We start from the raw sequence: 112,936 nt of genomic DNA, 5'->3' as shown, positions 1-112,936 counted from the left end.
AGGTCTTCGTGATCTTCGGCCTGCACTGGGGCCTCGTGCCGCTCTTCACGCTCGAGTACCAGACGTCGGGCATGATCTTCCTCATCGCGCCGGTCTTCGCCGCCGTGCTCGCGCAGGCCGCGGCCGTCGCCGGCGTGTGGGTGCGCACGCGCAACAAGAACCTCCGCTCGCTCGCCGCGCCCGCGACGCTCTCGGGCTTCCTCGCCGGCATCACCGAGCCTGCGATCTACGGCATCAACCTGCCGCTCAAGCGGCCGTTCGCGTTCGGCGTCGTGGGCGGTGTCGTGGGCGGCGCCATCCTGTCGGCGGGCGGCGTCTTCTCGCTCAGCTTCGTCGTGCCCTCGGGCCTCGCGATCCCCGCACTCCTGGGCAACGGCAACATGACGCTGCTCGCGATCGGCCTCGCCGCCGCGATCGTCATCCCGTTCCTGCTTGTCGTCCTCATCGGCTTCAAGGACCCCGTGGAGGAGGAGAAGGTCGCCGCGGAGAGCACCGACCTGCGCGTCCTGAGCCCGCTCGACGGCACCGTCGTCGCGCTCTCCGAGGTGCCCGACGCCGCCTTCGCCGACGGCTCGCTGGGTGACGGCGTCGCGATCCGCCCGCGCTCGGGCGCCGTTTACGCGCCGTTCGACGCGACGGTCGTCGCGGCCTTCCCGACGGGCCACGCCGTGGGCCTCCGCCACGAGGACGGCGCCGAGATGCTCATCCACATCGGCATCGACACGGTCCGCCTCGGCGGCGAGCACTTCGAGCTCAAGGTCACGGCCGGCCAGCAGGTCAAGGCGGGCGACCTGCTCGTCGAGTTCGACGGCGACGCGATCGAGCGCGCGGGCTACGACCTGACGACGCCCGTCATCATCACCAACCCCGACCTGTACCCCGAGGTCGGCGACGCCGCCGCGGGCCCCATCGCGCACGGAGAGCCGCTGTTCTTCGCCCGCGCCGTCGAGGCCGCGATCCCCGCGAAATGACGGATGCCGGGGGCGGCGTCCGCGTCGCCCCCGGCTCAGACGCATCCATACGGAACCAGAAGAGAGACACCACACTCATGACCGACACGACAGTCACCCCCTTCCCCACGGGCTTCCTCTGGGGCGGCGCGACCGCAGCCAATCAGGTCGAGGGCGCGTTCGACGAGGGCGGCAAGGGTCTGTCGGTGCAGGACGTCATGCCGCGCGGCATCGTCGCCCCTCGCACCGCCGAGCCCACTCCCGACAACCTCAAGCACGAGGCCATCGACTTCTACCACCGCTACGCGGAGGACATCGCGCTCTTCGCCGAGATGGGCTTCTCGGTCTACCGCTTCTCGATCGCATGGAGCCGCATCTTCCCGAACGGCGACGAGACCGAGCCGAACGAAGAGGGCCTCGCGTTCTACGACCGCGTCCTCGACGAGCTCGAGAAGCACGGCATCGAGCCGCTCGTGACGATCTCGCACTACGAGACGCCGCTGCACCTCGCCGAGACGTACGACGGGTGGGTCAGCCGCGACCTCATCGGCTTCTACGAGCGCTACGCGCGCGTGCTGCTCGAGCGCTACGGCTCGCGGGTCACGTACTGGCTCACGTTCAACGAGATCAACTCGCTCCTGCACGCTCCCTTCATGAGCGGCGGCATCAACACGCCCCGCGAAGAGCTCGGCGAGCAGGCTCTCTACCAGGCGATGCACCACGAGCTCGTCGCCTCGGCGCGCGTCACGCGCCTCGCGCACGAGATCGCTCCGCAGGCCCGGATCGGCTGCATGGTGCTCTCGATGCCGATCTACCCGCTCACGGCGTCGCCCGACGACGCGCTCGCGGTCATGGCTTCCGACCACGCCAACCTCGTCTACGGCGACGTCCACACGCGCGGGCACTACCCGGGCTACTTCCTGCGGACCCTGCGCGAGAAGGGCATCGAGCTCGACATCACCGACCAGGATCGCGACGACCTGACGAACACCGTCGACTTCGTGTCGTTCAGCTACTACATGAGCATCGCCGAGACGGCGGGCGAGCGTGAGGTCGGCGAGGGCAACATCATGGGCGGCGTCGAGAACCCGACCCTCGACAAGAGCGAGTGGGGCTGGGCGATCGACCCCGTGGGCCTGCGCCTGGTCCTCAACCAGTTCTGGGACCGCTGGCAGAAGCCGCTCTTCATCGTCGAGAACGGGCTCGGCGCCCGCGACGAGCTGGTCGAGGTCGACGGCGTCAAGACCGTCGTCGACGACTACCGCATCTCGTACCTGAACGACCACCTCGTGCAGGTCGGCGAAGCGGTGCTCGACGGCGTCGAGGTGCTCGGCTACACGGCGTGGGGCTGCATCGACATCGTGAGCGCGAGCACGGCGCAGCTCAGCAAGCGGTACGGCTTCATCTACGTCGACCGCAACGACGACGGCTCCGGTTCACTCGCCCGACACCGCAAGAAGTCCTTCGACTGGTACTCAGAGGTGATCCGCACGAACGGCGCCTCGCTCGCCCGCTGACCGCCGCAGACTGAACAGAACGACAGAGGGTGCCGGATGCCGCCGATGACGGCATCCGGCACCTCATCGATTCCGAGGAGAATCCTGTGACCGCTCGCCGCCTCGTCTTCCTGGACGTCGACGGAACGATCGTCGACCACCGCCAGCGCCTCTCCCCCTCCGTCGCAGAGGCGGTGCGCCGCGCCCGCGCCAAGGGACACCTCGTGCACCTGTGCACGGGTCGCTCGCGTCGAGAGATCCCCGACTCGGTCGCCGCGATCGGCTTCGACGGCGCCGTGACCGCGGGCGGCGGCTTCGTCGAGTTCGGCGACGATCTCGTCGCGGGCTTCACGATGCCGCCCGCCGCCGTGATCGAGCTCGTCGCATTCCTCCGCGATCGCGGGATCGAGTACAACCTGCAGGGCTACGAGGAGGTGTACCCGAGCGAGAACCTCTTCGAGAGGGTGCGTCCGCTCTTCGAGGGCGACATCGCGAGGGAACGGGATGTCGCGGGCTCGCGCGACATGAAGACGCTCGAGCTGCGCATGGCGTATCGGGGACCGGCTCCCGCCGAGGGCATCGCGAAGGCGACGTTCTTCGGCTCCGACCCCGGCACCTTCGCGATCGTGCGCGACGGCCTCGGCGACCGGTTCCACGTGATCACGGGCACGATCCCCTACCTCGGCGAAGCAGGCGGCGAGGTCAGCATGCCGGGCGTGCACAAGGGTGCCGCGATCGAGCGGCTCGCCGAGCACCTCGGCATGTCGACGGACGACGCGATCGGCATCGGCGACAGCTACAACGACCTCGAGATGCTGCAGATGTGCGGCGTCGGGATCGCGATGGGCAACGCCGACGACACCGCGAAGTCCTACGCCGACGAGGTCACGACGGACGTCGACGACGACGGCGTGTGGAACGCGTTCGAGCGTCACGGGCTCCTGTAGCCCGCGTCCCTCAGTCGAGGAAGATGTCGGGGAACAGGTGCTCGTCGGGCGTGCCCGGCACCGCCGCGTAGCCCGAGAAGTCCGTGATGCCGGCATCCGTCAGCACGTCTTCGACCACGAGCGTCTGCCCCGTGTACTCGCGCGACGGCTTCGTGATGACCTCGTACGCCGCGTCTGCGTAGATCTCGGGCGTGCGGCTCGCCTTCATCATGCGGTCGCCGCCGAGCGCGAACTGCACGGCGGCCGTCGCGATCGTCGTGCGCGGCCACAGCGTGTTGGCGGCGATGCCGTCCTTCGCGAACTCCGCCGCGAGCCCGAGCGTCGCCATCGTCATGCCGTACTTCGCGAGCGTGTAGCCCGTGTGCGCGCCGAGCCAGCGCGGCGAGAGGTTGAGCGGCGGCGACAGCGACAGGATGTGCGGGTTCGCGCTCTCGCGGAGCATCGGCACTGCCGTGCGCGAGAGCAGGAACGTGCCGCGCACGTTGACGCCCTGCATGAGGTCGTACTTCTTCGCGGCGAGGTCGAGCGAGCCCGAGAGGTCGATGACGCTCGCGTTGTTGACGACGATGTCGATGCCGCCGAACTCACCCTGCGTTTCGAGCACGGCCCGCGTGATGTCGTCGTCGTTGCGCACGTCGCCCACGATCGGGAGCGCCTGGCCACCGGCATCCCGGATCTGCTGCGCCGCCGTGTGCACCGTGCCCTCGAGCTTCGGGTGGGGTGTGCCGGTCTTGGCGAGCAGCGCGATGTTGGCGCCGTCGCGCGCCGCGCGCAGCGCGATCGCGAGGCCGATGCCGCGGCTGCCGCCCGACATCAGGATGGTCTTGCCGGCCAGGGGCTTGTCGGTCACTGTCTTCCTCCGTTGATGATGTCCCGGGGTTCAGGATGCTGCGCCGGCGGCCCGGGCGGACTTCGACGAGGCCGCGGCGAAGGCCGCGACGCGGGCACGGGACTCGTCTGTCTCGAAGCGCGCGCCGATCGACGCCGCCTCGTCGGCGAGGTTGGCCTCGAACGAGCGGTCGGCGCCGACGCGGACGAGGCGCTTGGCCTGCCCGAACGCCGCCGTCGCATTGTCGAGCCAGAATCGCGCGACAGCCTCCGCGCGGGGTGCGACCTCGGCGGCGGGGACGACCTCGGCGACGAGGCCCCAGTCCAGCGCCGTCGCGGCGTCGATCGCGCGGTCCTGCAGCAGCAGCTGCAGCGCGCGGCGCTGGCCGATCGCGGCAGGCAGCAGCGTCGAGACGCCGAGGTCGGGCGTCAGGCCGATGTTGGCGTACTTGCTGACGAACTTCGCCGACTCGGAGGCCACGATGTAGTCCGCCGTCAGCATGAGGCCGAGGCCTCCCCCCGCGACGGCGCCCTGCACGGCGGCGACGATGGGCTTGTCCGAGAGGGCGAACGTGCGGATGCCGTCGTGGATCGTGTGCGCGGCGCTCGTGACGTCCGCACCCGCCGCCCCCGACTGCGCCATGGCGATGACGTCGCCGCCCGCGCAGAAGGCGGGGCCTGCGGCATCCAGGATCACGGCCCCGACCGAGTCGTCGGACGTGATCTCGTGCGCGATGTCGCGCCACAGCGCGCCCATCTCGAAGTCCATCGCGTTGAGGACGGCGGGGCGGTTGAACGTCACGCGGGCCAGGGCGCCGTCGCGCGAGACGAGGATCGAGTCGGTCATGCGTTCTCCTTGCCGGTTCGCGAGACTTCGCCTGTGTCGGCTTCGCGGGCTTCGATCAGGACAGAGGTGACGTCTCGCGGCGTTCCGAGCGTCATTTCGGGGCCATCCGGATCGCGCCGTCGAGGCGGATCGTCTCGCCGTTGAGATAGCCGTTCTCGACGATCGAGAGGACGAGCCGTGCATACTCGTCGGGGCGCCCGAGGCGCTGCGGGTAGGGCACCTGCTCGCCGAGCGAGTCCTGCGCGGCCTGTGGCAGGCCCTTCAGCATCGGGGTCTCCATGATGCCGGGGGCGATCGTCACGACCCGGATGCCGTACCGCGCAAGCTCGCGGGCGATGGGCAGCGTCATGGCGTGCACCCCGCCCTTGCTCGCGGCGTACGCAGGCTGCCCGATCTGGCCGTCGAACGCCGCGACGCTCGCCGTGTTGACGATGACGCCGCGGTCTCCGCCGGCAGTCGGCTCGGTCTTGGCGATCGCGGCGGACGCCTGCCCGATCACGTTGTAGGTGCCGACGAGGTTGATGCGGACGATCCGCTCGAAGTCCGCGACGGGCGTCGGGTTGCCCTCGCGATCGAGCACCTTCGCGGGCGGCGCGATGCCTGCGCAGTTGACCACGACGCGCAGCGGTCCCGCGGCGCTCGCCTGCGCGACCGCGGCCGCGACCTGCCCGGGGTCGGTGACGTCGGCGGGTGCGAACGAGCCGCCGAGTTCCGAGGCGACGGATGCCCCGGCAGAGCCCGGCAGGTCGACGATCGTGACGGCGGCTCCCGCTGCCGCGAGGCGTCGCGCCGTCGCGAGTCCGAGCCCGCTCGCGCCACCCGTCACGAGGGCCGATGCGCCCGAGATGTCCATGCGTTCTCCTTCGAACAGCCATCGGCCGCGCCGTGGCATCCAGTCCCAGCATAGGCGGGACTGCGTCTCATTACCTGCCGCGAGCCCGCCCCCGGCACGGGGGTCGCTTCCAGGCTAGCGGCGAGGGGTGGCGCGCGGCGAGACGGCGGAGTTGACTGAGGGAGTGGAGATCCGGCTCAAGCGCGTCTACGACGAGCCAGAACCCGGCGACGGGTTCCGCGTGCTCGTCGATCGGCTGTGGCCGCGCGGGCTCACGAAGGAGCGCGCCGCGATCGAGCTGTGGGCGAAGGAGGCCGCACCCTCGACCCAGCTGAGGCGGGCATTCCACCAGGACGGCATGGACTGGGAGACGTTCGACGCGGCCTACCGCGGCGAACTGGCGCGGGGTCCCGCCGTCGACGACCTGCGTGCGGCGATTGCCGGCAAGCCCGTCACGACGCTGCTCTACGGCGCCCAGGACGCGATCCGCAACCACGCCGAGATCCTTCGCGAGATCCTGCTCGGCGAGCCGTGACCATCCCCGTCGAGACCGTCGCGGTGCCGCCGCGCGTCCGCGCGCTCGCGCGGGGCGCCGCCCTCGAGCCCGTGTGGGCGAACGAGCTCGGCGGCCTGACCTTCCGCACGGCGGACGGCCGGCACATCAAGCACGGGCCGCGCAACGCCGAGACCTCGTTCCTCGCCGAGGCGGAGCGGCTCGCGTGGGCGGGCGCGTGGCTCACCGTGCCGCGCGTCGTCGAGGTGGGCGGCGACGAGACGCACGAGTGGCTCGTCACCGAGACGCTCCCCGGCGAATCCGCCGTGGCACCGGTGTGGATCGCGGATGCCGCGCCCGCCGTCCGCGCGATCGGCGAGGGGCTGCGCCGGCTGCACGACACGCTGCCCATCGCGGAGTGCCCCTTCGACTGGGGCGTGCGCGCGCGTGTCGCGAATGCCGCGCGCCGCGGCATCCGTCTTCCCGATCGACTCGGCAGCGCACCCGCCGTCGATCGTCTCGTCGTGTGCCACGGCGACGCGTGCAGCCCCAACACGCTCGTCGACGCGCAGGGGCGCTTTGCGGGGCACGTCGACTTCGGAGCGCTCGGCGTGGCCGACTGCTGGGCGGATCTGGCCGTGGCATTGATGAGCCTCGAGTGGAACTATGGTCCCGGATGGGAGGCCGGGTTCTTCGCCGCCTACGGCATCGCCCCTGACGCCGAGCGCATCGCCTACTACCGGGAGCTCTGGAACGCGACATGACCGCACACCGCACCGGCTCCGTCGTCATGATCGACGGCGAACCCCATCTCGTCCTGATCCGCACGTTCGGGTCGCCCGCCGAGGCCGTCTGGCAGACGTTCACGGACTCCGAGCGCCTGCGCGACTGGATCGGCTACTGGGAGGGCGATCCGACGACGGGCGCCGTCTCGTTCTTCATGACCGCCGAAGGCGATGTCGTCGAGCCCGAGCTGTACACGATCCTCGAATGCGACCGGCCCCGGCGATTCGCCGGAGAAACGGGCAGCGGCTGGCACCTGTGGTTCGAGCTGCACGAGGAGGCGGGCGTCACGACGCTGCGCTTCGGCCAGCGGATCGACGAGGGCCTCGACGTCGGGTCGATCGGCCCAGGCTGGGAGTACTACCTCGACCGCGCCCTCGAGGCGCACGAGGGACGGGATGCCGCAGCCGTCGTCTGGGACGACTACTTCCCCGCCCTGCAGGACGAGTACGCGGCGCTCACGCACTGACCGACCTCGCCCAATTCGGATCATTCCGCCGAATTCGGATGGATGTGGGCGCGACATCCGATCGGCGTCGAATGATCCGAGTTCGTGGAGGGCCGTCCCGGCCGCGGCGGGCTACGACCAGACGAATCGGAACGTGCCCGCGAGCACCGCAGCGCCGATCGCGATCGCCATGACCGCGATGCCGCCGACGACCGCGACGGCGTCGCGCCCGCTCAGGCGAGACGGCCGCGACCACGTGCGCGGGATGCCCGAGCCGAACCCCCGCGCCTCCATCGCCATCGCGAGCTTCGTGCCTCGCCGCACGGCGAAGACGAGCAGCACGAAGGCCATCGAGAAGAACCTCCGCATGGCTCCGGAGTCGCCGACGCCGCGCGCCCGGCGCGCGAGCCCCATGCTGCGCCAGTCGTCGAGGAAGAGGCCGAGCGTCCGCGTGCCCGCGAGCACGCCGAGCACGAAGCGGCTCGGCAGCTTCGCGACCTGCGCGAGCGCGTCGGCGAGCTCGGTCGGATCGGTGCGACCGAAGAGGAGGATCGTCGGCAGCGCGAGTGCGACGACGCGCAGGCTCACGGCGATCGCCAGCTCGATCGAGCCCTCACTGATCGTGGCGAATCCGAACGACCAGTAGATCGTGCCCTCGGGCTCGGCGTACAGGAGCATGCTCACCCCTGCGACGGGGGCGAACAGCGCGATGGGCGCGAGCCGCCGCAGAACCGTCAGGAGCGCGAGGCCCGTCAGCGGGACGCAGGCGAGCTGGAGCCCGATCGCGACGAGCGCGCTCGTGGCGTCGATCGAGGCGAGCAGCGGCACCGAGAGCAGCAGCGCCAGGACGACCTTCGTGACGGGGTTGACGCCGTCGAGCCACGCCGCGCGGGCGACCTGGACCTCGTCCGTCCTGGCGTTCAGGGCGGTCATCTCGGCGCTCCCGCGGGCACGGGCGCGCCGAGGTCGATGCGCAGGCCGCCGAGGTGGCGGCGGACGTCCTCGTCGTGCGTCACGGCGACGACGGTCGTGCCGGCCGCGATCTCGGACTGCAGCAGCGCGACGAGCTCGATCCAGCCGCGCCGGTCCTGCCCGAAGGTCGGCTCGTCGAGGACGATGACCGGCGGCGAATCGGCGAGCACCGTCGCGACCGAAAGCCGGCGCTTCTGGCCACCCGACAGCGTGAACGGGTTCGCCGCGGCGAGCGCGGCGAGGTGCAGGCGCTCGAGCAGCTCGTCGACGATGAGGCCGGTCGCCGCGGGGTCGACGCCGCGTGATCGCGGGCCGATCGCGAGCTCGTCGCGCACGGTCGACGCGAGGAACTGATGCTCGGGCTCCTGGAACACCGTGCCGATGCGCGTCAGCAGCTCGCGCGACCGCCAGCGCGACGGACGGCGCCCGGACGGCGCCGCGAGCGCCTCGGCGGCCCGCACCTGCCCCGCCGATTCGGGCAGGAGGCCCGCGAGCGTGAGGGCGAGCGTCGACTTGCCGGCGCCGTTGGGCCCCGTCACGACGGTCGCTGCGCCGCGCGGGATGCGCAGATCGAGCCCCGCGCGCACGATCGTGCGCGCATCGCGCGAGATCGACAGGTGGGATGCCTCGAGCGCCGCGGCTCCGTCGGCAGACGCCGAAGCGAGGACAGGCAGGTCGACGGGATGCCGCGGCACCCACACTCCCGCCGCCGCGAGCTCTGCGCCGTGCCGCGCGAAGACCTCGGCGGGCGAGCCGTCGGCGAGCAGCCCGCCGTCGGCGCCCACGACGATGACGCGGGTCATGAGATCCGCCCACACCTCGGTACGGTGCTCGATGACGACGAGCGTCGCGCCCGTCTCGGCGACGGCGCGCTCGACGCCGGCCCGCACCTCGCGGACGCCGTCGGGGTCGAGATTCGCCGTCGGCTCGTCCAGGAGCAGCACCCCCGGCCGCATCGCGAGCACCCCCGCGAGCGCGAGGCGCTGCTTCTGCCCGCCCGAGAGCGCCTTGGTCGGGCGCGTGAGCGGGACCTCGAGCCCGACGGCCTCGAGCGCCTCGGCGACGCGACGCGGGATCTCGGCGACGGGCACGCCCAGGTTCTCGCAGCCGAAAGCGACGTCGTCGCCGACCTTCGATAGCACGATGCCCGCGTCGGGATCCTGCAGCACGAGGCCGACCCGGCCGCGCTGCGCCTCGGCGCGGCGGCCGTCGATGAGCAGCGCGCCCGTCTCGTCGCCCTCGTCGGCGCCGCCGAGCAGGCCCGCCATGCCGGCGAGCAGCGTGGACTTGCCCGCCCCCGATGCGCCGAGCAGGAGCACGCGCTCCCCCGGCTCGATCGTGAACGAGACGTCGCTGACGGCGGGCGCGCGCCGGCCGGCGTAGCGCCAGCCCCAGCCCTGCGCGGTGATCCGCGCCGGGCCGGCGGCCGACATCGTCAGACCTCGCGTCGGGCTTCCCGGCCCGCCGCGAATCGGTTGAGCGCACCCGTCGCCGCGAGGCCGCGCACCGCGACCCAGCCGAGCGCGCCGGCGAGGAGGGCACCCGAGACGATGAGCGACACGAGGTAGATCAGGTTGAACTCGAGGGTCTTGAGGATGTTCGGCGAGCTGCCGTAGAACAGCTCGAACACCCACGCGCCGATCGCAGCCCCTGCCCCCGCGAGCATCGCGACGGGAAGGCCGAAGCGGCGGTAGAAGAAGAGCGCGAAGATCACTTCGGCGCCGAGGCCCTGGACGAGGCCCGAGAGCAGCGTCGAGACGCCCCACACGTTGCCGATGAGCATCGAGACGATCGCGGCGATGACCTCGACCAGCAGGGCGGCGCCGGGCTTGCGGATCACGAGGCCGCCGATGACGCCGCCGATGAGCCAGATGCCGACGGCGAGGCCGCCGAGGCCCGGGGTCAGGCCGTCCATCGCGATGAACCAGGCGTAGCCGACGGTGTTCCAGCCCCAGAAGACGAGGCCGATCGCGACGCCCAGCACGGCGGCCACGACGATGTCGACGACCCTCCAGCGGAGGCGACTCGCAGCCGGGGCCGCAGTCGTCGGGGCAGACGTGGACACGTTCATGTTTCTCCTCCCTGCGCTGGCATTATCCAGATCAGGTTCGACGGTCGAAGCGTGGGTCGCTTCCTCTCAGCCCGGCTCACCGGACTCCCGTGGTTGTGGCAGTGAGTATACCGCGGTCGCGCGAGGTACCTTTAGCGGGTGCCCCTCGCCGAAACACAGCCTCCGACGCGCCGTTCGCGGCGCGGCGAGACAGGTGAGCTGCCGGTGGACCACCCTGCCGACGCGCCCGCGTACGCGCCCGCAGGGATCCCCGTCCAGCCGACCGACCTCGTCGACGCGCCCGCCTACGGCAGCCCGGCGCCCGGCGCGATCGAGCCAGGCAAGCCCGGCAAGGCGCACAAGGAGCCCCGCCGTCCCTCGAAGGATCCCCGCATCGCGTTCGCATGGGTCGACGAAGAGGCGGTCGGGCGCACCGCCCTGGCTCCGCGCGATCTCTCGGCCGCCGCCGCCTCGTACGTCGCGGTCGGCGGCGACCTGCTCGCCCGCGCTCCACGCCGCTCGCCCTTCCGCGCCGGCGTGCTCGTGCCGATCGCGATCATCGCGGCACTCATCGGCGCCTACTCGGGCACGACGCTCCTGTGGCCCCTGCATTCCGTCGCCCCCGAGATCGAGGCCATCCAGGTCGACTCGACGCCCTCGCCCGCCGCGGCGCTCACGTGGCCCGCGCAGGGCTCGGGAGCCGTCGCCGTGTCCGGCTTCGGCGGCATGGTCGCCTCGACGCAGGATGCCGCGCCCATCGCAAGCATCACGAAGGTCGTCACGGCGCTGCTCGTGCTCGAGGAGCTGCCGCTCGCGATCGGCGAGCCCGGTCCGGACTACCGCTTCACCGCCAACGACCGCACCCGCTACTGGGGCTACCGCTCCCGCGGCGAGTCGGCGCTCGACATCCCGGTCGGCGGCGCTCTCTCGGAGTATCAGATGCTCGAGGGCATGCTCATCGGCTCGGCCAACAACTACGCCGACCGGCTCGCGAGCGGCCTCTGGCCGAGCGACGCCGTCTATGCGAGCGCGGCGCGCGCCTGGCTCGAGGCGCACGGCGTGCCGGGAGTCACGATCGTCGAGCCGACCGGCTTCGACGCGCGCAACACCGCGAGCGCGGCATCCCTCATCCCGCTCGCGCAGAAGGCGCTCGCGAACCCCGTCATCGCCGAGATCGTCGCGAAGACCGCGACCGACCTCCCGGGCGCGAGCCACGTCACCAACACGAACGGGCTGCTCGCCGACGCGGGCGTCATCGGGGTCAAGACGGGCTCGCTCGACGACTTCAACCTGCTCGCCGCGAAGGACATCATGGTCGGCGAGTCGCCGCTTCGCCTCTACGCCGCGGTGCTCGGCCAGCCCGACGACGCCGCCCGCATCGAGGCCACGCGCGCCCTCTTCGCACAGCTCGAGGCCGATCTGCAGACCGAGCCGTCCGTCGCGGCCGGCACGACGGTCGGGGTCATCGACACCCTGTGGGGCGAGCACGTCGAGGTGAAGACGGATGCCGACGCCTCGGTCGTGCTCTGGAACGGGCTTGCCGGCACCGTGTCGACGGACCTCTCACTCGGCGACGACCGCGACACGGGCGACACGGTCGGCGCGCTCACGGTCAAGGGACCGCACGGCTCGTCGACGGTCGACGTCGTGCTCGCGGGCGACATCGAGCCGCCCTCGTCGTGGTGGCGCCTCACGCACCCGCTCGAGCTCTTCGGCCTCGCCGGCTGACACGGCCCGCTGCCGCCGCGGTCGCCGGGCCTGCCCGGTCGCCGCGCCTTCACGGCCGCCGCGCCCGCCCGGTCGCCGCGCCTTCACGGCCGCCGCGCCTGCCGAGGCGTCGGACAGGCTAGACGAAGCGGACGGTGTGCTGCAGCCGCGTGCGCACGTCGAAGACCTCGTTGCCGCCGACCTCCCGCGCGCCCGTGATTCCGCGCCGCAGGACGGTCGAGAGCGCACTGCGCGACACGACGGCGACGGGGACGCCCCGGACGCGTCCGATCTCCTCGATCGGCTGCTCGAGGTCGTCGTCGGGCAGCACGATGATCGCACCGCCGAACTTCACGCGTCCCGCGCGGGCCACGGTGCGCAGCCGCGCCAGCAGGGTCGCGATGGGCGAGCCCTCGACGCCGTCGCCCCACAGCTCGCCGCGGCGCACACGCACGGGGCCGCCGAAGTCCTCCGACAGCACGCCGTAGAGCCCGCTCGGCCCGAGCACGAGGTGGTCGACCTTCTCGTCGGACTCCCGGCCCGCCGCGACGTCGTGCCACACGGTGTACCCCATGCCGAGGTCGGCGACGACGCGCGCCGTCGCCTCCTCCGCGAGCGCGTCCGCGAGCATGCGCCGCAGCTGCCGGGGCGCCGTCCGCACGAGCGCGGGATCGTAGGGGTCCTCGAGCTCCACACCTCGTCCTACCCATTCGCGCATAAGGGTGAGGTACCGCTCGCGGCGCCAGCCGCCCGGCTGCCCGTACGACCGCGCGCGCGGGCGCGTGTCGGCCTGACTCGACGGCGGACGCCAGGCCGGGGCATCCGGAGCGAACGACACGGCGGTCGCGGCACCGAACCCGTGCCCGCGGTCGTAGGAGGCACGGGCGTCGGGCGTGCCGACGAGCTCCCACGCGCGCTGCACCTGGATGAAGACGGATGCCTCGCCGCCCGTGTCGGGATGCGTCTGGCGCAGCCGCAGGCGGTACGCCTTGCGCAGCGCCTCCTCGTCGACGGTCGGCTCGACGCCGAGCACCTGGTACGCCGACGCGGAAAGCGGCGAGTCGAACATGCGGAACCCTTCAGCGCCGCTCGTTGCGACGGGCGTACGCGGCCGCGCTGCGACTGGAGAGCGCGAGAAGGATCAGCGTATCGAGCGCGGTCGTGAGAAGGCTCGTCGTGAGCGTGATCTCGAGGTCGTCGAGCCACCAGGCGGTGAACGCGGAGCAGATGGAGATGACCGCGAAGAGCATGACGACGACGCGCGGCCAGTTGAGGCCGCGCAGGATGAGGACCCCGAGCACGATGTCGAGGACGAGGATGACCGAGGCGATGCCGACGACGATCCACAGTCCCACCCCGACCGCCTCGTCGGACGTGAAGCCCTCGAGATCGATGGATGTCTCGGTCGCGACGACATTCCAGTTGAGGGCGAGCTCGCCGAGCCACAGCACCCCCACGACGACCCGCAGGAACACGAGCACGGCGCCCGCGACCGTCGTCGGCGGCCGCGTCATCTCGGGCCGGTAGCCCGGGCGCCGCAGCAGCTCGCGCGCGGGCTCGTACGCGGGGCGCTTGCCGGACGCGGCGCGCTTGGCGGCGTCGGTCACGCGACCACCCCCTCGGTGGGAAGGACGACGACGGCGCGGACGTCGACGATCGGCAGGTCGCCGTCGGTGGAGATCGAGTCGCCGCCGCCGTTGCGCGCGTGGTAGCCGGTCGCGAAGTCGCGGATGACGTCGACGGCCACCCGACTGTTGGCTGCTCGGAGGGTCTCGACGATGTGGTCGCGCTCGATGTCGGTGTCGGCGTCGATCTTGTGCGTCACCTGCAGCGTGAACAGCGACAGCCCGACGCGCCGGTCGAACGTGCCCGCGGCGAGCCATTCGACGCGGCGCCCGCCCGGCAGCAGCCAGTCGTCGGGACACTGCCAGAAGCGCACGTGATGACGCTGGGCGGGGTTGTCGTCGACGTCCTGCTGATAGGCGAAGTCCTGCTGCCGCCCGAACAGGAAGAGCGGGCTCACCGGCGCCTCGTCGTACGTGCGGCGCAGCACCGTCGAGGCGACGATCCGCCACGACGACGCGAGCGTCACGGGGTCGGCCTTCGTCCAGCCCGCCGAGACCATGGCTGCCTCGACCTGAGCCCCGGTGCCCATGAGCGCGAGGTTGACGGGGTCGCCGAGCAGTCCGTCGCTCGTGCGCGTGCGTCCGATGAAGTAGTCCGGCACGTAGATCGTCGTGAGGATGCGGTGCAGCCGCGGCAGCACGAGGTAGGCGAGCAGCACCCAGAACCCGATCGCGAACAGGAGCCCCCACCAGCCGAGGTTGAACGTCTCGGTGAGGCTCAGATACGCGAGCCACAGCGCCGCGAGCCCCGCGAAGACGAAGAAGAACCAGTCCAGCGCGACGCCGAACGACACGGAGCCGCGGCGGTTCCCGCCGTCGCCGTTCGCCCGCGCCATCCGGTCAGCCCCAGAGCGGTGTCGCCGGTGAGAATGCGAGAGCGGATGCCGCGGCATCCGGTGCCAGCTCGGCGAGCGTCGCGGGCCGCCACTTCGGAGACCGGTCCTTGTCGACCACCTGGGCGCGGATTCCCTCGGCGAGGTCGGGCTGGGTCGTCACGAACCACATGACCAGGCCGTACTCCTGCGCGAGCGCGGCGCGCAGGCTCGGCAGGGCGCGCACGCGGCGGATCGCCTCGAGCGTCACGACGAGCCCCGTCGGCGAGAGCTCTCCGAGCAGGTCGGCGGTCGCGGATGCCTCGGCCTCGGGCCGCGCCCGCAGGCGCTCGATGATCTCCACGACGCTGTCGGCCGCGAAGGCGTCGTCGATCCACTCGCGCGCCGCGACGAAGCGCGAGGGAGGCGGGGTCTCGTCGAACAGCAGCACGAGCTCGGCAGGGCTGCTCGGGTCGGCGCGCGTCTCGAGCGCGTCGCGCAGGCCGTCGAGGTTCTCGGAGGGGACGAAGTGGTCGGCGAACCCCGCGTGGAGCGCGTCCGAGCCGTTCATGACAGCGCCGGTGAGCCCGAGGAACTCGCCGAGCCGCCCCGGCGCGCGCGACAGCAGCCACGTGCCGCCGACGTCGGGCGTGAAGCCGATGCGGGTCTCGGGCATCGCGAGCTGCGAGCGCTCCGTGACGATCCGTACGGGCGCGTGACCGGCCAGCCCGATGCCGCCGCCCATCGTGATGCCGTCGGCGAGGGCGACGAACGGCTTCGGGTACTCGGCGATCCGCGCGTTGAGCGCGTACTCCTCGCGGAAGAACGTCGCGGAGTCCTCGGCGAGCCCGCCGACCGTGCGGTCGTAGAGGCCGCGCACGTCTCCGCCCGCGCAGAGCCCGCGCTCACCCGCCCCGTCGAGCAGGATCGTGTCGATGTCGGTGTCGGCCTCCCACTCGTCCAGCGCGAGGGAGATCGCCCGGATCATGTCGAGGTCGAGGGCGTTGATCGAGCGCGGCCTGTTGAGGGTCAGCCGGCCCAGCGATCCGCTCGCCCGCGCGAGCACCTTCTCCTCGGGGCCGTCCGCCGGTACGCTCACGTTGCCACGTTACCGTTCCACGAAAATGTGCGCCCCGGCCCGCGAGGACGCGGCCGGGTGGGGATTCACCTTCCCTCGTCCGAGCGCGATCTTCCGCAAAGATAGGGGGAACGGCTTCATGACGACGAGAGGGTTCGCCATGCCCGAAGGACAGGTGCTGGAATTCTCCGCGGTCACGAAGCGCTTCGGCGCCGTCACCGCCGTGGACGACTTCAGCGCGCGCGTCGAGCCCGGGCTCGTGACGGGCTTCCTCGGCCCGAACGGCGCGGGCAAGACGACGACCCTGCGCATCCTGCTCGGACTCGTGCGCGCGACCGCGGGAACCACGACGATCGGCGGCGTGCCCTACGCGAAGCTGGCGCACCCGCTGCGCTCCGTCGGCGCCGTGCTCGAGGCCTCGAGCTTCCACCCGGGCCGCTCGGCCGCCAACCATCTCAAGATCTACGCGCAGGCCGCGGGCCTGCCCGCCGCTCGCGTCGACGAGGCGCTCGGGCTCGTGGGGCTCGGCGACGTCGCGGGCCGCAAGGTCGGCGGCTACTCGCTCGGCATGCGCCAGCGCCTGGGCCTCGCCTACGCGCTCATCGGCGACCCCGGAGTGCTCGTCCTCGACGAGCCGGCCAACGGCCTCGACCCCGAGGGCATCCGGTGGATGCGCGGTCTGCTGCGCGACCTCGCGGGGCAGGGCCGGACGGTCCTGGTGTCGTCGCATCTGCTCGCCGAGGTGCAGCAGACCGTCGACTCGCTCCTGATCATCTCGGCGGGCCGCCTCGTCTTCCAGGGCGCGCTCTCGGATCTCGCGGATCCCGGCGAGTACGCGACGGTCGTCGACGCGGGCGACCGCGCGGCGCTGTCGACGGCCCTGCACGCCGCCGACGCCGACTTCGAGGTGCTGCGCTCGGGTCTCACGGTGCGGGGCCTCGACACCGCTCAGGTGGGCCGCATCGCGGCCGACGCCGGCGTCGCGCTCACGTCGCTGCAGCGCCGGGGACCCGCCCTCGAGGAGATCTTCCTCGACCTCGTCAACGGCACGCGCGTCCACGCGAGCGCGGGCGAACAGACCGAGACGGCACCGGATGCCGCTCCCCCCGCCGCGGGCGCGCCCGTCGCCGAGGAGGCGGCCGTCGCCGCGGTCGCCGGTGGCGAGGCGGCCGACGACGAGCACGCAGACGATGTCCCGGACGACGAGGGCGCCGCAGCCGGGGCCCCGGGCGGAACGCTCGCAGTCGTCGCCGCCGGCGCGGGCACAGCCCTCGTGGCGGGCGCGGTCGCGGCGGGTGTCGTCGCGGGCGGCGACGACGATGACGACGAGACCGAGCCTCTCGAGGGACCCGACATCGAGGTCGCGAGCGATGCGGAAGCGCCCGCCGGTGCGCACCCCGCGGCTGCGGCGGACGAAGACGCTGAGGCCGCCGAGGCTCTCGCGGAGGATGCCCCGCCCGCCGCGGCATTCGCGGTCGCGAGCACCGGGATCATCGACATCGTCCCCATCGCCGCGGCGGGCGACGAGGCCTCGGACGAGACCTCCGCCGAGCCGGGCGAGGCCGACGAGGACGGGAGCGACATCGAGGAGGAGTTCTTCTCGTACGACGACCCCGCGGATGCGGATGCGGATGCGCCCGCCGACGCGGAAGCTGACGGCGACGCGGACGCGCCCGCCGACGCGGAAGCCGAGGGCGATGCGGAGGGGTCCGCCGTGCCGGCCGCAGAACCGGATGCGTGGGCCGAGCCGGAGCCCGCGCCCGCGCCCGAGTCGGCGGCGGACGCCGAGGACGCCGACGACGCGGGCGATCTGCCGCCCGTCGCGGCGGAGCGGCGCGAGTGGCGAGCACCCGCGGGTTGGGCGGAGCCGGTCGAGTGGAAGGCCCCGGCCTCCTGGACCGCCGCGAACCCGATAGTCGCCGAGGACGAAGCCGCCGCCGCGAACGCGCAGGCTGCCGAGCAGTCGGACGTCGACGGCGAGCCCGAAGGCGCCGAGGCCGAGAGCGTCGAGGCGCCCGCCGAGTCGGACCGGCCGTGGGAGGACTTCGTCAAGACGGACGCCGACCGGGAAGCCGATCGCTTCTTCGCCGCGTTCGACTCCAGCGGTGCAGATGAGGCGTCGGTGCGCCCCGACGGCGAGCCCGTGACCCAGCTCGAGACGCCGTCCGCCGAGGACCTCGGCGGCGAGTCCCCCGGCTGGCATCCCCAGCCCGAGCCGCTCGCCCCCGTCGGCGAGGGCGACGAGACCGACGACCCCGGGGCGGACGAAGGCCCCGGCGGCGAGGACGCGGCCGACCGAGACGCCCAGACCGAGAGCGAAGGAGGTGAGCCGCGATGACGCTCGCAGCGACGACGCGTTCCGAGACCACCAAGCAGTTCACGACCGCCCTCTGGTGGGTGCTCGCGATCGTCCTGTTCGTCTACGTCGCGTTCACGGCCGCCGTGCTCGGGTTCGTGTTCACGGCCTCGGCGACCGGCTCGCTCCCCGGAGACGGCCCGCAGCTCCCCGCGGAGGGCCTCCCCGAGACCCTGTACAGCACGGCGACCGCGGTCGGGTACGTCTTCCCTCTGCTCATCGGCACGCTCGTCGTGACGAGCGAGTTCCGCCACAAGATCCTGACGCCGACGTTCCTCGCGACGCCGCGCCGCGCGACCGTCCTGTGGGCCAAGCTCGCCGTCGCCGTGCTGCTCGGCGTGCTTTACGGGGTCATCGGCATCCTCGGCTCGGCGGGGCCCGCCGCGGCGTTCCTCGCGGGCTCAGGGCTCGACACCGAACTCGGCTCCGCCGACACGTGGGCGCTGTTCGGACGCATGCTCCTCGCCTACGTCCTGTGGGTCTTCGTCGGTGTCGGCGTGGGCTCGCTCGTGCGCAACCAGGTCGGCGCGATCGTCGGCGTGCTCGTGTTCACGCAGTTCCTCGAGCCGGTCGCGCGGGCCGCGGCATCCTTCGTCGAAGGCCTCACGGACGTCACGAAGTACCTCCCGGGCGCTGCGAGCGACGCTCTCGTGGGTGCGAGCATCTTCGCAGCCGGCATGGGCGCCTCGGGCTCGGCGGCGGGCGACCCGCTCGAGTGGTGGGCGGGCGGCCTCGTGCTGCTCGGCTACGCCGCCGTCTTCGTCGTGCTCGGCTATCTCTTCAGCTGGCGCCGCGACGTCAGCTGACCGGCGGAGGGCGGCTCAGCCGGCGGAGGGAGCGGGCGCGGGGCTCGGAGCCTTGCGCGCACGGCTCTTCTTCGCCGGCGCCGGGACGACGGGGATGGACCCGGTCTCGGCCGCGATATCGACGACATCGGCCGCCTCGGCCGGCACGTCGAGCCGCAGCGCCTGCACGAGCGCGAGACCGTGGCGGGTCGTCACGACGACGCGCTCGAACTCGGGGTGGCCGTCGAGATCGATCACGACACCCGCGCGGTGCCGCCGGATGACGGCGAAATCCTCGCCCCCGGTCGACTTCCACGTGCCCATGGCCGTGACGCCCTTGATATACGTGCCGGGGCTGGGGATGCCGCGCAGCCACGTCCACGCATCGTCGGTGAGCTGCACCTTCGCGATGGCGCTCCGCTCGATCGCGACATTCCCCTTGCGGAATGAGAGAAGGCGCTCCGTACCCGACAGCACCACCTCGAGGTGGCTCGAGTCGAGGAGCAGGGTCACCATGCGACTAGTCTGCCAGCGACGCCCGGAAGGTGCGGCTCGGTTTGCTCACAGGACGGCAACGATCGCGTCCCGCGGCGGTCAGTGCGTGAACTCGTCCGCGGCGTCCGGCAGCGGGAACTTCGCGACGGCGTCGATGAGCGCGTCGACCGTCTGCCGGTCGGCCACGACGTCGACCGAGAGGCCCGCACGGCGGGCATCCTTGGCGGTGCGCGGTCCGATCGCGGCGATGAGCGTCGCGGGCGGGAGCTCGGGGAACTGCGAGTGCACCTGCTCGGCGACCGAGCCGCTCGTGACGAGGATCGCGTTGATGCGGCCGCTGCGGACGTCCTCGGCGATGCGGTCCGTGACCGGCACACCAACCGTGCGGTAGGCCACGACGCTGCGCACGCGGTGACCCGCTTCGCTCAGCATGCGTGTCAGGACCGGCTTCGCGATCTCACTGCGAAGGGTGAGGATGTCGCGGTGCTCCGGCTCGAGCGCCATGAGCTGCTCGGCCAGGCCGACTGCCGAGTTGTCGCGATCGGGGACGAGGTCGACCCGATAGCCGACGGCCGTGAGTGCCGCGGCCGTCGTCTCGCCCACGGCGGCGACCTTCGTGCGCGCCGGGATCGCGGCGCGGTACGAGTAGAGGACGTCGACCGTCGTCGCGCTCGTGAGCGTCAGCCAGTCGAACGCACCCGCCTCCAGATCGGAGAGCGCCTGCTCGAGCGTCGCCTGATCGTTGCTCGGGGCGAAGTTGATGAGCGGCGCGATGACGGGGATCGCACCGCGGTGACGCAGCGAGGCTGCGACGCCGTCACCCCACGGACCACCGCGCGGTACGAGCACGCGCCACCCGGCGAGGGGCTTCGCGGTGGCGTTCTGCGGTGATGCATTCATGGGGGTCGACTCTCGTGCGTGCTCGGTCAGCCGCCCCATGAAGAGCAGCCGACGGGCGTCTTGAACCCCACCAGGATCGGGGGTTTCACGCCGTCGGCAGCATCCGCACCATCGCACTGCCTCGCACCGAGCATACCCCCGCGCCGCCGTGGTGTCCGGTCCGGGTGCACGGAGCGCATGCGATCACCTCGTCAGCGCGTGTAGGAGCGGACGATCGACCACACGATCGCGCCGACCGCGGCGGCCCCCGCGAGCACTGCGGCGGAGGCCGCGACGGGGCGCTCGTGCGCGAACGCGCGGGCCTTCGTCGTGAAGCGATCGTTCGCGCGCGTGATGCGGCGCGGCACGTTGGCCTTGTCCTCGATCGCGGCGAGGGTCGCCTTGAGCTCGGCGCGCGCCCGCTCGACGGGATCGGTGAGCCCCAGCGGGACGGCGGTCCGGGGAATCGGGATCTCAGAGCTCATCGCGGACGGCCTCCACATCCTTCACGATCGATTGAACCGGGTTCTCGCTCTTGACGACCTTTCGCCAGCGCCGGTACCCGAGCAGTGCCATGATGGCCGCGCCCAGCAGGAGCGCGACGAGCACCGTCAGCGCGGCGGCCCACAGCGGCATCCACGCCGACAGCCCGATGATGATGAAGGCGCCGAGGACGGGAATCGACCAGAACAGCAGGAAAAGCGCGCCGACGATCCACCCCGAGCCGATGCCGGCGTCCTTCGAGGTGCGCCGGACCCACGCCTTGGCCGCTTCGACCTCCGCCGTGATGAGGTTGCGGATGAGTTCGGGCACCTCACCGACGAGGGTCAGCAGGCCCTCGTCGGATCGATCGCGGAAGCCGCGCGGCGTCGTCATCTCACGCCCCGCCGCGGCCTGCGTCGGGGCTCTCGTCGAACACGTCGTCCACGGCGTCCTTCACGGCCTGCGCCGTCTCGTCCGCGGCCGCCGAGACGTCGTCGGCCGAGTCCTTGCTCACTTTGATGGCGGCGTCGAGCCGCTGGCCGGGCGTGCCCTTCGAGCCCGCGGCCTTGGACAGCTTGACCGCACCGTCCCACAGCGTCGAGGGGAGGGCCATCGCGCTCGACTTCGCGAATTCCTTCGCCTTGTCGACCTGCTCCTGGACGGGGTCGAGATTCCAGACCTTGAGTGCCTGCGCCTTGATCTGCTCGTACCGTTCTCGTCCGGCACGCGAACCGAGCACGTAGCCGGCGGCGAGCCCGATGACGAGTCCAACCTTGCCTTTCATGGGCGTCTCCTCACGCTCGACGGGTGGTGCGTGCTCCCAGGTTAGCCCCGCATGCCGATTCCGGCATCTGCCCTTGACACATCGGGGTGAGCGCGGGAGCGATCACGGCTGCGGTGAACTCCACAGCGCCGTGCGGCGCAGGGCGTCGGCGACCTCGACGGCATCCGGGACGATCTGCGCCAGCCCCGAGCCCGCGAGCCACGCCCCGACGAGCGACAGTCCTCCGACGGCTTCGACGGCACCGCGGACGGCGTGGGCGGCCTCCGCATGGCCGAGCGTGGACGCCGGACGAGGCGGCTCGAACCGCACGCGAGCGGCGCCGCGCACGTCGGCAAGAGGCACGCCGAGCAGAGCGGATGCCTCATCCCGCGCGAGCTGCGCGGCCGCTGCGTCGTCGAGGGCGGCCGTGGCGGCGGGCACACCGGCCGTGCCGAACGAGACGCGCAGGACGTGGACGCCCGGCTCGACGAGCGCTGCGACCGACGGCCAGCGCACGGTCGAGTCGGTGACGGCGCTCGCCTTCGCGGTGCCCGCAATGGGGTACACCGCCGCGCCCCGCGGTGCTGCGTCGAGCGCGGGCTCATGGACGACGAGGGTCACGACCTCGATGGGATGGTGCGGCGCGAGAGGGGCGTCGAGGGCGGGGGCGACGGGCGCCAGGAGCCGGCGCGCCTCGCCTTCCGGCGTCGCGACGACGACGTGCGCGGCCGGATCGAGCGCGGCATCCCCGTCCACTGCGACCTGCCAGCGGCCGTCCTCCTGCCGCTCGAGGCCCTGCACGCGCACTCCGAGGCGGATCTCGGCTCCCAGCTCGACGAGCCGGGTCTCGGCGGCGTCGACGAGGCGCCGCATCCCTCCCCTGATGCTCTCGAGCGCGATCGTCGCACTGCGGTCGACGAGCAGGTCGGCGACGGCTCCGCTCAGCGAGCCCGTGCGCGTGAGGGCCGTGCTGAGGCCGGGTGCGACAGCCTCGACGTCGACGTCGTCGGGGTGCGTGCCGTAGACGCCGAGGCTCACGGGCGCGACGAGCCGGTCGAGCACGGCATCGCCCATGCGCGAGCGCACGAGCGTGCCGAGGCTGCGCTGCTTGCCGATCGTGAGCGGTGGGCGCATCCGGTCGAGGAAGGCGCGCCACGCGCCGTTCCAGCCGATGATGCGCCGGACGTTCTCGTCCCACGCGTTCGCGGGGATGCCCGCGACGGTCGCGTCGGGAAGCGGCGCGGCTCCCGACGGCAGACCCGTGATCCAGACCGCCGCGTCTGCCGCGGGCACGAGGTCGGCGCCGAGACCGAGCTCGACGGCAAGCGCGTGCACGGCGCCGCCGCGCGTCGAGAATCCTTCGACCGCGGCATCCAGTTCGAGCCCACCGACCTCGACGGCGCTCATCGTGCCGCCGAGACGATCGGCTGCCTCGAGGACCGTGACGCGGAGGCCGACCTTGGCGCATTCGAGGGCGGCGACGAGGCCCGCGATCCCGCCGCCGATGACGACGATGTGCTGCTCCTGCGCGGCGGCCGCGATCGCGTCGAGCTCGTTGTCGTCTGCCGGCTCGGTCATGCATCCATCCTCCCATCCGCCCTTGTCGGCATCCGCTCGCGCTCATCACGGTCGCTGGGCCCGCCGACGCGTGACGCGCGCTGAGGCGAGTGCGAGACTGGCGGCATGACGCTCCACATCACGGGGGACGCCGACGCGGACCGCCTGCTCACCGACGATCCGCTCGCACTCCTGATCGGCATGCTCCTTGACCAGCAGGTCGCGATGGAGGTCGCCTTCTCGGGGCCGCTCAAGATCGCGCAGCGGGTCGGATCGGTGGATGCCGCGACCCTCGCCGGCTACGACGCCGACGCCCTCGTCGAGGCGTTCCGGCTGACGCCCTCGGTGCACCGGTATCCCGGGTCGATGGCGGGGCGCGTCCAGAGCCTGTGCGCCGCGCTCGAGGAGGAATGGGACGGTGACGCCGCAGCGCTGTGGACGCGCGGCGAGCCGGACGGCCCCGAGGTGCTCCGGCGACTCAAGAAGCTCCCCGGCTTCGGCGAGCAGAAGGCGAAGATCTTCCTCGCGCTGCTCGGCAAGCAGTACGGCTTCACGGGCGCCGGCTGGCGCGAGGCATCCGCTCCCTACGGCGACGAGGGCACCTACCGCAGCGTCGCCGACATCGTCTCGGCCGACAGCCTCGCGAAGGTGCGCGAGCACAAGCGGGCGATGAAGGCCGCCGCCAAGACGAGCTCGGGCGGAGGCGGGGTCTGATGAAGAAGACCGGAGGAAGCGTCGCCTCGTTCATCGCGGGCGTCACGCCCGCCAAGCGCCGGCGGGATGCCGAGACGATGCTCGCCCTCATGTCGGAGCTGACGGGCCGCGACCCCGAGCTGTGGGGCACGATCGTCGGGTTCGGGTCATGCCACTACCGCTACCCGACCGGCACGGAGGGTGACATGCCCGTCGTCGCCTTCTCGCCGCGGAAGGACTCGACGACCGTGTACCTCGATCGGACCGACGCGCACACGGACGAGCTGGCACAGCTGGGCCCGCACACGACGGGCGTGAGCTGCCTGTACATCAAGGACCTCGAGGCCGTCGACCACGACGTGCTGCGCCGCGTCATCACGGCCTCGGAAGCGTTCGCCCGCTCGGGCGGCGACGACTACGCGCAGATCACGATCACCGACTGACGCGGGCGCTGGTCTCCTCCGCCGATCCCGGCGACCGGGCTGGGAGTCGGGAGCGAACACGGACGGATGCCGCGGGCGGGCCGGGCAGCCCTATCGTTGACCCGTGCGGCTGAGGTTCTTCGGCGGGCTCCACGCGGACGGCCCCGCGGGTGAGACGCTCGTCGTCCACGGTCGCGGGCAGCAGGCGCTCCTCTTCCGCCTCGCGGTCGACGCCGGCACCGCCGTCGCGTACCGCCCGCTCGCCGAGGACGTCTGGCCCGACGATCCCCCCGAGGACCCGCGTGCGTCGCTGCAGTCGCTCGCATCCCGTCTGCGCCGCTCGGTCGGGGCGGGCGCCGTCGAGTCGACGCCGGGAGGCTACCGACTCGCGATGACCCGGGCCGACGTCGACATCACGCGCTTCCAGGACCTCGTCGCCACGGCGCGCACCGAGAACGACCCCGGAGCGGCAGCCGCGCACGCCCGCGAAGCGCTCGCCCTCTGGAGCGGCGACCCGTGGACTCCAGGACCCGAGTTCGACTGGGCCGTGCGCGACCTGCTCGAAGACCGCGCGCACGCCGAGCGGATCGCGCGAGGTGCGCCCGCAGAGGTCCGCGCCGTGACGCAGATCGTCCCCGCGCCGCTGACGCCGCTCGTCGGCCGCCACCGCGAGCTCGCGACGATCGGCGCCCAGCTGAGCTCGGAGCGTCTCGTGACCCTCATCGGTCCGGGCGGCGCCGGCAAGACGACCCTCGCGCTCGAGACCGCCCGAGCGTGGGGCGACGCGACAGTCGTCGTCGAGCTCGCCCCCGCGGCGCCCGGCGAAGTCTGGACGGCCGTCGCGGCGGCGGCGGGGCGCAGCATCCGTCTCGGTGACACGTCGGCGACGCCGACAGCCGTCTCACCGCGTCAGCGCGCCCTCGAGGCGCTCGCGGGCCGGCCCGTCCTCATCGTCCTCGACAACTGCGAGCACCTCTCGGCCGAGGCGGCGGGCGTCGCGCTCGCGCTCCTGCAGGCGACTCCCGCGGCGCGCATCCTCGCGACGAGCCGTGAGCCGCTCGGCGTCGCGGGCGAGGGCTTCGTCGATCTGGGCCCCCTGCCCGCAGAGGATGCCGTCGAGCTGTTCTCGCGGCGCGTCCGCGCGGCGCGAGGCGAGGCGCCCGCGGCGGACGAGACCGACGCCGTCGCTCGCATCGTCCGGCGCCTGGACGGCCTGCCGCTCGCCCTCGAGCTCGCCGCAGCCCGCGCCCGCACGCTGACGCTCGCGGAGATCGACGCGGGGCTCGACGACCGCTTCGCGCTGCTCGGGTCGGGCCCGCGCACGTCCGAGGCGCGCCATCAGACGCTGCGAGCGCTCATCGACTGGAGCTGGGAGACCCTCACGGCGTCCGAGCGCGAAGCGCTGCTCGCGGCATCCGTCTTCCCCGACGGCATCACGGCGAGTGATGCGGCAGCCGTCGCGCGTCGATTCGAGACGGATGCCGCGGCCTTCGACCAGCTCGTCGACCGGTCGCTGCTGCGCCGCGGCGACGGCGGGTTCCGCATGCTCGAGACGGTGCGCGAGTACGGGCTCGACCTGCTTCGCTCGGGCGGACGCGAAGCGGAGTTCCGCGCCCGGCAGGCCGAGGCGATCGCGGAGCTCGCGCTCACGCAGGACGCACTGCTGCGCGGACCCGGCGTGCGAAGAGGGCTCGCGTGGTTCGACGCCAACGAGGAGAACCTCTCGGCAGCGCTCCGCGCGTGCGTCGACCAGGGCCTCACCGCGACGGGCCTGGCACTCGTCCGCGCGAGCCTGTGGGGGTGGCTCATGCGCGAGCGGTTCGAGCAGCTGCAGGCGGGTGTCGAGGCCTTCGCCGCGCCGGATGCCCCACTCGATTCCGAGGCCGCCGTCGTCGTCAACGGCGTCGCTGTCGTGTTCGGGAGCGTCCAGGCGGCGCTCGGTCGCGCGGCCGACACGGACTTCGAGGGTGTCGCCGCGCTCTCCGCCGCCGTCGAGCGCCACCACGCGCGCATGACGGATGCCGCCGCGCGGCATCCGTCCGAACTCACCGCCGCGATCCCGCCGCTGCTCGCGGGAGCCGGCGAGGCCCTCGCGCACTTCGAGGGCCAGTTCAACTGGTCGCGCGCCTTCCTCCTGCCCGATGCGGCACCCGGCTCTCCGCCGTGGACGACCGCGCTCCTGTCGATGATCCGCTCGGCGCTCGCGCAGAACGGCGGCGACGTCGAGACGCTCGGGATCGAGAGCGAGAAGGCGCTCGCACGGTTCCGCGACCTCGGCGACCCGTGGGGCATCGCATTCGCGAGCCAGATGCGCTCGGAGTGGCTCGTGCTGCAGGGCCGGCTGACCGAGGCGCTCGAGGTGTCCGACTCGTCGGCCGAGGGCCTCGAGGGCCTGACCTCCGTGACGGATCTGCTGCAGCAGAAGTCGCAGGCCATCGGGATCCTCGTGCGACTCGGGCGCATCGACGAGGCGCGCGGCCGCGTCGTCGAGACCGATGCCCTCGCGCGCGCCGACGGGTCCGACCGCGCGCTCGCACAGGCCCGCATGAACGCCGCGACGCTCGAGATCGCGATGGGCGACGGCGAGGCCGCGCTGCGGCTGCTCGACGACGTCGCGGAGGGCTTCGCGGCGAGCTTCCCCGATCAGATCACGGCGTGGTCGCACTCCAAGCGCGCACAGGCCCTGCTGCTGACGGGCCGCGTCGACGAAGCCGCCGTCGCGGTGGCCGCAGCTCTGCCCGTCGCGCGCCGCAGCGGCGATCTGCCGATCCTCGCGGACGCCGTCCTGAGCCTCGCGGGATGGCTCGCGGGCACGGGACGGGATGCTGCGTCCCGGGAGGCGCTCGACCTGGCCGACGCATTCCGCGGGGGTGTCGACGCCGCGGACCCCTTCCACCGCTGGGTCGCAGAGCGGGCCGCACCCGCTTCGGAGGCCCCGCTCGCGCCGGCGCTCGACGAACTCGACCGCCTCGCCGGGCTGCTGCCCCCCACCTAGCGCGCGCGGACGCGCACGGGTCGGCGCAGCACCGTCGAAACCGCACGAACGACCGACCCTCGTGGTGAGGACCGGTCATTCGTGCGGTTAGGGCAGGCCGGAAGGGCCGGGCGTCAGGCTTTGCGCATGTACGCCCGCACGGTCAGGGGTGCGAAGACCAGCACGACGACCGCGGCGCCGATGAGGGTCGCGATGACGTCGGCTCCGGCATCCGTCCCCATCGTCAGGGCCCGGGCCGCCGACACGAGGTGGGAGACGGGGTTGATCGACGCGAACCACGCGAGTGCCGGCGGCAGCGTGTCGATCGGGACGTAGGCGTTCGAGAGGAACGTCAGGGGGAACAGGATGAGGAACGAGATGCCCTGGACGGATGCCGCGGTGCGGGCGATCACGCCGAAGAAGGCGAAGATCCAGCTGAGGGCCCACGATGCTCCGATCACGAGGAGTCCCGCCGCGACCACGCCGCCGAGACCCGCCGCGGGCCGGTAGCCCATGATGAACCCCGTCGCGAAGGTGAGGGTCGTCGCGATCGCGTAGCGGAGGGTGTCGGCCAGGAGCGCCCCCGCCAGCGGGGCGACGCGCGCGATCGGCAGCGAACGGAACCGGTCGAAGACGCCCTTCTCCGTGTCCTCCCGCAGCTGGACGCCCGTCACGACCGAGGTCGTGATGACGGTCTGCACGAGGATGCCGGGCAGGAGGAACGGCAGGTACGTCTCGACGCTGCCGGCGATCGCGCCCCCGAAGATGTAGGCGAACATCACGGTGAAGATGATCGGCTGGATCGTCACGTCGATGAGCTGCTCGGGCGTGCGGCGGATCTTGATGAGCCCGCGGCCCGCCATCGTGAGCGAGTTGCGGACGGACTGCCCGACGCTCACGCGGTTCTTGAGCGGGAGGGACGGGGTCAGGATTGCGGTGGTCATGCGCGGCTCCCTTCGAGAGCGGCCTCGGGCTGCTCGGAGTCGACGACTCCGTGGCCCGTCAGGGTGAGGAAGACCTCGTCGAGCGTCGGCTTCTGGACGCTCAGCTCGGCGAGACGGATGCCGGACTCCCGCAGCGTGACGAGGAGGTCGGTCACGAGGTCGGGGTCCTGCATGGGGGCGGTGAGGCGCGTCGCTTCGGGAGAGACGGTCGCCGGGACGTCGAGCACGCGCTCGACGGCGATGCGCACATCGTCGAGGTCGGCCGGATCGGCGGGCCGCAGCTGCAGGCTCGACGTGCCGATCGACCCCTTGAGGTCATCCGGCGTGCCCTCGGCGACGACTCTTCCGGTGTCGATGACGGCGATGCGATCCGCGAGCTGGTCGGCCTCGTCGAGGTACTGCGTCGTCAGCAGGACCGTCGAGCCCTCGGCGACGAGACGGCGGATCGTCTCCCACATCTGCGCGCGCGTGCGGGGGTCGAGGCCCGTCGTGGGCTCGTCGAGGAAGATGAGCGGCGGGTGGGCGATGAGCGACGCCGCGAGGTCGAGGCGTCGGCGCATGCCGCCCGAGAAGTTCTTGAGCGGGCGCTTCGCGGCCTCGGTGAGGCCGAACTCCTCGAGCAGTGAGGCGGCCTTGCGGCGCGACTCGGTGCGCGAGAGTCCGAGCAGGCGTGAGAAGAGGACGAGGTTCTCGGTGGCCGAGAGCGTCTCGTCGACCGAGGCGTACTGGCCCGTCACGCCGACGAGCTGGCGCACGACCTGCGCTTCGCGCTCGACGTCGTGGCCGAAGATCTCGGCGCGGCCGCCGTCGGGGCGCAGGAGCGTCGCGAGCATGCTGATGGTCGTGGTCTTGCCCGCGCCGTTGGGGCCGAGCACGCCGTAGACGGTGCCGGCCTCGACGCGGAGGTCGACGCCGTCGACCGCGCGGTTGTCACCGAAGACCTTGACGAGCCCTTCGGCCCGGACGGCGAGTGTGGATGAGTTCATGGGGATGCCTTTCTCTGAACGGCTTCCCCCAGGGTGCTCGCGCACCGCTGTCACACCGCTGTCGCGGCATCCGTCCCGCTGTCATCCCGCTGTCACGGACGCCCGGCCGAAGAGGCGGATGCGCGAAGCCATGGTCGGCGGGTCGGCACGCGCGTACCCTGAGAGCCGTCCGCACGGCCAGACGCACCCGCGCCGGGTGGAAGGAGCGGGAGATGGCACTCAACTCGTATGCGCGCCTGACGCTGAACGGAACGGCGCTCACGGGCGACGTCAGCGCCACCGAGGTCGGTGGCCTGGACGTCTCATCCGGGTACGTCGAGGTGCGGCGACTCAGCTTCGGAGCGGCGACGGCGCGGAACGCCGACACCGGCGCGGCGGTCGGCCGTCGTCAGTACGAGCCCATCCGCATCCTCAAGCGGCTCGATGCCAGCACGCCGCTGCTCTACCGCGCTCTCGTGCAGAACGAGGTGGTCGCGGGAGAGATCCTGATCTTCGACACCGACCCGTCCGACGGAAGCACCCGGCACAGCTTCACCGTCGGGCTGGACGGCGGTGCGGTCGCGAAGATCGACAGCGTCATTCCCGACGTCTGGGATCCCGCCGTGTCGACGTGGATCCCCTACGAAGAGATCTCCTTCGTGTTCACGCACCTCACGCTCGTGCACGTGCGCAGCGGCAACACGCTCGAGGACCAACTGGGCGGAGGCGCCTAGGACGTCGGGAGCGGATGCCGTCGCTCAGGCGCCGCGGAGGCGCTCTGCGAGATACGACTCGAGACCCTCGAGCGGGACGCGCTCCTGGCCCATCGTGTCGCGGTCGCGGACCGTCACGGCCTGGTCGTCGAGCGTGTCGAAGTCGATGGTGATGCAGAACGGCGTGCCGATCTCGTCCTGACGGCGGTAGCGGCGGCCGATGGCGCCGGCGTCGTCGAAGTCGACGTTCCAGTGGCCGCGCAGGTCGTCGGCGAGCTTGCGCGCGACGGGCGAGAGGCGCTCGTTGCGCGACAGCGGCAGCACGGCGGCCTTGACGGGCGCGAGGCGCGGGTCGAGCTTGAGCACCGTGCGGGTATCGGTGCCGCCCTTCGCGTTCGGCGCCTCCTCCTCGTGGTACGCGTCGACGAGGAACGCCATCATCGAGCGCGTGAGGCCGAACGAGGGCTCGATGACGTACGGGATGTACTTCTCGCCGCTCGCCTGGTCGAAGTACGCGAGCGACTGGCCCGACGCCGCCGTGTGGCTGCCGAGGTCGTAGTCGGTGCGGTTGGCGACGCCCATGAGCTCGCCCCACTCCTTGCCCGGGAAGCCGAAGCGGTACTCGACGTCGATCGTGCCGGCCGAGTAGTGCGCGCGGTCCTCTGCCGGGACGTCGAAGCGCCGCATGTTGCCCGCGTCGATGCCGAGGTCGATGAACCAGTCCCAGCAGGCCTCGACCCAGTGCTCGAACCACTCCTGAGCCTCGGCGGGCGGCGTGAAGAACTCGATCTCCATCTGCTCGAACTCGCGCGTGCGGAAGATGAAGTTGCCGGGCGTGATCTCGTTGCGGAAAGCCTTGCCGACCTGGCCGATGCCGAACGGCGGCTTCTTGCGGCTCGCCGTGAGGACGTTGCCGAAGTTCACGAAGATGCCCTGCGCCGTCTCGGGGCGCAGGAAGTGCAGGCCGGACTCGTCGTCGACGACGCCCAGGTAGGTCTTGACGAGACCCGAGAAGGCCTTCGGCTCGGTGTACTGGCCCTTCGTGCCGCAGTTGGGGCACGGCACGTCGGCGAGGCCGTTCTCGGCCGCGCGGCCCTTGCGAGCCTCGAAGTCCTCGATGAGGTTGTCGGCGCGGAACCGCTTATGGCACTGCAGGCACTCGACGAGCGGGTCGGTGAAGGTCGCGACGTGACCGGATGCCTCCCACACGCGCTTGGGGAGGATCACGGAGGAGTCCAGGCCCACCATGTCGCCGCGCCCGCGGACGAACGTCTGCCACCACTGGCGGCGGATGTTCTCCTTCAGCTCCGTGCCGAGGGGGCCGTAGTCCCACGCCGAGCGGGATCCGCCGTAGATCTCGCCCGCCTGGAAGACGAACCCGCGGTGACGGGCGAGGGCGATGACTTTGTCGAGGCGGGACTGCTCGGCCACGGTGGCTCCAATGGTCGGGAGGAAGATCGCGGGATGCCGCGGGAATGCCGCGATCGCGGCATCCGTCAATCCTAGCCGGGCTGTGCAGGGCGAACCTGGGCGATCGGGCCGACCTCTGGCGCGCGCAGGCGGCCGGGCCTAGCATGTGCGGCATCGAGCGGGCGCACCGATGAGGAGGCTCCGCCATGGAAGAGACCACGAGCGACGAGACCGTCGAGCAGGAGGTCGAGGAGTTCGCCGGCAGGGTGTTCGGGCAGCTGCTCGGGGCGATGGAGCTGCTGTCGATCCATCTCGGCGATCGGCTCGGGCTCTATCAGGCGCTGCTGCAGGGACCTGCGACGGCGGCCGAGCTGTCAGAGCGTGCGGGCGTGCACGAGCGCTACGTGCGGGAGTGGCTCGAGCAGCAGGCGGTCGCGGGGATCCTCGAGGTCGAGGGCGAGACGGACGCCGCGTCCTTCCGTCTGCCGGCGGCGCAGGCCGAAGTGCTCACGAACCCCGCTTCGCTGGCCTACTCCGCGCCGTTCGCGCGTCTGTTCGTCTCGGCCGCCGCCCAGATGCCCTCGCTCCTCGCGGCCTACCGGTCGGGAGGAGGCGTGCCCTGGGCGCGCTTCGGCGCCGACGCGCGCGACGGGCAGGGAGACGTCAATCGACCGTGGTTCGAGCACGCGCTGCCCGACGCGCTCGCTTCGGTGCCCGCCGTCCACGACGTGCTCTCGAGGCCGGAGGCCGGCATCGCCGATGTCGCATGCGGGCACGGCTGGTCGACGATCGCGCTCGCACGGGCCTACCCCGACGCGATCGTCGAGGGCTTCGATCTGGACCGGCCGGCGATCGAGTCGGCGCGGGAGCACGCCGCCGGGATCGACAACGTCACCTTCGCCGAGCTGCGCGGCGAGCAGATCGCGGAGCAGGGCGAAGAGCGCTACGACGCGGCGTTCGTCTTCGAGGCCCTGCACGACCTGCCCGACCCCGTCGGCGTGCTCACGTCGGTGCGCCGCGCTCTGCGACCAGACGGGATCGTCGTCGTGATGGACGAGGCAGTCGCCGAGACGTTCGCGCCGCCCGGCGACGACGTCGAGCGGGCGATGTACGGGTACAGCATCCTGATGTGCCTGCCGGATTCGATGTCGACTCCGGGATCGATCGCGACCGGTACCGTCATGCGGCCCGCGACGCTCGAGCGGTACGCGCGCGAGGCCGGGTTCAGCGCCGTCTCCGTGCTCCCGATCGAGGGGTTCGCGGCGTTCCGGTTCTACCTGCTGGAGCCCTGACCCGGAGCGACCGGGCCGTCGTCGCCGGCCTCGCCGAAAGCGCGGTCCCAGTCCTGCAGCTCCTTGCGGCGGCCGATGAGTCCGTCGAGCGACACCTGGAAGAGCAGCCCCCGCCGGGCGTTGACCTGCTTGATGTTCTCGACGAGCTCGGTGGACACGGCGTCGAGCGCGTTCTGCACCTCACGCACGCGGTCGTCCGGGTCGTCCCACAGGTGGGGATGGGTCAGGATGTCGAGCAGATAGTCGCGGCCCACCGCGGCCGTCAGCTTGCGCAGCTTGTCGTCGTACTCGACGGCCGCGATGTTGACCTGGTCCTCTACGTTTCGCCGATCGAGGCGCGCGAACAGCTCGGAGACGTTGTCGGCGAGGACGGCGATCTGCGGGCTCGTCTGCGCGGCGACCTGGTTTCCGGATGCCCCGACGGCGGCATACTCGCCGACGAGGCCGCGCAGGATCGCGAGCTGGGCCTCGACGCCCTCTGGCAGGCTCGTCTGCTCGACGGAGCCGCGGCGCCGGCGGCGGAGACCCGCGACGACCGCGATGCCCGCTCCGACCAGCACCGCCGCGGCGAGCGCGAAGCCCACGATGACGCCGCCGTCGACGCCCGGCGCGTCGGGCTGGGCGGCGGGCTCGGCGGCCGCGGAGATCTGCTGGATCGTCGTGACGAGGGCGTCCTCGACCGAGTCTTCACCTTGAGCGACATTCGCGATCCGCAGGGCTTCTTCCTCGGGAAGCGCGTCGGAGTCCGCCGCGAGGTCGTCGCCGACCGCGACGATGATCGTCTCGTACTCGGTCTCGGCCATGAGAGTTTCGACGATCTCGGTCGGCTCGGCCTCGAGCTTTGCGTTCGCGGGCAGCACCGCGACGCCGATCGAGGCATCCCCGATCTGGTCGCTCAGCTGGACGGCAAGCTCCGGCGAGACACCTGCGTCAGGCGAGACGTAGACGTTCGACGTCTGGAGTGCCTCAGCCGCGGGGTCGACCCACACCTCGGTGCCCACGGTCGCCGGGGGAAGGTGCATGGCTCTCCCGCCGACTAGAAGTTGTTGATGACCGAGGCGAACACGAGGTCGATCTTGGCCGGGTCCGATGCGTCGAACCACTGCCCGCCAGTCGCCTCGGCGATGCGCTGCAGCGCCGACGTGTCGGCTCCTTCACCGTACGCGATCGGGAAGATGCGGACGGGAGCCGCGTCGCTGCCCTCGCGCGAGGCCTTTCCGATCTTCGCGATGAGCGAGTCGAGCGACATGGCCGAGTCGGTGTCCTGTCCGTCCGACAGCACGACGATCGCGTTGATGCGGCCCGGCTCGGCGCGCAGCTTCATCTCGTCGTAGGCGGCCGCGATCGCGTCGTAGAGCGGGGTCCCCTGACGGTTCGAGAACTTGAGGTCCTCGATGGAGGACTGCAGCGATTCGAGGTCGCTGGCGAGCGGGGTCACGTCGCGCAGCACGGCGATGTTCTCGCCGGCCTCCGACGAGATCCCCGTCGTGAACGCCCAGACACCGACCTCGTCGGTCTGACGGAAGTGGCCGAGCGTCTTCTGCGCCCCGTCGATCGCACCGTCGAGCTTCGAGCGGCCGTCGCCGATCGGGTCGTCCATCGAGCCCGAGATATCGATGAGCTCGAGCACCGACGAGGGCTTGCGGATCTGCGTCCACTGGTCGATCGCGGCCGAGACGACGTCGACGGCGGGCTTGGGGAGCGTGACTGTCGGCTTCGCAGGGTCTACGCCGTACTCCTCGGTGAACAGTTTCCCGAGCGGCACGGATTCGTCGAGGGGACGGAAGCCGAACTCCGGCAGGATCTTCTGCGCCTCCTGGGTCTGGACGAACGCCGCGAAGGCGAGGCCCGCCTCGCGCTGCTCGTCCGAGACCCAGTCCGCGCCGAGCACCGTGATGGGGTTGTCGGACCACATCGACCCGCCCGACGGGTAGACCGCGACGAGCTTCTCCTTCGGCGGCTTCAGGGTCTCACCCGGCTGCACCGTGTGCGAGTCGGGGTTGCCCTGGTTGTAGTTCAGGAGCGAGGTCTCCTCGACCGCGATCGCCGAGACATAGCCCGACCCGCTCGCGCCCTCCTGCGTCTGGTCGTACAGACGGGTCAGGACGTTGCCGGTCGTGTCGCCGTAGTGGATGACGCACTCCTCGAAGACGCGCGAGAAGTCGGCGGCGGCCGCGACATCGTCGGCGGTCAGATCGGAGGTCTTGCCGGATGCCTCGTACGACTGCATGAGGATCGTCGAGAGGCCCGTGGTGGAGGTGTTCGGGTTCGTCTTGGAGATCTTGAACGACCCCCACAGCGGCTTGCCGACGCTCGCCCACCCGGCGGGGTCGGCGCACAGGGCGGCGAGGTCCGAGATGCCGATCTCGGCGTCGGGCCAGCCGAGCGCCCGCGCCATCGTCTCGGGGACGCCGAAGACGACGGGCGTGTGCGTGAACGACTCCGGCTCGCCCGCGAGAGTGGGCGACGCAGCCGCCGCGACGCGGTCGGTCCACACGGTGGACGCGGGCGACCACAGGGTGGGCCACCGACGCGTGTTCTCGTCGGGCCAGTCCTCACCGGCCGTCAGGAACCGCGTCGCGTTGCCCGACGAGACGTTGATGGGGCGCGCGGTCGCGCACGTGTCGAGGGCCTCGTGCTCGGGCGACTCCTTGAACGCGTCAGCGAGCGCGTCGAGCATGTTGACCTTCTCGGACGACGTCGCGACCACGACGTTCGTGCAGCCGTCGTCGGCGAAGTCGCCGTCGGCGGTGTCGACCTGCGGGTCACCGCCGCCGAAGCATCCCGTCAGCGCGATGAGCGACGCGATCGCGAGCGCCGAGAGGCCCGCGAGACGCGCGGAACCGGGCCGTCTTCTCTGCGGCGAGGAGGGATCAGAACCGGCGGAAGCACGCCGAGGGCCGGCCATCATGTGGCAAGCATAAGCGGCCGGATGCACGGATGCATCGGCGTGTTCCTGCGACGGCGCCGCGCGTGCAGCGGGCGTGCGTCGCGCGTGCGCCGGGAGCGCGTCAGCGGACGAACGGAATCGTCGCAGGGTAGGTGAACCACTGACCGCCACCGGCCTTGACGGCCGCGACGATCGGCAGGACGAGCGCGGCGATTCCGACGACGATCAGGATCGGGATGCCGATCAGGACGATCGTCAGGATGCCGCCGACGGCATAGGCGATGAGCAGCGTCAGCTGGAAGTTGAGCGCCGTCGCGGTGTGCGCGCGGACGAACGGCCCGCGGTCTTTCAGGACGAGATAGCCGATGAGCGCGGGGATGAAGCTGAAGAAGATCCCTGAGAGGTGCACGAGCACCGCCCACAGCTTCTCGTCCGAGGGGTTCAGGGGCGCGGGGCTTCCGCCGTAGGGGGCGGGGTTCGGGTACGTCACTCGACAACAGTAGATCCGCGCCGCGGCGGGCGCGCGGGGGCTGTCCCCCGAGTTCGCTGCGGGCTGTCCCCGGTCACGGGGATCCGAATCCGCACCATCCTGCGACCCACGTCAGGATCGCTCCGCGCATCTCCTCGCTCGCGGGGAGTTCGATGGTGCCGGGCTCGCCGCCGACCTCGACGTCGAGGGTGAAGACGGTGCCGCGCTTGTCCTCCTGCACGGCATGCGGATCGCACCGCAGCGGTACGAGCGGCAGCGTCAGCTCGACCGGCGTCGCATCCCCCGCCGCGACCGCGATCTCGAGTGGGTGGATCGTCGCGTCACCGGCCCAGGTCAGCAGATTCGTCGAGTGGATGCTGTCGATCCGCGCTGCGGCGTCGCCGGTGGGCTCCAGGGTGAGCGTGAGGGCTGCGGGCTCGCCGGGCGGCGACGGGATGAACGACGAGAAGGAGAGGGCGACGGCGTCCGCGACCTGCTCGGCGCGGCATTCGCGGTCGTGCAGGGGCCCGAGGACGTCGAGCGGATCCGGCAGTGACGCGGCGGCTCCTCCCGCGACACTGTGGACGTCGAGCCACACCCGCGTGTCGCCCTGAGACGCGTCGCAGTCCGCCGGCGCGAGCTGGACGCGGATGTCGACGGTCCGGCCGGGCGCGATCGTCGACGTTCGCCCCTCGTTCACGCGCCTCGAGCCGGCCGGGAATCCGTCATCCTTCATCACGACGTCGCCGACCTGGATCGCCTCATCGGCGCCGTTGTGCACTCGGACCTGCCCCTGGCGCGAGGCGACGTCCGACCGCAGCTGGACGAACTGGACAGACACGCCGTCGGGAAGCGGCCCGGGTCCCGGGTCGTCGCCCCTGCCCGTGTCGCAGCCGGAGAGCAGCGCGAGGAGCGCGAGGAGCGCGCCCGCCCGGAGCAGCTGTCCCGTCGGCATCTTCGGACGCTACCGTCGGAGGATTTCGCGCGCGACAGTGAAGTCGTCGAGAGCGAGCGGGTCGATCTCGACCCCGAGGCCGGGCCCCGTCGGGACGCGCACATGCCCGTCCTCGAGCACGGCGGGCTCGGTCACGATGTCACGGTGGTAGAACCGGCTCGACGCCGAGACGTCGCCGGGCAGCGTGAATCCGGGGAGCGCCGCGAGCGCCGCATTGGCGGCGCGCCCGATGCCGGTCTCGAGCATGCCTCCGCACCACACGGGCACCGAGGCATCCCGGCACAGATCGTGGATGCGCACCGCTTCGAGGTACCCGCCGACGCGTCCGGCCTTGATGTTGACGACGGATGCCGCACCCAGCGCGAGCGCGTCGGTCGCGGCCTTGAGCGACACGATCGACTCATCGAGGCACACGGGCGTCGTGAGGTGTCGCGCGAGCGTCGCGTGGTCGACGATGTCGTCCTCCTGGAGCGGCTGCTCGATGAGGAGGAGGTCGAACCGGTCGAGCTCGGCGAGCGTCTCGATGTCGGCGAGCGTGTAGGCCGAGTTCGCGTCGACCTGCAGCGGGGTCGCCCCGAACTCCGCGCGTACGGCCGCCGTGTCGGCGACGTCGCGACCCGGCTTGATCTTGATCTTGATGCGGACGTAGCCCTCGTCGAGGTAGCCGCGCACGCTCTCGACGAGGGCCGCCGGATCGCGCTGGATGCCGACGCTCACGCCGCTCGGCACGCGGTCCCGCACGGCGCCGAGGTACTCGCCGAGCGGGCGGCCCTCTGCGCGCAGCGCCGCGTCGAGGACCGCGAGCTCGAGGCCCGCCTTCGCCATGCGGTGGCCGACGAAGGGCTCGAGGATGGGGGCGACGTCCTCGGGGGCCAGGGTGCCGCGTCCGAGGAGTGCGGGAACGAGGAAGCGCGTCGCGACATCCCACGCGCCCTGCGTGTACTCGCTCGAGTAGAGCGGCGACGCCTGCGTCACGATCTCGCCCCAGCCGTCGCCGTCGGTCGTGAGGGCGCGCACGATGATGACCTCGCGCACCGTCTCCGTGCCGAACGACGTCGTGAACGGAGCGACGAGCGGCACGTTGAGGACGCGCAGCTCGAAGCCTTCGAGGGCGACGGATGCCGCGGGCCGGGCGATGGGCATGCGCTCAGGCTACGCCCGGGGCGGGTGTCGGCAGGCTTGCCGGTCCCCGAGCCCGCCCAGGCGTCGCTCGGCGACGGTGGAGCCGCGGCTCTCAGTTCAGGGGGCGCGTGCCCTCGGGGATCGCCTGACCGGTGTGGACGCCGCGCACCAGGTCCTGCAGGGCCGTCAGCGCGACGCGCTGCGACCACGGGCCGAACGACACGCGTGCGACGTCGAGGGCTTCGAGCGTGATGAGCGGGAGCGAGCCGGGCACCGCGATGACCGACAGTCTGCGCGGTCCGAAGGCGTCGACGAGCGTCTTCACCTGGTGCTCGTCGAGGCGGCCGGGCACGAAGACGACGGGCGCGCCGGCGGCCAAGTACGCCTGACCGCGGGTCACGGCATCCTGCAGGTTCTCCGCCGGCGTGCGGTCGCCGCCCCGGACGAACGCGTCGGTGCGGGCGTTGAGCACGAAGGGGATGCCCTCGGCCTCGCCCGCCGCGAGGGCCGCCTCGACTCCGCGCACGGCCTCGTCGAGGGGCTTGAGCTGGTCCTCGATGTTGGCGCCCACGACACCGACCCCGATCGCGCGGCGGATCGTCTCGCCGACGTCGCCGTAGCCCGCCTCGAGATCGGCCGAGACCGGCAGGTCGGTCGTCTCGACGATGCGGCCGATCGCCTCGAGGTGCAGCTCGAGCGGGATCTGCTCACCGTCGTCGTAGCCGAAGCTCGCCGCGATCGAGTGGCTTGCCGTCGCGAGGGCCTCGGTGCCCGGCTCGGCCGCGACGACCTTCGCCGAGATCGGATCCCAGACGTTGACGACGGTGAGGAGCTTCGGGTCTTCGTGGAGGGTCAGAAGGCGGTCGGCCTTTTCCTGCAGTGTCATGCGTCGAGTCAACCGTGTCCGCCCGGCCGCGTCACCCCTCTCGTCGCACGCGGAAACGCCCCGACGCGAGGTCAGCCCCAGGGTGCGGTCGTCGACTCGCCGGGCCGGCGCAGTCGCAGCGCGGCGGGCGCGGGCCACGGCAGCTCGAACCGCTCGACGGGCGCGTCGATCGCTCCGAAGTCGTCGGTCTGCACGACGACATGCCCCGCTTCGCCGACCCGCCCGGGCGTCACCTCGACGAGCTTGACCCGCAGCGGCTCGCCGGCGTCCTGCTCCAGCATCCAGATCTCGGCGAGCCACGACAGCCCCGCCGACTCGAGCGCCTCTTCCGCGTCCAGCCAGTCGACGGGCCCGGATGCCTCGCGCCCGAGCAGGTCGACGGCCACCCAGTGCTCGCCCTCGGGGCGGATCCAGCCGAGCAGCTCTCCGTCGTCGCGGCGGTGCGCTGTCCAGTCGGCGGGAATCATCCCGCCACGCTATCGCGGCCCCGTCAGGCGATCCGCCGCGCGTCCATGTGCTGCTCGAGCCACCAGGTCGCGCCGCCGTCGGCCGACGACCACCCGTCCCACGTGAAGGAGTCCTCGGCGATGTCGCTGAAGTTCCAGCGGATCGGGATGTCGCCCTCCGGCGTGAACTCGACGCCGTCCTGGCGGATGCCGTCGTCGCCGTGTGCGCGGGCGATGAGCGCTCCATAGTTCGCGTGGAAAGTGCCGAACCAGTCGACGCGCCACGCGCCGATGCGCGGATCGTAGGCGCGGACCGTCGTGCCGGCGACGACGGGATCCCTGCCGCGGTCGCTGCCGACGATGACGTCCTGCACGGCGCGCCCACCGGCGATCCACGAGAAGATCCACGTGCGCTCGCTCGTGGTCCACTCCCCCTCGGGGGACGCGCGGTAGCGGTTCTCGACGCGCCACCGGCCGACGAGTCGTCCGAAGAGCGCGAGCTCGGCGGCGAGCGAGGGCTCGGCCGCGTCGGCGACGAGGGTGGATGCGAAGTCGCTCATGCGCTCACGGTACGCCGGCGCGTCCACATCCGTCATGGGCGGACCCGACGGCGCCGCGACGACGTCTCGGGTCAGACCGGGAGCTCGGCGAACGCGCGGACCGGGAACGTGCCGAAGCCCTCGACGGCGGGCGGAGCGGCCGTGAAGCGGGCGCCCTGCGGCGGGAGCGCGCCGAGGTTCGTGAGGTGCTCGACGACGTGCACGCCTGCGCCGAGCAGGAGCGTGTGCGCGGGCCGCTCGCCGCCCGACTCCGTGTCGTCGATGTTGAGCGCGTCGATCCCGACGAGCGCCGCGCCCGCCTCGATGAGGTGGCGCGTGCCCTCCTCCGTCAGGAAGGGCGACCCCTTGCCGTACTCGGGCTGCCCGAACCAGCGGTCCCAGCCCGTGTGCAGCAGGACCGCCGCGCCGCGCACGTCGCGGTCGGCGAGGGTCTCGGCCCGGATGCCGCGGCGCTCGGGCGTCCACGCGTCCTCGAGGTGGAACACCTCGGCGCGCAGCCCGACGAGCGACGCGAGGTCGAGGCCCGCGAGGTCGGCGCCTTCGCCGTACCGATGGAAGGGCGAGTCGAGGTAGGTGCCGGTGTTGCCGATCATCGTGATGACGTCCATCGCGAACTCCGTGCCGGGGGCGTAGCGGGACCGGGAGTCCTCGCGCGTCAGGTGCGGCGTGATGGTCGGGGCGGGCAGGCCGGGGTAGGTCACGAGCCCCGCCCGGATGGGGTGGCTCAGGTCGACGACGCGGGGAGCGGCATCCCGGGTCTCCTGTGCATTCGCGATCCCGCGACTGCCGCGATGCGGCTCTTCCACGATGCGGAGTCCCCGCAGCTCGACCTCGTCGACGAGCGCGAGCCCCAGGTGCTGCACAAGCAGCCGGCCGATCGCACCGGCGTCGAGGTCGGGCGAGGGCAGGTCGAGCCGGAAGCCGACGCCGGCGAGTCCCCCGCCGTTGGCGAACGTGAGGTCGAAGTCGAAGTGGGCGCGATAGTCGGGCATGCGCGTCAGCCTAGGACGACGGATGCCGGCGCCCGCCGGTTCGCCGGAGATCGGCAGTCCGCCGGTCCCGCGCGGCAGGAATCCTCCGACGCAGCGCCGATCTCCGACGCTGCGGCGGGGATTCTCCGGTGCCGTCCGGGCTGAGACCCGGAGCGGCACCGGAGCGTCGGGCGTCGGTCAGTTCAGCCCGATGTGCTTGCCCGGGTGCCCGTTGTTCACCTGGACGATCGTGCCCGGGACGGGCGGGAGCGTCGGGTCGAGGTTGATCGTCGTACCGGCCCAGAGCGTGCCGTCCGCGGCGGTCTCGACCGCGATGACGTTCTGCAGCGGCGTGTAGTCCGACTTCTTGCCGTTCTTCTTGACGACCGAGATCTTGCCTGCGAAGTATTCCGCGACGTAGATCTCGCCCTTCCAGCCGATCGCGAGGTTCGTCGCACCGAGGAATCCGCCGGCGATCTTCTGCAGGGCACCCGTCGACGGTGTGAACTTCCACAGCGAGCCGCGCGCCCCGAGGACGGGGCTCTCCGGTCCGCCGGGAAGCGTCGTGACGTACAGCGAGCCGTCGGCGGCCACCTCGACGTCGGTGGGCACCGGCTCGAAGGCGTAGGTCACACCCGCGACGCACTCCGGCAGCTCGAGGGCCGCGGCCATGTCGGCGGTGATGACGACCGGCTGGGGCGGGAGGACGGCGAGCGTGCTGACGTCGCCTTCCGCATCGATGCTCCAGAGGGCGTTGGCGCCGGCATCCGCCACGACCCACCCGTCGCCGTACGCGGCGACCGAGTAGGCGTGCGAGTCGATCTGACCCATGTAGTCGTACGGGAACCCCATGGACGCGAACGCATCGGCGACGCAGTCGCTCGGGTTGTCGATGCCGTAGTGGTTGACGCTGTCGGGGTTGTTCGCCGCCTCGTACGCGTGCGTGTCGGCGTAGACCTTCTGATCGCCGGGCCCCCAGAGGTTGAGGCCGCTCTCGAGGTTCTCGCCCGTCTCGAAGTCGGACACCGTCGTCGTGAACGCCAGGACGCTCCCGTCCGCCGAGAGGTCGACTCCCGACGTGCCCGGCTGATCCATCGCGACCGGCGCCAGCGAGCCGTCGCCCTGCAGCGTGCCGACGAGGCCCGTGAAGCCATCGGCGACGTATACATCCGACCCCGGCAGTGCGAGATTGAACGGAGCGACGACCTGATCCGACCGGACTTCGGGATCCGGATGGTTTCCCTTCCCTGCCGCCGACGCCATGACCGGCGTGGCGAGTACGAGTGCCGCGACAGCGACACCGGCCGCGAGCGCGCGTGATGTGCGCATCGATACCTCCCAAGTAGGTCGCCCGCCTCTTTGCGGGCGCTCGACTCCGCGCGGCGAATTTCCCCATCGCCGTACGGGGGACGTCGGGTCGACGACCCGAGTCACATCCTCCGACTCGGGCGATGCCAGGTCAATGGCCTCCCCGACAGAGCGCGGTGAGGGTTCGGCGGGCGCGGTCAGGGCCGGACGAAGAGGTACCCGCGCTCGTCGTCGAAACCTCCGACGGCGAGTCCCGCGGCGAGGTGCCCGACGAACTCCTCGCGCACGCGCAGGCGCCAGGCCGCAGCATCCGTCCCCTCGCGCCGGAGGCTCTCGATGTCGTGCGGAACGGCGACCGACGCGACTACGTCGCGGTCTGCCGGGGTCGGGAGGGGCGGAGCGGCGAGCGCCCATGACACCATGACCCGGTCGGTCTCGTCGCCGCGGTTGATGCCGTCGTCCATCTCGCCGTACTGGTTGACGAGGTACTCCGTCACGCGCGCGCCGAGGACGCGCAGATTGAAGTGCGCGTTGCGGGCGACGAGGGGGTCGAAGGTCCACGTGATGTGGCCGACGTCGCGCGCGAACGCCCATGCGCGCTGGTGCTGCTTGAGCACGCGGCCGAGCCCCTGGCTCTGGTAGTCGGGCAGCACGCCCGTGATGTGCGAGTGCATCGAGCGCGCCGCGGGGGCCGCGAAGAAGGCGACGGATGCCCCCACCACGCGGTCGCCCTCGTACAGGCCGACGGCGTAGTTACCCGAGTGCGCGAGCGCGCGCAGCAGATTGGGCGGCATGCCGCCGCGATCGCCGCCCCACACCTCTGCGAGCACTTCGGACGCTGCGTGCACCTGCTCGACGGTCTCGAGCGGACGGATCTCGATGCCGGGCGGGGGCACGGGATCGGCGGTCGGGTCGGACATGCGCCCACCCTACGCCCGGCGACCCCCGCCCTCGGGGCCGCCGATAGCCTGGAACGATGGCATCGAAGGACGAGGACGCACGCAGAAGACTCACCCGGATGCCTCGCCAGGGCGCGATCGTCACGGTCCTGGCGATCGCGGGGCTCGCGTCGTCGTTCATGTTCACGCTCGTCGTGCCGATCCAGTCGAAGCTTCCCGAGCTGCTCGATGCGAGCCGCGAGGACACGGCGTGGGTCGTGACCTCGACGCTGCTCGCCGCGGCGATCATCACGCCCATCGCGGGGCGTCTCGGCGACATGTACGGCAAGCGCCGCATCGTGCTCGTGCTGCTCGCGGTCATGGTCGCGGGGTCGATCATCGCGGCCGTCTCGCCCGGCATCGTGGGCGTCATCATCGGCCGCACGCTGCAGGGCGCGATGGTCGGGGTCGTGCCGCTGGGCATCTCGATCCTGCGCGACGTCCTGCACGAGAACCGCGTCGACACGGCGATCGCGCTCATCAGCGCGACGCTCGGCGTGGGCGGCGCGCTCGGCCTGCCGGTGAGCGCGCTCATCACAGAGCGTGCGGACTGGCACATGCTCTTCTGGGTCGCCGCGGCGCTCGGAGTCATCGTCTTCGCGCTCGTGCTGTGGATCGTGCCCGTGAGCGTCCTGCGCACGGCAGGCCGCTTCGACTACGTCGGCGCGGCGGGGCTCAGCATCGGCCTCCTCGGGATCCTGCTCGCGATCTCGCGCGGCAACGAGTGGGGCTGGACCTCGGCGCCCACCCTCGCCTTCGGCCTCGGCGGGGTCGTCGTGCTGCTGCTGTGGGGCTGGTTCGAGCTGCGGATCGCCGAGCCCCTGCTCGACCTGCGCGTCGCCGCGCGGCGCCCTGTGCTGCTCACGAACCTCGCCTCGGTCGCAATGGGCTTCGCGCTTTTCGCGTCGAACGTCGCGTATCCGCAGATGCTCGAGCTGCCCGTCGCGGTCGGCGGCTTCGGGCTGTCGCTGCTCGCCGCGAGCTTCGTCGTCATGCCCGCGGGCGTCGTCATGATGGTGCTCTCGCCGTTCTCGGGGCGCCTCGCCCGCACCGTCGGACCCAAGCTCCTCCTGGTCCTCGGCGCCCTCTCCCTCATCGCGGCGTACGGGTACACGCTCCTGTTCTCGTCCGAGGTGTGGCAGCTCGTCGTGGCGAACTTCCTCATCGGCGCGGGCATCGGCTTCGGCTACGCGGCGATGCCGATGCTGATCATGCGGTCGGTGCCGCAGTCCGAGACGGGCGCGTCGAACGGCCTCAACGCGCTGTTCCGCTCGCTCGGCACGAGTACCGCCGCCGCCGTCATCGGCGCCGTGCTGTCGAGCTTCGTGATCGTCAGCGACGGGATGCCGCTCCCCACGCCCGAGGCGTTCCGGATGTCGTTCATCCTGGGCGGGATCGCCGCGGTCGCGGCCCTCGTCCTCGCCCTGTTCATCCCGCGGCACCGCGCGGCCGCCGAGAAGCACCCCTCGCTTCCCGAGTAGGAGGCGGGGCCGACCTACCGAGCGGCCACTGTCGGCGCGGCATCCCGCCCCACTAGCCTGACCCCATGAGCGACCAGACGCGCGGGGGCAGCGGCGGATCGGACGACGTACCGGAGCAGGTTCCGGTCGGCGCACCGGAGGGAGCGACGGCGGCGGCAGCGTCGTCGGGCGCGACGGGGGCGGCCGCGGCGGCGGCGAGCGGGACGGATGCCGCCGGCACGACCGGTACGGGCTCTGACGACACGCGGTTCTTCGGCCAGCCGCGCGCGCTCGCCAACATCTTCGGCGTCGAGATGTGGGAGCGGTTCAGCTTCTACGGCATGCAGGGCATCCTGCTCATCTACATGTACTACTCCGTCGAGCAGGGCGGGCTCGGCATCGACCAGGCCACCGCGACGGGCATCGTCGGCGCCTATGGCGGAACGGTCTACCTGTGCACGATCCTCGGCGCGTGGCTCGCCGACCGGCTCTTCGGGTCGGAGCGCGTCCTCTTCTTCAGCGCGATCGTCATCATGGCGGGGCACATCGCGCTGGCGATCCTGCCGAACCTCGCGGGCCTCGGCGTCGGGCTCATCCTCGTCGCGATCGGGTCGGGCGGCCTGAAAGCCAACGCGACAGCGCTCGTCGGCACGCTCTACCGCGCGGGCGACACGCGGCGCGACGCGGGCTTCTCGATCTTCTATCTCGGCATCAACCTCGGGGCGTTCCTCGGGCCGCTCATCACGGGCTTCCTGCAGCAGAACTACGGCTTCCACTGGGGCTTCGGCGTGGCGGCCGTCGGCATGGGCATCGGCCTCATCCAGTACTCGATCGGCCGCAAGAACCTCCCGGCATCGGCGGGCGTCGTCGCGAACCCGCTTCCGAGCAGCCGCTACGGCGCCGTCATCGGCATCGGCCTCGCGGGCGTCGCCGTCATCGTCGTGCTCGTGCTGCTCGGGGTCATCAACGCCCAGAACCTCGCGGGCGTCGTCATCATCGCGACGCTCGGCGCCGCGATCGCGTACTTCTTCGTGATCGTGTCGTCGCGGCAGATCACGTCGGACGACCGCTCGCGCGTCATCGGGTTCATCCCGCTGTTCATCGTCAACGTCGGCTTCTGGTCGCTGTACCAGCAGCAGTTCACGGTCCTGACGATCTACTCCGACCAGCGCCTGAACCGCATGATCCTCGGGTGGGAGATGCCCGTGTCGTGGATCAACTCGATCAACCCGGTGTTCGTCATCATCCTCTCGGGCGTGTTCGCGGCGATCTGGACGAAGCTCGGCCCGCGTCAGCCCTCGGCGCCCGTGAAGTTCGCACTCGGCGCGATCATCATGGGCATCGCCTTCCTGCTGTTCCTGCCGTGGGCCAACGGGGCCCCCAACTCGACGCCTCTCATGGCGATCGTCCTCATCCTCTTCGTCTTCACGATCGCCGAGATGTTCATCTCGCCTCCGGGACTCTCGGTCACGACGAAGCTCGCGCCGCAGCGCTTCCACACGCAGATGGTGTCGCTGTACTTCCTCTCGGTCGCCCTCGGAACCTCGATCGCGGGCTGGCTCGCGCAGTTCTACGACCCGAAGAACGAGGTGCCGTACTTCACGATCCTCGGCTTCATCGCGATCGCGCTGGGCGCCGCGCTGCTCTTCTGCGTCAAGCCCGTCCTCGCGCTCATGAGGGGCGTGCGCTGACCGCTCTCCTCCTTTACGCGGCCTCGGGGTCGGGCGTCTCGCGCGCGCCACAATGTCGCAGATCGCCGCAATGTCACGGGGAATCGGCCTCCCGCCTGTGACATTGCGGTGATCTGCGGACTTGCGGCGGGCCGGGTGCCGCGACTCAGTCCGAGACGAGCGTGCCACCGTCGATGACGATGTTCTGGCCGCTCACGAACGCGCCCGCGGGCGACGCGAGCCACACGACGGCGCCCGCGACCTCTTCCGGCGTGCCGAAACGGCCGAGCGGCGTCTTCGCGAGGCGCACGGGCGCGGCGGCCGGGTCGTCGGTGATGGGCCGCGCGAAGTCGGTCGCGATGACGCCGGGCGAGATGGCGTTCGCCCGGATGCCGCGGGCTCCCCACTGCACCGCGAGGTTGCGGGCGAGCTGGGCGTTCGCGGCTTTCGTGACGCCGTAGCCCGCGAGCACGCGGTTGCCGCGCAGGCCCGAGAGGCTCGACATGACGATGAACGACCCGCCGCCTCCTTCCGCGATGATCGGCAGCGCGAGCTCCGCGAGCCGCGCGACCGAGCGGACGTGCAGGTCGAACATCCGGTCGAGGCGGTCGATCGCGTCGGCGCCGTCCGGGTCGTCGAGCGCAGCACCGGCGTTCGCGACGACGGTGTCGAGCCGACCCCACCGCGCGACAGTCGAGTGGACGAGATCGGCGAGCTCGCCGGCATCCGTCACATCGCAGTCGACCCCGACGGCGTCACCGCTGTGTGTCGCGATCTCTGCGGCCGCGCGCTGCGGTGCGGAGGCCCCGAGCCCCGCGACCACGACCCGCGCGCCCGCCGCGGCGAGCGCCTCGGCGCACACGCGCCCGATGCCCGTGCCGGCCCCCGTCACGATCGCGACCTGCCCCGCGCACGAGAAGAGGTTCTCGGGGGCGAGCGGGGACGGGTTCACGGATCAATCCTCCCGCCGCGGGCGCGATCCCGCGCGGGGCGATCGCTGATACGCGGCATCACGGAAGCCGCGTTCCGCCGAGGGGATGCCACGGCTAGCGTCGGGGCATGAGCAGCTATCCCGGACTCGAGGGGCGCACGATCGTCGTGACCGGCGCGGGCGGAGGGCAGGGCGCGGCAGAGGCCGTGCTGCTCGCGCGGGCCGGGGCGCGGGTCGTCGCGACGGATGTCGCGGATGCCGAACCCGGCGTCTTCGCGGGGACCGGCATCCGGTATCGACGTCTCGATGTGAGCGTCGAGGCCGACTGGGCGGCGCTCGCGCGCGACCTCGCGGCCGAGCTGGGCGACGGCGAGACGCTCAAGGGCCTCGTCAACAACGCCGGCATCACGCACCGGGCGCGGCTCGGCGCCGTGGCACGCGCCGACTGGGACCGCGTGCTCGCCGTCAATCTGACCGGACCGATGCTCGGGATCCAGGCACTGGGTCCGCTCATGGGCGCGGGGTCGTCGATCGTCAACGTGGGGTCGTCGGCGGCGCTCAACGGCCACTATCCCGTCGCCTACACGAGCTCGAAGTGGGGCCTGCGCGGGCTGACGCACGTCGCGGCGACCGAGCTCGGGCCGCGCGGCATCCGGGTCAACATCGTCCACCCCGGGTTCATCGAGACTCCCATGACGGCGGGCGCGCCGGCCGCGATGCGCGAGACGCAGCTCGCGCTGACGCCGCTCGAGCGCCTGGGGCAGTCGGCCGAGGTCGCCGAGGTCGTCGCATTCCTCGTGTCGGACGCCTCTTCGTACATCTCGGGCGCCGAGATCCCGGTCGACGGCGGGGCTGCCTCGTCGGCCGGCGCGAAGCCCATGTCGGACGGCATCGCGGGCCGCTGAGGTCGGAGCCGGGCGCCGGTTCGACCCCTCGGCGAGCGCGGGGACCGGGTTGGGGCTGAGCCGGGCGCCGGTCAGCGCGCCTCCTCGACGAGCGCGTCCGAGAGGTCCTCGACGAGCCTGCGCGCGCCGCGCGCGGCGATCGCGACGCTCATGAGCGTCGGGTTCATGGCGTTCGCGGTGGGGATCGTGCCGTTGCCGCCGACGATCAGCCCGTCGAAGCCCCACACCCGCGACCACGGGTCGGCGACCGAGGTGCCGTCGTCCGCCTCGCCGACGCGGTACGTGCCCATGTAGTGCAGGCTCGAGCCGTTGGGCATGAGGCGCGGTTCGGCGATGAACTCGCCGAGCGCTGCGCCCGCGCGGCGCAGGCGCTCGGTCGCCGCGGCGATCTCGGTGTCCTCGGCGTCGGTCAGGGCGTACTCGACAGTCATGTTCGGGAAGCCGCGGTAGTCCGGCTCGTCATCGTCGAACGTCACGGCGTCCTCGTAGCGCGGGTGCTTGCGCATGCCGTAGCCCATGTTGACGTAGCCCCATCTGTTGCCCGCGCGGGGGTGGTCGGCGGGCAGTGCGAAGGGCGGGTTCTCGGCGTACATGACCTGCAGCGAGTACGGGTGGTCGGGCTCCGAAAACGGGATGCGGTTGACCGCCGCCACCGGATCCGCCGGGTTGTACGCGCGCCGCGCGATCTCGGCCTCGAGGTCGGTCTCGGTCGCGAATCGCCCGATCTTGTCGGCGTCGAGTGCGACTGTCGAGATCACGACGGGGTGCTCCGTCAGATAGTGCCCGAGGGCGGCGGGCCGGATGCCGGAGGCCCACAGCAGCTGCGGAGTGCGGAAGGCGTCAGCCGCGACGACGACGGCGTCGGCGGCGAAGGAGTACGACTCGCGCGTGCGGAGGTCCTCGACGAGGATGCCCGTGACCCGGCCGTCCTCGTGCTCGATGCGGCGCACGAGCGACAGGTCGCGCAGCTCGAAGCGCTCACTCAAGGGCGACGTCGCATCGATGAGCGGGCCGAGCACGACATCGGCGCCGGCCCACCGCATCGAGCCGTCGGGCTGCGGGTCGCCCGCGACGGGGAGCGTGCCGGGACCGTAGCCCTCGGGCAGCTCGGCGCCGAACTCCTCTTCGAGGAGGGACCGGATGCCGCCGCCCACGGCCGAGTCGGCGAAGGCCGCCCCCTGCACGTGCAGCAGGTCGCCGGCGACGGCGATGAGGTCGTCCCACTCGGCGTCCGGAATGAACGGGATCTTCTCGCTGAACGATGGCGACGGCGTCGCGCACGTCCAGTGCGCGCCCTGCCCGCCGACGTTGGTCGCGATCGCCGCAGCCGGGAAGGTCGGGGCGTGGCCCGAGCCCGCGCCGCCGAAGTCGATGAGGTGCGTGCCCTGGCGCGCCGTGAACATGCCCTCGACGACGACACCCCCGGGGATGCCGAGCGACTCGCGGAAGGCACCCGCCTGCGGGCCCTGCGAGCGTTCGCGCGCGCGCTCCTTCTCTGCGGGGTCGGCGATGTTGCGGACGCTCTCGCCCGGCACCTCGGTGAGCTGCGGGCCCGCCTCGAACATGACGACGCGCGCGTCGGGGAGGCCCTCGACGAGCAGCCGCGCGTACGCGGACCCGATCGGCCCGGAGCCGACGACGGCGATGGTGGGGGTGTGCGACATGGAGTGCTCCTCGGGTGTCACGCGGTGACGGGTTCAGTGGATGCGGTGGGCGCCGGGTCGTGCTCGTCCGAGAGCCGGCCGGCGGGAAGCAGGACGGCCGCGACGATGCCCAGGGCGTAGACGATCGCGAGGGCCGCGAAGACGGGCGCGAAGACGTCGCCGTAGATCCCGGCGATCTGCGCCTGCACGTCCGTGGGCGCCTGGTGCACGAGCTGCGGAGTGAGGGTCGAGGCGTCGAGCGATCCCGGTAGCTGCGTCGCGACCCCGACCGCGATGACGCCGCCGATGATCGCGGTCGCGACAGTCGACCCGACCTGGCGCACGAGGTTGACGCTCGCCGTCACGGCGCCCATGTCGCGGCGGGGCGCCGCGCTCTGCACGACGGCGACGACGAGGCTCATGAAGGCGCCCGTGCCGATGCCGACGACGGCCATGACGATCATCGGCACCCACAGCGGCAGTCCCACCGGCAGCAGCGCCATCGCGAGCAGGCCCGCGGCGCCGAGCGCGGTGCCGACGATCGGGTAGACGCGATAGTGGCCGGTGCGGCTCACGAGCCACCCGCTCGCGAGGTTGCTGACCAGCATCCCGAACACGGTCGCGATGGGGACGAGCCCCGACACCGTCGCGCTCGTCTGGTACGCCATCTGGAAGTACGTCGGCAGATAGGCCGTGATCGAGAAGAGCCCGAGTCCGATGATCGCCGAGAGCGCCGTCCCCGCCGCGACCGTGCGGTTCGCGAAGAGGCGCAGGGGCACGAGCGGCTCGGGGGCGCGCAGCTCGATGAGGAAGAACGCGGCGAAGGCCATCGCGGCGACGACGAAGGCGATGACGGATGCCGCGCCCAGCGCCGGATCCCCCACCCAGGTGACGGCGAGCACGAGCGCGACCATCGCGATCGTGAAGGCGACGGAGCCGGCGATGTCGAACCGGCGGCGACCGAACCCGGGAAGCGCGGGCACCGCGACGGCCGCGAGCACGAGGGCGATGAGCCCGAACGGGATGTTGATCCAGAAGACCCACTCCCAGCCCCAGTAGTCGGTGATGAGGCCGCCGAGCACGGGACCCACGAGGATCGCGATGGGGAAGGCGGCGCCGATGATCGCCATGTAGCGCGGCCGCTCGCGCGGGGAGGTGACCTCGGCGACGATCGTCTGCGACATGAGGTGCAGGCCCGCCGAACTCATCCCCTGGACGACGCGTCCGGCGATGAGCTGCGGCATGTCCTGCGCGAAACCGCAGGCGAGCGACGCGAGCAGGAACAGCACGAGCGAGGCGAGGAAGATGCGGCGGGGGCCGGCGGCATCCCCCAGCTTGCCGATGATCGGCAGCAGCACAGTGCTCGCGAGGGTGTACCCCACGACGATCCAGCTCATGTGCTCGAGAGCGCCGAGCTCGCCCGCGACTGTCGCGAGCGACGTCGAGACGATCGTGTGGTCGAGGGCGCCCAGGATCGAGACGGTCAGGAGGGAGGTGATGAGGAGACGGAGTCTCCACGGCGACATTGTCATACGCGTTAAGGCCCGTGAGACCGGGCGATCGACGCGACGGGGTGTGCCCCTCCGCGGCTTCGTGGAGGGAACGGGCCCGCATGCGGGGCCCCGACGTCACTGTCGATTCTAGCCGATCTTTAGCGTGAATTCAACTAAAGATGCCGAGATCAGCGTCGCCGGGCGCGTGAGCGAGGGCGCGCGGGCGGCAATTCCGGCGCCGGCTCGGCGGCGCCGACGGTGCCGACGAGCTCGCCTATGCCTTCGACGGTCATGCGCACTTCGTCGCCCTCCTGCAGAGCGGGGATCGTCGAGCCCCGCCCCCACAGCTCGCCGAGGCATCCGCCGTTTCCGACCGTACCGCTGCCGAGCACATCGCCCGCGACGACCCGGGCGTTGCGGGACGCGTAGGCGATGAGCTCGGGGAACGGCCAGCCCATGTTCGAGACGAGATCCTCGCCGACGAGTTCGCCGTTGATGCGCACCTCGGCACGGATCGCGAGGAACCCGTCCTCGTCGAGGAACGGGGCGAGCTCATCGGCCGTGACGATCCACGGGCCGAGGCTCGTGCCGAAGTCCTTGCCCTTCGCGGGCCCGAGGCGGACCTTCATCTCGCGGGACTGGATGTCGCGCGCCGACCAGTCGTTCATGATCGTGTAGCCGAAGATCCGGGATGCCGCGTCCTGCGCCGTCAGATTGGTGCCGGGCACTCCCCCGAGCACGACGGCGATCTCGAGCTCGAAGTCGAGGCGCTGCGTGACGGGCGGGGCCACGGCCTCGCCGGGGCCCAGGATCGTGTGCGGGTTCGTGAAGTAGAACGTCGGCGCCTGGTACCACTCGGGCACGACCTCGCTCTTGCCGTCGACGCTCGCGCTGACACCCTCGACGTGCTCCTCGAACGCCACGAAGTCGCGCACCGCGGCGGGGACGAGCGGGGCGAGGAGCCGGACGTCGGCGAGCGGCGTGCCGGCGTCGCCGTGCACGTGCGCGAAGGCCGCGTGAGCGGCATCCGCTCCCCCTGCGAGGATCGCGGCGACCGTCTGGCCGTCGGGGAACGCGACGACGCGGTCGTCGATGACGAATCCTTCGTGCGTCGCGGCGCCGGCCTCCCAGCGGGCGATCCTCACGCGCGCACCCGCGTCTGCAGGAGCGCCTCGGCGTTGTCCGTGAGGATGCGCTGCACGAGCTCTTCCGGCAGGTCGGCGCCGCGCACGAACGAAACGGGATCGTCGAGCCCCATGTCGAACGGGAAGTCGCTGCCCAGCACGACCTGCGACGCGCCCGCGACCTCGACGAGGTGCCGCAGAGCGACGGGATCGTGCACGACGGTGTCGAACCAGAGCTTCTTGAGGTATGACGACGGCTCGTGCGCGCAGCGCTGCGCCTCGGGGCGCACGCGCCATGCGCGGTCGGAGCGGCCGATCGCGAACGGCAGGTAGCCGCCGCCGTGCGCCGCGACGATCTTGAGATCGGGATGCCGGTCCAGGACGCCCGCGAAGATGAGGTGCGACAGCGCGACCGCGTTCTCGGTCGGCTGGCCCACGGTGTTGGAGAGATAGAAGCGGTCGAGGCGCTCGTCGAGGCTGCACCCGAACGGGTGCAGGAACACGACGGCGCCGAGTTCGGCCGCACGCGCCCAGAACGGCTCGAGGCGCTCGTCCGACAGCTCGACATCGCCCGCGAACGACGAGATCTCGACGCCCGCGAGCCCGCGGCCGAGGATCGCGTCGTCGAGGTACTCCACGATCCGCGAGGGATGCTGCAGTGGCACGACCCCGAGGCCCGTGAGCCGGTCCGGAGCCTGCGCGACGTGCTCGGCGACGAGCCGGTTCGTCTCCATCGCGACCCACGCCGCGAGTCCTTCGGGTGCCCACGGGTAGAAGTGGTTCGGCGAGACGCTGACCCACTGCTTCTCGACACCCTGCGCGTCCATCGCGGCGAGACGCGCGCCCACGTCGGTGAGCTTCGGGATGCGGGCGCCGATCATGGCGCCGGACGCCTGCAGGCTCGGGACGCCGTTGCGCCGGCGCTCGAGGTCGGCCGCCTCCGCGACGAGCTGCGGGACGCGCCGCTCGACCTCTGCGTGCAGCGCGGGGAGCAGGAGGTGCGCGTGGACGTCGGTGGTCATGCGGGGACCGCCATCTGCTTCGAGACGCCGAAGATGAGTCCCGCGGCGTCGGCGTCGCGGTTGCCGTCGAGCTGCCACTGACCGAGCTGCACTGACGCCTCCACGATCGCCTTCGCGCGCGGGATGCGGCGCTCGTGGAATGCCTCCCACAGGTCGACGTCGAGCGTGTCAGCCTGCACGAGCAGCTCCGTCAGCACGAGCGCGTCCTCGAGGCCCTGCGCCGCACCCTGAGCGATCGTCGGGGGGCAGCTGTGCGCGGCATCCCCGATCACGACGACCCGGTTGCGGTTCCAGGGGCCTTCGACGAGGTGCTTCGTGAACCACGTGTAGTTGGCGTGCGCGCCGCCCTCGAGGTCGGCGCGGATCGCGTTCCACGGGCCGTCGTAGGCGCGCGACTCGTCGATCATGATGCGCGTCGCCTCTTCATCGCTGACACCGAAGCGGTCCTGCGCCTTCTCGACGAGGAACGCGTACATCGTGTCGTCGCCCGTCGGCGTGTAGCCCGCGATGTACATGGGGCCGCCGTAGTACAGCTCGGTGCGCACGACGTCGGCCGGCCGCGAGACGAACGAGCGCCATATGCCCATGCCGGTGGGCTCGGGCTTGGTGTCGATCCCGATCAGATCGCGCACCGTCGAGTTGAGTCCGTCGGCGCCGATCAGCAGGTCGTACGTGCCGGCCGTCTCTCCGTTCACGAAGACCTCGACAGCAGCGCCCGTCTGCTCGAGCCCCGTGATCTTCGCACCGAAGCGCACGTTCGCCCCGGCCTTCTGCGCGTGGGCGAGCAGGATGCGCGCGAGCTCGGCGCGCGGCATCCCCATCTGCGCCGGGTAGTCGGGACCGCCTGACTTGACGTCGGGGAGCTCGGCGACGATCGGCGCACCGGGGCCGGGCGCGCGCAGGTTCAATCCTTCGAAGGGGTACCCCGCGGCACGGATGTCGTCCCACGCGCCGAGCGCGTCGAACACGCGGATGGCGTTGCCCTGCAGGGAGATGCCCGAGCCGAGCGCGCTGAGCTCGGCCTTCGCTTCGAAGACGTCGACCTCGACGCCCGCCTTGGCGAGCTGGATGGCGGCGGCGAGTCCCGCGACGCCGCTTCCGGCGATCGCGACCTTGCTGACTGCGGTCATTTTGAGAACCTCTCTGTTCTGCTGTTCGGGGGGTGTTCAGAGGATGGCGACGGGATTGATCGGCGAGCCGACGGCGCCCGTGATGGGGAGCGGCGCGGCGGAGAGCAGGAAGTCGTAGCGCCCCGTCTCGGCGCACAGCGCGCCGAGCTCTTCGAGGTCCCACAGCTCGCCGATCGTGAGGCCGAGGTTGGGGATCACGACCTGGTGCAGCGGCTGGAAGGCGGGGACGTCGAACTCGTTCGGCCGCACCTCGAAACCCCACGTGTCGGTCGCGATGGCGGCGATCTCGGAGCCGTGCAGCCAGCCGGCGGTCGTGAGGCTCAGACCCGGCGCGGGGCCTCCCGCGTAGTCACCCCAGCCGTCGCGGCGCGTGCGCGCGAGCTGTCCCGTGCGGACGAGCACGATGTCGCCGCGGCCGACCGTCGTGCCCTGCGCCGCGATCGTCGCGTCGAGGTCGGCGGCCGTGATGGCAAAGCCGTCCTCGAGCTCGCCCGTCTCGGGGCGCAGGTGGCGGGCGACGTCGAGCAGGACTCCCCGCGAGACGATGACGGATGCCGCATGCTCGATGCCCGTGACGAGATCGCCGTCGCTCGTGACGACCTGGCCCGCGCGACGCCCGTTCCAGGCATTGCCGTGGTCGAAGATGTGGCCGAGGCCGTCCCACTGCGTCGAGCACTGCAGCGGCATCGAGATGTGGTCGTCGGCTCCCCCGATGCCGTGCGGGAATCCCTGCGCGCCCCGCTCGGCATCCGTCCCGGTGTCCATCATGAGATGGACGGGGTTCGTGCGCCGCCGCCAGCCCTTCTGCGGGCCGTTCATGTCGAACGACTGGGAGAGCGAGATCACTCGGCCGGTCCGCACGAGGGCAGCGGCCTCGACGCGCTTGGCCTCGTCGATGAAGTTGAGGGTGCCGAGGCGGTCGTCCTCGCCCCAGCGACCCCAGTTGCGGAACGCCTCGGCGCGCGCCGCGATCTCGGCCTCCGGCTTCTGCCGGTCGAGGTCGGCGGGGTCGGCGCTGGGCAGGGTCATGCCGCCGGCTCCTGGGCGATGCAGCGGACGACCTGCGTGCCGAGGCCCGAGATCGAGCCCGTCATGACGTCGCCGTCGCGCAGGAACCTCTTCCAGTGCTGACCGTTGCCCGAGGGGCTCCCGGTCAGCAGGAGGTCGCCGGGCAGCAGGGGCATCGTCTGCGACGCGCCCGAGATGAGGGCCGGGATGTCGAACAGCAGGTCGCTCGTCGAGCCGTTCTGCATCGTGTCGCCGTTGAGGTCGAGGCGCACCGTGGCATCCGCCCCGTCGATGAAGGGCGCCGGGACGAGGAACGGGCCCGTGGGCAGGAAGCCCGGCGCGTTCTTGGAGCGGTACCAGTCGGTGCCGATCTCCTTCATGTCCTTGCGGAAGACGAGGTCGCGCGTCGTGACGTCGTTGACGATCGTGTAGCCCGCGACATGGTCGAGAGCGTCCTCGCGAGAGACGCGGAACGCCTCCTTGCCGATCACGATGGCGAGCTCGAGCTCCCAGTCGTGCACCTCGCTGTAGCCGGGCAGCACGAGCGGCACGTCGTCGCCGACGACGCACGCGGGCAGTCCGATGAAGAAGTACGGCTCGCCGTTCGCGGCGCGGTCGTCCATCATCTTGGCCGCGAACTCCCGAGCCTCTTCGGGCGTGCGGTCGGAGTTGTTCGTGAGGCCCGCTGCGACGAGCTCGATGACGTGCTCGCGATAGTTCGCGCCCGCCTGCAGCACCTGGCGGGGCGCGACCGGTGCCGTCAGCACGACGTCGGCGAGCGGCATCCATTCGCCGTCCGTCGATGCGAGCGGGCGCAGGCGGTCCCAATCGGGGTGCGCGAGGAAGGCGTTGAGGTCGGCGGCGCCCAGCTCATCGGGCGAAAGCGCCCGGATGCGGTCGCCCGCGACGAGCCCGAGACGCACGGAATCGCCGTCGCGGTAGCGGGCGAGGGCGAAGGGGGCGGTGAGCCCCGCTGACGTCGTCGTCATGTGTCTCTCTCCATGTCCGGTGGTCGGAACGTGGTGCGAGGGCGGAGGCGGCATCACGCGCCTCCGCCCTCGAGCCTGTCAGCCCTGGCCGTGCTTGGCGTAGGGGTTGAGCAGGGCGTCCTTGATCTCATCAGGCACGCCCTCCTCGGTCGCCGAGGGTCCGTCAGCGGGCGGGAACGACTCCGTCATCGACATCGGCATGGCGCTGTTGCGGTAGAAGTTGTTCGAGCCCTGCGACGGCTTCCACGTGTTGGCCTCCCAGTCGGGCACGTAGTTGCGGTAGCCGCCCGTGTTGAGCTCGATGCGCAGGTTCGACGGCTCGCGGTAGTAGAGGAAGTTCTGCTCGCCGATGCCGTGGATCGAGGGGCCGTACTCGATCGGGTAGCCGTTCTCGCCGAGGACGTCGGCGGCGATGAGCAGCTCTTCGCGCGTGTCGACCCAGAAGGCGTAGTGGTTGACGCGGCCGGCCTTGGTCGAGCCGTCGAGGACGACGCCGAGGTCGTGCGACTTCTCGTTCGTCGTGAGCACCGAGAAGACCGAGATGGGCGCCTCGTCGAGCTGCGTGCGGGCCATGAAGCGGAAGCCGAGCACGTCGACGTACCACTTCACGAACGCGTCGACGTCGCTCGTCGCGATCGTGACGTGGTCGAGCTGGCGGGGTGCGCCCGCGACCTTGCTGCGGCGGGAGGGGCGGTCGGGGTAGATCGAGGCGGCGTCGCCCTCGGTGTCCTTGTGGCGCGTGACGTCCCAGTGCAGCGTCAGCGTGTGGCCCCACGGGCCCGTGAAGCGGTAGGCGCGGCCGATCTTGTGCACGTCGACCCACTCGCCCTCGATGCCTGCGGCCTCGACGCGCTTCGCGGCCTCCTCGAGCGCCTCGGGGCTCGAGGTGCGCCAGGCGGCGGTCACGAGCGAGGGCTCGTCGCCCGGCACGACCACGACGCTGTACGCGTAGTAGTCGCCCCAGCAGCGCAGGTACACGGCGCCGTCGACGCGGTCGACGACCGTGAGGCCGACCTGGTTGACGTAGAAGTCGACGGAGGCCTCGACATCCGGCGAGGTGATCTCGACGTATGAGAGGTGAGACAGCAGCTTGATCATCTTCGATCCCTTTCGGAGAGTCTTCGGGGTGATCCCGTGAACTACTTTGGGCGAAGACGGGCATATCAGGGAACGGCATATCGCCGATGCTGAGGATCAGCTCCGTTTATGGATTGGGCGGTCCCGTGCGCAGGCGTGCGCGCGCCGAGACCGCACTGGTCGCAACGGAACCTCGGATCGAGCCGCCCCGGTCAGCGTCGGATCGGTCGGCGACGCCGGGCGGCCACGACCATCGAGGCACCGACGAGGAACAGGATTCCGGCGGCGAGCAGTGCGCCGCGGGGATCCGCGCCCGTGGGCGGCAGACCCGGCGGGACTGCGGGCGGCACGACGGGCGGCACGACGGGCGGGGGAACCTCTGCAGGCGCGACCACCACCTCGATCGTGAGCGGCTCGCCGGTGCCGCCGTCCTTGTCGGTCGCGGTCAGGGATGCCGCGTACGTGCCGGGAGCCGTGTAGAGGTGCGACACGGGCGGGTCGGCGGGGCCGTTGACGCTCAGGACCGGCGTGCCGTCGCCCCAGTCGACGGTGTAGCCGAAGAGGGCCGCCATGTCGGCCGACGAGGGATCGTCCGCACCCACCTTGATCGTGAAGAGCACTCCGGCAGTCGCGGTCAGGGCGCCTGTCACGACGGTGTCGGGGGCGGTGTTGGTGACATCGAGGCTCGCGCTGCTCGTGGCCACCTGCAGTCCCGCCGTCACCCGCAGCGCGACGGTGTGCGTCGACGGACCGTCGTCGATGCCGAGCTCTTCGAGCTGCGTCCACGTCAGCGTCGGCGTCAGGCCCGTGGCGTCGGTGAAGTCACCGTCCGCGTTCAGGTCCCACGCGTAGGCAGCGCCGGGGGTCGATCCGGAGGCGTCGAGCGACAGATCGGCGCCTTCCGCGACGGAGTACGGCCCGCCGGCGACGGCGACGAGGGGCGCCTGGACGGTCTGGTCGAGCGTTGCGCTGCCGGCGGCGAAGACGGGGGTGCCGGAGTAGGTCGCGGTGATGGTGTGCGTGCCCGCGGTGAGGGAGCTCGTCGTGAACGTCGCCGTGCCATCCGCCGCGAGGGGGGTGCCCGTGGCCAGCGGCGTGCCACCTTCAGCGAAGGAGACAGTCCCGGCCGTGACCGGCGCGCCGCCCGCCGTGACCGTGGCGGTGAACGTGACGGCGTCGCCGACGTGGGACGGGTTCAGGTCGGAAGTCACTGTCGTGACGGTGGGGGTCACGTCGACGACCTGGCTGAGGCTGCCACTGCTGGTCGCGAAAACCGGGGTGCCGGAGAAGGTCGCGGTGACCGGGTGCGTGCCGGCGGTGAGCGCACTGGTCGTGAACGTCGCCCTGCCGGTCGCATCCACCGGGATGCTCCCTCCGAGCGGTGCGCCTCCGTCGGTGAACGCGACGGTCCCGGCCGTGACAGGCGCGCCACCCGCCGTGACCGTCGCGGTGAACGTGACGGCGTCGCCGACGTGGGACGGGTTCAGGTCGGAAGTCACCGTCGTGACGGTGGGGGTCACGTCGACGACCTGGCTGAGGCTGCCGCTGCTGGTCGCGAAGTCGGGGGTGCCGGAGTAGGTCGCGGTGAGGGAATGGGTGCCGGCGGTGAGCGCGCTCGTCGTCACCGTCGCCGTACCGTCCGCCGCGAGGGCGACGCTCGCCCCCAGCGGCGTGCCGCCGTCGGCGAAGGCCACAGAACCGGCCGTCACCGGCGCGCCCCCCGCCGTCACCGTGGCGGTGAAGGTGACAGACCCTCCGACCACGGAGGGGTTGACGCTCGAGGTCAACGCGGTCGTCGTGGGGCTCACCGTCGCAAGGGTCAGGCACCAGCCGCCGCTGATCGATCCCGCGTCGCCGGTGGCATCGTCGAGCACCCACAGGCTCCAGACGCCGTTGCCGCTCGCCCCGTTGAAGGTCGCCAGCGTCGTGGCGGAGCTGACGATCGGCGCAGGGGCGGGGAACGCGGCATCCGCTGAATCGGAATCATCGTCGGTCGGCCGGAACGTCCCCGACGTCAGAGGCGTCGGCACCGACCCGGGGGCGGCGTCGTCGAACACGATCGTCGCTCCGCTCACCGCCGAGGTGCCGCCGACGTCGCTCATGAGCATGAGGTTCGTCGCGGGTACAGGGCTCGCGAGCATGACGTCCAGATCGATCGGCGCCGAGTGCGAGACGCCGTTGAGCGTCACGGTGACCTTGCTGACGGGAGCCGTGAGCCCCGACACCGTGATGTTCGACGGGTAGGGAACGGCGGGCCCGGCGAGCGGAGTCGTCAGGGGCCCGGTATTGCAGTACGTGCTGCCCGTCACGACCGTCGCGTTGTCGACGCGCTGCGAGACGGAGCCGTTGCTCGTCAGGAATCCCGTGCTGCCCGAGTAGGTCGCGAGGATCGCGTGGGTGCCCTCGGCGAGGGCGTTCGTCGTGACCTGGGCGAGGCCCGCCGCGTTGACGGCCGCGGTTCCGAGCGGGGCGCCGTCCGCGGTGAACGCGACGGTCCCGGCGGTCACGGGGCTTCCCGCGGCACTGACCGTCGCCGTGAAGGTCACTGCAGCGCCTGTCGCGGACGGCGAGCCGGATGTCGCCACCGCGGTGGTCGTCGCGACCGCCGACACCTCGGTCGTGACAACGAGGCTCCAGCCGCCGGCCATCGAGCCCAGGTCTCCTTTGGCGTCGTCCACGATGAACAGCTGCCACGTGCCGTTGGGATCGATCCCCGTGAATGCGCCGGAAAGGGTCGTCTGCGCGGATGGCGCGGGAGCGGGCGCAGGGAAGGGGTCGCCGGCGCCGTTGTTGGTGGGGCGGTAGGTGCCGGTGGGGACGTTGCCGGTCGGCACCGGTCCGGCTGCCGCGTCGTCGAAGGTGAGCGTGGCATTGTTCGCGAAGGCCAGCGTCGTCGTCGGGTCGCCGATGTCCGACAGCACGACCAGACTCTGACCGGAGGGAGAGACGACCATCGCGTCGACATCGTTGAGCACGCCGTGCGTGAGGCCGTGGAACACGACCTGCACCGCGGAAACGGCGCCCGCCAAGCCCGACACGGTGATGGTCGAGGGGTACGGACTCGCGGGACCGGTCTGTTCGGCGGAACCGGCGGCGGGGATCGCGATGGATGCCGAGTTGCTGAAGGTCGTCGGCCCGTCGGCCTGTGCGATGGACGGCGCGATGAGCGCACCGCCGAGGACGGCGAGGATCACGGCGATGGATGCCGCGACGCCGCGGCGCCGGAATCGCGAGCGTGCGACCGCCGCGCGCGGGGTGTCGGATCCGGCCATCGTCTGCTACTCCCTCACCGCGATCCGCTTCGCCGGACCACCATCCGGCGGGGCATGGCGGACATGGCCCTATGAGGGCACACTATGACTGCCGCGGGCCCCCTGTACAGACCTCGGCCCCGTCGCAGACCGGCGGGACTCGTCTCGACCTCAGGAGGACTCATGGACCCTTACATCGGCGAGGTCCGCTGCTTCGGCTTCAATTTCGCCCCGCAGGGATGGGCGCTGTGCAACGGGCAGCTGCTGACGATCTCGCAGAACACCGCTCTGTTCTCGCTGCTCGGCACGATGTACGGCGGCGACGGGCGCGTGACGTTCGGTCTCCCCGACCTTCGCGGGCGCGTCCCTCTCGCGTTCGGGCAGGGGCCCGGGCTGGGCGCCTACACGCAGGGCGAGGTCGGCGGAACCGAGGCGGTCACGCTCACAGCGGCCACCATCCCGCCGCACGGTCATACCGTCGCCGCCGCGTCCACCGCGACGACCAAGAACCCCGCAGGCGCCGTGCCGGCGCTGACGGCGGGCGGATCCTCGTACGGCACCACGGCTGATCTGGCCATGAGCCCCACGATGATCGGAGGCGGAGGGTCCGGGCAGCCGCACGCCAACATGCAGCCCTATGTCGTGCTGAACTGGTGCATCGCGCTGGTGGGCATCTTCCCGCCGCGGAGCTGAGGTCCGGGCGGATCACCGGCCGATGGCCTCGGCGAGCGCCGCGTCCCGGCGCAGGTCTGCGAGGTCGGCCGTCGGGGCACCCCGCTCGAGGGCTTCGATGGCGCGACGCAGGGCGAGTCGCTGAGGAGACTCGAAGCGCGTCGGGAGCGTGCGGCGGGACGCGGCATCCGTCATCGTCACCTGGATGCCGCGATCGCCGCCCTCCAGCTCGATCAGAGTGCCGCCCAGGGCCGTAAGGCGAATGCGGCCCCACTGCGGCGCACCGGCCTGTGTGCCGAAGACGACGGAGACCGGGACGCCCCCCGCCGCCTCGAGGAGCGCGAGCCGGTGCCCGCGCGACGGCGAACCGGATCGATGCACGAGCGACCCACGGCCGAGCGTGCGCGCCCATCCCAGTGCGTCGGCAAGGGCCGAGGACAGCGTCGCGCCGGGCGAATGACACTCGACGACGAGCGCCGAAGGCGCCGGCACCTCCGTCAGGGCATTCTCGAGGTCATCGACGACGTCGGACGGCAGCAGGGCGCGCTCGAAGACGAGGGGGGTATCACCGGCCCGCGTCGCAAGGGCATCGAGCTCGGTCACGGGGGCGGGCCCCGGCTGCGCGACGACGACCGCGGCGGCGCCGGCCGCGAGCGCTTCCGCTGCGCGCTTCCACCACTCTCCTGCGCCGCTCACGGCGACGACGGCTCCGGAGGGCTCCCGCGTCGCCGCAGCGCGAAGCGGAAGCTCGGCGATCGCCACCCGGTACGCCTCGAGATCGGTGCGGACTTCCGTCGTCATGCCGTCGCCTCCACGGCCTCGGCCGCCTCGTGCGCGAGGCGCAGCCCGTACCGCGCGTCGTCGAGCAGCTCTTCGTACTCCACCGGGATGCCGCTGCCCAAGAGCTCGGCCAGCGCGCGCCATTCCGCGATGTAACCGTCGTCGGCCTCGACGGGGTAGGTCGCGTCGCGCCCGTCTGCCAGCAGTGCCCGCACTCGAGCGCTTCCCGCGTGCACGAAGGCGGGCGGGAAGCTGACGTCGAGCCGATCGCTCGACGTCGTCACCGTCAGCCGCCACAGCGCATCCGCGCCGTCCGCCAGCATGACGGTCGTGAGCTGGATCGGGACGCCGCTCGCGACGAACCCGACGGCGTAGCCGATCGGCGCCAGGGCTCGCGCGAAAAGGACGCGCTCGAACGTCGGGGCGAGATCGCGCACGAGCGGGAGGTCATGGATCGCGAGGCCCGTCAGGAGCTGACGGACGACGCCGGCGGCGACCTCGGGGCGCGACAGATCGGGCGCGGGCCGCGCTCCTCCCGGCGCCGCGAGCTCGGTCACGACGTCGTGGTAGCGCGTGTTGGGCGGCAGCGAGAGGGTCACCGAGATGGAGACGACGGGTCCGCCCGAGACCGTCAGATGGTGCTTGGCGCGCCCCCAAGCGGGGTCGAAGAAGTGATTCGTGCCGACGATGAGGGGGATGCCGGCACGGCGGCAGGCCTCGACGGCCTCCTCGGACTCCGCGACGGTGGCGCCGATCGGCTTCTCGCAGAAGACGGCCTTCTTGCCGGCGGCGACTGCGGCGCGGATCTGCGCGGCGTGCGCGGCGGGCGGACTGCAGATCGCGACGACCTCGACGGCGGGGTCTTCGAGCAGGGCCTCGATGCCGGTCGACGAACGGGCGCCCGTCCGCCCGGCGAGCGCGTCCGCGCGCCCGCTCCCCGCGTCGGCGACGTGCACGACGTGGAAGTCGTCGGCCAGGCGCGCGAGGGTCGGCAGATGCAGGGCCGCGACGCCGGGGCCCGCGCCGATGATGCCGACTCCGTAGACCATCGCCTCTCCTTCCACTTCTGCATGAAGCGTACCTAAGTTATGGATGCTTTGACTATAGGTGTGTCTTTTTGGGCCGCGTATGCACGCGGTTATGCAAGAATCGACCATGGCCAGGGAGTCCACGCTGCGCTTCGGCGCTCAGACCGACGAGATGACGAGCCTGCTGCGCATCGTCAACATGGTGCGCACCGGCGACGCCGCGACACGTCCCGAGATCGGGCGCGTGACGGGTCTCGGTCGAGGCGTCGTGACGCAGCGCGTCGATCACGCGATCGAGATGGGCTACCTCGCCGACGGCGAGTTCGGACCCTCCTCCGGCGGTCGTGCCCCCCGCACGCTGCGCTTCCGCGGCGACGCCGCCCGCATCGTCGTGTGCGCGCTCGGCGCCCTGCACATCCACGTCGGCGTGGCGATGCTCGACGGCGACGTCATCGATCAGTCCCACTCCGCCTGGGACATCGCCCGCGGCCCCGCCGAGACGCTCGACAAGGCCCTCAGCATGATCGACGAGCTGCTCGAGCGGACCCCCGACGTGCCCGTGTGGGGCATCGCGGTCGGCGTCCCGGGGCCCGTCGACTTCGAGAGCGGGCGCCCCGTTGCGCCGCCCATCATGCCGGGGTGGAACGGATTCGACGTCCGCCGCCGCTTCGAGCAGAGGTACGACGCCCCCGTGTGGGTCGACAACGACGTGAACCTGCTCACCTTCGGCGAACGCGCGCGTCGCGGCGACGACCGACTCGACCTCATCTACTGCAAGATCGGCTCGGGTATCGGCGCGGGCCTGCTCTCGCACGGACGCGTCCATCGGGGCGTCAACGGCGCCGCCGGCGACATCGGCCACGTGCGCGTGCGCGAGTCCGAGGCGCTGTGCCGCTGCGGCAAGGTCGGATGCCTCGAGGCCGTCGCGGGCGGCTGGGCGCTCATCCGCGATGCCGAAGCCGAGATCGCTGCGGGCGCGACGGGAACCCTCGCGACCGCCGTCGCCGAGGGCCACGAGCTCTCGCCCGAGCGCATCTCGCTCGCGGCCGAGAACGGCGATGCGCTCGCGATCCGGCTCATCCAGCGCTCGGCGCGCGTCGTCGGCGAGTCGATCGCGGCGCTCGTCAACATGTTCAATCCGTCGATCATCGTGATCGGCGGGGCCGTGGCAGGCGCGGGCGAGCTGCTCCTGGCCGAAGTCCGGCAGCGCGTCTACGAGCTCTCGCTTCCGCTCGCGACGCGCGACCTCACGATCGCGCAGTCCGTCAACGACGTGCGCGAGCCCCTGCGCGGCGGCATCGAGATGGTGCGCGAGCAGCTGTTCGAGGTGACCTTCCCCCGCTGGTTCGGCCTCGGCCGCCCCATGATCGAGGCGATCCGCGGGCCACTCGACGCGGACGCCTGACGCTCCTCACTCGCCGCGGCTCGATCCGGGCTGAAGCACTTCTTACGAAAACAGACTAAAGCGTGTACCTTTCTGTCTGAAGCCGGTGCGCGCCGGTGACACGAAGAAGTGAGGCGCACGTGACCCTTCCCATCCTCGGCGACGACGCCCTCGCCGCGAGCCCGTCGGGCTTCGTGCTGCTCGTGAACCTCCCCTGGATCCGGTCGCTGCCGCTCGCGAGCGTCAGCGATCTGACCGTCACGATCGACGGCGAACCCGTCGAGACGCGGGTCGTGCTGGGCGAACGCCGCCTCGACCCGGCCGCACTCGCCTCGGAGTCCGGCTGGTGGTTCATCCAAGACCGGCTCGCCCTCGAGGTCGGAAGCGTCCTGCAGTCGGGTCGCCATGACGTCTCGGTCTCGTTCAGCCTCGCGATCCCCTACCTCCAGGCCGGACCCGACGGCCCGCTCACGCTCCCCTTCGCGGCGGCGCGGCCGCTCGAGGTCCTTCCCCTCGTCGACGGCGGGACGCGGCATCCCGTCGCCTCGCAGACGTCCGCACGGCCTGCGGCCGCGCGCGACGGCTCCGCGCCCGATGCCGGACCCTGGACCGTCGCCGCGAGCGCCTTCAACTGGACGCCCGAGGTGATCCGCGCGGAGCGCTCCGCGACCGACATCGCCGTCGGCATCGTCGCGGACGGCGTGGCCTCGGTCATCGAGATCGAGCCGGGCCAGCTCTGGCGATCGTTCCCCGTCCCCGCCGACCACGAGGTCGAAGAGCTGCGCGCCGCGCTCGACGAACTCGGCGGCTCGGTCAGCATCGTCGGCGCGAGCCTCGACGACTGGTCGGGGCCGGGGCTGCATCGCTCCGACGACGAGCGATTCGCGTTCCTCGTGCCGCAGCTGCGCGCCGCCCACCGCGTGGGGGCGCACGCCGTCCGCCTTCCGATCGGCCAGGCCGGCGAGCCGCTCCTGCGCCGCCTGCTGCCGACGCTGCACGAGCTCGACCTCGCGCTCTACGAAGAGATCCAGGGTCAGCAGACGCCGAACGCGCCGGGTGCCGCGAGCGCGATCGACACGATCGCGGGCATCGACGACCCGCACGTGCGCCTGCTCGTCGACATCAGCATGCTCATGCCGTCGCTGCCGCCGAGCTACCTCGACCAACTGCGGGCGGGCGGCGTCGATGCGGCGCTGCTCGACCGGCTCGGCGCGGACTGGCGCGACCCCGCGACGGCGGATGCCGTGGTCGCGTACCTGCGCTCGGGCGCCGTGCCGCCCGCCGTGCACACGTCGTTCATGAACCTGCTCATCCGGTTCGGGCGGTCGGATGCCTCGGTCCTGCGCGGCATCCTGCCCCTCGTCGGCGCGTTCCATCTCAAGTTCTGGGACCTCGACGACACCGACGGTCGCGTCTCGCAGCCGATCCGCGACCTCGGCGCCGAGCTGGACCGCTCGGGCTTCGCCGGCACGCTCACGAGCGAGTGGGGCGGCCACGAGTGGCTCGATGACGACCCCGCCGCGATGACGAGGGCGCACCTCGCCCTCGCGCACCGGGCGCTGAGAGCCGCGGCCGCGGTCAGATAGCGCGACGCGGGGCGGGCGCCACGAGACGCCCGCCGCGCGCGCCTACTTCGTCGAGAACGCGGCGTCGAATGCGGCCGCGGGCGGCGTGATCGCGTTGAGGCTGCGCACGAACGCGAGGGCCTCGGGTGCGCCGATGAGGCGGTCCATTCCGGCGTCCTCCCACTCGACGCTCGTGGGACCGTCGTAGCCGATCGCGTTGAGCGCGCGGAAGAGCGGCTCCCACCGCACGGCGCCGTGCCCCGTCGAGACGAACGTCCACCCGCGACGCGGGTTCGCCCACGCGAGGTGCGAGCCCAGCACGCCGTTGCGGCCGTCGAGGTTGGTGATCGACTCCTTCACGTGCACGTGGAAGATGTGGTCCGCGAAGTCGAGCACGAACGCGACGTAGTCCAGCTGCTGCCACACGAAGTGCGAGGGGTCGAAGTTGAACCCGAAGCACTTCCGGTGGCCGATCGCCTCGAGCGTCGCCTTGGCCGTCCAGTAGTCGTAGGCGATCTCGGACGGGTGCACCTCCAGACCGAAGCGCACACCGACCTCTTCGAAGACGTCGAGGATCGGGTTCCAGCGATCGGCGAAGTCCTGGTACCCCGCGGCGATCCATTCGTCCGACGCGGGCGGGAACATCGCGACGGCCTTCCAGATCGACGACCCCGTGAAGCCGTTGACCGTCTTGACGCCGAGCTTCGCGGCAATGCGCGCCGTGCTCTTCATGTCCTCCGCGGCGCGCCGGCGCACGCCTTCGGGGTCTCCGTCGCCCCACACGCGATCCGACAGGATGTCGCGGTGGCGCGCGTCGATCGGGTCGTCGCACACGGCCTGCCCCGTCAGATGGTTCGAGATCGCGTAGACCTTCAGGCCGTTGCGCTCGAGGATGTCGAGCCGCGACTGCACGTACTCCGCGTCATCCCACCGCGACACGTCGAGGTGATCGCCCCAGCAGGCGATCTCGAGGCCGTCGTAGCCCCACTCGCCCGCGAGCCGGGCGACCTCTTCGAACGGCAGATCGGCCCACTGCCCCGTGAACAGGGTGATCGGACGTGCCATGGGGTGTCTCCTATCGGGTGGCGGGCGCGTCGACGCGCACCCAGATCGAGTCGTTCGCCGAGCTCTGCTCGACGGCGGCGAGGACGCGCTGCACGCTGAGCCCCTCCGCGAAGGTCGGATGGGGGTCGGTTCCCGCGGCGATGCCCTCGACGAGGTCCTTGGCCTGGTGCACGAACCCGTGCTCGTAGCCGAGCATGTGCCCGGCCGGCCACCACGCCGAGAGGTAGGGGTGCGACGCTTCGGTCACCAAGATCTTGGTGAATCCCTGACGATCGTCCGGGGCCGTGCGGTCGTAGAACTGCAGCGCGTTGAGGTCTTCGAGGTCGAAGTACAGCGCGCCCTTGTCGCCGGAGACCTCGACCGTGAGGCCGTTCTTGCGGCCCGTCGCGAACCGAGTGGCCTCGAACGACGCGAGAGCGCCGCCCTCGAGCCGTCCCGTGAAGATGGCGACGTCGTCGACGGTGACCTCGCCGAAGCCCTCGGCGGCCGTGCCGCTGAGGCCCGAGCCCGACCCCAGGAGCGGGCGCTGCGTGACGATCGTGTCCATCGTCCCCGACACCGAGGCGACGGCCTGACCCGTGACGAACTGCACCATGTCGATGATGTGGGCGCCGATGTCGCCGAGCGCGCCGGATCCCGCGTGCTCCTTCTGGAGCCGCCACGCGAGGGGCATCTGAGGATCGACGAGCCAATCCTGCCGATAGGCCGCGCGCACCTGCTGCACGTTCCCGACGACTCCCTGCGCGATGAGATCGCGCAGGAAGGTCACGGCCGGGACGCGGCGATAGGTGAACCCGACGACGGCGCGCTGCCCGCGCTCGCCCGCTCGCTGCGCCGCGGCGAGCATGCGCTCGGCCTCTTCGACGGTGTTCGCGAGCGGCTTCTCGCACAGGACGTGCTTACCCGCCTCGAGCGCCGCGATCGCGATCTCGGCGTGCGAGTCCCCCGGCGTGACGATGTCGACGATGTCGATGTCGTCCCGCGCGATCACCTCACGCCAGTCGGTCGCCGACTCGGACCAGCCCCAGTGGGCGGCGGCCTCGGCGACGGCATCCTGATTCCGTCCGACGATCACCGCCATCTCGACATCGAGCGGGAGGTCGTACACCCTGGGCGCCTGGCGCCACCCCACGGAGTGCGCAGCGCCCATGAAGCCGTAGCCGATCATGGCGACGCGTAGCGAATCGGTCAACGTCGTGTCCTTCCTCGAAAGATCATGGCGCGGGGCGCCCGCCGTGTCGACGGGCGCCCCGCAGGTCGTCGGCTACTCGAACGACAGACCGATGTACTGGTCGACGTTCTCCTTCGTGACGACGGGTGCGTCCAGCACGATCCGGTTCGGGATGCTGGGGGTGATGAGGTCGCCCATCGTCTTGGCCTGCGCGATGAGGCGCGCGAGCGCGACGCCGTCGGCCGCCTGCGTCGACGGGTAGATGACCGTCGCCTTGAGCACGGTGTCGTCGGCCTCGATGGCCTCCATCGCGCTCTTGCTGCCGGCGCCGCCGACCATGAAGAACTCGTCGCGACCGGCGGAGTCGATCGCCGCGAGGACGCCGATGCCCTGGTCATCGTCGTGGTTCCAGAGGGCGTCGATCTTCGGGTTGGCAGCGAGCAGCTGGGATGCCGCGGCCTCGCCGCCGGCGACCGTGAAGTCGGCGGCCACGCGGGCCGAGACCTCCAGACCGCAGTCGTCGAGCGCGTCCGCGAAGCCCTCGGACCGGTCCTGCGTGAGGGGCAGCGAGTCGATGCCGGCGATCTCTGCGACGACGGCGTCGGGGTTGTCGCCCAGCTGCTCGCAGATGTAGGTGCCCGCCGAGACGCCCATGCCGTAGTTGTCACCGAGGATCGTCGTGCGCGCGGCGAACGGGCTCGAGAAGACGCGGTCGACGTTGATGACGGGGATGCCGGCCTCCATCGCCTTGATCGCCGCCTCGGTGAGCGCGGCGCCGTCGGTGGGAAGCAGCACGATCGCGTCTACGCCGTTGTTGACGAACGTCTCGACCGCCGCGATCTGTGCAATCGGGTCGTTCGTGCCCTCGGCGACCTGCAGTTCGACGTCGTCGAAGCTGTCGGCGGCCGCCTGGGCGCCCGAGTTGATGGCGCCGAGCCAGCCGTGGTCGGCGGCGGGGCCCGAGAAGCCGATGACGACTTTGTCGCCGGACGCTGCGTTCTCCTCCGTCGTGGTGCCCTGGTCGACGACGTTCTCCTCGTCGGCGCCCGTGCCGGTGCAGCCGGCGAGAATTCCGATGGCAGCGACGACTGCGGTGCCGGTGAGCACGAGCCGCGTGCGCGCGTTCAGGTGTGAGCGCATTTGTTTCCTCCTTGAATGGATGCAGCTGCGACAGGTGGCTGCCGGGAGGGGTTTGGGTCCGCACTCGAGCGATGTCCACGCTGACGGGACTCACGGTAACAGAACCGACCGTCGGACCGGCACCTTTTGTGTCCTACTCGTTATAAGTGGCCCGCGAAGCCTCTCTGCCCTGTTTTCTTCGGGCAGATCGACTCGTCGAGCACGGGAAGCGGCCTGAGAATCGGCGTCGCGGGCTCTGGGCGAGCATCCGGGCGCCATGTTATGTTCGTGCCGTGATCAAAGGTGACCATGGATCGGCATTACTGACGGCCGAAGGGCTGACGAAGTCGTTCGCCGGGGTCCGGGCTCTGCGAGGCGTCGATCTCGAGATCCTCGCCGGCGAAGTGCACTGCGTCCTCGGCCAGAACGGTGCGGGCAAGTCGACCCTCATCAAGACCCTCGCGGGCGTGCACCGTCCGGACGAAGGCGCGATCTTCTGGCTCGGCGAGCGGATTGACATCCCGAATCCCGAAGCCGCGATCGAGATCGGCATCGCGACGATGTACCAGGAGCTCGACGTCGTCGACGGCCTGACCATCGCCGAGAACATCTTCCTCGGACACGAGATCGCCCGGGGCGGCTTCACGAAGCGCTCCGAGGCCGCGAAGCAGACGCGCGAGCTGCTGCGCCGGCTCGGCCACTCCAACCTCTCACCCAACACGGAAGTCGGCACGCTCAGCGCCGCCAACAAGCAGATCGTGAGCATGGCGCGCGCCCTGTCGCACGACATCAAGCTCATCATCATGGACGAGCCGTCGGCCGTGCTCGACTCCGAAGAGGTCAAGAACCTCTTCCACGTCGTGCACGAGCTGACCTCCGAGGGCATCGCGGTCGTCTACATCACGCATCGCCTGGAGGAGATCCGTCAGATCGGCGACCGCATCACGGTCCTCAAGGACGGTCGCACGACCGCGACGGGGCTCCCCGTCGCGGAGACCACCACGAGCGACCTCATCAAGCTCATGACGGGACGCGACGTCGAGAACGTCTTCCCGCCCGCCGCACCCATCGCCGACGATGCAGCCGTCGTGCTCGAGGTCGAGGACCTCGCCCTCGCCGGCGTCTTCGCGGACGTTTCCTTCTCGGTGCGCGCTGGAGAGGTCGTCGGACTCGCCGGCCTCGTCGGCTCCGGGCGCTCCGAGATCCTCGAGACCATCTACGGCGCACGGCGGTCCACGGCGGGCGCCGTCCGCATCGGCGGCAAGACGCTGCGACGCGGTTCGGTCGTCGCCGCCGTACGCGAGGGCATCGGCCTGTCGCCGGAGGAACGCAAGAGCCAGGGCCTCGTGCTCGACGAGCCGATCTTCGTCAACGTGACCCTGTCGTCGATGTCACGGTTCGCCCGCGCCGGCTTCCTCAATGACCGCGCCGCGCGGGCGACCGCGCGCGAGCAGATCCAGGCGCTCGAGCTGCGCCCCGCCGACCCCGACCGCCCGGCGGGCACCCTCTCCGGCGGCAACCAGCAGAAGATCCTCCTGGCCCGCTGGCTCGTCCACGGCACTCGGGTCCTCTTGCTCGATGAGCCCACTCGCGGCGTCGATGTCGGCGCACGCGCCGAGATCTATGCGCTCATCAGAGCGCTGGCCGCCGCCGGCAACGCGCTCGTCGTGGTCTCGAGCGAGATCGAGGAGGTCCTCGGCCTCGCCGACAACGTCCTCGTGGTCGCCGACGGACGCGTCGTCGAAACCCTCCCCGCCTCCCAGATCGACGAGCACGGCGTGCTCGACCTCGTGATGAAAGGAACCGCCGCGTGAGCGAGCAGTCCACCCCCGGGGCCGAAGCCGCCCCCGCGAACGGCGCGCCGCCGACCTCCTCGACCTCCACGACCGAGCAGGAGAGCCGGTGGCGGCGCCTCCTGTCCGGCTCCGTCGGCCGCAATCTCGGCCTCGTGGCAGCGCTTCTGGTGCTCGTGATCGCGGGTGCCGTCACGGCACCCGACACATTCCTGACCACGAGCAACATCCTCACGATCCTGCGCGCCGCATCGATCCTCGGCGTCGTGTCGATCGGCATGACGCTCGTGATCACGGCCGGCGGCATCGACCTCTCAGTCGGCTCCCTCATCGGCCTCGCATCCGTCGTCGCGACACTCGCCGCGATCCAGGATCTCGCCGACCAGCTGCACTGGATCGTGATGATCGTCCTCGCCCTCGCCGTCGGCGTCGGCGCGGGGCTCATCAACGGCATCGTGATCGCCTACGGCAAGGTCGTCGCCTTCATGGCGACCCTCGCGATGCTCGTCGCCGCCCGCGGACTCGCCGAGATCCTCGCCGAGCGCCGCACCCTCCAGGTCGGCAACCGCGACTTCATCAACTTCATGAACCTCGACATCATCGGCGTGGACATGCTGATCTGGATCTTCGGGATCGTCGCCGTCCTCGGCTGGGTGGTGCTCAACCGCACGACGTTCGGCCGTCGCACGGTCGCGATCGGCGGCAACCGCGAAGCCGCGCGGCTGGCGGGCATCAACGTCAAGCGCCACACCATGTGGCTCTACGCGATTTCGGGGCTCACCGCGGGCATCGCCGCGGTCATGTATCTCGGCCGCACCACCGCCGGCACCTCGACGCACGGCACGTTGCTCGAGCTCGATGCGATCGCCGCGGTGGTCGTGGGCGGGACGCTTCTCGCCGGAGGGCGCGGCACCGTCACGGGAACGGTGTTCGGCGTGCTGATCTTCACGACCCTGACCAACGTGTTCGTGCAGAACAACCTGAACTCCTCTGTGCAGGCGGTCGTCAAGGGCGTCATCATCGTCGTCGCCGTGCTGCTGCAGCAGCGCTTCGCCAAGCCCAGCGGGCGAGCGACATGACGGCCGGCCGCGCGGGCAGGGCGCGGCATCCCCTCTTCTCGTCGGAAGTCCGCGGAATTCGAGCCGCGCGCAGGCAGTGATTGACTGAACCGTGGTGACTCTCTCGTCGGAATCGTCCCCCGCCGGCAGCGGAGCGATCGAGCTCTTCCAGCTGCTGCGCGACGGCACTCCGCGCACGCGCGCGCAACTCGCCAAGTCCACGGGACTCGCGCGCTCCACGATCGCCGCGCGCGTCGAGGAGCTCATGCGGATGGGCCTCATCATGCCGGTGGCGGATGCCGCATCCACCGGTGGGCGCCCGCCGTCGCAGTTCGCGCTCAACCCGAGCGCCCGGGTCGTGCTCGCCGTCGACATCGGCGCATCGCACACGACGGTCGCCGTCATGGACCTCACGGGGGCGATCCTTGAGAAGCGCACCGAGGCGCTGCCCGTCGCCGACGGGCCTGTCGCGGTGCTCACGCGGATGGTCGAGACCGCCGGCGCGCTCGTGGCGGAGTCGGGACGCGACATCCGCTCCCTCGTCGCGATCGGGATCGGCGTTCCCGGCCCCGTCGAGCACTCGACCGGTCAGCCCGTGAACCCGCCGATCATGCCCGGATGGGACCGATTCGACGTGCCGGGGTGGGTGCAGCAGCACCTCGAGGTGCCGGTGCTCGTCGACAACGACGTCAACATCATGGCCCTCGGTGAGCGCGCCACCGCATGGCCCACGACGCAGCACCTCATGTTCGTCAAGGTGGCGACGGGCATCGGCGCCGGCGTCATCTCGGGCGGGGAGCTGCAGCGCGGCGCGCAGGGCGTCGCGGGCGACATCGGGCACGTGCAGGTCGCGCGCGGCTCGGACGTGCCGTGCCACTGCGGCAATCGGGGATGTCTCGAGGCCGTCGCCTCGGGTCCCGCGATCGCGCGTGCTCTGCGCGCGCAGGGCGTGCCCGCCGAGAACGGCGACGACGTCATCGCGCTCGTGAAGGGCGGCAGCATCGATGCGATCCAGGCGGTGCGGCAGGCGGGCCGCGACATCGGCGAAGTGCTCACCGCCTGCGTGAGCCTCATGAATCCGTCGGTCATCGCGCTCGGCGGCTCGATGGCGCGCGTCGGCGAGCACCTCATCGCGGGGGTTCGCGAGGTCGTCTACACGCGGTCGATGCCACTCGCGACCGAGCACCTCGCGATCGTGCAGTCCGCCGCGGCCGAGAACGCGGCCGTCGTCGGAGCCGGGATGCTGGCGGTCGAGCATGTGCTCTCGCCCGAGGCGTTCCACTCCCTCGCCGGCTGATCCTGTCTGATCGACGTCGTTCGTTCGACGCCTCTAGCCGAGCCGGTGGAGACCCGCGAGGGTCGGGGTGAATCCCGCCGCCGTGTAGAAGCCGTCGAGGTGCGGCTCGTAGTCGACGTGAAGCCATTCGCAGCCGGCCTCTCGCGCGAGCGCGGTGAGGCGTCGCAGCAGCTCGGAACCGATGCCGCGGCCCTGGAGGTCGGGCAGGACCGCGGTGTCGAGGACGAACGCGTGACTGCCCCCGTCCCAGCACGCGTGGACGAAGCCGCACAGCCGGTCGCCGTCGTAGGCGCAGACCCATCCGACGCTGTGCGCACGGAGCCGCGCGGACCACGGAGCGACATCGCCCGACAGGATCCCGCCGAAGGCGAGGTCGTGCAGCCGGCTCAGCGCGACGTCATCGACGGGCCCGCGCTCTACGTAGGTGATGCTCATCGCCCCACGGTACGGGGAACGGCGCGGGATGGCGGCTCAGCGGGGCTCGAGCCCCGCGGCGCGGTAGATGTCGTCGACGACGCGCATCGTGCCGACGCCACGCGCTGCATCGAGGATGCTGGGAGAGCCGTCGCCCAGCACGGCGACGAGGTGCTCCAGCTGACGCGCGTAGCTGTTCTCGCCCTCGACGGCCTTCTCTTCGACCAGCACGTCCTCGCCCGCGGTGACGCGCAGCGTCGCTCCCCACTGCGGGACGATCACGCTCGTGGCGTGCAGCGTCGCCGCGGAGCCGACGACGTGCAGCGACATGGCGCCCTTGTCGTCGCCGATGAACGACGCGCGCACCACTGCGAACGCACCCGACGCGAGCCGCAGCACCGCGTCGGTCTGCAGGTCGATGCGGGGATCCTCGTCGTAGAGCACCGCCGTCGCGGACTCCACGACCGGCTCGCCCCAGGCGGCGCGGATGAGGTCGACGGCATAGCAGCCGACGTCCATGACGGCGCCGCCGGCGAGGTCTCCGTCCAGCCTGATGTTGCCGGGCTTCACGACGAAGTGGGGGATGCTGAAATCGACGTCCACCCGCTCGATCTCCCCGAGCGCGCCCGACGAGATGACCTCGAGCAGACGCTGCGTGAAGCCGTGCAGCCGGTAGTGGAAGCCGACGAACGCGCGCCGGTCCGCCTCGGCGGCGGCAGCGGCGATCGCGGCGGCGGTCGTGCCGTTCGCCGACAGAGGCTTCTCGCAGAGGACGTGCTTCCCGGCCTGCAGGGCACGCACACCCCACTCGGCGTGCGTGATCGGCGGCAGCGCGAGATACACGAGGTCGATGTCGGGGTCCGACAGGATCGCGTCGTAGTCGCCGTGCTTCGGCAGGTCGAGCCGCTCGGCGAACGCCCGGGCGCGTTCCGGGTCCCGTGCGCCGATCGCGTCGACGCGCACACCCTCGACCTCGCGTGACGGCTCCACCATCGCTCGCTCCGCGATGCCGCCGGCACCCAGGATGCCGATCCTCAGCTCCGTCGTCACCGTTCAGCCCTCGTGGTTGTAGTAAGGCCAGGGCAGGAAGCGCCGATCGCCACGACGGTCCGGACCTTCCAGCGCGACCTCGCCCGTGGCTGCCCACTCGACACCGCGCGGGAACATGCGGATGAAGTCGATGCGCCGGAACGTGTCGATGTCGTGGCCGATCGTGATCGTGAACGAGCGGCCCCTGCCGTAGTCGTTGATCCACGCGATCGGCTGGTCGGTGTCGATGCCGGGCAGCGCCGTGATGCCCTCGGGCGGGATCGCCACGGGGTAGTGCGACATCGGCCAGACCGGCGCCTTCTCGTACGCCGCGAGGTCGTCGAACGTCGTGAGCAGCACCTGCGCGCCGTCCAGGATCTCGACCCCGACGAGGATGTCGTCCCCGGTCACGGTCCAGCGCGGGCTGATTCCTTCGGTGATGGGATGCCGCGGCTCGACCGTGTCGAGCTGCGCCTCGCCCCACGGGCGCGGCCGCAGCCCTCCCGCGACCGTGAGGCGCGAGCCGCGCATGACGTTGAACTCGTCGGGGTAGCCCCAGTCGTCCTCCTGCGCGGCCGAGCCGTGGAACCAGACGATGCCCTTGCCGTCATCGTGGACGAACTTCAGCAGCGCGGCATCCGTCTCGGCTCCGAACCCGACGGCCTTTTCGTGGTAGCCGTCGCGGCCCTCGAAGACGACGATGACGACGTCGTACTTGTCGATGATCGCAGGCCCGAGTCCGCGCGGGTCCTCGACGACCCGCACCTTGAAGCGCCCGGTGTCCTCCAGGAGCGTCGTGATCCACTGGTTGTGCAGCCGGAAGCTGCGGAATTCATTGTCATGCTCCCGGGTCATGTGGCCCGAAAGGATGAGGACGTTCAGCACACCGGTCATGTCAGACCCGCACTCCCTGGCGCTCGACGATCGGCCGGAGCACCTTCTGCACGTACCAGCCGCTGACCATCGCGCTCTCGGCGGGGCGGGGACTCTGATCCGACTCGACCACGATCCAGCCGGTGTAGTCGGAGTCGGCGACCGCCTGCGCGAAGGCTTCGAAGTCGATCAGGCCGCCCTCATCGGTCGGCTCGAAGAACCAGCGCTCGATGCGTCGCTCACCGCCTTCGGTGCGCACGAAGTGCTCCGCGTGCGGGGTGAGCGCCTCGTCGCCGACGACGTCGCGGGCGTTCTTGAGCTGGATGTGGGCGACCCGATCGGCGTGCCGACGGAAGAACTCCACGGGGTCGATGCCGGCGACGGCGAGCTCGGCCGTGTCGAGTGCGAGGCCGACGAATCCGGGATCGGTGGCGGCGAGAAGCCGGTCGATGCCGTCGCCGAGGCGCAGCGCCGACAGGAAATCGACGTGGAGAGCCAGACGCACATCGTGCTCCCCGATTCGACGCCCGACCTCGTTCCAGAGTCGTGCCAGCGTGCCGATCTGGTCGTCACTGAGCGCGCCCGTCTGCCACGCCGACCCCACCGGGCGCACGACGAGCGTGTTGCCGCCGAGCCGGTGCACCGCATCCGCGAACCACACCGAGGTGGCCACGATGGGCGCGAGCGCGTCCGGATCCAGCGGGTCGGGCCCGCGGCCCATCTCGACGTCGAACCCGACGAACGGGTCGTAGACGTAGCTGCTGACGGCGTCCAGCGCGCACTCCGCGAGGAACGCGCGCAGGCCGTCGAGCGAGCCGTACAGCTTCGCGATCTCATCCGGGCTGCCGAACGGCTCCCACGGGCCGAAGCTCACCGCGGTGAACTCGACACCGCTGAACCCGCTGATCGAGATCGTCTTGAAGGCACGCTCGTGGTCGCGCTTGCGGACGAACGCGTCGATGTTGGTATCCCACTGGTTCAGGGCGTACGCCCACCGGATGCCGGTCATTTCGCGCCCTCCCCGTGGATGCCGTCGAGCACGTTCTTCGCGTACCACCGCGCGATGGCCGTGCTCTCGGAGTAGTCGCCGCCCAGCTTGTCGGCCTTGTCGTGCTCGACGCTGATCCAGCCCGTGTAGCCGTGATCGCGTACCGAGCGCATCATCGACTCGAAGTCGACGAGGCCCTCGGCCGTCCCCATCTCGTAGAACCACTTCTCGGTCGTCACGGCCGAGAGCTCGGCATCCGGCCACAGTCGGTAGTCGTCGTTGACGTCCTTCGTGCGCGTGTCCTTGAAGTGGAAGCCCGTCACGCGCTCATGGTGCGCCTCGTAGACATCGACCGGGTCGACATCCGCGATGCAGTGCTGCGCGGTGTCGACGAAGAACTTCACGTACCGCGGGTCGGCGTACTCGTAGAACGTGTCGATCTGCGCGCGGGTGCGGATGCCGCCGTAGAACTCGTGATGGCAGGTGAGGTTGACCCCATAGTGCTGCGTGATCTCGCCCACTTCCGCCCAGACATCGGCCGCATGCTTGAGACCGTCGTCCGAGACGCCGACCTCGTCGAAGTACCGGGATCCCGGCATGACGATGATGTTGTCGAGCTGGATGCCGGACCAGCGGTCCATCGTGAGCTTGAAGTCGTCGAGGATCGTCGGGTGGGTCGCCGGCACCTCCGGCGCGTAGCGGTCGGGGGTGTAGTACACGCCGTGGAACGTGTTGACGATCCGCTCGAGACCCTGCTCCTGCACGAACTCCTGGTAGTTCGCCACCGAGCCGTACTGCTCGAGGATCTGCCAGAAGCGGAAGTCGAACGTGTCGATGGCATCGAATCCGACGGCCGCGACCTGGCGCAGGAAGCGCGTCATCGCGAGCCGGGACTGCCATTGGTCGATGGGACCGGCGGGACCCTGGCTGCGCCAATGGTCCATATAGCTCCACTTGATCTGGCGGGGCTCGGCGCTGGGCGTCGTCATCGCGGTGTCTGCTTCCTGTGGAGCGGGTCTGCCGTGCGCGCGGCGAACGGTCTACTTGGTGCTGAACGCCGCGTCGAAGGCGGCGGCCGGCGGGGTGATGTCGGCGAGCCTCCGCACGAACGCGAGCGCCTCGGGTGCGCCCACGAGGCGGTCCATCCCCGCGTCCTCCCACTCGACGCTCGTCGGACCCTCGTAGCCGATCGCGTTGAGGGCACGGAAGAGCGGCTCCCACCGGACAGCCCCATGGCCGGTCGAGACGAACGTCCATCCACGGCGCGGGTCGGCCCACGGCCGGTGCGACCCGAGCACGCCGTTGCGGCCGTCCAGGTTCGTGGTGGATTCCTTCACGTGGACGTGGAAGATGCGCTCGGCGAAATCCAGCACGAACGCGATGTAGTCCAGCTGCTGCCAGACGAAGTGCGACGGGTCGAAGTTGAACCCGAAGCTCTTGCGGTGTCCGATCGCGTCGAGCGTGTCTTTCGCGGTCCAGTAGTCGTAGGCGATCTCGGAGGGGTGCACCTCGAGCGCGAACCGCACGCCGACCTCTTCGAACACGTCGAGGATCGGATTGAAGCGGTCGGCGAAGTCCTGATAGCCGCGCGCGATGAACTCCTCGGAGGCCGGCGGGAACATCGCGACGGCCTTCCAGATCGACGAGCCCGAGAAGCCGTTGACGGTCTTCACCCCGAGCTTCGCGGCGATGCGGGCCGTGTTCTTGAGGTCTTCCGCCGCACGCTGGCGCACGCCTTCGGGATCGCCGTCGCCCCACACGCGATCGGACAGGATGTCGCGGTGGCGGTCATCGATCGGGTCGTCGCAGACGGCCTGGCCGGTGAGGTGGTTCGAGATCGCGTGCACAGCCAATCCGTTGCGTTCGAGGATGTCGAGCCGGCTCTGCACGTACTCGGCGTCATCCCACCGCGAGACGTCGAGGTGGTCGCCCCAGCAGGCGATCTCGAGGCCGTCGTAGCCCCACTCGCCCGCGAGTCGCGCCACCTCTTCGAACGGCAGATCGGCCCACTGGCCGGTGAACAGGGTGACAGGACGTGCCATGGCTGTTTCCTTCGGGAGATTTCTTCAGACGGATGCCGGGACGCCCGCGGCGGTGCGGATCCAGGCGGAATCGTTCTCGCTCGACCGCTCCACGGCGTCGAGCACGCGCTGCACCGAGAGGCCTTCGGCGAAGGTCGGGTGCGGATCGGTGCCCTCGGCGATCGCGGTCACCAGGTCGACGACCTGGTGGCTGAAGCCGTGCTCGTAGCCGAGCATGTGACCGGCGGGCCACCATGCGCCGACATACGGGTGCTGCGCCTCGGTGACCAGGATCTTCGTGAAGCCCTGGCGGTCGCCGGGGGTGGTGCGGTCGTAGAACTGCAGGCTGTTGAGGTCTTCGAGGTCGAACGCGAGCGCGCCCTTGTCGCCGGAGACCTCGATCGTGAGGGCGTTCTTGCGCCCCGTCGCGAAGCGGGTGGCCTCGAACGAGACGAGAGCGCCGTCCGACAGCCGGCCGGTGAAGAGCGCGACGTCGTCGACAGTGACTTCGCCGAAGCCCTCGCCCGCCGTGCCCGCGAGGCCCGAACCGGAACCGAGGAGCGGCCGCTCCTTGACGATCGTGTCGGTCGTGCCGGAGACCGCGTCGACCGTCTGCCCGGTGACGAACTGCGTCATGTCGATGATGTGCGCGCCGATGTCGCCCAGCGCCCCCGACCCGGCGTGCTCCTTCTGCAGTCGCCACGCGAGCGGCATCGCGGGATCGACGAGCCAGTCCTGCCGGTACGCGGCGCGCACCTGCTGCACGGTGCCGACGACGCCCTCTGCGATGAGGTCGCGCAGGAATGTGACCGCGGGAACCCGACGGTAGGTGAACCCGACCATCGACCGCACCCCGCGCTCGGCGGCGCGGGACGCGGCATCCGTCATCGCCTCCGCCTCTTCGACGGTGTTCGCGAGCGGCTTCTCGACGAGCACGTGCTTGCCGGCGTCGAGCGCCGCGATCGCGATCTCGGCGTGCGAGTCGCCGGGGGTCACGATGTCGACGATGTCGATGTCGTCGCGCGCGATGACCTCGCGCCAGTCGGTCGCCGACTCCGCCCAGCCCCATTTCGCACCGGCGGCGGCCACGGCATCCGCGTTGCGACCGACGATCACCGCCATCTCGACGGCAGCCGGCAGGTCGAACATGCGCGGCGCCTGGCGCCACCCGACCGAGTGGGTGGCCCCCATGAAGCCGTACCCGATCATCGCGACCCGGAGGGGCCGCGTGGATCCGGCGGTCATGCCAGCACGACCTCGCGCTCGACCGGGACGCGGTTGGTCACGTAGCGACCGGGGCCGCCGTCGACGCCGGGCATGATCTGCATGTAGAGCAGGCGCATCGTCAGCACGACCTCGATCGTGAGCTTCTCGCCGGGCTCGGGCGAGCGGCCGAGGTCGATCACGACGTCGGGCCGGTCCGCGACGAACCACAGGGTGTCGGACTGCTCGGGCAGCTCCTCGACCCGGTAGCTGCGTCCTTCCAGCTCGAAGCGGAGTCGATCTGTGGGGATCGCTTCGCCGTTGACGGTCGCGGCGACGCCGTCGACCGCCGACAGCCAGAGGCTGCGGTACCAGGGGAGCTGCACGGAGACGGCGACGCCGCTCTCGGTGCGACGGACGTCCTTCTCGGAGAAGAGGGAGTTGTGGGTGGCCATGGCGCTTCCTTACGCGAAGGTGTCGGTGAACGTGTCGTGCGCGACCGGCGGCACCGGCTCGAGCTTCTGGACCGTCGAGGGGCTGTACGGGTGGTTCTCACTCGGCGCGGGCTCGTCGGCAGGGGGCATGAAGACGGGCTTGCCGTCGTCGCCGAAGTACATGAGGTCGAGGTCGAAGGCGCCCTGGTTCTTCTCGCCGAAGCTGACCCAGTTCTCTTCGAACGGTGCGCGGGCCAGTTCGTAGCAGCGGAACTTCCAGATCTTCCACTCGCCGTCCTGGCGCAGGAAGTCGATCGCGTACTTGCACCAGACCCAGTGCGCCCAGACCTTCTTGCCCTGCACCTCGTCGGGCGAGTACATGTCGGGGAACGCCTTGGCGACCTCGGGATCGGTCAGGCCCGACTCCGTGCCGGCCATGAGCCAGACGCCCTTCGCGGTCTCGCCGTCGGCGGCGACCTCGATGACGGGAGTCGTGGTGGCGTGGAGGATGAGCTTGCCCACGGGAGCCGGCCGGCCGCGGTGATAGCGGACGACGCTCTCCCACGTCGTGTACTGCCCCGCGTTCGTGTAGCGCGCGCGGATGCCGTCCGTGCCGGGCGCGACCCAGAGCGGGATGATCTGCTCGTCCTGGAACGCGTTGTGCAGATACATGTAGCGGCTGAAGAGGTTCTCGACCTCGCCGCGATCGGATGCTCGACGGGCGAGCGCCTGCGCCGCGGCGACGTCTTCGCGCAGGCGCGAGACCTCGGCGACGAGGTCGGCGATCGAGAGATCCGCGACGGTGTCAGACACGTGTTGCCTCCCTCGCGGCGACGGTGTCCTCGATGGCACGCGTCATGAGCACGTGCTGCTTCTTCACGAGGTCGATGGGGTCGGACTCGCCGAGGTCGGAGAAGGCGTGACCCTCCCACTCGCTCGAGAGGTACCCCTGGTAACCGCCCTCGACGAACTGGCGCACGATGCGCGGGATGTCCATCGCGGGCTCTTCGCCGTCGGCGCCGATGTCGTAGAACTTCGCGTGCACGTGGAAGATCTGCGGCATGATGTCGAGCCACTCCTCGGGCGGCACGAGTCCGTGCATGTTGAACGCGAGACGCGTGAACGGGCCGAAGGTGAGCGGATCGACTCCTTCGCCCGAGAGGTAGTCCTCGAACTTCTGGTTGCGCACGTGCATCGGGGTCGGCTCGTGCCAGATCTCGTCCATGACCGAGAAGTGCTTCTCGTCCATGCCCATCTGCCCGAGGGTCCGCAGGAGCGTCGGCGAGAGCGAGTGCATCGTCGACGAGAAGTCGGCGGTGAAGCCCAGGCGGTCGGACTGCAGCTCGTCGTACATCTCGCGCATCTGCAGCACCTGCGGGTTGTTCGGCCCCGACGGCGCGTGGATCTCGTAGCCGAGCTTCTGGTCGTACTTCTCCGCGAGCGGCAGGAGACTGCGCAGCAGCTCCTTGCCGTGCGACCGGATGACGACCTTCTTGAATCCCAGCGTGTGCGCGGTCTTCAGCTGACGCGCGAGGAATTCGTGCTCCTCGTCGGGCGTCATGTCGCGATCCTTGCGGCGCCCCATGTCGAGGTTCGTGCCGACGGCGCTCGCCTCGAGCCCGTACTTGTCCAGAGAGTCGAACCAGAGCTTCACGAAGGCGGCGTCGACGTCGGGATACGTGCGCAGCAGCTGCGCGATGTTGAACTCGACGCCGGGCCCGATCCCGTGCTCGGCGACGGCGGCGATGAGCGTCTCGGGCGTGTACAGCCCCGCCGCGAACTCGCTCGTCATCGAGTACAGCGTCGTTCCGAGCTTGATGCCCGTGCCGGCGATGCCGTTGTCGGCGGTCATGAATTCACTCCTTCGGTGGTCGGGAGCCACTGCGCGAGCTGCGCGCGGGCGGATGCGGCATCCGTCGTCATACGGGAACCGGCCGCTTCCGCGGCCGAGCGCTGCACGGCCTGCTCGTCGCGGATGATCTCGAACGGCGACTGCCAGTAGTTCCAGTGCCAGCCCTCGTACTCGCTCGAGATCGCGCCGTTGTAGCCGTTCTCGACGAGCAGGGTGACGAGATCGCGGACGGGGACCGACGGCTCTTCGCGGTTCTCGTCGATGCCGAAGAACTTGCCGTGGACGTGCTTGATCCACGGGAAGATCTCGAGCCAGTCGTCGACGCGCGCGGGGCCGAACAGGCCCGTGCCGTTGATGCCGAAGTCGATGCCGAGGTCGGGGCGGCCGTTCTGCGCCGCGAGGCCGATGAACCGGCCGAAGCGCTGGCCGTGGTCGGCCTGGTCGGCGGGCGGACCCTGCTGGTAGAACTCGTCCCACAGCGCGACGACCTTGCCGAGCAGCTCCTCCGACGCGCCGCGCCGGCGGTACGCCTCGATGAGCGACGGGGCGAAGCCCGAAACGGTGGCGCCCCAGTCCATCGTGAAGCCGAGGAAGGGCGAGCCGACCTTCTCATAGCGGTCGCGGAGCGCGAGGATGCGCGGGTGCGACGCGTACTGGTCGGCGTGCACCTCGAGCGCGAGAGTCACGCCGTGCTCCTCGGCGATCGGCGCGAGCGCCTCCATCGAGTCGGGCGTGATCGAGATCTGCACGCGTGCGATCGGGAAGCCGAGCTTCGCTGCCGCCTTGATCTGCAGCGTCATGTAGTCGATGAGCTCGTCCTGGTTCAGCAGGCGATCGCGGTGGATGCCGACATCCGCGTTGACCGCGAGCGAGGTCGTGACCAGGCCCGTCTCGGCGATGAGGTCGCGGAACCAACCCGCGTAGGCGTCGTCGATCGCGGGGAAGCCGCGGAAGCTCGAGAAGCCGATGATCTCGAGCCCCGGGCCGTAGCCCTCGGCCGCGACCTTGCGGACGAGACCCTCGAGGTCGTACTCGCGGCCGTGGAAGGCGCGCGTGAAGCTGTAGAGCGTGACGCCCTGGATGGGCGAACCGAGGGCGGTCATGCCGCCACCGCCTTCCGTGCCGTCATCGTCTTGGCGTCGCGCTCCTCGATGTGGAGCACCTCGTTCGCGCCGATGACGATGTAGGGGATGTACAGGACGAGGCCGACCTCGACCCGGTGTTCGGTCGCGTCGTCGGCCAGGGCGATGTCGCCCGAGAGCACGGCGGAGTCGGTCGGGAACCACCATTCCGAGGTGTCAGGCACGAGCTCTTCGAACGTGAAGGTGCGGCCGTTCATCTCCCAGCGGAGCGACTCCGCGGGAGCGGCGACGCCGTCGACGGTGAGCGTCGCGCCGGCGATGCAGGATGCCGGGAGCGCCCGGTACCAGGGCAGCCGCACTTCGACCGCGGCGCGCGCGCCGTCGGTCGTGAGCGTTCCCTGCTCGATGATGCGATCGGGGATCACAGGAGCCTCCTTGACTACTTTGTCCTTGTTTCTACACTCTAATGTCTAAATCAGACATAAGCAACATTTTGTTGTCGCCGACGCGTTTCGACCGCGGCGCACGCCTCAGACGAGCTCGCGGGCGATGGACCGCGCGCCGCGGACGGCGAGCGCGACCGACGTCAGAGTCGGGTTGCACGCCGTCGCGGTCGGGATCACGCCGTTGCCGGCGACGAAGAGCCCCGCAGTCCCCCACACCTCGCTGTCCGGTGAGCACACGCTCCGGCCGTCATCGGTCTCGCCCATGCGCGTCGTGCCCTGGTAGTGCAGCGAGGCACCGAGCGGCATCATGAACGGCCGGTCGTCGAGCGGTTCGCCGATCGCCTTGCCGAGGCGGACGATCTCGGCCTTGGCCCGCTCGATCACCTCGTGATCGTGAGACGTGAGCCGGTAGTGCACCGTCGGCGACGGCATCCCGTATCCGTCGACCTCGTCGTCCGAGAACTCGACGCGGTCCGACGCCTGCAGGTCCTTGGCGCAGAACAGCCCGAGCCCGACGATCGAGCCGGGCGCCGCCGGGTCATCGTCAGCGAGCTTCACGGGAGACGCGTCGAGCTGCATGACCTGCCCGTGGAACGGCAGCTCGTCAGTGAACGGCACCCACGTGACGCCGCTGTACTCGCTGAGTCCCGTCGCGGCGGCGGGGTCGCTCTCGTCGGCGGGGACGAAGTCGCGGATCCGCACCGCGAACACGATCTGCGCCTGGTCGTTGAGGTATCGCCCGAGCGCATCGGGACGGATGCCGGATGCCCACAGCACCTGCGGCGTGCGCAGCGCGTCGGCCGCGACGACGACGAACCGCGCCCGCACCTCGTGGGTCTCCCCTGAGCGCCGGTCGGTCACCGCGACGCCCACGGCTCGACCGTCCTCGGTGAGGACCCGGGTCACGAGCGACTCGTCGTAGAGGGTGAAGTTCTCGTTGCCGCGGGTCTCGTCACCCAGGACGACATCCGAGCCCGACCACACGAGGCGGCCGTCGTCGCGCCGGTGGACGGCGAGCGGCATCCGCTGCACCTTCGCGTGGTCGTCGCGCCCCTCGTCCGCGGCCGCAGCCAGTCGGCCCCGCACGAGAGAGGCGTGCGGGGAGCTGTCGAAGGCGTCGGTCGTCACTCCGAGCAGCCGTTCGCCCTCCGCCAGAAGGTCGTCGAAGACGCCCGCCTCGTCGAGGAAGTCGATGCGCTCGCTGTCGTTCGGACGTGGGCAGGCGCCTGTCCAGTGCGCCGCCATCCCGCCGACGTTGCTCGACATCGCCGCGACGGGCAGACCGTCCTCGCCGTCGACCTGGTAGCCGCGCTCGAGCAGGAACGTGCCGGGCCGTGCGCGGCGCTGCGTCGTCTTGACGATGCCGCCCACCCGGTCGCCGTCGTCGTGCGCCGCCGGCCCTTCCGACCGCAGCTGTGCAACGGCCCGCTCGTCGGGATCGCCGATGTTCTTGACGTGCGCTCCCGGCGGGTTCGAGACGGTCGGCCCGACCTCGAACATCGCAATGACGGCATCCGGAGCCTGTTCGCTCAGGATGCGCGCATACGTCGCACCGGCCGGACCGCTGCCGACGATCGCGACGTCGACTTCGGCGGGATACCTGCTCACGCCGTGGCCGCCACTGCGCGGATGAGGGCGACGGATGCCTCGGACTCGACGGTCGGGTAGTACTCGAGGCCGATCGGGCCGTCGTAGCCGGCGCCGCGGAGGATTCCGAGGCGCTCGGCCCAGTCGAGCGTTCCGCTGCCCGGCTCGCCGCGACCGGGGGTGTCGGCGAGCTGCACGTAGGCGACGAGCGAGCCGGCGTTCGCGAGCTCGGCTGCCATGTCCTCGCCCTCGACGGCCGAGTGATAGATGTCGTAGAGGATGCCGAAGTGGGGCGAGTCGACGCCGCGCGCGATGTAGACGGCCTCGCTCGTGCGATCGAGGAGCGAGCCGGGGTGGTCGACGCGGACGTTGACGGGCTCGAGCGCGAGCGTGATGCCGGAGCCGTCGATCTGCGCGATCGCCTTCTGGTAGATCTCGATGAGCTTGTCGAGCTGCACCTGGCGCTTCCAGCCGCCGAACCCGGTACCGCTGCCGACCACCATGCGCGGCGTGCCGAGGAAGTGCGCGATCTCGACGCCCTCGTCGAGCTTGCGGAAGAACTCGGAGTGATCCCACGGCGGGATCATGAACTGCGTGCGGGGCTCGGCGAGCTGCGCCGTCAGCTGCGTGCCGGTCTCTTCGAGGGCGGCCTTCAGTGCGGGAAGGTCCTTCGGCGTCGAGGGGGCGTCCACGCCGGTCGGCCCCCACATCTCGACGGCGGTGAAACCGGCTGCCGCGGCGGCGCGCACGCGGTCGTGGTAGTCGCCGGCCTCGGTGAAGAGGAGTTCGATATTGGGTGCGAGCTGGTACACGGGAATCTCCTGGGTCAGAACATCGGGTGGTCGTGGGCGGCATGCACGGGAACCTGCTGAAGCACGTCCCAGTGCTCGACGATCCGGCCGCTCTCGAATCGGTAGATGTCCGCGACCGCGGCGTCCGGAGCGCCGGGGCGGGAGGCTTTCACATGCACCATCGCCAGGTCTCCGTCGACCAGCATCCGCTGAACTTCGAAGCGCGCGTCCGGAGATCCGTCGAACTTCGGGGTGAGCATCTCGATCGCGGCCGCTGGGCCGTCGGCGATGGTCGGATTGTGCTGGCGGTAGTCGTCCGAGACGGCGTAGGCGAAGGCATCCGCCACACGCTTCTGCGTGTAGAAGAGGTCGACGAACGTCTCGAACGCCGCCCGGTTGTCGGCGCTCATGTGCGGTGTCAGCCCTTCAGCCCTTGAGCCCGCCGGCGAAGCCCTGGATGAACTTCTTCTGGGCGAACATGTAGAAGAGCAGGATCGGGACCATCGAGATGATCACGACGGCGAAGATCTTGTTCCACGCCGACACGAGTCCGCCGACGTAGGTGTACATCGCGACCGGGAGCGTCTGCGTCGTCGATCCGCCGAGGAAGATCAGCGAATTGAAGAAGTCGTTCCAGACGATGAGGCCCGCGAGGATCGCGACGGTTCCGGTCGCGGGAGCCATGAGCGGCAGCACGACGCGGAAGAACGCCTGCGTGGGCGATGCCCCGTCGATGACGGCGGCCTCTTCGTACTCGGTCGTGAGACCGCGGAAGAAGCTCGCGTAGAGGAACACCGACAGCGGCAGCAGGATGCCGATCCACAGCAGGATCATGCCGACCGCGTTGCCCGTGAGACCGACCGTGCGAGCCCCGATGTACAGCGGTACGGTGCCCAGCTGCGCGGGCAGGATGATCGCGATCAGGACGAGATAGAAGGTCAGGTTCGTCCAGGCACGGGTGCGGCGGGTGATCACGTAGGCCGCGACGGATCCCAGCAGGACGAGTCCCGTGATCGCACCGGCGGTGATCAGGATGCTGTTCAGGATGCTCAGCGGGATGTTGTTTCGGCCGCCGGCGGTGAGCACTTCGATGAACGCGCCGAAGTTCAGCGATGCCGGCGGTGCGACCGCGCTCGTGGTGAGTGCCTCCTGGTCGCCCTTGAAGGCGGTCGCGATGAGGAAGTAGAACGGCAGCAGCCAGATCAGCGTGACGACCCAGATGAGGACTTCGCGAACGGCGGTGAGCTTGGTGTAGCGGAACATGTCAGACCCTTCCGACGGCGTCGCGGTCGCGGGTGGCGTATTGCTGGAGAATCGCGAACACGAGGATGATCAGCGTCAGCACGAGCGCGAGCGACGAGCCGAACCCGAACTGCCCGAGCGAGAATGCCTGCTTGTAGACCTGGGTCGCGAGGGTCTCGGTCGCACCGGCCGGGCCGCCGGCGGTGAGCGCGAAGATCTGGTCGAAGATGCGCAGGCCCTGGATGATGCCGAGCGTCGTCGCGATCGCGATCGAAGGGCGGATCGCCGGCACCGTCACGGCGCGGAACCGCTGCCAGATGTTCGCACCGTCCAGCGCCGCAGCCTCCTCGATCTCGACCGGGACCGAGGCCAGGCCCGCGAGATAGATGACCATGACGAAGCCGGTCTGCTGCCAGACGACAGTGAACAGGATCGCCCAGATCGACCATGTCGGGTCGGCGAGCCACACCTTCTGCAGGTCCGGCAGACCGATCAGCACGAAGAAGCCGTTCAGCGGACCGTTGAACTGGAAGATGAACTTCCAGATGTACGCGACCGCGAGCGGGCTCAGCACGACGGGCAGGAACAGGAGCGTCCGAAGGACATAGCGCGACTTGAGCGTGCGGTTGATCGCGAGCGCAAACCCGAGCCCGATGATGTTGGTCACGATGACCGACCCGAAGGCGAGGAACAGGGTGTTCCACACCGATCCGAGCAGCGTCGGATCCTGGAAGATCCGCACGAAGTTGTCGAGGCCGATGAACTCCCAGTCGCCCAGTCCGGTCCAGTTCGTGAAGGCGAAGAAGCCGCCCGTGAGGGTCGCGGCGTAGTGGACCGTGATGACGAGCACGATCGCGGGGAGAGCCCACCACCAGTGCCCGTAGCTGATGAGCGGCTTGCGGCCGCGGGGGCGCGGGGTGCGTCGTGCTTCAGGTGGCACCGTGAGGGTGCGAGTTGCGTCTCGCTCGATCGTCACTGTCATCTGCTCTCTGACCTCGTCGTCACGCGCCCACTTCGGCGCCTGGTGCAACGATCGCATACTTGTGTCGAAAGCACACATTAGTTCTACGGATATCGGATATAAGTGGCACGGACCCTTCGTAGAGTGCCGGGCGGGCGAGGATGAAGGCTGTGACCAAGCCGACGCCGCCGACTGCACCGCACGAGCTGTGGCGCGCCTTCATCGACCCGCCCGACGAGGCCCGGCCGCGGGCGTGGTGGCACTGGATGGACGGCAACATCGACCCCGCCGGCGTCGTGCGCGACCTCACCTGGCTGCACGACGTGGGTGTGCGCGGCGTGCAGCTCTTCGACGGCGGGATGGGCGTGCCGCTCGTCGTCCCCGAGCCGGTGCGGCCGGGGTCGGAGACATGGCGCGACGCCGTCGGCGCGGCATCCGACACCGCCGCGGAGCTCGGGCTCGAGCTCGCCGTCGCGACCTCCTCGGGATGGAGCGCGGCCGGCGGCCCGTGGGTCGAAGTCGCCGACGCGATGAAGAAGGTCGTGTGGTCCGAGACCGTCATCGAGTCGGGATCGGACGAGCACGCGCTCGCTCCGCTGCCGTCCGTCGCGGGTGCCTTCCAGGACTGCCCGCGCTGGGGCGCCCCCGCCGGCGCCGGCTGGTCCGTCGATTGGCGGGTTGTCGCTTTCCCTGCGGATCCTGCTCATGAACCTCTTCAGCCGCTGCGCGTGACATCGTCCGACTCCTCCGATGTCGACGCCGCACCGCTCACCGACGGCTCGTTCACCGGCGGCATCCCGCTCCCTCGTGATCCCGACGCCTGGTCGTCGACGTGGATCGAGCAGGAGTTCGCCGACCCCGTCACGGTCCGGTCGCTCACGATCGGACTCCCCGGCCCGCGCGGATTCGGCGCGGCACCCGCGCCCGAAGCCGTGCTGCAGGCGAGCGACGACGGCGTCGCCTACCGTGATGTCGCCGCGCTCGCGTCCACCTCGGTCCCCGCGCGGACGGCCTCCTTCCCGCCCGTCACGGCGCGCAGATTCCGGCTCGTGCTGTCGGGGGTGAGCGCGGCCGAGGCCCTCCCGCCCGTGGCAGACGGCGTGCGGGTGCCGCCCGTCCTCCGCCGGAGCGACACCTTCCTCGTCTCCCAGTTCGCGCTCCGCGCGGGCGGGCGCGTGCATCAGGCCGAGGTCAAGGCGGGCTTCGGGGTCATGCCGGACTACTACGCCGTCGATACGGATGAGCGAGTGGATGCCGCTCCCCTCGGCGCCGGCGACGTGCACGACGTCACCTCGTTCCTCGACGGCGACCGGCTCGCGTGGAACCCGCCGCCCGGACGCTGGCGCATCCTGCGGCTCGGGGCGTCGCTCACGGGACAGACCAACGGACCTGCGCTCCCCGACGCGACGGGCCTCGAGGTCGACAAGCTCGACGGGGAGCGGGTCACGGCGTACCTCCTGACGCACCTCGAGCGGTTCTCGGCGGGACGCTTCCGAGCCCTCCTGAGTGACAGCATCGAGTCGGGCTCGCAGAACTGGACCGACGCGATGCTCGAACGGTTCTGCGCGCGGCGCGGCTACGACCCGACACCGTGGCTGCCGGCGCTCGCCGGCTACGTCGTCGGCGGGGGCGCGGACTCCGATCGCTTCCTCTACGACTACCGCCGCACGATCGCCGAACTGCTCGCGGACGAGTACTACGGCACCCTCGCCGCAGAGGCGCACATCCGCGGCATGGCGTACTACGCCGAGGCGCTCGAAGACGGCCGTCCCCAGCTCGGCGACGACCTCTCGATGCGCGCGCACGCCGACGTGCCGATGGGCGCCATGTGGACGTTCGACCCCGAGGCGGGACCCGAGCCGACATACGTCGCCGACCTCAAGGGGGCGTCCTCCGTCGCGCACGTCTACGGCAAGGCGTGGACGGGCGCCGAGGCGTTCACGAGCTTCGACCGCCCATGGGCCTCTTCTCCCCGGAGCCTCAAGCACGTCGCCGACCTTCAGCTCGCGCTCGGCGTGACGCGGTTCTGCATCCACACGTCGGCGCACCAGCCTCTCGCCGCGCCGCCGCCCGGCATCGCGCTCGCGCCCTTCCTCGGGCAGGCATTCACGATCAACGAGACGTGGTGCGCGATGGCGCGACCCTGGATCGACTACCTCGCGCGGTGCAGCGCTGTGCTTTCGTCGGGCGAACCCGCCGTCGACGTCGCGGTGTTCGTCGGCGAGGAGGCGCCCGTGACGGGGCTCTTCGACGACGCGTACGACGAGACCGTGCCGCCGGGATTCGACTTCGACTACGTCGGGCCGGACGGCCTGGCGATCCTGCGCGTCGAAGACGGCGGGCTGCGGTCTGCGGGTGCGCGGTATCGCCTCCTCCTGCTCGGCGGCTCGAGCCGGCGCCTCACGATCGCGACCCTGCGCCGCATCGAGGACCTGCTCGACGCCGGCGCGACCGTCGTCGGCCTCCGGCCGGAGTGCTCGCCGTCGCTCGCGGACGACGGCGCGGAATTCGCGCGCCTCTGCGACCGGATCTGGGCGACGCCGCGCACGCACGGCCGGGTTCTCGAGACGCTCGATCTCGCCGAGGCGCTGCGCACGCTCGGGATCGCCCCCGCACTCGAGATCGAGGGAGCGCCGCTGCGGACGATCGCTCGCCTCATCGACGGGCAGCGTGTGACCTTCCTCGCGAACCCGGGCGGCGAGACGGTGCAGGTCCGCGTCACGGTCGCGGATGCCGTCGGCGGGCTCACCGCGTGGGATCCCGTCGCGCTCGGGGTGAGCCCCCTGCCCGAAGACGGAGTCTCGGACGCGCGGCGCACGTTCCGGCTCGAGCTGCCGCCGTTCGGGTCGGTCTTCCTCGTGCCCGAGGGACTCGTGCGCGACGGCCTGGCGGGCCACGGCCTCGCCGCCGCTGCGGCCGCGGGAGCGGCATCCGTCGACTCCGTCGTCCTCGATGAACCATGGCACCTCGCGCTGCCCGGGCGCGAAGTCGTCGCGCTCACCGGCCCCGGCCTCTGGACCGACATCGACGACGAAGCCCGCTGCTTCTCGGGCACGGGCGTCTACCGATCCGGCTTCCACCTCGACACCGTGGGAGAGGGGCGGATCCGCCTCGACCTCGGCGTCGTGCGAGACATCGCCCGCGTGATCGTCAACGGCGTGGACTGCGGCGTCGCGTGGACGGCGCCGTTCCTCGTCGATGCGACCGCCGCCGTGCGACAGGGACGCAACGAGATCGAGGTCGAGGTCGTGACGCCGTGGCGCAATCGGCTCATCGCCGAGGCCGGTGCTCCGTCGGGCGAGATCTTCGCGCCGATGACGCAGGTGTTCGAGCCGGATGCCGCACCCCTGCCCGCCGGCCTGGCAGGCCCGGTCCGAGTCCTCGTCGATATTCCGGGCTGACCGGCCGGAATCGCGGATCAGCGAGGTAATTGCCGCACATAAGCATTACTAATGTCAGAAACCTACATATCGTGCGAGGCTTGACGTGCGGCCCCGAGGCCGAGCCAGCATCCCGAGCTGGCGACAACGAAGTCACGAAAGGGTCGAAATGCCACAGCACACAGCCTCCCGGCCGCTCCGGTGGTCGCTTCTCGCGGCGCCGGTCGCCGGAGTCCTCATCCTTGCCGGCTGCTCCGCAGGCGGCGACGGCGGCGACAGCACCGGAGACGCCGGCTCCGAGGGGTTCTCGATCATGGTCGCGCAGGCGAATGACGCCGACGACTTCTACGCACAGACCGCGAAGAAGTACACCGACGAGACCGGCGTTCCGATCGAGGTGATCCCCTACCCCTCCGACGCGTACAACACCCAGGTCACGACGCAGCTGCAGGCGGGCAACGCCGCCGACGTCATGATCCTCAACCCCGGAACGGGACAGGCGATCTCGGTCGTCACGCTGGCGGATGCGGGCTTCCTCGCACCGCTCGGCGGCAACACGGCATCCATCATCCCGGAGGGCACCGAGGCTCTCTACGGCTCGGACGGCAAGCTGTACGGACAGCCCACAGCCCTCGCCCCCGTCGGCATGATCTGGAACAGCGGCGGCGCCGCCGACGTCGGCATCGACGAATACCCCTCGACCTACGAAGACCTGCTCGCCGATTGCACGACGGCTCGCGACGGCGGAAAGTCGTTCACGGTCCTCGCCGGATCCATGCCGCCGAACACCGGCCTGTTCACGCAGCTCATCTCGGCGACGCGCGTCTACCAGGAGACTCCCGACTGGAATGAGCAGCGAGCCGCGGGCGATGTCACCTTCGCCGACAGTGAAGGCTGGAAGGAGACGCTCCAGACCGTCCTCGATATGAGGGATGAGGGCTGCTTCCAGGACGGTGTCGAGGGCGGAACGTTCGACAACATCACCGCAGGAATCGGCGGGGGCACGTCGCTCAGCGCGGTCACGCCCGGCTCGGCCGCCGCCTCGATCGGCACCGCGACTGGTCTCGATATCACCGTGCAGGCGTTCCCGCCGGCCGATGGTCAGGAGCCCTTCACCCTCGCCTCGGCGAACTACGCCTGGTCTGTCAACGCGAAGGCGGACGACGCCAAGCAGAAGTCGATCCAGGACTTCCTCGACTGGGTGGGCTCGCCCGAGGAGTCGAAGGCATTCGCCGACCTGTCGGGCCTCGTCCCGATCACGGGAGTCAGCTCGGCTGACCTTCTGCCCAGCTACGAGCCGATCGGCGACCTGCTCGAGAATGGCGACTTCACAGCTCTCCCGCTGGAGAGTTGGCCGAACCCGGCCGTGTACGACGCGCTCGGCACCGGTGTCCAGGGTCTGCTGACCGGTCAGAAGACCGTCGACGAGGTGCTCGCCGACATGGACGCGGCCTGGGACAGCTGATCGGCTGACCTCAACGTCTGTGCCGCCCGGGGCTTCGGCTCCGGGCGGCACATCCATTCGGGGACGGGGAGTTGTCGAAACAGGGGATTCGACCGAGACATGGTCGCCCGATCCTCTGCCTCGACGCAGTCCTCTGTCTCGCCGAATCACGCGAGGCGCCGAGAGAAGAGCAGGAAATGTCAACCACCCACCGTGTGCACGCGCTCCTGGCCGCCATGACCCCCGCAGAGAAGCTCGGTCAGCTGCAGATCGTCTTCCGGCCGTCATCGACGGATGCCGCGCAGCTCATCCGCGAAGGCATCGGGTCGGTCTTCTGGCCCCGGTCGGCCGCGGCGACGAATGCGCTGCAACGTGTGGCCGTCGAGGAGACGCGGCTCGGCATCCCGGTCCTCGTGGGACTGGACGTCATCCACGGCCAGCGCACGATCGCGCCCGTTCCGCTCGCGCAGGCCGCGGCGTTCGACCCGCCGCTCGTGCGCGAGCTCGCAGCCCTCGCTGCCGCCGAGGCGCGGTCCGGCGGCGTGACCTGGACCTTCTCGCCCATGGTGGACGTGTCGCGCGATCCACGCTGGGGGCGCGTGGTCGAGGGCTTCGGCGAGGACGTGCACCTGACGGCGGTCCTCGGCAGCGCGATGGTGCGCGGCTACCAGGGCACGGATCTCTCGGCTCCCGACGCGATCGCCGCGACGGCGAAGCACTACGTCGCCTACGGCCAGCCCGAGGGCGGTCGCGACTACAACACCGTCGACGTCTCGGAGCATCGGCTGCGCAACGTCTACCTCGAGCCCTTCCGCGCGGTCGTCGCCGAGGGCGCGGCATCCGTCATGGCCGCCTTCAATACGGTGGCCGGTCGGCCCGTCCACGCGAACCGTCACCTGCTGACCGAGGTCCTGAAGGACGAGTGGGGATTCGCGGGGATCGTCGTCGGCGACGCCGATGGGGTGCGCAACCTGCTCCCGCACGGCGTCGCCGAGGATCTCGCGCATGCCGTCGCGCAGGCCTTCGGCGCGGGCCTCGACGTCGAGATGGGCGGCGCGCCCCGCGACCTCGACCCCGCCGACCTCGAGCGGATCGACCCGGCGCGCCTCGACGACGCCGTCGCGCGCGTGCTCGCGCTCAAAGAGGCGCTGGGGCTCTTCGACGACCCCTACGTCGATCCGGCACGCGAACGGATCGAGCCGACGGATGCCGCGCGCGCCCTCGTCCGCCGTGCCGCGGCCCGCTCGTGCGTGCTGCTGAAGAACGACGGGACGCTCCCGCTCAGGGCTCCGGCCCGCATCCTGCTGACCGGCCCGTACGCCGAGTCGACCGACCATCTCGGCGCGTGGACCCAGTCGTTCGGCGCTCACGCGGGATCGATCGCGGACGAGCTGCGCGGTCGTCTCCCGGATGCCGAGGTATCCGTCGTCCCCGGCCTCGGCTTCCTCGACGACGACGCCTCCGGCATCGCCGACGCCGTCGCAGCCGCCCACGAGTGCGACCTCGTCCTCGTGCTCGCGGGCGAGCCGAGTGCGCTCTCCGGCGAGGCGGCCTCGCGCAGCGACCTGCGCCTGCCAGGACGGCAGGAGCAGCTCATCCGGGCGATCGCGGGCACCGGCATCCCGTTCGGCGTCGTCCTCGAAACAGGGCGCCCGCTCGTCGTCGCGGACTGGATCGATGAGGCGCCCGCCGTGCTGGTCGCGTGGCACGGCGGAACCGAAGCCGCCACGGCGATCGTCGACGTCCTGTTCGGCGACGAGGATCCCGCGGGGCGGCTCCCGATGTCGTGGCCCCGCTCGGTCGGGCAGATCCCGATCCACTACGCGCACGAACGCACCGGCCGGCCGGCGTCCACTGGCGGAACCCTCACGACGGAGACGGCCGACGTCGGCCTCGACGGACCCGGCAACGTCCACGAGAAGTACACCTCGAAGTACCTCGACCTCGGGCTCGGCCCGCAGTTCGCCTTCGGCCACGGCTCGGGCTACGCGACGTTCGCACACGGCGAGCCGCGGCTGTCGGGGTCCGAAGTGTCGCCCGACGAGACCGTCTCACTCTCGATCGACGTCACGAACACATCGGCGCGACGCGGGGAAGAGGTCGTGCAGGTCTACGTCGAAGACGTCGTCGCGAGCATCGCACCCCCGGTCCGCCGGCTCGTCGCCTTCGAGCGCCGCACGCTGGATCCCGGCGAGACCACGGTCTTCGCGTTCGGGTTGGGTCGCGAGGCCCTGGGCTTCTGGGCCGCGGACGCCGCGTTCATCGTCGAGCCGGGGCTCTTCCGCCTCCATGTCGGCCCCACCCTGACCTCGACTCAGGCGGTCGAGCTCCGCGTCCGCTGACGACCTGCGGCCTCTCGCATCACTGCGAACCGGAGGAGCGGCGCGGACTCAGCCGAGCGGCCGGTACCGGAAGTCCCGGAACCGCACCGAGCCCTCGCCCGCCGCATACAGCGCGGGGCGCAGGCTCAGCAGATCGCCCATCGTGTTGGCGTGGAATCCGGATGTCTCGTAGCGGATCGCGTGACGCACCCACTCGCCGCCCGGCACCCGGTACCAGCCCGTCACGATGTGCTGGTCGTTGCGCAGGCGCAGCGTCATGCGGTGCGCGGCGGGCGCGGGCTCGCGCCAGTGCGTCGGCCGGCCTCCGTGGTAGCTGCGCATCCGCTCGCCGTCGATGCCCATGCCCGTGAACAGGCGGTCGTTGAAGAACAGCAGCAGACCGCCCTCCCCGCCGTCGACCTCGACGTCCACTTCCACCTCGTACGAGTGGTCCCCGACGATGACAGCGAGCGGCGACGTGTCACCGGGGCCCGTGCCCTTGCCCGACACGACCAGCCCGTCGTCGGCGGAGACCCGACCGGCTTCGCCCGGCGACGGCGCGTGGAACGTCCACCGCTCGCCGAGACGGAACCCCGAGAAGTCGTCCTCGAACGCCGACGATGCCGCCTGCGGAGCGGCGCCGGACGGCGCGGCAAGCGCTCCGCCGATGTCCTGCGACGCCGTGACGGGCCATCCGTCTTCCGACCACTCGATCGGCTCGAGCAGGATCTGCCGGCCGAGAGTGCGATAGCCGTTCTCGTACCCGTGCGACAGCATCCACCAGTCCTGCCCACCGGGCCCCGGCAGGATCGTCGCGTGGCCGCGCGACCACCACTTCTCGCTCGCGTCCTGCGTGCGAGCGACGGGATTGCCGGGACTGTTCTCCCACGGCCCGTGCACCGATCGCGCCCGCGCGACGATCACCATGTGGCCCGTCGCGGGTCCCGCCGTGCCGCCGACGGCGCTCACGAGGTAGAACCACTCCCCCCGCCGGAAGAGCTTCGGCCCCTCGAGCGCATACGCCTCCGTGACCCATTCGTCGGGGTAGCGCCAGCCGTCGTAGACCTGCTCGAGTTCACCGACCGTCGAGAGGCCGTCGGGGGCCAGTTCGATGCGACGGATGCCGCTCACGAACAGGTGGCGCGTGCCGTCCTCGCCGACGACGTGGCCCGGATCGATCGCCCATCGGATCCCGAGGTCGATCGGCTCCGACCACGGCCCGCGCATCGAGGGCGCGTGGATGACGTAGATCGACGGCGCCTCGAGCTGCGACCACGGCGCGGGGATGAACGGGATGTAGATGAAGAAGCGCCCGTCGACCTCGGCGATGTCGACGGCGAAGGTGATGCCGACCGGATTCTCGAGCGCCGGGCCCTCGTACGTCCAGTTGACGAGGTCGGTCGAGCGGTAGAGCAGCAGCCCCGGCGCGGACTCGAACGACGAATACGTCATCCAGTACTCGTCACCCACCTTGATGACGGCCGGGTCGGGCCGGTCGCCCGCGAGCACCGGGTTGAGGTAGGTGGTCATGATGTCGCCTTCTCGCGCGTCGCTGCGCCGACCCAGGTGGAAACGGCAGGAGATGCGGCGAACCTGTCCGCCATCCGCAGGTACCCTGCGGGGCTGGGATGCAGTCCGTCCGGCAGTTCGTCGGTGTCGTCCGGACCGAAGAGATCGAGACCATCGAGGGAGAAGATGGCGGGATCCTCGGCCGCGCGCGACGCAACGACATCACGGAGGATCTCCCGCACCGCGCGGAGCGTGAGCGGCGGCTGGAAAGGATCGAGCGGCGCGCCCGCGTTGCCGCGGCGCTCGCCCGTGACCGGGTCTGTGACGGTGGGTCCGGGGGTGTCCTCATGCATGGGGCAGAAGATCGGAGACATCACCAGGATCGGCGTCGTCGGCGCGCCCTCGCGAAGGGTATCGAGGAAGCCGTGGACTGCCGGGACGAAGGTGCGCCACTTCATGGTGTCGCCACCGACGATGTTGATCCCGATCTTCAGGCTGAGAAGGTCGGCACCCGAGTCCCGCATCGCGCGGGCGGTGAACGGATCGAGGTGCGCGTTCGCGGCGAAGCCCAGATTGGTCACGTCCAGGTCCAGCTCGCCGGCCGCCGCAACGGGCCATACGCCGAGCGGCGTCTCGGCCTCGATGCAGTGGCTGATCGAGCTTCCGTGGTGCCACCAGCGCAGCCGGCCGAGCGGTTCAGCAGGCAGCAGCAGGGCGTCGGCGCGCACATCGCGAATCTCGACCCTCTCGGTCTGCGGCAACCAGACGACGACCCGGCGCTCCTGGGCACCCGTCCCCCCGAGCTCGAATCGCACGATGGCCGGCGCTCCCGGCACGAACCTCGGTCCGCCAGGCTCCGCCAGGTGAAGTTGCGAACCACCCGTTACGCGGGCATCATCGACGGGCTCGCCGTCCACCGTTGCCGAGAACACCGCCCACCGCACATGGTCGGGAACCCAGGGCAGATGCACGCCGGTCGTCTCCACGGTCAGCTCGATCCACGTCGCCGCGGTCCGCAACTCGCAGCGCACGCCGGAGGCCTGCTCCGCCGCGATCCGCATCCAGTCCGAGCCGAACTGCGCCCGAGCGCTCAGCGGCAGCCGCAACGGCGTCAGACCCGTCTCACTGACCTCGACGTCGACCGCGCCACGCAGGCTCGCCCGGATGAGGTCGGAAGTCTCCGGACTCATATCACTCCCCGGCTTCGCCAGCGGCCGTGGACGCCGAGCCCGCGACGCCGCGCTGCGCCGCGATGATGCGGTCCTCGAGATCGTCGCCGCCCTGGCCGAGCCCGTGCGCATCGATGTACTCGACCGTCTCGGCGAGTCCCGCCTCGACCGTCACGACGGGACGGAATTCCGGGATGTCGCGCCGCACCTTGTCGGCGCTGAAGAGCATGTTGTGGGCGAAGACCTTCGTCGCGAACAGGAACCGCTGCTCGTCGACGGCTTCGAGCACCTGGGCGGGCACGCCGACCTGCTCGACCTCGCGCCCGACGACCCGCATCGCTGCGGCGTGGAACTCCTCCCACGTCGTGTGCTGCGGGTGGACGAGGTGGTAGGTCTGACCGAGGCAGCGCTGCTTGCCGAGGGCGCCGACGAACGCGAACGCGGCGTCATCGACGTGCAGCAGGTGGTGCGTCGCGCGTCCGTCGCCGACCTTGATGATCGGCTTCCCCGCCCGGATGCGGTGCACCCACGTGCTGTCGATCCCGAGCTGGCGCAGCGCGCGCTTCGGGCCGTACGTCGTGGACGGCCGGATGATCGTGACGGGAAACCCCGAGCCGTAGTGCGCCTCGAGCAGGACGCGCTCGGCGTCGGCCTTCGCGGCGGCGTACGGCACCGTCGGGCGCACGGGGTGATCCTCGGTCACCGGCATCCAGTCGAATCTCTCGCCCAGGACAGTCACCGTCGATGTGTGGATGACGTGCCCGACGTCGCGGAAGGCGCGGATGCTCGACCGCACGTCGTCGGGCGTGAATGCGATGACGTCGATCGCGGCGTCGAAGCGACCCGCCTGCACCGCCGACTCGAACCGCTCGCGGTCCTGCCGATCGACGACGATCGTCTCGACGCCCTCGGGCGCCGCCGCGGTCGTGCCGCGGTTGACGCACGTGACGTCGTGTCCTTCGTCGAGCAGCCGCCGGACGATGCTCGTGCTGATGTTGCCGGTTCCGCCGACGACGACGACCTTCACGATCGCTCCCTTTCCGTGGTCAGCTGTCCCGCCGCGTGCAGGTCGAGTCGCGCGAAGAAGTCGGCGAACATGAGGCGCACGTCGACCGTGTCGTAGACGACGAGCGGACGAGGATCGGGATGCCGCGCGTACAGCCCGTCCTCGTCGATCCACGGCGCATCCACCGTGCGGAAGGTGCTCGACTCGGTCCCGAGTGCCGTGATCAGGACGGGGGGACTGTCGCCCATGGGCCAGATCCCGCCGATGCGGATGAAGTCGGGCGGTGAGGTGAACCGGTCGTAGAGCCACGACCCGAACTCCCCCGACCTGCGCAGCCCCGCCTCGAGCTCGGCCACGGACATGAGGCACTGCCGGTAGACGTGCTGAGGAACCTGGACGATCCGTGCTCGGCTCTCGTTGAAGACGAAGCGGGCCGCGGCGACATCCAGCTTCAGGTTGTACTCCCACGCGCCGTCCGGGTAGGCGCCGCCGCCGATCCAGACGAGCTCCATCCGCTCGGCCAGTGTCGGATCCTCGCGGAGCGCCGAGGCGAGGTGGGTGAGCGGCCCCCCGCACGCGACGAAGAGGGGCAGCTCATCCTCGCGCCGCGACTCCTCGAGGATGAGGCGAGCGCCGTCGGTGAGCCCGGTCAGCTCGTCGAAGCGCACCTGCACGTCGTCCGAGACCGGGACGTCCGCGACCCCGAGCCGCCGGACGAGCTCTTCGGCGATCAGGCGCGCGGGGTTCCCCGCCGCGTACGGCATTCCTTCCATCGCGATGGACGTGCACGTGATGGCGCGGATCACCGCGGCATCCGCGAGCAGGTGGTGGGCCAGTGCGAGCAGACCGTCGGGATCCCCCGCATAGTCGTTGTCGACGACGACACGCGCCTGCGGGGTGACGGGGATGCGGCGGTAGGCGGCATCCCGAACGGTGTCCGTCGTCATGCCGTGACGCCCGACACCGTGACCAGGCGGATGCGCACGGCACCGACCTCATCGAGCGGAAGAACGCGCAGGCGCTCGTCGCCGTTGAGCGAGCGCCCCGCGACCCAGGTGCCGTCGACGAAGCGTCCCTCGCCGACGGAGTCGTACTCGACGACTGTGCCGTCACGGAAGAAGTCGAGCGTGAGACCCTGGCCGAACACGAGGAATGTGTCGTCGCCCTCGTCGACGATCAGCCCGAAGGGCCTGGTGTCGTGCGGGCTCGCGACAGCGGCGTCGGCGTCGGTCTCGGCAGGGGGCGGAGGCGGCGTGACGGGATGCCCGACGCCCGCGTCGAGCAGCATGCGGGTGAAGAGCGCCCGCGTGCCGCGTGCGACGACTTCGAGATCGCCGATGACGACCCGCGCGGACTCGACGCCCTCCCCGAGCACGATCGCCTCGAGCCGCCCGTCCCGCTGCGCCTGCGGGAGCGAAGACTCGAGCTGAACGAGCTGCCCGAGCAGCTGCGAGACCTGACTGCCGACGCGGATGTCTTCGACGCCGAACGCCGACCAGCCGACGGCTCCCGCGGCGAGAGAGGTCGCGATGTCGGCGACGCGCACGCGGCACTCGGGCACGAAGAGCGTCGCACCGGAGGCGCTGTAGGCGTCGACGACGGGTGCGGCCTCGTCGACGTAGATGTCGGGGCTCAGCATGTCGAGCGACGGGGCACCCGCCCGCCAGACGTCGAGCACGCGCGCCGCCGGGCCGCCGCTCGGGTACTGGCCGGCACGGTCCTGACCCGGCTGCGGACCGAGCCAGGCGTTCGCGAAGAGCGGGACGGGCCAGATGCGCGCAGCGCGTGCCGCGAGCGACTCGACGTAGGTCGAGAACGCCCACGCCATGAAGACCTCGTCGGCCTGCCAGTCGTCTCCGAACAGCTCGCGCCACGTGCCCGCGCGGGGTGCGCCCTGCGCCTCCCACAGCCGCTTCGCGATCGAATCGGCGGCCGTGCGCTCGACGAACGCGACGAGCTCGGCGGGCACCGACCCGGCCCACGCCGCCTCGGCGATGGCCGATCGGTCGCGGCTGTCGGCGAGCAGTCCGACCTCGTTCTCGACCTGGATGAGAGCGACGCGGTCGCGCAGCGGATGCTCGGCGACGAACTGCACGAACCGTTCGAAGGCGCGGCCGTCGGCCTCCCGCAGCGAGGGCGAGAAGACGCTGAGGACCGGCTTGTGCGTCGCGCCCTCGTAGGTGAACGGCGCACGGTCGTGCGCGCCGACCACGGCGCGCGGGAACCGCGCGGCGTCGGCGCGTACCCAGCGCGGGGCGTACGTCGAGGCGGCGTTCTTGAACGCACCGAACCAGAGGAGGACGAGGCGCAGGCCCGCGTGGTCGGCCTCCGTCAGGAGCGTGTCGACCAGCGCGAAGTCGAAGACACCCTCTTCAGGCTCCGAGAGGTCCCAGCACACGGGCGCGATGACGGTGTTGGCGCCGAGGTCGCGCGTGCGCCCGAATGAACTCGTGATCGATGCCGGGCTCGATGACGTCGAGTTGTGCACCTGGCCGCCGAGCAGCAGCGCCGGCTCGTCGTCGAAGAGCAGCCGACCGGCATCCAGTCGCCAGCGCGGCGCGCTCACCGCTCTCCGCCGATCCAGTCCGCGATGGCCGCGATCGTGGGCAAGCCGGTGGGGTCGGAAGGTTCGTTGATGTGGCCGTGGTCGGCGCCGGCTTCGAAATGCAGCGCGGCCGGGATGCCGGCGGCCGCGAGCTGGCGCGCGAACGCCTCGCCCGACGGCCGCAGTCCGTCGAGCTCGCACACGACGACGAGCGTGGGCGGGAATCCCTCGACCGACCCGAGCGCCGCGAACGCGTGCGGATCCCGCAACCCGTTCGCAGACCCCGCGAAGTTGAGGGCGAGTTCACTATGCGGCGACGCGGGGTCCAGCTCGGCCGACGCCTTCGGCCCGTTGGGGTGCACGACGGGGTAGACGAGGACGAGCCCCGCGGGCACCTCATCTCCGGCATCCCGCAGCCGCGCGACGGCACCGGCCGTCAGGTTGCCACCCGCGCTCGCGCCGCCCAGCAAGACAGCCGACGCGGGGACCCCGAAGAGCTCCTCCGCGTGGGCGACGGCGTGCCGCCACGCGGCGAGCACGTCGTCGGACGGCTCGGGGAAGTGCACGTCGCCGAGGCACTTGACGTAGTCGACCGCGAGCACGGGGATGCCGCGGGCCGCGAGTTCGAGCGCGACCCAGTGCGACTCGGGCATGTCGAGATGCCCGCCGATGAAGGCGCCGCCGTGCACCCACACGAGGGCGCGACCGGATGCCGCGGCCGACGCGTCGCGGTAGAGCCGGGCCGGAACGAGCCGCCGGCCGGGTCCGTCGATGCGCAGCTCTCTCGTCTCGACGCCCGCGAGCCGCGGGAATCGCCGGCGCAGCGACGCGTCGTCGATGTCGGGACGCGGGTCGGCGGGCTCGCCCTGCTCACGGAACAGGCGCAGCACCTCGGGCAGGGGCAGGGTGCGGAAGTCGACCTCGGCCTCAGGCATGCGCGGCCACTGCCCGCATCGAGGTGCGGATGAGGTCGTGCTGCTTGCGCACGAGCAGCAGCGGGTCGACCTCGCCGAGCTCGGCGAACGCGTGCCCCTCCCACTCGCTCGACCAGTAGCCGCGGTAGCCGCCCTCGACGAAGACGCGCACGAGCTCGGGATAGTCGATCGCGGGCTCCTGGCCGTTCTCGTCGATGTCGTAGAACTTCGCGTGGACGTGCGTGATCTGCGGCATGATGTCGGCCCATTCGCGCGGGTAGACGCGGCCGTGCATGTTGAACGCGAGGTGCGCGAACGAGCCCAGGCGGCCCGGGTCGAAGTCGCGGCTCTGCAGGTAGGCGATGAACTCCTGCTGACGCTCGCGCATCGAGGCATCCGTCGCCCAGATCTCCTGCAGGCGCGCGACGGCGGCCTCGTCGAGTCCTGCGCGCTGCACGGCCCGCAGGAGCGTGGGGGACATGCTGTGCATCGTCGACGAGAAGTCCGCGACGAACCCGAGCAGAGGCGAGTCGAGCTCGGCATAGGTGTCGCGCACCTTGAGGATGGGCTCGGCGTTGGGCCCCATCGGCGCGTGGATCTCATAGGCGAGCTTCAGCTCGAGCTTCTCGGCGACGGGCAGCAGGCGGCGCAGCAGCTCGGGCTTGGCACTCTGGATGCGTACGAGCGGGAAGCCGAGCTTCTTGGCGCCCTGGAACATGAGCTCGCTGAACTCGAACTCCTCGTCGGGCGTCATGTCGCGGTCGCGGCGGCGGCCCATGTCGAGATTCGCGCCGAAGGAGCTCTCATCGAAGCCGTGCTTGTCGAACGCCGCTCGCCACGTGCGCACGAACTCGTCCGAGACGACGGGGTAGGTCGGCAGCACCTGCGACGCGACGATCTCGATGCCGGGTCCGATGCCGAGTTCGGCGACGCGATCGAGCAGACCGTCGAAGTCGAACCAGCCCGCACGGAACTCCGCGCTCGCCGAGTAGAGCGTGAGGCCCAGCTTGAACGGGTCGTCCTCCGTTGCGGCGGGCGGCGGCGGCACATCGCGGACGAGGGCGGGCGGCGCGGCATCCCGATCCGTGACCGTCAGCGTGAACGCCTGGCGCACGATGTTCGGCACGTACATGCCGGGACCGCCGTCCTGCCCGGGTGCGATCTGCATGTACGGCAGGCGCAGCTCGCCGAAGATCTCGACGTCGTGCTGCTCGCCGAGCGCGACCGGGGCGTCGCGGCGCACGACGAGGAGCGGATGCTGCTGCAGGAACCACAGCACGTCACTCTGCAGAGGCAGCTCGGCGATGTCGTAGCGCCGCCCGTCCAGCTCGAGAGCGAGATCGGCCGCGGGCACCTCGGCGCCGTCGACCGTGACGCGCAGCGTCGAGACCGACGAGAGCCACAGGCTGCGGTACCAGGGGAGGGTGAGCTTCAGCGCGAGCCCGTCCGGGTGCGGGCGGAGGCTGTCTTCGGCGATGAGTCCGTTGGGCATGGTTCTTTCCTGTCCGTTCAGAGACGCGTTGCGATGGAGCGGATGAGGGAGTGCTGGCGGCGCACCTGCTCGATCGAGCGCCACGGGATGCGGTCGCCCTCGTACTCGCTCGAGAGGTAGCCCGTGTAGCCGGCGTTCTTGAGCGCGCCGAGGACGGGCTCCCACGGGATCTGCTGGTCTTCGAGGTTCTCGTCGATGTCGTGGAACTTCGCCTGGATGAACACGACGTATTTCGCGATGTCGGCGATGTCGGCGGGATCGACGCCGATGCCGTCGAGGAACGCCGGACGCTGGCCGGGCAGCTCGCCGGGCCTCAGGGGAATCGGGCGATCCTGGAAGATGCCGGTGTCGAGCAGGAGGCCGAAATGCTTCGTGCCGGTGCGTTCGATGAGGTCGATGTAGTCGTCGACGACCTCGTGCTTGATGGGCGTCGGCGAGTGGATCTCGGGGCAGACGATCACGTCGAGCTCCGCCGCGAGGTCGAGCGAGCGCTCCACCGACTCGGTCCAGATGGGGTGCGGCACGAGGTCGCTCGAGACGACGCCGATCTTGGGTCGCACGAACTGGAACCCGAGGCGCTTCGCGAGCCGAAGGTCGCGCTGCAGCATCGCGGCGCCCTCGACGGCCGTGAGGTCGCGCGCGTTCTTCCCGCTCGAGTGCAGGCGCGTGTCGATCCACGAGCCGTAGTTCGTGGGCTCGAGCGAGTACTTCTCGAGCAGCGCGAACCACCGGTCGATCCACTCGGTCGTCGGCTCGGGGTAGCGCTCGATGTGGCCCTCGCCGAGGATCTCGATGCCCGTCGCGCCGACGTCGGCGACCGCGGCGAGCGCCGTCTCGAGGTCGAGCACCGTGCCGTAGTCGGTCATGAAGCTGTAGAGCGAGACGCCGTACTTGAAGGGCCCGCCGTCCTCGCCCGAGGTCAGGGTGATGTGGCGCGAGACGCGGTAGGTCGAGGGCTGGTGCTCCTGCGGGATGTACGACATGCGCAGCCGCAGCTCGATCGAGACCTCGTGCGTGCCCTCGGGAAGTCCTCCCGCGAACGGCACGGTCACGATCGCGGCCTCTTCGAGCGGCCAGCGCACGCCCTCCGAGTCCCACAGCTCCTGCAGCGAGTACGTGCGGCCCTCGAAGGTCCAGAGCGCGACGTCGTGGGCGACATCGACGATGTCGCCGACCCGCACCGAGACGCCGTCGATGAGGGATGCCGCCATCCCGCGATACGACGGCATCCGCAGTCGCAGCTGGAAGCCGGTGACCTCGCCTCCTTCCCGGACGTTGCGGAATCCGACGGACTGGATGAGGTCTCTTTCGAGAAGCATCGATGCTCGCTCTCTGGCTGCGGACCCGCGCCGAACGGGCGGGGCGTCGGCTCCACTCTAGACCATTCGGCATGTTTTCGACATAAGTAGGATTGATGCGCGCATAAGCCGCGCTGACCCGCGGTCATCGTCGCGAGCGATACGCCCTACCGGGTCCATAGACTGCGCGGATACACTGAACGGACCCCGAAACCGGAGGACCACACCGTCGTGTCCGATCAACCGCTGCTGTCCCGGCTCGACCTCAACCTGCTGGTCGCGCTGGATGCGCTGCTGACCGAGCGCAGCGTCACCCGCGCCGCCGAGCGCCTGCACTTGAGCCAGCCCGCCCTGAGCGCATCGCTCGCACGTCTGCGCACGCACTTCAACGACCCGATCCTCGCTCGCCGCGGCAACACCTACGAGCTCACGCCGCTCGCCCTGCGGCTCACGGAGCACACGACGACGGCGCTCGAGGCCGCACGCCGCGTGTTCGAGAGCCAGGCCAGCTGGAGCCCGCGCGAGTCGACGCGCGAGTTCTCGATCTACGGCTCGGACTACGGCTTCGCGACGATCGGCAGCGAGGTGTCGCGACTCGCGGCCGAGTCCGCACCCGGCGTGCGCTTCCGCTTCGTCCTGCACAACCCGACGATCGTCGACGACGCTCTCAACCGGCTGCGCGCCGCGGACGGCATGGTCATCCCGCACGGCTACCTCGTCGATCTCCCCTACGCCGACCTCTGGCGCGACGGATGGGTCATCGTCGCGTCCGAGTCGAACGAGCTCGTCGGCGACGAGCTCACGATGGAGGTGCTCGGCGCCCTGCCGTGGGTCTTCACCTACCAGTCGCGGACGGCCTTCACCTCGGCGGCGCGGCAGCTGCAGCAGCTCGGCATCGAGCCGCACGTCGAAGCAGTCGTCGAGAGCTTCCTCGCGCTGCCGCACTTCATCGCCGGCACGAACCGCCTCGGACTGCTGCAGGCGGGGCTCGCGCACGTCGCCGAGTCCGTCGCCGGCGTGCGCATCCTGGAGGCGCCGTTCGCCGCGACGCCCGTCGTCAACGCGCTGTGGTGGCATCCCGTCCACAGTCGCGACCCCGAGCACGCCTGGATGCGCGGCATCTTCGACGAGGCCGCCAAGATCGTCTCGACCCGGCTGCACCCCGTCCTCGCCGGCTGAGCCGAGACGGTCGCGGGTCCGGGCGTTCGCGGTTCGCACGGACCCGTCAGACGAGCCGCAGCTCCGCCTCGATCGCCGCCGCCGTGCGCAGAAGCGGAGGGATGTACGCCTCGACGAGGTGCTCGATCGAGTCGCGCGTCGCGCTCGTCGAGACGTTGAGCGCAGCGACGACCCGGCCGTCCCGGCCGTGCAGCGGAGCCGCGACCGAGCGCAGCCCCGGCTCGAGCTCGCCGTCGACAAGAGACCAGCCCTGGTCGCGCACGCGCGCGAGCTCGTCGTGCAGATCGCCGAGGTCGGTCAGCGTGCGGTCGGTGAGGGCCGGCAGAGTGGATGCCTCGAGCGCGGCATCCGCCTCGCCCTCCGTGAGCCCACCCAGCAGGACGCGCCCCATGCTCGTCGCGTACGCGGGGAATCGCGTGCCGATCGTGATGCGGACGCTCATGATGCGGCGTGTGGGGACGCGCGCGATGTAGACGATGTCGGCGCCGTCGAGCACGGCTGCCGAGACGCTCTCGTCGACGTCGCGCGAGAGCTGCTCGAGGTGCGGCTGCACGATCTCGGGCAGCGAGAGCGCCGAGAGGTAGCTGAAGCCGAGTTCGAGCACTCGCGGAGTGAGCGCGTACGAGCGGCCCGTCCCCTCACCCGCGCCGCGCACGTAGCCGAGGGTCTCGAGCGTGCGCAGGAAGCGCCGCGCCGCGGCGCGCGGCATGTCCGACCGCCGCGCGACGTCGCTGAGGCTGAGCTCGTGGTGGTCGGCGTCGAACGCGCGGATGACGGCCAGCCCCCGCGCGAGCGACTGCACGAAGTCGCCGGATGTCGCGTCCTCCGCCACCGTCATGCTCTACCCCCCACGCGAGATGTCACTCGTGTCACCTTAGGTGCGCGTTCCGCGTACACCGGTGAAGATCCGCGATGCTCTCGTCATCGCTCGAGGACAACGGCGAGGCCCTGGCCGACGCCGATGCAGATCGCGACGACCGCGACGCCTCCCCCGCGGCGCTTCAGCTCGTGCGCGGCGCGGCCGATGATCCGCCCACCCGAGGCGCCGAGCGGGTGCCCGATCGCGAGCGCGCCGCCGTGGACGTTGACCTTCTCGGGATCCAGGTCGCGCCACAGCTGCACGCACGCGAGGCTCTGGGAGGCGAACGCCTCGTTGAGCTCCACGAGGTCGACGTCCGCCCATGTGCGGCCGGCCCGCGCGAGGGCGCGGTTCGCGGCCTCGACGGGCGCGACGCCGAACACGTCCGGGTCATTGCCGAAGACGCCGCGGCCCGTGATGCGGGCGAGCGGCTCGGCATCGAGGGCACCCTCGCGGCCGAGCAGCACCGCTGATGCGCCGTCGTTGATGGGCGACGAGTTGCCCGCCGTCACGGTGCCGTCGGACGCGAACAGCGCCCGCAGGGTGCCGAGCTTCTCGAGCGTCGTGTCCTCGCGGATGCCTTCGTCGCGCGCGAGTTCGGCCCCGGCGACCTGCGTGATCTCGCCGGCGAAGACGCCGTCCGTCCACGCCTGCGCCGCGAGGCGATGGCTGCGCAGCGCGAACGCGTCCTGCGCGTCGCGCGAGATCGAGTAGATCTGCGCGAGCTTCTCGGCCGACTCCCCGTTCGAGATCGTCCAGTCCTTGCGCAGCGCGGGGTTGACCATGCGCCACCCGATCGCGGTGTTCCAGAGCGTCTGGTTGCCCACTGCGGGGAACGGCTTCGCCGACTTCTCGACCACGAACGGTGCGCGGCTCATCGACTCGACCCCGCCCGCGAGGATGAGGTCGGCATCGCCCGCCTCGATCGCGCGCGACCCCTGGATGACGGCCTCGACGGACGAGCCGCAGAGGCGGTTCACCGTGACGCCGGGCACCGACGACGGGAGGCCCGCGAGCAGCGCGCCCATGCGCGCGACGTTCCGGTTGTCCTCACCGGCCTGGTTCGCGTCGCCGAAGATCACGTCGTCGATGCGCGCGGGGTCCACGCCCGTGCGTTCGACGGCGGCCTTCATGACGACGGCGGCGAGGTCGTCGGGGCGCACGCCCGAGAGCGCTCCTCCCGCGCGGCCGAACGGTGTGCGGACGGCGTCGTAGATGACGGATGCGGTCATGTCAGCTCCGTTCGGCCGGCTGGAACGGCGCGGGGTCGTAGGCGAGTGCAGGCGGGAAGTCGAACTCGTGCAGCAGAGTGAGCCCCGTGAGCTCGGACAGCGAAGCGACGGTATTGTCTCCGAACGCCTCGCGCACGAGGAAGCCGTCGGGTGTCACGTCGAACACGGCTTGGTCGGTGTAGACGCGGGTGACGCAGCCGACGCCCGTGAGGGGGTAGGTGCACGCGGGGACGAGCTTGGACTCGCCCGTCTTGGTCAGCAGGTCGGTCATGACGTAGACGGCCTTCGCCCCGATCGCGAGGTCCATCGCACCGCCGACGGCGGGGATCGCGCCGGGCGCGCCCGTCGACCAGTTCGCGAGATCGCCCGTCTCGCTCACCTGGAACGCGCCGAGCACGCACACGTCGAGGTGTCCGCCGCGCATCATGCCGAACGAGTCGGCGTGGTGGAAGTACGCGGCGCCGGCCAGCGCTGTGACGGCCTGCTTGCCGGCGTTGATGAGGTCGGGGTCGACGTGCGCGGCATCCGGTGCGGGCCCCATGCCGAGCAGCCCGTTCTCGGTGTGCAGGATGATCTCCTGGTCGGCAGGCAGGAAGTTCGCGACGAGGGTCGGCGCGCCGATGCCGAGGTTGACGTACGAGCCCTCGGCGATGTCGGCGGCGATCCGCGCCGCGAGCTGGTCACGGCTGATGCGCGTGCTCATCGGTCGTTCTCCGTTCCGGCGGCCGCGAGCGGCCTGCCCTCGAGGTCGACTCCGCCGACGAAGACGCCGTCCTCGAGCCACGGCCGCTCGCCCACGGCGACGACGCGGTCGACGAAGATGCCCGGCGTGACGACGCTCTCCGGGTCCAACGCGCCGAGCGGCACGATCTCGTCGACCTGCACGACAGTCGTGGTCGCGGCGGACGCCATGATCGGACCGAAGTTGCGCGCCGTCCTGCGGTAGACGAGGTTGCCCCAGCGGTCGCCCTGCAGCGCGCTCACGAGGGCGAAATCCGCCGTGATCGGGTACTCGAGCACGTACTGCCGGCCCTCGATCTCGCGTGACTCCTTGCCGGCCGCGAGCTCGGTGCCGACGCCGGTGGGCGAGAAGAAGGCGCCGATCCCGGCACCCGCCGCCCGGATCCGCTCCGCGAGGTTACCCTGCGGCACGAGCTCCAGCTCGATCCGCCCGTCGCGGTACAGACCGTCGAAGACGTGCGAGTCATGCTGGCGCGGGAACGAGCACACGATCCTCCGCACGCGACCTTTCGCGAGGAGGGCCGCGAGGCCCGTGTCGCCGTTGCCGGCGTTGTTGGCGACGATCGTGAGGTCTCCCGCACCCTGCTCGATGAGCGCGTCGATGAGCTCGACGGGCTGCCCCGCCCGTCCGAACCCGCCGATCATGACGGTGGACCCGTCGGGGATGCCGGCGACCGCGGCCGCGGCATCCGGAACCGTCTTGTCGATCACCGGGACTCCTTTGTTCGCTATGCGAACGCGCGTTCGCAGACTGATACGATCAGGATACTCTGGAAGCCGCTCGCTGCGGCGCCCCGACTCCCACTGGATGGGAGGCGCGGGTCAGGCGCGCGCCCGCCCGCGCGCGATCTGGATGCCGATCGCGAACGCGACGGTCAGCGCGCCCCACAGCGCGCACGCCTGCGGCAGCACCCGGTAGCCGAGGTGCGCGGGCGTGAACTGCGCGTCGAACGAACCCCACGTCGCGAGCCCCAGAACCCAGGCGCCCGCGAGCAGGACGGGGAGCGAGAGCCACCAGCCCCAGCGCAGCCACGAGGGGACGAGTCGGGGGACGGATGCCGCTCCCCCGCGCCGCCGCAGCCACAGCAGCGCCCAGATGCCGATGATCGCGAGGCCGATGACACTCGAGCCGTGCTGCAGCCATTTGTAGCCGGCGAGCGGACCCCACTGCTGCGCGAGCGGCGGGAACACGTCCGCACCCCAACGACCCTTGTGCGTGAAGAGGTCCCACAGGATGTGGCTCGCGACACCGAGGGCGAGGGACGCGAGCAGCAGCAGCATGCCGGTCCACGACACTCGCGACCGTCGCACGCCGTCCGGCCGCTCATCCGTCCGGATCGCGAACGTCTCGCGCGCGGCCCCGGCCGTACCGACGTCCCACCCTGCCGGGAGCCGGGCGGCGAGCCATCGGGGCGAGAGCTCCCGCGTCGCGGGGCGCAGGACGCACCGCCACACGAGCAGCAGGATGAGCGCGAGCACCGTCGTGGCGGGCAGCCACGCGAGGTCATGCGTGCGCGCGTACCCGAAGATCGGAGCGCGCACGAAGAGCGGCAGGTCGGGAGCCATCGCCCCGACCGCGATCGCGGCGGGGATCAGGGGCGTGCGCAGGAACGGCAGCGCGACGACCGCGTGGCTCGGCGTGAACGGCATGCTTCGACAGGCTCAGCGACCGGGGAGAGAGGAAGCCGGACGGATCAGTCGACGAAGAGGCCGGCGAGGGTCTTCTTGCCGCGGCGCAGCACCGAGACCGAGCCGGGGAGCGTCCCGTGGACGGTCGCGGCATCGTCTTCGACGCGGGCGCCGTCGATCGAGACGCCGCCCTGCGCGATGGCGCGGCGCGCTTCGCTCAGGCTCGTGACGAGTCCCGTGTCGACGAGCGCCTGCACGACGGGCGTGCCCGAGGCGACAGCGGCGTTCGGCAGCTCCTCGAGTGCCGCACGCAGCGTCGCGGCGTCGAGCTGGGTCAGGTCGCCCTGGCCGAAGAGGGCCTCGGATGCCGCGATCACGGCGGACGTGGCATCCGGTCCGTGGACGAACGTCGTGACCTCGAGGGCGAGGCGCTTCTGCGCGGCGCGACGGAACGGCTCGGCCTCGACGAGGCGCGCGTATTCGTCGATCTCATCGCGCGTGAGGAAGGTGAAGATCTTCAGGCGCGGCAGGACGTCGGCGTCGTCGGTGTTGAGCCAGAACTGGTACATCCGGTACGGACTGCACATCGCGGGGTCGAGCCAGATGGCGTTGCCCTCGCTCTTGCCGAACTTCGTGCCGTCGCTGTTCGTGATGAGGGGCGTGCCGATCGCGTGCACCGAGACGCCCTCGACGCGGTGGATCAGGTCGACGCCGCTCGTGAGGTTGCCCCACTGGTCGGACCCGCCCGTCTGCAGCACGCAGCCGTACGCGCGGTGCAGCTCGAGGTAGTCGAGGCCCTGGAGGATCTGGTAGCTGAACTCCGTGTAGCTGATGCCGGCCTCGGAGTTGAGGCGGGCGCTCACGGCGTCCTTCTTGAGCATCGTCCCGACGCGGTAGTGCTTGCCGATCTCGCGGAGGAAGTCGATCGCGCTGAGCGGCGCCGTCCAGTCGAGGTTGTTGACGATGCGCGCAGCGCTGTCACCCTCGAAGCTCAGGAAGCGCTCGACCTGCGAGCGCAGGTAGCCGACCCATTCGGCCACCGTCTCCTTCGTGTTGAGCGTGCGCTCTGCGCTCGGCCGCGGGTCTCCGATGAGACCCGTCGAGCCACCGACGAGACCGAGCGGCTTGTGGCCGGCGAGCTGGAGCCGGCGCATGAGGAGCAGCTGCACGAGGTTGCCCAGGTGCAGGCTCGGCGCTGTCGGGTCGAAGCCGCAGTAGTACGTGATCGGGTCGCCCGCGAGCAGGTCGCGAAGCGCGTCCTGATCGGTCGAGACGTGCACGAGTCCACGCCAGAGCAGCTCGTCCCACACGTTCCCAAATGCGGGATCGTTGGCGGGCGCGAGCGCGGTCACAGCAGTTTCGGGCACGCGCTTCACGCTATCAGCGGCCTGTTCGGGCTGTGTCATCGGTCGTCGCTCCGGTCGTCGCTCCGGTCTGCGCGCAGCAGAGATTCGGTCCGTTAACGTGAAATGGCCACCCAGCTTTGGGTGGCCATTTCATGAAAGAAGTCCGGCGG

At 70.8% G+C, this 112,936-nt stretch carries 103 protein-coding genes and 1 riboswitch (1 of these 104 cut by a window edge); of the genes, 27 read left to right on the top strand and 76 right to left on the bottom strand.

The features are described 5' to 3' along the window. From MJ607_RS09730 to MJ607_RS09720, 3 genes are all read left to right on the top strand, one after another. Positions 1–971, top strand: partial view of a beta-glucoside-specific PTS transporter subunit IIABC gene (locus tag MJ607_RS09730; RefSeq protein ID WP_243075391.1) — the 3' portion only. The gene continues 886 nt to the left of window position 1, outside the view; only the last 971 of its 1,857 coding nucleotides appear in the window; the start codon falls outside the window, past its left edge; the stop codon is at positions 969–971. A gap of 77 nt (positions 972–1,048) precedes the next feature. Then, a complete protein-coding gene (locus MJ607_RS09725) occupies positions 1,049–2,467 on the top strand; it encodes a glycoside hydrolase family 1 protein (protein ID WP_243075390.1) in 1,419 nt (472 codons plus the stop codon). Between the two features lie 86 nt (positions 2,468–2,553). Continuing rightward, positions 2,554–3,393, top strand: a complete 840-nt coding sequence (locus tag MJ607_RS09720) for a Cof-type HAD-IIB family hydrolase (RefSeq protein ID WP_243075389.1) — start codon at positions 2,554–2,556, stop codon at positions 3,391–3,393. A gap of 10 nt (positions 3,394–3,403) precedes the next feature. On the opposite strand, the gene MJ607_RS09715 is transcribed toward MJ607_RS09720, so the two are convergent. The 3 genes from MJ607_RS09715 to MJ607_RS09705 all read right to left on the bottom strand — a co-directional run bounded on the left by MJ607_RS09715 (position 3,404) and on the right by MJ607_RS09705 (position 5,921). Then, the gene (locus MJ607_RS09715; protein WP_308193821.1) at positions 3,404–4,243 is read right to left on the bottom strand and encodes an NAD(P)-dependent oxidoreductase; all 840 of its coding nucleotides are present in this window, start codon (positions 4,241–4,243) and stop codon (positions 3,404–3,406) included. Positions 4,244–4,273: 30 nt separating this feature from the next. After that, a complete protein-coding gene (locus MJ607_RS09710; protein WP_243075388.1) occupies positions 4,274–5,068 on the bottom strand; it encodes an enoyl-CoA hydratase/isomerase family protein in 795 nt (264 codons plus the stop codon). A gap of 91 nt (positions 5,069–5,159) precedes the next feature. Next, positions 5,160–5,921 (bottom strand): SDR family NAD(P)-dependent oxidoreductase, encoded by a 762-nt coding sequence (locus MJ607_RS09705; protein WP_243075387.1) that lies wholly within the window; start codon positions 5,919–5,921, stop codon positions 5,160–5,162. A 163-nt stretch (positions 5,922–6,084) separates the two neighbouring features. On the opposite strand from MJ607_RS09705, the gene MJ607_RS09700 reads away from it, so the two are divergent. From MJ607_RS09700 to MJ607_RS09690, 3 genes are read left to right on the top strand one after another with little or no spacing between them, the layout of a single operon-like run. Further along, positions 6,085–6,435: a DUF488 domain-containing protein gene (locus MJ607_RS09700; RefSeq protein WP_243075386.1), complete on the top strand. Its 351-nt coding sequence runs from the start codon at positions 6,085–6,087 to the stop codon at positions 6,433–6,435. After that, positions 6,432–7,157 carry an aminoglycoside 3'-phosphotransferase gene (locus tag MJ607_RS09695; RefSeq protein WP_243075385.1) on the top strand — a complete coding sequence of 242 codons (726 nt, stop codon included), beginning with the start codon at positions 6,432–6,434 and terminating at the stop codon, positions 7,155–7,157. Before MJ607_RS09700 ends, MJ607_RS09695 begins: the two co-directional genes overlap by 4 nt. Beyond that, positions 7,154–7,645, top strand: coding sequence for an SRPBCC domain-containing protein (locus tag MJ607_RS09690; RefSeq protein ID WP_243075384.1), 492 nt, complete (start codon positions 7,154–7,156; stop codon positions 7,643–7,645). Before MJ607_RS09695 ends, MJ607_RS09690 begins: the two co-directional genes overlap by 4 nt. 111 nt (positions 7,646–7,756) lie before the next feature. On the opposite strand, the gene MJ607_RS09685 is transcribed toward MJ607_RS09690, so the two are convergent. The 3 genes from MJ607_RS09685 to MJ607_RS09675 all read right to left on the bottom strand — a co-directional run bounded on the left by MJ607_RS09685 (position 7,757) and on the right by MJ607_RS09675 (position 10,667). Further along, entirely contained in the window at positions 7,757–8,557 is an 801-nt protein-coding gene (locus MJ607_RS09685; RefSeq protein ID WP_243075383.1) for an energy-coupling factor transporter transmembrane protein EcfT, read from the bottom strand. Next, on the bottom strand, positions 8,554–10,029 hold the full coding sequence (locus MJ607_RS09680) for an ABC transporter ATP-binding protein (protein WP_243075382.1): 1,476 nt from the start codon (positions 10,027–10,029) through the stop codon (positions 8,554–8,556). The genes MJ607_RS09685 and MJ607_RS09680 overlap by 4 nt, the downstream gene beginning before the upstream one ends. Positions 10,030–10,031: 2 nt before the next feature. Next, positions 10,032–10,667 (bottom strand): ECF transporter S component, encoded by a 636-nt coding sequence (locus tag MJ607_RS09675; protein ID WP_243075381.1) that lies wholly within the window; start codon positions 10,665–10,667, stop codon positions 10,032–10,034. Further along, positions 10,659–10,768: riboswitch (TPP riboswitch) on the bottom strand. It overlaps the preceding gene by 9 nt. A 103-nt stretch (positions 10,769–10,871) precedes the next feature. Between MJ607_RS09675 and MJ607_RS09670 the strand changes: the two genes are divergently transcribed. Beyond that, a complete protein-coding gene (locus MJ607_RS09670; protein WP_243075380.1) occupies positions 10,872–12,374 on the top strand; it encodes a D-alanyl-D-alanine carboxypeptidase family protein in 1,503 nt (500 codons plus the stop codon). 118 nt (positions 12,375–12,492) lie between these two features. Here MJ607_RS09670 and MJ607_RS09665 read toward each other — a convergent pair whose 3' ends face one another. From MJ607_RS09665 to MJ607_RS09650, 4 genes are read right to left on the bottom strand one after another with little or no spacing between them, the layout of a single operon-like run. Beyond that, positions 12,493–13,422 carry a J domain-containing protein gene (locus MJ607_RS09665; RefSeq protein WP_243075379.1) on the bottom strand — a complete coding sequence of 310 codons (930 nt, stop codon included), beginning with the start codon at positions 13,420–13,422 and terminating at the stop codon, positions 12,493–12,495. A 10-nt stretch (positions 13,423–13,432) separates the two neighbouring features. Next, positions 13,433–13,960 (bottom strand): hypothetical protein, encoded by a 528-nt coding sequence (locus MJ607_RS09660; RefSeq protein ID WP_243075378.1) that lies wholly within the window; start codon positions 13,958–13,960, stop codon positions 13,433–13,435. After that, on the bottom strand, positions 13,957–14,814 hold the full coding sequence (locus MJ607_RS09655) for an LssY C-terminal domain-containing protein (RefSeq protein WP_243075377.1): 858 nt from the start codon (positions 14,812–14,814) through the stop codon (positions 13,957–13,959). Before MJ607_RS09655 ends, MJ607_RS09660 begins: the two co-directional genes overlap by 4 nt. 4 nt (positions 14,815–14,818) lie before the next feature. Then, the gene (locus MJ607_RS09650; protein ID WP_243075376.1) at positions 14,819–15,889 is read right to left on the bottom strand and encodes an enoyl-CoA hydratase/isomerase family protein; all 1,071 of its coding nucleotides are present in this window, start codon (positions 15,887–15,889) and stop codon (positions 14,819–14,821) included. A gap of 139 nt (positions 15,890–16,028) precedes the next feature. Between MJ607_RS09650 and MJ607_RS09645 the strand changes: the two genes are divergently transcribed. Together MJ607_RS09645 and MJ607_RS09640 are read left to right on the top strand one after the other, a co-directional pair. After that, entirely contained in the window at positions 16,029–18,206 is a 2,178-nt protein-coding gene (locus MJ607_RS09645) for an ABC transporter ATP-binding protein (protein ID WP_243075375.1), read from the top strand. Then, positions 18,203–19,030 (top strand): ABC transporter permease, encoded by an 828-nt coding sequence (locus MJ607_RS09640; protein ID WP_243075374.1) that lies wholly within the window; start codon positions 18,203–18,205, stop codon positions 19,028–19,030. Before MJ607_RS09645 ends, MJ607_RS09640 begins: the two co-directional genes overlap by 4 nt. A gap of 15 nt (positions 19,031–19,045) precedes the next feature. On the opposite strand, the gene MJ607_RS09635 is transcribed toward MJ607_RS09640, so the two are convergent. The 6 genes from MJ607_RS09635 to MJ607_RS09610 form a co-directional block, all read right to left on the bottom strand. Continuing rightward, on the bottom strand, positions 19,046–19,525 hold the full coding sequence (locus tag MJ607_RS09635) for a hypothetical protein (RefSeq protein WP_243075373.1): 480 nt from the start codon (positions 19,523–19,525) through the stop codon (positions 19,046–19,048). 78 nt (positions 19,526–19,603) lie between these two features. Then, positions 19,604–20,404 (bottom strand): uroporphyrinogen-III synthase, encoded by an 801-nt coding sequence (locus MJ607_RS09630; RefSeq protein ID WP_243075372.1) that lies wholly within the window; start codon positions 20,402–20,404, stop codon positions 19,604–19,606. Positions 20,405–20,595: 191 nt separating this feature from the next. Next, positions 20,596–20,868, bottom strand: a complete 273-nt coding sequence (locus MJ607_RS09625) for a hypothetical protein (RefSeq protein ID WP_243075371.1) — start codon at positions 20,866–20,868, stop codon at positions 20,596–20,598. After that, entirely contained in the window at positions 20,858–21,259 is a 402-nt protein-coding gene (locus tag MJ607_RS09620; protein ID WP_243075370.1) for a phage holin family protein, read from the bottom strand. Before MJ607_RS09620 ends, MJ607_RS09625 begins: the two co-directional genes overlap by 11 nt. 1 nt (position 21,260) lies before the next feature. Beyond that, positions 21,261–21,650, bottom strand: a complete 390-nt coding sequence (locus MJ607_RS09615) for a hypothetical protein (RefSeq protein ID WP_243075369.1) — start codon at positions 21,648–21,650, stop codon at positions 21,261–21,263. A gap of 102 nt (positions 21,651–21,752) precedes the next feature. Further along, a complete protein-coding gene (locus tag MJ607_RS09610) occupies positions 21,753–23,207 on the bottom strand; it encodes an NAD(P)/FAD-dependent oxidoreductase (protein WP_243075368.1) in 1,455 nt (484 codons plus the stop codon). Positions 23,208–23,312: 105 nt separating this feature from the next. On the opposite strand from MJ607_RS09610, the gene MJ607_RS09605 reads away from it, so the two are divergent. From MJ607_RS09605 to MJ607_RS09595, 3 genes are all read left to right on the top strand, one after another. Beyond that, the gene (locus MJ607_RS09605) at positions 23,313–23,900 is read left to right on the top strand and encodes an HhH-GPD-type base excision DNA repair protein (protein WP_243075367.1); all 588 of its coding nucleotides are present in this window, start codon (positions 23,313–23,315) and stop codon (positions 23,898–23,900) included. Further along, positions 23,900–24,322, top strand: coding sequence for a DUF1801 domain-containing protein (locus tag MJ607_RS09600; RefSeq protein WP_243075366.1), 423 nt, complete (start codon positions 23,900–23,902; stop codon positions 24,320–24,322). Before MJ607_RS09605 ends, MJ607_RS09600 begins: the two co-directional genes overlap by 1 nt. A 103-nt stretch (positions 24,323–24,425) precedes the next feature. Further along, the gene (locus MJ607_RS09595) at positions 24,426–27,296 is read left to right on the top strand and encodes an ATPase (protein ID WP_243075365.1); all 2,871 of its coding nucleotides are present in this window, start codon (positions 24,426–24,428) and stop codon (positions 27,294–27,296) included. Between the two features lie 113 nt (positions 27,297–27,409). Here MJ607_RS09595 and MJ607_RS09590 read toward each other — a convergent pair whose 3' ends face one another. After that, positions 27,410–28,219 (bottom strand): ABC transporter permease, encoded by an 810-nt coding sequence (locus tag MJ607_RS09590; RefSeq protein ID WP_243075364.1) that lies wholly within the window; start codon positions 28,217–28,219, stop codon positions 27,410–27,412. Further along, positions 28,216–29,205: an ATP-binding cassette domain-containing protein gene (locus MJ607_RS09585; protein WP_243075363.1), complete on the bottom strand. Its 990-nt coding sequence runs from the start codon at positions 29,203–29,205 to the stop codon at positions 28,216–28,218. Before MJ607_RS09585 ends, MJ607_RS09590 begins: the two co-directional genes overlap by 4 nt. 212 nt (positions 29,206–29,417) lie before the next feature. Here MJ607_RS09585 and tssD point away from each other — a divergent pair, with 212 nt between their 5' ends. After that, on the top strand, positions 29,418–29,918 hold the full coding sequence (gene tssD / locus MJ607_RS09580; protein WP_243075362.1) for a type VI secretion system tube protein TssD: 501 nt from the start codon (positions 29,418–29,420) through the stop codon (positions 29,916–29,918). Between the two features lie 24 nt (positions 29,919–29,942). On the opposite strand, the gene MJ607_RS09575 is transcribed toward tssD, so the two are convergent. Next, positions 29,943–31,328, bottom strand: a complete 1,386-nt coding sequence (locus MJ607_RS09575; protein ID WP_243075361.1) for a glycine--tRNA ligase — start codon at positions 31,326–31,328, stop codon at positions 29,943–29,945. Positions 31,329–31,513: 185 nt separating this feature from the next. Between MJ607_RS09575 and MJ607_RS09570 the strand changes: the two genes are divergently transcribed. Next, positions 31,514–32,599 (top strand): bifunctional 2-polyprenyl-6-hydroxyphenol methylase/3-demethylubiquinol 3-O-methyltransferase UbiG, encoded by a 1,086-nt coding sequence (locus MJ607_RS09570; RefSeq protein ID WP_243075360.1) that lies wholly within the window; start codon positions 31,514–31,516, stop codon positions 32,597–32,599. Here the strand turns inward: MJ607_RS09570 and MJ607_RS09565 are convergent. The 11 genes from MJ607_RS09565 to MJ607_RS09515 form a co-directional block, all read right to left on the bottom strand. After that, positions 32,581–33,621, bottom strand: coding sequence for a hypothetical protein (locus MJ607_RS09565; RefSeq protein WP_243075359.1), 1,041 nt, complete (start codon positions 33,619–33,621; stop codon positions 32,581–32,583). The genes MJ607_RS09570 and MJ607_RS09565 overlap by 19 nt on opposite strands. 14 nt (positions 33,622–33,635) lie before the next feature. Then, complete coding sequence (locus MJ607_RS09560) at positions 33,636–35,510, bottom strand: substrate-binding and VWA domain-containing protein (RefSeq protein ID WP_243075358.1); 1,875 nt, start codon at positions 35,508–35,510, stop codon at positions 33,636–33,638. A gap of 100 nt (positions 35,511–35,610) precedes the next feature. After that, the gene (locus MJ607_RS09555; protein WP_243075357.1) at positions 35,611–35,979 is read right to left on the bottom strand and encodes a DUF4870 domain-containing protein; all 369 of its coding nucleotides are present in this window, start codon (positions 35,977–35,979) and stop codon (positions 35,611–35,613) included. Positions 35,980–36,052: 73 nt separating this feature from the next. Then, positions 36,053–36,913, bottom strand: a complete 861-nt coding sequence (locus tag MJ607_RS09550) for a hypothetical protein (RefSeq protein ID WP_243075356.1) — start codon at positions 36,911–36,913, stop codon at positions 36,053–36,055. A 9-nt stretch (positions 36,914–36,922) separates the two neighbouring features. Next, positions 36,923–38,056: an o-succinylbenzoate synthase gene (gene menC, locus MJ607_RS09545; RefSeq protein WP_243075355.1), complete on the bottom strand. Its 1,134-nt coding sequence runs from the start codon at positions 38,054–38,056 to the stop codon at positions 36,923–36,925. Positions 38,057–38,147: 91 nt separating this feature from the next. Continuing rightward, positions 38,148–38,921, bottom strand: a complete 774-nt coding sequence (locus MJ607_RS09540) for an isocitrate lyase/phosphoenolpyruvate mutase family protein (RefSeq protein WP_243075354.1) — start codon at positions 38,919–38,921, stop codon at positions 38,148–38,150. Between the two features lie 71 nt (positions 38,922–38,992). Beyond that, a complete protein-coding gene (locus tag MJ607_RS09535) occupies positions 38,993–39,388 on the bottom strand; it encodes a hypothetical protein (RefSeq protein WP_243075353.1) in 396 nt (131 codons plus the stop codon). Positions 39,389–39,411: 23 nt separating this feature from the next. Then, positions 39,412–39,927 (bottom strand): hypothetical protein, encoded by a 516-nt coding sequence (locus tag MJ607_RS09530; protein ID WP_243075352.1) that lies wholly within the window; start codon positions 39,925–39,927, stop codon positions 39,412–39,414. 71 nt (positions 39,928–39,998) lie between these two features. Next, entirely contained in the window at positions 39,999–40,919 is a 921-nt protein-coding gene (locus tag MJ607_RS09525) for a cyclase family protein (protein WP_243075351.1), read from the bottom strand. Positions 40,920–41,096: 177 nt separating this feature from the next. Next, positions 41,097–42,227, bottom strand: a complete 1,131-nt coding sequence (locus MJ607_RS09520) for a ScyD/ScyE family protein (protein WP_243075350.1) — start codon at positions 42,225–42,227, stop codon at positions 41,097–41,099. Positions 42,228–42,403: 176 nt separating this feature from the next. Further along, the gene (locus MJ607_RS09515; protein WP_243075349.1) at positions 42,404–43,126 is read right to left on the bottom strand and encodes a GNAT family N-acetyltransferase; all 723 of its coding nucleotides are present in this window, start codon (positions 43,124–43,126) and stop codon (positions 42,404–42,406) included. 98 nt (positions 43,127–43,224) lie between these two features. Between MJ607_RS09515 and MJ607_RS09510 the strand changes: the two genes are divergently transcribed. Beyond that, on the top strand, positions 43,225–44,625 hold the full coding sequence (locus tag MJ607_RS09510) for an MFS transporter (RefSeq protein WP_243075767.1): 1,401 nt from the start codon (positions 43,225–43,227) through the stop codon (positions 44,623–44,625). A 65-nt stretch (positions 44,626–44,690) separates the two neighbouring features. Beyond that, entirely contained in the window at positions 44,691–46,295 is a 1,605-nt protein-coding gene (locus MJ607_RS09505) for a peptide MFS transporter (RefSeq protein ID WP_279234549.1), read from the top strand. A 145-nt stretch (positions 46,296–46,440) separates the two neighbouring features. On the opposite strand, the gene MJ607_RS09500 is transcribed toward MJ607_RS09505, so the two are convergent. Then, entirely contained in the window at positions 46,441–47,226 is a 786-nt protein-coding gene (locus tag MJ607_RS09500; protein WP_243075348.1) for an SDR family NAD(P)-dependent oxidoreductase, read from the bottom strand. 107 nt (positions 47,227–47,333) lie between these two features. On the opposite strand from MJ607_RS09500, the gene MJ607_RS09495 reads away from it, so the two are divergent. Beyond that, a complete protein-coding gene (locus tag MJ607_RS09495) occupies positions 47,334–48,110 on the top strand; it encodes an SDR family NAD(P)-dependent oxidoreductase (RefSeq protein WP_243075347.1) in 777 nt (258 codons plus the stop codon). A 71-nt stretch (positions 48,111–48,181) separates the two neighbouring features. On the opposite strand, the gene MJ607_RS09490 is transcribed toward MJ607_RS09495, so the two are convergent. From MJ607_RS09490 to MJ607_RS09450, 9 genes are all read right to left on the bottom strand, one after another. Then, positions 48,182–49,774 carry a GMC oxidoreductase gene (locus MJ607_RS09490; protein ID WP_243075346.1) on the bottom strand — a complete coding sequence of 531 codons (1,593 nt, stop codon included), beginning with the start codon at positions 49,772–49,774 and terminating at the stop codon, positions 48,182–48,184. A gap of 17 nt (positions 49,775–49,791) precedes the next feature. Then, a complete protein-coding gene (locus MJ607_RS09485; protein ID WP_243075345.1) occupies positions 49,792–51,279 on the bottom strand; it encodes an MFS transporter in 1,488 nt (495 codons plus the stop codon). 155 nt (positions 51,280–51,434) lie between these two features. Beyond that, on the bottom strand, positions 51,435–52,391 hold the full coding sequence (locus tag MJ607_RS09480) for a fumarylacetoacetate hydrolase family protein (protein WP_243075344.1): 957 nt from the start codon (positions 52,389–52,391) through the stop codon (positions 51,435–51,437). Beyond that, on the bottom strand, positions 52,388–53,392 hold the full coding sequence (locus MJ607_RS09475) for an amidohydrolase family protein (RefSeq protein WP_243075343.1): 1,005 nt from the start codon (positions 53,390–53,392) through the stop codon (positions 52,388–52,390). Before MJ607_RS09475 ends, MJ607_RS09480 begins: the two co-directional genes overlap by 4 nt. After that, the gene (locus MJ607_RS09470; protein ID WP_243075342.1) at positions 53,389–54,522 is read right to left on the bottom strand and encodes an FAD-dependent monooxygenase; all 1,134 of its coding nucleotides are present in this window, start codon (positions 54,520–54,522) and stop codon (positions 53,389–53,391) included. Before MJ607_RS09470 ends, MJ607_RS09475 begins: the two co-directional genes overlap by 4 nt. A 36-nt stretch (positions 54,523–54,558) precedes the next feature. Then, positions 54,559–55,551: a cyclase family protein gene (locus MJ607_RS09465; RefSeq protein ID WP_243075341.1), complete on the bottom strand. Its 993-nt coding sequence runs from the start codon at positions 55,549–55,551 to the stop codon at positions 54,559–54,561. Continuing rightward, positions 55,548–56,519 carry a fumarylacetoacetate hydrolase family protein gene (locus tag MJ607_RS09460; RefSeq protein WP_243075340.1) on the bottom strand — a complete coding sequence of 324 codons (972 nt, stop codon included), beginning with the start codon at positions 56,517–56,519 and terminating at the stop codon, positions 55,548–55,550. Before MJ607_RS09460 ends, MJ607_RS09465 begins: the two co-directional genes overlap by 4 nt. Before the next feature lie 78 nt (positions 56,520–56,597). Next, complete coding sequence (locus MJ607_RS09455) at positions 56,598–57,617, bottom strand: VOC family protein (protein WP_243075339.1); 1,020 nt, start codon at positions 57,615–57,617, stop codon at positions 56,598–56,600. A gap of 191 nt (positions 57,618–57,808) precedes the next feature. Next, positions 57,809–60,868 (bottom strand): S-layer family protein, encoded by a 3,060-nt coding sequence (locus MJ607_RS09450; RefSeq protein WP_243075338.1) that lies wholly within the window; start codon positions 60,866–60,868, stop codon positions 57,809–57,811. Between the two features lie 162 nt (positions 60,869–61,030). Between MJ607_RS09450 and MJ607_RS09445 the strand changes: the two genes are divergently transcribed. Then, positions 61,031–61,540: a phage tail protein gene (locus tag MJ607_RS09445; protein WP_243075337.1), complete on the top strand. Its 510-nt coding sequence runs from the start codon at positions 61,031–61,033 to the stop codon at positions 61,538–61,540. A 12-nt stretch (positions 61,541–61,552) separates the two neighbouring features. Here the strand turns inward: MJ607_RS09445 and MJ607_RS09440 are convergent, their stop codons facing one another. Both MJ607_RS09440 and MJ607_RS09435 read right to left on the bottom strand, forming a co-directional pair. Next, the gene (locus tag MJ607_RS09440; protein ID WP_243075336.1) at positions 61,553–62,320 is read right to left on the bottom strand and encodes a hypothetical protein; all 768 of its coding nucleotides are present in this window, start codon (positions 62,318–62,320) and stop codon (positions 61,553–61,555) included. After that, complete coding sequence (locus tag MJ607_RS09435) at positions 62,317–63,348, bottom strand: Gfo/Idh/MocA family protein (RefSeq protein WP_243075335.1); 1,032 nt, start codon at positions 63,346–63,348, stop codon at positions 62,317–62,319. Before MJ607_RS09435 ends, MJ607_RS09440 begins: the two co-directional genes overlap by 4 nt. 106 nt (positions 63,349–63,454) lie before the next feature. Between MJ607_RS09435 and MJ607_RS09430 the strand changes: the two genes are divergently transcribed. Both MJ607_RS09430 and MJ607_RS09425 read left to right on the top strand, forming a co-directional pair. After that, the gene (locus MJ607_RS09430) at positions 63,455–64,732 is read left to right on the top strand and encodes an ROK family protein (RefSeq protein WP_243075334.1); all 1,278 of its coding nucleotides are present in this window, start codon (positions 63,455–63,457) and stop codon (positions 64,730–64,732) included. A gap of 119 nt (positions 64,733–64,851) precedes the next feature. Next, complete coding sequence (locus MJ607_RS09425; RefSeq protein ID WP_243075333.1) at positions 64,852–66,297, top strand: sugar phosphate isomerase/epimerase; 1,446 nt, start codon at positions 64,852–64,854, stop codon at positions 66,295–66,297. A 42-nt stretch (positions 66,298–66,339) separates the two neighbouring features. Here the strand turns inward: MJ607_RS09425 and MJ607_RS09420 are convergent, their stop codons facing one another. From MJ607_RS09420 to MJ607_RS09410, 3 genes are all read right to left on the bottom strand, one after another. Then, positions 66,340–67,341 carry a sugar phosphate isomerase/epimerase gene (locus MJ607_RS09420; protein ID WP_243075332.1) on the bottom strand — a complete coding sequence of 334 codons (1,002 nt, stop codon included), beginning with the start codon at positions 67,339–67,341 and terminating at the stop codon, positions 66,340–66,342. 10 nt (positions 67,342–67,351) lie between these two features. After that, positions 67,352–68,509, bottom strand: coding sequence for a Gfo/Idh/MocA family protein (locus tag MJ607_RS09415; protein WP_243075765.1), 1,158 nt, complete (start codon positions 68,507–68,509; stop codon positions 67,352–67,354). Positions 68,510–68,605: 96 nt separating this feature from the next. Continuing rightward, positions 68,606–69,652 (bottom strand): substrate-binding domain-containing protein, encoded by a 1,047-nt coding sequence (locus MJ607_RS09410; protein WP_243075331.1) that lies wholly within the window; start codon positions 69,650–69,652, stop codon positions 68,606–68,608. Between the two features lie 317 nt (positions 69,653–69,969). On the opposite strand from MJ607_RS09410, the gene MJ607_RS09405 reads away from it, so the two are divergent. The 3 genes from MJ607_RS09405 (at position 69,970) to MJ607_RS09395 (ending at position 73,779) form a co-directional block, all read left to right on the top strand. Next, entirely contained in the window at positions 69,970–71,445 is a 1,476-nt protein-coding gene (locus tag MJ607_RS09405) for a sugar ABC transporter ATP-binding protein (RefSeq protein WP_243075764.1), read from the top strand. Beyond that, entirely contained in the window at positions 71,442–72,503 is a 1,062-nt protein-coding gene (locus MJ607_RS09400) for an ABC transporter permease (RefSeq protein WP_243075330.1), read from the top strand. Before MJ607_RS09405 ends, MJ607_RS09400 begins: the two co-directional genes overlap by 4 nt. A 91-nt stretch (positions 72,504–72,594) precedes the next feature. Continuing rightward, entirely contained in the window at positions 72,595–73,779 is a 1,185-nt protein-coding gene (locus MJ607_RS09395; RefSeq protein ID WP_374238048.1) for an ROK family transcriptional regulator, read from the top strand. 33 nt (positions 73,780–73,812) lie between these two features. Here MJ607_RS09395 and MJ607_RS09390 read toward each other — a convergent pair whose 3' ends face one another. From MJ607_RS09390 to MJ607_RS09310, 17 genes are all read right to left on the bottom strand, one after another. Continuing rightward, positions 73,813–74,214: a GNAT family N-acetyltransferase gene (locus MJ607_RS09390; protein WP_243075328.1), complete on the bottom strand. Its 402-nt coding sequence runs from the start codon at positions 74,212–74,214 to the stop codon at positions 73,813–73,815. Positions 74,215–74,250: 36 nt separating this feature from the next. Further along, a complete protein-coding gene (locus MJ607_RS09385; protein WP_243075327.1) occupies positions 74,251–75,243 on the bottom strand; it encodes a Gfo/Idh/MocA family protein in 993 nt (330 codons plus the stop codon). A 3-nt stretch (positions 75,244–75,246) separates the two neighbouring features. Next, positions 75,247–76,116, bottom strand: a complete 870-nt coding sequence (locus MJ607_RS09380; RefSeq protein WP_243075326.1) for a ThuA domain-containing protein — start codon at positions 76,114–76,116, stop codon at positions 75,247–75,249. A 1-nt stretch (position 76,117) separates the two neighbouring features. Continuing rightward, positions 76,118–77,104, bottom strand: a complete 987-nt coding sequence (locus MJ607_RS09375; protein ID WP_243075325.1) for a sugar phosphate isomerase/epimerase — start codon at positions 77,102–77,104, stop codon at positions 76,118–76,120. Further along, the gene (locus MJ607_RS09370; RefSeq protein ID WP_243075324.1) at positions 77,101–78,072 is read right to left on the bottom strand and encodes a sugar phosphate isomerase/epimerase; all 972 of its coding nucleotides are present in this window, start codon (positions 78,070–78,072) and stop codon (positions 77,101–77,103) included. Before MJ607_RS09370 ends, MJ607_RS09375 begins: the two co-directional genes overlap by 4 nt. 51 nt (positions 78,073–78,123) lie before the next feature. Next, a complete protein-coding gene (locus tag MJ607_RS09365; RefSeq protein ID WP_243075323.1) occupies positions 78,124–79,125 on the bottom strand; it encodes a sugar phosphate isomerase/epimerase in 1,002 nt (333 codons plus the stop codon). A 24-nt stretch (positions 79,126–79,149) separates the two neighbouring features. Next, entirely contained in the window at positions 79,150–80,349 is a 1,200-nt protein-coding gene (locus MJ607_RS09360) for a Gfo/Idh/MocA family protein (protein ID WP_374238047.1), read from the bottom strand. Beyond that, positions 80,346–80,762 carry a DUF6379 domain-containing protein gene (locus MJ607_RS09355; RefSeq protein ID WP_243075322.1) on the bottom strand — a complete coding sequence of 139 codons (417 nt, stop codon included), beginning with the start codon at positions 80,760–80,762 and terminating at the stop codon, positions 80,346–80,348. The genes MJ607_RS09360 and MJ607_RS09355 overlap by 4 nt, the downstream gene beginning before the upstream one ends. Positions 80,763–80,771: 9 nt before the next feature. Continuing rightward, a complete protein-coding gene (locus MJ607_RS09350) occupies positions 80,772–81,554 on the bottom strand; it encodes a nuclear transport factor 2 family protein (protein ID WP_243075321.1) in 783 nt (260 codons plus the stop codon). Then, on the bottom strand, positions 81,547–82,593 hold the full coding sequence (locus MJ607_RS09345; RefSeq protein ID WP_243075320.1) for a sugar phosphate isomerase/epimerase: 1,047 nt from the start codon (positions 82,591–82,593) through the stop codon (positions 81,547–81,549). Before MJ607_RS09345 ends, MJ607_RS09350 begins: the two co-directional genes overlap by 8 nt. After that, positions 82,590–83,696 (bottom strand): sugar phosphate isomerase/epimerase, encoded by a 1,107-nt coding sequence (locus MJ607_RS09340; RefSeq protein ID WP_243075319.1) that lies wholly within the window; start codon positions 83,694–83,696, stop codon positions 82,590–82,592. Before MJ607_RS09340 ends, MJ607_RS09345 begins: the two co-directional genes overlap by 4 nt. Continuing rightward, complete coding sequence (locus MJ607_RS09335; RefSeq protein ID WP_243075318.1) at positions 83,693–84,100, bottom strand: DUF6379 domain-containing protein; 408 nt, start codon at positions 84,098–84,100, stop codon at positions 83,693–83,695. The genes MJ607_RS09340 and MJ607_RS09335 overlap by 4 nt, the downstream gene beginning before the upstream one ends. Positions 84,101–84,205: 105 nt before the next feature. Further along, entirely contained in the window at positions 84,206–85,729 is a 1,524-nt protein-coding gene (locus tag MJ607_RS09330; RefSeq protein WP_243075317.1) for a GMC oxidoreductase, read from the bottom strand. Then, positions 85,726–86,520 (bottom strand): TIM barrel protein, encoded by a 795-nt coding sequence (locus MJ607_RS09325; protein WP_243075316.1) that lies wholly within the window; start codon positions 86,518–86,520, stop codon positions 85,726–85,728. The genes MJ607_RS09330 and MJ607_RS09325 overlap by 4 nt, the downstream gene beginning before the upstream one ends. 14 nt (positions 86,521–86,534) lie before the next feature. Next, complete coding sequence (locus MJ607_RS09320; protein WP_243075315.1) at positions 86,535–86,909, bottom strand: nuclear transport factor 2 family protein; 375 nt, start codon at positions 86,907–86,909, stop codon at positions 86,535–86,537. A 16-nt stretch (positions 86,910–86,925) separates the two neighbouring features. Next, complete coding sequence (locus tag MJ607_RS09315) at positions 86,926–87,762, bottom strand: carbohydrate ABC transporter permease (protein ID WP_243075314.1); 837 nt, start codon at positions 87,760–87,762, stop codon at positions 86,926–86,928. A 1-nt stretch (position 87,763) separates the two neighbouring features. Further along, positions 87,764–88,723 (bottom strand): carbohydrate ABC transporter permease, encoded by a 960-nt coding sequence (locus MJ607_RS09310; RefSeq protein WP_243075313.1) that lies wholly within the window; start codon positions 88,721–88,723, stop codon positions 87,764–87,766. Positions 88,724–88,872: 149 nt separating this feature from the next. Between MJ607_RS09310 and MJ607_RS09305 the strand changes: the two genes are divergently transcribed. From MJ607_RS09305 to MJ607_RS09295, 3 genes are all read left to right on the top strand, one after another. Further along, positions 88,873–92,103 carry a glycosyl hydrolase gene (locus tag MJ607_RS09305; RefSeq protein WP_243075312.1) on the top strand — a complete coding sequence of 1,077 codons (3,231 nt, stop codon included), beginning with the start codon at positions 88,873–88,875 and terminating at the stop codon, positions 92,101–92,103. A 148-nt stretch (positions 92,104–92,251) separates the two neighbouring features. Then, the gene (locus MJ607_RS09300) at positions 92,252–93,547 is read left to right on the top strand and encodes an ABC transporter substrate-binding protein (protein ID WP_243075311.1); all 1,296 of its coding nucleotides are present in this window, start codon (positions 92,252–92,254) and stop codon (positions 93,545–93,547) included. Positions 93,548–93,723: 176 nt separating this feature from the next. After that, positions 93,724–95,868, top strand: a complete 2,145-nt coding sequence (locus tag MJ607_RS09295; RefSeq protein WP_243075310.1) for a glycoside hydrolase family 3 N-terminal domain-containing protein — start codon at positions 93,724–93,726, stop codon at positions 95,866–95,868. Between the two features lie 48 nt (positions 95,869–95,916). On the opposite strand, the gene MJ607_RS09290 is transcribed toward MJ607_RS09295, so the two are convergent. The 8 genes from MJ607_RS09290 to MJ607_RS09255 all read right to left on the bottom strand — a co-directional run bounded on the left by MJ607_RS09290 (position 95,917) and on the right by MJ607_RS09255 (position 105,801). After that, positions 95,917–97,377, bottom strand: coding sequence for a family 43 glycosylhydrolase (locus tag MJ607_RS09290; protein ID WP_243075309.1), 1,461 nt, complete (start codon positions 97,375–97,377; stop codon positions 95,917–95,919). Next, entirely contained in the window at positions 97,374–98,417 is a 1,044-nt protein-coding gene (locus MJ607_RS09285) for a GDSL-type esterase/lipase family protein (RefSeq protein WP_243075308.1), read from the bottom strand. Before MJ607_RS09285 ends, MJ607_RS09290 begins: the two co-directional genes overlap by 4 nt. 130 nt (positions 98,418–98,547) lie before the next feature. Then, on the bottom strand, positions 98,548–99,552 hold the full coding sequence (locus tag MJ607_RS09280) for an NAD-dependent epimerase/dehydratase family protein (RefSeq protein ID WP_243075307.1): 1,005 nt from the start codon (positions 99,550–99,552) through the stop codon (positions 98,548–98,550). After that, a complete protein-coding gene (locus MJ607_RS09275; protein WP_243075306.1) occupies positions 99,549–100,478 on the bottom strand; it encodes a nucleoside hydrolase in 930 nt (309 codons plus the stop codon). Before MJ607_RS09275 ends, MJ607_RS09280 begins: the two co-directional genes overlap by 4 nt. Further along, the gene (locus MJ607_RS09270) at positions 100,475–102,097 is read right to left on the bottom strand and encodes a DUF5597 domain-containing protein (protein ID WP_243075305.1); all 1,623 of its coding nucleotides are present in this window, start codon (positions 102,095–102,097) and stop codon (positions 100,475–100,477) included. The genes MJ607_RS09275 and MJ607_RS09270 overlap by 4 nt, the downstream gene beginning before the upstream one ends. Next, entirely contained in the window at positions 102,094–103,011 is a 918-nt protein-coding gene (locus MJ607_RS09265; RefSeq protein WP_243075304.1) for an alpha/beta hydrolase, read from the bottom strand. Before MJ607_RS09265 ends, MJ607_RS09270 begins: the two co-directional genes overlap by 4 nt. Then, positions 103,004–104,482 carry a DUF6379 domain-containing protein gene (locus MJ607_RS09260; RefSeq protein WP_243075303.1) on the bottom strand — a complete coding sequence of 493 codons (1,479 nt, stop codon included), beginning with the start codon at positions 104,480–104,482 and terminating at the stop codon, positions 103,004–103,006. Before MJ607_RS09260 ends, MJ607_RS09265 begins: the two co-directional genes overlap by 8 nt. Before the next feature lie 17 nt (positions 104,483–104,499). Continuing rightward, positions 104,500–105,801 carry a DUF6379 domain-containing protein gene (locus MJ607_RS09255; protein ID WP_243075302.1) on the bottom strand — a complete coding sequence of 434 codons (1,302 nt, stop codon included), beginning with the start codon at positions 105,799–105,801 and terminating at the stop codon, positions 104,500–104,502. Positions 105,802–106,011: 210 nt separating this feature from the next. On the opposite strand from MJ607_RS09255, the gene MJ607_RS09250 reads away from it, so the two are divergent. Continuing rightward, entirely contained in the window at positions 106,012–106,959 is a 948-nt protein-coding gene (locus tag MJ607_RS09250) for a LysR family transcriptional regulator (protein ID WP_243075301.1), read from the top strand. A gap of 46 nt (positions 106,960–107,005) precedes the next feature. On the opposite strand, the gene MJ607_RS09245 is transcribed toward MJ607_RS09250, so the two are convergent. The 6 genes from MJ607_RS09245 to tyrS all read right to left on the bottom strand — a co-directional run bounded on the left by MJ607_RS09245 (position 107,006) and on the right by tyrS (position 112,826). Next, positions 107,006–107,797, bottom strand: coding sequence for an IclR family transcriptional regulator C-terminal domain-containing protein (locus tag MJ607_RS09245; RefSeq protein WP_243075300.1), 792 nt, complete (start codon positions 107,795–107,797; stop codon positions 107,006–107,008). Positions 107,798–107,880: 83 nt separating this feature from the next. Beyond that, a complete protein-coding gene (locus MJ607_RS09240) occupies positions 107,881–109,050 on the bottom strand; it encodes a thiolase family protein (protein WP_243075299.1) in 1,170 nt (389 codons plus the stop codon). Between the two features lies 1 nt (position 109,051). Further along, a complete protein-coding gene (locus MJ607_RS09235; RefSeq protein ID WP_243075298.1) occupies positions 109,052–109,753 on the bottom strand; it encodes a 3-oxoacid CoA-transferase subunit B in 702 nt (233 codons plus the stop codon). Further along, positions 109,750–110,502: a 3-oxoacid CoA-transferase subunit A gene (locus MJ607_RS09230; protein WP_243075297.1), complete on the bottom strand. Its 753-nt coding sequence runs from the start codon at positions 110,500–110,502 to the stop codon at positions 109,750–109,752. Before MJ607_RS09230 ends, MJ607_RS09235 begins: the two co-directional genes overlap by 4 nt. A 111-nt stretch (positions 110,503–110,613) precedes the next feature. After that, positions 110,614–111,441, bottom strand: coding sequence for a DUF4184 family protein (locus MJ607_RS09225; protein WP_243075296.1), 828 nt, complete (start codon positions 111,439–111,441; stop codon positions 110,614–110,616). A gap of 44 nt (positions 111,442–111,485) precedes the next feature. Further along, the gene (tyrS, locus tag MJ607_RS09220) at positions 111,486–112,826 is read right to left on the bottom strand and encodes a tyrosine--tRNA ligase (RefSeq protein ID WP_374238046.1); all 1,341 of its coding nucleotides are present in this window, start codon (positions 112,824–112,826) and stop codon (positions 111,486–111,488) included. Between the last annotated feature and the right edge of the window lie 110 nt (positions 112,827–112,936).

Origin of the sequence: Microbacterium sp. SS28, from assembly GCF_022761035.1 — a bacterium.
Lineage (GTDB): Bacteria > Actinomycetota > Actinomycetes > Actinomycetales > Microbacteriaceae > Microbacterium.
Note: the sequence above shows the minus strand (reverse complement) of the source record. Positions and strands in the feature narration are given on the sequence as shown.

What these genes read in the sequence shown, in the direction of transcription:
- MJ607_RS09365 (WP_243075323.1), bottom strand. Translation starts at nt 79,125, where the DNA reads ATGGCACGTCCTGTCACCCTGTTCACCGGCCAGTGGGCCGATCTGCCG.
- MJ607_RS09625 (WP_243075371.1), bottom strand. Translation starts at nt 20,868, where the DNA reads ATGAGCTCTGAGATCCCGATTCCCCGGACCGCCGTCCCGCTGGGGCTC.
- MJ607_RS09610 (WP_243075368.1), bottom strand. Translation starts at nt 23,207, where the DNA reads ATGACCGAGCCGGCAGACGACAACGAGCTCGACGCGATCGCGGCCGCC.
- MJ607_RS09605 (WP_243075367.1), top strand. Translation starts at nt 23,313, where the DNA reads ATGACGCTCCACATCACGGGGGACGCCGACGCGGACCGCCTGCTCACC.
- MJ607_RS09415 (WP_243075765.1), bottom strand. Translation starts at nt 68,509, where the DNA reads ATGATCGGCTACGGCTTCATGGGCGCTGCGCACTCCGTGGGGTGGCGC.
- MJ607_RS09225 (WP_243075296.1), bottom strand. Translation starts at nt 111,441, where the DNA reads ATGCCGTTCACGCCGAGCCACGCGGTCGTCGCGCTGCCGTTCCTGCGC.
- MJ607_RS09525 (WP_243075351.1), bottom strand. Translation starts at nt 40,919, where the DNA reads ATGCCCGACTATCGCGCCCACTTCGACTTCGACCTCACGTTCGCCAAC.
- MJ607_RS09430 (WP_243075334.1), top strand. Translation starts at nt 63,455, where the DNA reads ATGGCCAGGGAGTCCACGCTGCGCTTCGGCGCTCAGACCGACGAGATG.
- MJ607_RS09665 (WP_243075379.1), bottom strand. Translation starts at nt 13,422, where the DNA reads ATGTTCGACTCGCCGCTTTCCGCGTCGGCGTACCAGGTGCTCGGCGTC.
- MJ607_RS09510 (WP_243075767.1), top strand. Translation starts at nt 43,225, where the DNA reads ATGCCTCGCCAGGGCGCGATCGTCACGGTCCTGGCGATCGCGGGGCTC.
- MJ607_RS09360 (WP_374238047.1), bottom strand. Translation starts at nt 80,349, where the DNA reads ATGACCGCCGGATCCACGCGGCCCCTCCGGGTCGCGATGATCGGGTAC.
- MJ607_RS09410 (WP_243075331.1), bottom strand. Translation starts at nt 69,652, where the DNA reads ATGCGCTCACACCTGAACGCGCGCACGCGGCTCGTGCTCACCGGCACC.
- MJ607_RS09255 (WP_243075302.1), bottom strand. Translation starts at nt 105,801, where the DNA reads ATGCTTCTCGAAAGAGACCTCATCCAGTCCGTCGGATTCCGCAACGTC.
- MJ607_RS09470 (WP_243075342.1), bottom strand. Translation starts at nt 54,522, where the DNA reads ATGACCGCAGTCAGCAAGGTCGCGATCGCCGGAAGCGGCGTCGCGGGA.
- MJ607_RS09705 (WP_243075387.1), bottom strand. Translation starts at nt 5,921, where the DNA reads ATGGACATCTCGGGCGCATCGGCCCTCGTGACGGGTGGCGCGAGCGGG.
- MJ607_RS09240 (WP_243075299.1), bottom strand. Translation starts at nt 109,050, where the DNA reads ATGACCGCATCCGTCATCTACGACGCCGTCCGCACACCGTTCGGCCGC.
- MJ607_RS09655 (WP_243075377.1), bottom strand. Translation starts at nt 14,814, where the DNA reads ATGGCGCGGGCGAACGGCGACGGCGGGAACCGCCGCGGCTCCGTGTCG.
- MJ607_RS09445 (WP_243075337.1), top strand. Translation starts at nt 61,031, where the DNA reads ATGGACCCTTACATCGGCGAGGTCCGCTGCTTCGGCTTCAATTTCGCC.
- MJ607_RS09560 (WP_243075358.1), bottom strand. Translation starts at nt 35,510, where the DNA reads ATGATGGCCGGCCCTCGGCGTGCTTCCGCCGGTTCTGATCCCTCCTCG.
- MJ607_RS09690 (WP_243075384.1), top strand. Translation starts at nt 7,154, where the DNA reads ATGACCGCACACCGCACCGGCTCCGTCGTCATGATCGACGGCGAACCC.
- MJ607_RS09260 (WP_243075303.1), bottom strand. Translation starts at nt 104,482, where the DNA reads ATGCCCAACGGACTCATCGCCGAAGACAGCCTCCGCCCGCACCCGGAC.
- MJ607_RS09375 (WP_243075325.1), bottom strand. Translation starts at nt 77,104, where the DNA reads ATGACCGGCATCCGGTGGGCGTACGCCCTGAACCAGTGGGATACCAAC.
- MJ607_RS09435 (WP_243075335.1), bottom strand. Translation starts at nt 63,348, where the DNA reads ATGGTCTACGGAGTCGGCATCATCGGCGCGGGCCCCGGCGTCGCGGCC.
- MJ607_RS09285 (WP_243075308.1), bottom strand. Translation starts at nt 98,417, where the DNA reads ATGCGGATCGCGGCGGAGCAGGCCTCCGGCGTGCGCTGCGAGTTGCGG.
- MJ607_RS09245 (WP_243075300.1), bottom strand. Translation starts at nt 107,797, where the DNA reads ATGACGGTGGCGGAGGACGCGACATCCGGCGACTTCGTGCAGTCGCTC.
- MJ607_RS09535 (WP_243075353.1), bottom strand. Translation starts at nt 39,388, where the DNA reads ATGATTCCCGCCGACTGGACAGCGCACCGCCGCGACGACGGAGAGCTG.
- MJ607_RS09615 (WP_243075369.1), bottom strand. Translation starts at nt 21,650, where the DNA reads ATGAAAGGCAAGGTTGGACTCGTCATCGGGCTCGCCGCCGGCTACGTG.
- MJ607_RS09300 (WP_243075311.1), top strand. Translation starts at nt 92,252, where the DNA reads ATGCCACAGCACACAGCCTCCCGGCCGCTCCGGTGGTCGCTTCTCGCG.
- MJ607_RS09565 (WP_243075359.1), bottom strand. Translation starts at nt 33,621, where the DNA reads ATGCACCTTCCCCCGGCGACCGTGGGCACCGAGGTGTGGGTCGACCCC.
- MJ607_RS09600 (WP_243075366.1), top strand. Translation starts at nt 23,900, where the DNA reads ATGAAGAAGACCGGAGGAAGCGTCGCCTCGTTCATCGCGGGCGTCACG.
- MJ607_RS09585 (WP_243075363.1), bottom strand. Translation starts at nt 29,205, where the DNA reads ATGAACTCATCCACACTCGCCGTCCGGGCCGAAGGGCTCGTCAAGGTC.
- MJ607_RS09635 (WP_243075373.1), bottom strand. Translation starts at nt 19,525, where the DNA reads ATGGTGACCCTGCTCCTCGACTCGAGCCACCTCGAGGTGGTGCTGTCG.
- MJ607_RS09590 (WP_243075364.1), bottom strand. Translation starts at nt 28,219, where the DNA reads ATGACCACCGCAATCCTGACCCCGTCCCTCCCGCTCAAGAACCGCGTG.
- MJ607_RS09495 (WP_243075347.1), top strand. Translation starts at nt 47,334, where the DNA reads ATGAGCAGCTATCCCGGACTCGAGGGGCGCACGATCGTCGTGACCGGC.
- MJ607_RS09505 (WP_279234549.1), top strand. Translation starts at nt 44,691, where the DNA reads ATGAGCGACCAGACGCGCGGGGGCAGCGGCGGATCGGACGACGTACCG.
- MJ607_RS09685 (WP_243075383.1), bottom strand. Translation starts at nt 8,557, where the DNA reads ATGACCGCCCTGAACGCCAGGACGGACGAGGTCCAGGTCGCCCGCGCG.
- MJ607_RS09390 (WP_243075328.1), bottom strand. Translation starts at nt 74,214, where the DNA reads ATGAGCATCACCTACGTAGAGCGCGGGCCCGTCGATGACGTCGCGCTG.
- MJ607_RS09675 (WP_243075381.1), bottom strand. Translation starts at nt 10,667, where the DNA reads ATGAACGTGTCCACGTCTGCCCCGACGACTGCGGCCCCGGCTGCGAGT.
- MJ607_RS09530 (WP_243075352.1), bottom strand. Translation starts at nt 39,927, where the DNA reads ATGAGCGACTTCGCATCCACCCTCGTCGCCGACGCGGCCGAGCCCTCG.
- menC (WP_243075355.1), bottom strand. Translation starts at nt 38,056, where the DNA reads ATGCCCATCGCCCGGCCCGCGGCATCCGTCGCCCTCGAAGGCTTCGAG.
- tssD (WP_243075362.1), top strand. Translation starts at nt 29,418, where the DNA reads ATGGCACTCAACTCGTATGCGCGCCTGACGCTGAACGGAACGGCGCTC.
- MJ607_RS09370 (WP_243075324.1), bottom strand. Translation starts at nt 78,072, where the DNA reads ATGACGACGCCCAGCGCCGAGCCCCGCCAGATCAAGTGGAGCTATATG.
- MJ607_RS09320 (WP_243075315.1), bottom strand. Translation starts at nt 86,909, where the DNA reads ATGAGCGCCGACAACCGGGCGGCGTTCGAGACGTTCGTCGACCTCTTC.
- MJ607_RS09265 (WP_243075304.1), bottom strand. Translation starts at nt 103,011, where the DNA reads ATGCCTGAGGCCGAGGTCGACTTCCGCACCCTGCCCCTGCCCGAGGTG.
- MJ607_RS09380 (WP_243075326.1), bottom strand. Translation starts at nt 76,116, where the DNA reads ATGACCGGTGTGCTGAACGTCCTCATCCTTTCGGGCCACATGACCCGG.
- MJ607_RS09295 (WP_243075310.1), top strand. Translation starts at nt 93,724, where the DNA reads ATGTCAACCACCCACCGTGTGCACGCGCTCCTGGCCGCCATGACCCCC.
- MJ607_RS09645 (WP_243075375.1), top strand. Translation starts at nt 16,029, where the DNA reads ATGCCCGAAGGACAGGTGCTGGAATTCTCCGCGGTCACGAAGCGCTTC.
- MJ607_RS09710 (WP_243075388.1), bottom strand. Translation starts at nt 5,068, where the DNA reads ATGACCGACTCGATCCTCGTCTCGCGCGACGGCGCCCTGGCCCGCGTG.
- MJ607_RS09515 (WP_243075349.1), bottom strand. Translation starts at nt 43,126, where the DNA reads ATGTCCGACCCGACCGCCGATCCCGTGCCCCCGCCCGGCATCGAGATC.
- MJ607_RS09570 (WP_243075360.1), top strand. Translation starts at nt 31,514, where the DNA reads ATGGAAGAGACCACGAGCGACGAGACCGTCGAGCAGGAGGTCGAGGAG.
- MJ607_RS09540 (WP_243075354.1), bottom strand. Translation starts at nt 38,921, where the DNA reads ATGACACTGCAGGAAAAGGCCGACCGCCTTCTGACCCTCCACGAAGAC.
- MJ607_RS09465 (WP_243075341.1), bottom strand. Translation starts at nt 55,551, where the DNA reads ATGACCCTGCCCAGCGCCGACCCCGCCGACCTCGACCGGCAGAAGCCG.
- MJ607_RS09235 (WP_243075298.1), bottom strand. Translation starts at nt 109,753, where the DNA reads ATGAGCACGCGCATCAGCCGTGACCAGCTCGCGGCGCGGATCGCCGCC.
- MJ607_RS09680 (WP_243075382.1), bottom strand. Translation starts at nt 10,029, where the DNA reads ATGTCGGCCGCCGGCCCGGCGCGGATCACCGCGCAGGGCTGGGGCTGG.
- MJ607_RS09620 (WP_243075370.1), bottom strand. Translation starts at nt 21,259, where the DNA reads ATGACGACGCCGCGCGGCTTCCGCGATCGATCCGACGAGGGCCTGCTG.
- MJ607_RS09490 (WP_243075346.1), bottom strand. Translation starts at nt 49,774, where the DNA reads ATGTCGCACACCCCCACCATCGCCGTCGTCGGCTCCGGGCCGATCGGG.
- MJ607_RS09420 (WP_243075332.1), bottom strand. Translation starts at nt 67,341, where the DNA reads ATGGCACGTCCGATCACCCTGTTCACGGGGCAGTGGGCCGATCTGCCG.
- MJ607_RS09485 (WP_243075345.1), bottom strand. Translation starts at nt 51,279, where the DNA reads ATGTCGCCGTGGAGACTCCGTCTCCTCATCACCTCCCTCCTGACCGTC.
- MJ607_RS09310 (WP_243075313.1), bottom strand. Translation starts at nt 88,723, where the DNA reads ATGACAGTGACGATCGAGCGAGACGCAACTCGCACCCTCACGGTGCCA.
- MJ607_RS09275 (WP_243075306.1), bottom strand. Translation starts at nt 100,478, where the DNA reads ATGACGACGGACACCGTTCGGGATGCCGCCTACCGCCGCATCCCCGTC.
- MJ607_RS09725 (WP_243075390.1), top strand. Translation starts at nt 1,049, where the DNA reads ATGACCGACACGACAGTCACCCCCTTCCCCACGGGCTTCCTCTGGGGC.
- MJ607_RS09355 (WP_243075322.1), bottom strand. Translation starts at nt 80,762, where the DNA reads ATGGCCACCCACAACTCCCTCTTCTCCGAGAAGGACGTCCGTCGCACC.
- MJ607_RS09475 (WP_243075343.1), bottom strand. Translation starts at nt 53,392, where the DNA reads ATGACCACCGACGTCCACGCGCACCTCCTGCTCCCCGCGCTGCACGCA.
- MJ607_RS09520 (WP_243075350.1), bottom strand. Translation starts at nt 42,227, where the DNA reads ATGCGCACATCACGCGCGCTCGCGGCCGGTGTCGCTGTCGCGGCACTC.
- MJ607_RS09630 (WP_243075372.1), bottom strand. Translation starts at nt 20,404, where the DNA reads ATGAATGCATCACCGCAGAACGCCACCGCGAAGCCCCTCGCCGGGTGG.
- tyrS (WP_374238046.1), bottom strand. Translation starts at nt 112,826, where the DNA reads ATGACACAGCCCGAACAGGCCGCTGATAGCGTGAAGCGCGTGCCCGAA.
- MJ607_RS09340 (WP_243075319.1), bottom strand. Translation starts at nt 83,696, where the DNA reads ATGACCGCCCTCGGTTCGCCCATCCAGGGCGTCACGCTCTACAGCTTC.
- MJ607_RS09550 (WP_243075356.1), bottom strand. Translation starts at nt 36,913, where the DNA reads ATGCCGACGGGACAGCTGCTCCGGGCGGGCGCGCTCCTCGCGCTCCTC.
- MJ607_RS09345 (WP_243075320.1), bottom strand. Translation starts at nt 82,593, where the DNA reads ATGACCGCCGACAACGGCATCGCCGGCACGGGCATCAAGCTCGGAACG.
- MJ607_RS09460 (WP_243075340.1), bottom strand. Translation starts at nt 56,519, where the DNA reads ATGACGACGACGTCAGCGGGGCTCACCGCCCCCTTCGCCCTCGCCCGC.
- MJ607_RS09315 (WP_243075314.1), bottom strand. Translation starts at nt 87,762, where the DNA reads ATGTTCCGCTACACCAAGCTCACCGCCGTTCGCGAAGTCCTCATCTGG.
- MJ607_RS09640 (WP_243075374.1), top strand. Translation starts at nt 18,203, where the DNA reads ATGACGCTCGCAGCGACGACGCGTTCCGAGACCACCAAGCAGTTCACG.
- MJ607_RS09455 (WP_243075339.1), bottom strand. Translation starts at nt 57,617, where the DNA reads ATGATCAAGCTGCTGTCTCACCTCTCATACGTCGAGATCACCTCGCCG.
- MJ607_RS09290 (WP_243075309.1), bottom strand. Translation starts at nt 97,377, where the DNA reads ATGACCACCTACCTCAACCCGGTGCTCGCGGGCGACCGGCCCGACCCG.
- MJ607_RS09440 (WP_243075336.1), bottom strand. Translation starts at nt 62,320, where the DNA reads ATGACGACGGAAGTCCGCACCGATCTCGAGGCGTACCGGGTGGCGATC.
- MJ607_RS09450 (WP_243075338.1), bottom strand. Translation starts at nt 60,868, where the DNA reads ATGGCCGGATCCGACACCCCGCGCGCGGCGGTCGCACGCTCGCGATTC.